Origin of the sequence: Endozoicomonas gorgoniicola, from assembly GCF_025562715.2 — a bacterium.
Classification (GTDB): domain Bacteria; phylum Pseudomonadota; class Gammaproteobacteria; order Pseudomonadales; family Endozoicomonadaceae; genus Endozoicomonas_A; species Endozoicomonas_A gorgoniicola.
Map to the genome: position 1 here is coordinate 877,844 of NZ_JAPFCC010000001.1, position 115,343 is coordinate 993,186.

The 115,343-nt window shown below is 49.2% G+C and carries 95 protein-coding genes, 5 tRNA genes, 1 pseudogene and 1 riboswitch (2 of these 102 running past the window's edge); of the genes and pseudogenes, 42 read left to right on the forward strand and 59 right to left on the reverse strand.

The genetic code is table 11. From position 1 onward, the window contains the following. The 4 genes from NX722_RS04075 to NX722_RS04090 all read left to right on the forward strand — a co-directional run. Positions 1 to 2,571, forward strand: partial view of a DEAD/DEAH box helicase gene (locus NX722_RS04075; protein WP_262566828.1) — the 3' portion only. 3,381 nt of this gene lie to the left of the window's left edge; the window shows 2,571 of its 5,952 coding nt (coding positions 3,382-5,952); the start codon falls outside the window, past its left edge; it ends in the stop codon at positions 2,569 to 2,571. A 28-nt stretch (positions 2,572 to 2,599) separates the two neighbouring features. Then, complete coding sequence (locus tag NX722_RS04080) at positions 2,600 to 3,901, forward strand: AAA family ATPase (RefSeq protein WP_262566829.1); 1,302 nt, start codon at positions 2,600 to 2,602, stop codon at positions 3,899 to 3,901. After that, positions 3,898 to 4,509 carry an HNH endonuclease family protein gene (locus NX722_RS04085; RefSeq protein ID WP_265442330.1) on the forward strand — a complete coding sequence of 204 codons (612 nt, stop codon included), beginning with the start codon at positions 3,898 to 3,900 and terminating at the stop codon, positions 4,507 to 4,509. Before NX722_RS04080 ends, NX722_RS04085 begins: the two co-directional genes overlap by 4 nt. Before the next feature lie 391 nt (positions 4,510 to 4,900). After that, positions 4,901 to 5,074: a phage head-tail joining protein gene (locus NX722_RS04090; protein ID WP_262566831.1), complete on the forward strand. Its 174-nt coding sequence runs from the start codon at positions 4,901 to 4,903 to the stop codon at positions 5,072 to 5,074. A gap of 28 nt (positions 5,075 to 5,102) precedes the next feature. Here NX722_RS04090 and NX722_RS04095 read toward each other — a convergent pair whose 3' ends face one another. The 13 genes and pseudogenes from NX722_RS04095 to minC all read right to left on the reverse strand — a co-directional run bounded on the left by NX722_RS04095 (position 5,103) and on the right by minC (position 16,578). Continuing rightward, positions 5,103 to 5,306, reverse strand: a complete 204-nt coding sequence (locus NX722_RS04095; protein WP_262566832.1) for a DUF2905 domain-containing protein — start codon at positions 5,304 to 5,306, stop codon at positions 5,103 to 5,105. A 268-nt stretch (positions 5,307 to 5,574) separates the two neighbouring features. Continuing rightward, a pseudogene (locus tag NX722_RS04100) lies at positions 5,575 to 5,742 on the reverse strand (IS1 family transposase); the annotation flags it as partial. 57 nt (positions 5,743 to 5,799) lie between these two features. Next, on the reverse strand, positions 5,800 to 6,204 hold the full coding sequence (locus tag NX722_RS04105) for a DUF333 domain-containing protein (protein ID WP_262566833.1): 405 nt from the start codon (positions 6,202 to 6,204) through the stop codon (positions 5,800 to 5,802). A gap of 183 nt (positions 6,205 to 6,387) precedes the next feature. Continuing rightward, positions 6,388 to 8,505, reverse strand: coding sequence for a carboxy terminal-processing peptidase (locus tag NX722_RS04110; protein WP_262566834.1), 2,118 nt, complete (start codon positions 8,503 to 8,505; stop codon positions 6,388 to 6,390). A gap of 350 nt (positions 8,506 to 8,855) precedes the next feature. Next, the gene (locus tag NX722_RS04115; protein ID WP_262566835.1) at positions 8,856 to 9,032 is read right to left on the reverse strand and encodes a hypothetical protein; all 177 of its coding nucleotides are present in this window, start codon (positions 9,030 to 9,032) and stop codon (positions 8,856 to 8,858) included. A gap of 213 nt (positions 9,033 to 9,245) precedes the next feature. Further along, on the reverse strand, positions 9,246 to 10,559 hold the full coding sequence (locus NX722_RS04120) for a M18 family aminopeptidase (RefSeq protein ID WP_262566836.1): 1,314 nt from the start codon (positions 10,557 to 10,559) through the stop codon (positions 9,246 to 9,248). A 99-nt stretch (positions 10,560 to 10,658) separates the two neighbouring features. Further along, a complete protein-coding gene (locus NX722_RS04125; RefSeq protein ID WP_262566837.1) occupies positions 10,659 to 11,078 on the reverse strand; it encodes a hypothetical protein in 420 nt (139 codons plus the stop codon). Positions 11,079 to 11,308: 230 nt separating this feature from the next. Beyond that, complete coding sequence (locus NX722_RS04130) at positions 11,309 to 12,502, reverse strand: S10 family serine carboxypeptidase-like protein (RefSeq protein WP_262566838.1); 1,194 nt, start codon at positions 12,500 to 12,502, stop codon at positions 11,309 to 11,311. A 13-nt stretch (positions 12,503 to 12,515) separates the two neighbouring features. Then, complete coding sequence (gene tnpC / locus NX722_RS04135) at positions 12,516 to 14,042, reverse strand: IS66 family transposase (RefSeq protein WP_262566839.1); 1,527 nt, start codon at positions 14,040 to 14,042, stop codon at positions 12,516 to 12,518. 59 nt (positions 14,043 to 14,101) lie between these two features. Next, positions 14,102 to 14,353, reverse strand: a complete 252-nt coding sequence (locus tag NX722_RS04140; RefSeq protein ID WP_262566840.1) for a hypothetical protein — start codon at positions 14,351 to 14,353, stop codon at positions 14,102 to 14,104. 344 nt (positions 14,354 to 14,697) lie between these two features. After that, positions 14,698 to 14,952 (reverse strand): cell division topological specificity factor MinE, encoded by a 255-nt coding sequence (minE, locus tag NX722_RS04145; RefSeq protein ID WP_262566841.1) that lies wholly within the window; start codon positions 14,950 to 14,952, stop codon positions 14,698 to 14,700. Between the two features lie 3 nt (positions 14,953 to 14,955). Further along, positions 14,956 to 15,765 carry a septum site-determining protein MinD gene (gene minD / locus NX722_RS04150; RefSeq protein WP_262566842.1) on the reverse strand — a complete coding sequence of 270 codons (810 nt, stop codon included), beginning with the start codon at positions 15,763 to 15,765 and terminating at the stop codon, positions 14,956 to 14,958. A 42-nt stretch (positions 15,766 to 15,807) separates the two neighbouring features. Then, positions 15,808 to 16,578: a septum site-determining protein MinC gene (gene minC / locus NX722_RS04155; RefSeq protein WP_262566843.1), complete on the reverse strand. Its 771-nt coding sequence runs from the start codon at positions 16,576 to 16,578 to the stop codon at positions 15,808 to 15,810. 179 nt (positions 16,579 to 16,757) lie between these two features. Here minC and lpxL point away from each other — a divergent pair, with 179 nt between their 5' ends. Then, on the forward strand, positions 16,758 to 17,702 hold the full coding sequence (gene lpxL, locus NX722_RS04160; RefSeq protein WP_262566844.1) for an LpxL/LpxP family Kdo(2)-lipid IV(A) lauroyl/palmitoleoyl acyltransferase: 945 nt from the start codon (positions 16,758 to 16,760) through the stop codon (positions 17,700 to 17,702). Positions 17,703 to 17,886: 184 nt separating this feature from the next. Then, positions 17,887 to 19,410 carry a hypothetical protein gene (locus NX722_RS04165; protein WP_262566845.1) on the forward strand — a complete coding sequence of 508 codons (1,524 nt, stop codon included), beginning with the start codon at positions 17,887 to 17,889 and terminating at the stop codon, positions 19,408 to 19,410. A 49-nt stretch (positions 19,411 to 19,459) separates the two neighbouring features. Here the strand turns inward: NX722_RS04165 and rapA are convergent, their stop codons facing one another. From rapA to NX722_RS04230, 13 genes are all read right to left on the reverse strand, one after another. Continuing rightward, complete coding sequence (gene rapA / locus NX722_RS04170; RefSeq protein WP_262566846.1) at positions 19,460 to 22,342, reverse strand: RNA polymerase-associated protein RapA; 2,883 nt, start codon at positions 22,340 to 22,342, stop codon at positions 19,460 to 19,462. A 221-nt stretch (positions 22,343 to 22,563) separates the two neighbouring features. After that, a complete protein-coding gene (locus tag NX722_RS04175) occupies positions 22,564 to 22,842 on the reverse strand; it encodes a YebG family protein (RefSeq protein ID WP_262566847.1) in 279 nt (92 codons plus the stop codon). 202 nt (positions 22,843 to 23,044) lie between these two features. Then, entirely contained in the window at positions 23,045 to 23,506 is a 462-nt protein-coding gene (locus NX722_RS04180; protein WP_262566848.1) for a hypothetical protein, read from the reverse strand. 118 nt (positions 23,507 to 23,624) lie between these two features. Then, a complete protein-coding gene (locus NX722_RS04185; RefSeq protein ID WP_262566849.1) occupies positions 23,625 to 23,888 on the reverse strand; it encodes a hypothetical protein in 264 nt (87 codons plus the stop codon). Between the two features lie 147 nt (positions 23,889 to 24,035). Beyond that, positions 24,036 to 24,947 carry a 23S rRNA pseudouridine(2605) synthase RluB gene (gene rluB, locus NX722_RS04190; RefSeq protein WP_262566850.1) on the reverse strand — a complete coding sequence of 304 codons (912 nt, stop codon included), beginning with the start codon at positions 24,945 to 24,947 and terminating at the stop codon, positions 24,036 to 24,038. Between the two features lie 86 nt (positions 24,948 to 25,033). After that, positions 25,034 to 25,867 carry an SMC-Scp complex subunit ScpB gene (scpB, locus tag NX722_RS04195; RefSeq protein WP_262566851.1) on the reverse strand — a complete coding sequence of 278 codons (834 nt, stop codon included), beginning with the start codon at positions 25,865 to 25,867 and terminating at the stop codon, positions 25,034 to 25,036. Positions 25,868 to 25,882: 15 nt separating this feature from the next. Continuing rightward, positions 25,883 to 26,812: a segregation and condensation protein A gene (locus NX722_RS04200; RefSeq protein WP_262566852.1), complete on the reverse strand. Its 930-nt coding sequence runs from the start codon at positions 26,810 to 26,812 to the stop codon at positions 25,883 to 25,885. Positions 26,813 to 26,920: 108 nt separating this feature from the next. Then, positions 26,921 to 28,135, reverse strand: coding sequence for a tryptophan--tRNA ligase (locus NX722_RS04205; RefSeq protein WP_262566853.1), 1,215 nt, complete (start codon positions 28,133 to 28,135; stop codon positions 26,921 to 26,923). Positions 28,136 to 28,228: 93 nt separating this feature from the next. Next, on the reverse strand, positions 28,229 to 28,852 hold the full coding sequence (locus tag NX722_RS04210) for an L-threonylcarbamoyladenylate synthase (RefSeq protein ID WP_262566854.1): 624 nt from the start codon (positions 28,850 to 28,852) through the stop codon (positions 28,229 to 28,231). Between the two features lie 217 nt (positions 28,853 to 29,069). After that, positions 29,070 to 29,756 carry a pseudouridine synthase gene (locus NX722_RS04215; RefSeq protein WP_262566855.1) on the reverse strand — a complete coding sequence of 229 codons (687 nt, stop codon included), beginning with the start codon at positions 29,754 to 29,756 and terminating at the stop codon, positions 29,070 to 29,072. A 151-nt stretch (positions 29,757 to 29,907) separates the two neighbouring features. Beyond that, on the reverse strand, positions 29,908 to 31,272 hold the full coding sequence (locus NX722_RS04220; RefSeq protein WP_262566856.1) for a WD40 repeat domain-containing protein: 1,365 nt from the start codon (positions 31,270 to 31,272) through the stop codon (positions 29,908 to 29,910). A gap of 211 nt (positions 31,273 to 31,483) precedes the next feature. Then, positions 31,484 to 32,965, reverse strand: a complete 1,482-nt coding sequence (locus NX722_RS04225; protein WP_262566857.1) for a WD40 repeat domain-containing protein — start codon at positions 32,963 to 32,965, stop codon at positions 31,484 to 31,486. A gap of 75 nt (positions 32,966 to 33,040) precedes the next feature. Beyond that, positions 33,041 to 33,931 carry a PHP domain-containing protein gene (locus tag NX722_RS04230; RefSeq protein ID WP_262566858.1) on the reverse strand — a complete coding sequence of 297 codons (891 nt, stop codon included), beginning with the start codon at positions 33,929 to 33,931 and terminating at the stop codon, positions 33,041 to 33,043. 188 nt (positions 33,932 to 34,119) lie between these two features. On the opposite strand from NX722_RS04230, the gene ispZ reads away from it, so the two are divergent. From ispZ to NX722_RS04245, 3 genes are read left to right on the forward strand one after another with little or no spacing between them, the layout of a single operon-like run. Beyond that, the gene (ispZ, locus tag NX722_RS04235; protein ID WP_262566859.1) at positions 34,120 to 34,746 is read left to right on the forward strand and encodes a septation protein IspZ; all 627 of its coding nucleotides are present in this window, start codon (positions 34,120 to 34,122) and stop codon (positions 34,744 to 34,746) included. Next, entirely contained in the window at positions 34,747 to 35,046 is a 300-nt protein-coding gene (locus NX722_RS04240; protein ID WP_262566860.1) for a YciI family protein, read from the forward strand. It begins immediately after the preceding gene. Positions 35,047 to 35,075: 29 nt separating this feature from the next. Next, positions 35,076 to 35,765, forward strand: a complete 690-nt coding sequence (locus NX722_RS04245; RefSeq protein ID WP_262566861.1) for a TIGR04211 family SH3 domain-containing protein — start codon at positions 35,076 to 35,078, stop codon at positions 35,763 to 35,765. A gap of 75 nt (positions 35,766 to 35,840) precedes the next feature. Here the strand turns inward: NX722_RS04245 and NX722_RS04250 are convergent, their stop codons facing one another. Beyond that, on the reverse strand, positions 35,841 to 36,119 hold the full coding sequence (locus NX722_RS04250) for a SelT/SelW/SelH family protein (protein WP_262566862.1): 279 nt from the start codon (positions 36,117 to 36,119) through the stop codon (positions 35,841 to 35,843). Between the two features lie 143 nt (positions 36,120 to 36,262). On the opposite strand from NX722_RS04250, the gene NX722_RS04255 reads away from it, so the two are divergent. The 6 genes from NX722_RS04255 (at position 36,263) to NX722_RS04280 (ending at position 40,851) form a co-directional block, all read left to right on the forward strand. Next, the gene (locus tag NX722_RS04255) at positions 36,263 to 36,898 is read left to right on the forward strand and encodes an O-methyltransferase (protein ID WP_262566863.1); all 636 of its coding nucleotides are present in this window, start codon (positions 36,263 to 36,265) and stop codon (positions 36,896 to 36,898) included. Positions 36,899 to 37,038: 140 nt separating this feature from the next. After that, positions 37,039 to 37,560: an ATP-dependent zinc protease family protein gene (locus NX722_RS04260; protein WP_262566864.1), complete on the forward strand. Its 522-nt coding sequence runs from the start codon at positions 37,039 to 37,041 to the stop codon at positions 37,558 to 37,560. A gap of 2 nt (positions 37,561 to 37,562) precedes the next feature. Next, positions 37,563 to 38,081 (forward strand): ZrgA family zinc uptake protein, encoded by a 519-nt coding sequence (locus NX722_RS04265; RefSeq protein WP_262566865.1) that lies wholly within the window; start codon positions 37,563 to 37,565, stop codon positions 38,079 to 38,081. Between the two features lie 20 nt (positions 38,082 to 38,101). Then, on the forward strand, positions 38,102 to 38,827 hold the full coding sequence (locus NX722_RS04270) for an ABC transporter ATP-binding protein (RefSeq protein WP_262566866.1): 726 nt from the start codon (positions 38,102 to 38,104) through the stop codon (positions 38,825 to 38,827). Then, positions 38,821 to 40,020, forward strand: coding sequence for an ABC transporter permease (locus NX722_RS04275; RefSeq protein WP_262566867.1), 1,200 nt, complete (start codon positions 38,821 to 38,823; stop codon positions 40,018 to 40,020). The genes NX722_RS04270 and NX722_RS04275 overlap by 7 nt, the downstream gene beginning before the upstream one ends. Before the next feature lie 195 nt (positions 40,021 to 40,215). Beyond that, the gene (locus tag NX722_RS04280) at positions 40,216 to 40,851 is read left to right on the forward strand and encodes a phosphoadenosine phosphosulfate reductase domain-containing protein (RefSeq protein WP_262566868.1); all 636 of its coding nucleotides are present in this window, start codon (positions 40,216 to 40,218) and stop codon (positions 40,849 to 40,851) included. On the opposite strand, the gene NX722_RS04285 is transcribed toward NX722_RS04280, so the two are convergent. From NX722_RS04285 to NX722_RS04295, 3 genes are read right to left on the reverse strand one after another with little or no spacing between them, the layout of a single operon-like run. Continuing rightward, positions 40,836 to 41,294 (reverse strand): hypothetical protein, encoded by a 459-nt coding sequence (locus NX722_RS04285; protein WP_262566869.1) that lies wholly within the window; start codon positions 41,292 to 41,294, stop codon positions 40,836 to 40,838. The two genes, NX722_RS04280 and NX722_RS04285, sit on opposite strands and share 16 nt — an antisense overlap. 30 nt (positions 41,295 to 41,324) lie before the next feature. Next, positions 41,325 to 41,633, reverse strand: coding sequence for a BolA family protein (locus NX722_RS04290; protein ID WP_322740911.1), 309 nt, complete (start codon positions 41,631 to 41,633; stop codon positions 41,325 to 41,327). Between the two features lie 39 nt (positions 41,634 to 41,672). Beyond that, a complete protein-coding gene (locus tag NX722_RS04295; RefSeq protein WP_262566871.1) occupies positions 41,673 to 42,674 on the reverse strand; it encodes a 2Fe-2S iron-sulfur cluster-binding protein in 1,002 nt (333 codons plus the stop codon). 305 nt (positions 42,675 to 42,979) lie between these two features. Here NX722_RS04295 and NX722_RS04300 point away from each other — a divergent pair, with 305 nt between their 5' ends. Next, on the forward strand, positions 42,980 to 44,497 hold the full coding sequence (locus NX722_RS04300) for a fumarate hydratase (protein ID WP_262566872.1): 1,518 nt from the start codon (positions 42,980 to 42,982) through the stop codon (positions 44,495 to 44,497). 106 nt (positions 44,498 to 44,603) lie between these two features. Here NX722_RS04300 and NX722_RS04305 read toward each other — a convergent pair whose 3' ends face one another. The 4 genes from NX722_RS04305 to gcvT form a co-directional block, all read right to left on the reverse strand. Beyond that, positions 44,604 to 47,294 carry a hypothetical protein gene (locus tag NX722_RS04305; RefSeq protein ID WP_265442331.1) on the reverse strand — a complete coding sequence of 897 codons (2,691 nt, stop codon included), beginning with the start codon at positions 47,292 to 47,294 and terminating at the stop codon, positions 44,604 to 44,606. A 317-nt stretch (positions 47,295 to 47,611) separates the two neighbouring features. Next, positions 47,612 to 49,024, reverse strand: a complete 1,413-nt coding sequence (locus NX722_RS04310) for a C2 family cysteine protease (protein WP_262566874.1) — start codon at positions 49,022 to 49,024, stop codon at positions 47,612 to 47,614. A gap of 150 nt (positions 49,025 to 49,174) precedes the next feature. Next, a complete protein-coding gene (locus tag NX722_RS04315) occupies positions 49,175 to 49,894 on the reverse strand; it encodes a putative adhesin (RefSeq protein WP_262566875.1) in 720 nt (239 codons plus the stop codon). Between the two features lie 73 nt (positions 49,895 to 49,967). Further along, positions 49,968 to 51,107: a glycine cleavage system aminomethyltransferase GcvT gene (gene gcvT, locus NX722_RS04320; RefSeq protein WP_262566876.1), complete on the reverse strand. Its 1,140-nt coding sequence runs from the start codon at positions 51,105 to 51,107 to the stop codon at positions 49,968 to 49,970. Positions 51,108 to 51,377: 270 nt separating this feature from the next. On the opposite strand from gcvT, the gene pepT reads away from it, so the two are divergent. Together pepT and NX722_RS04330 are read left to right on the forward strand one after the other, a co-directional pair. Then, on the forward strand, positions 51,378 to 52,595 hold the full coding sequence (pepT, locus tag NX722_RS04325; RefSeq protein ID WP_262566877.1) for a peptidase T: 1,218 nt from the start codon (positions 51,378 to 51,380) through the stop codon (positions 52,593 to 52,595). 411 nt (positions 52,596 to 53,006) lie between these two features. After that, the gene (locus NX722_RS04330) at positions 53,007 to 54,584 is read left to right on the forward strand and encodes an AbgT family transporter (protein WP_262566878.1); all 1,578 of its coding nucleotides are present in this window, start codon (positions 53,007 to 53,009) and stop codon (positions 54,582 to 54,584) included. Positions 54,585 to 54,754: 170 nt separating this feature from the next. Here NX722_RS04330 and NX722_RS04335 read toward each other — a convergent pair whose 3' ends face one another. Next, positions 54,755 to 56,035 (reverse strand): hypothetical protein, encoded by a 1,281-nt coding sequence (locus tag NX722_RS04335; RefSeq protein WP_262566879.1) that lies wholly within the window; start codon positions 56,033 to 56,035, stop codon positions 54,755 to 54,757. Between the two features lie 185 nt (positions 56,036 to 56,220). After that, positions 56,221 to 58,389 carry a hypothetical protein gene (locus NX722_RS04340; protein ID WP_262566880.1) on the reverse strand — a complete coding sequence of 723 codons (2,169 nt, stop codon included), beginning with the start codon at positions 58,387 to 58,389 and terminating at the stop codon, positions 56,221 to 56,223. Between the two features lie 214 nt (positions 58,390 to 58,603). On the opposite strand from NX722_RS04340, the gene NX722_RS04345 reads away from it, so the two are divergent. Continuing rightward, positions 58,604 to 60,247 (forward strand): hypothetical protein, encoded by a 1,644-nt coding sequence (locus tag NX722_RS04345; RefSeq protein ID WP_262566881.1) that lies wholly within the window; start codon positions 58,604 to 58,606, stop codon positions 60,245 to 60,247. Positions 60,248 to 60,328: 81 nt separating this feature from the next. Here NX722_RS04345 and gcvP read toward each other — a convergent pair whose 3' ends face one another. Then, on the reverse strand, positions 60,329 to 63,256 hold the full coding sequence (gene gcvP, locus NX722_RS04350; RefSeq protein WP_262566882.1) for an aminomethyl-transferring glycine dehydrogenase: 2,928 nt from the start codon (positions 63,254 to 63,256) through the stop codon (positions 60,329 to 60,331). An 85-nt stretch (positions 63,257 to 63,341) separates the two neighbouring features. After that, a complete protein-coding gene (locus tag NX722_RS04355) occupies positions 63,342 to 64,736 on the reverse strand; it encodes an L-serine ammonia-lyase (protein WP_262566883.1) in 1,395 nt (464 codons plus the stop codon). Between the two features lie 440 nt (positions 64,737 to 65,176). Here NX722_RS04355 and NX722_RS04360 point away from each other — a divergent pair, with 440 nt between their 5' ends. From NX722_RS04360 to NX722_RS04370, 3 genes are read left to right on the forward strand one after another with little or no spacing between them, the layout of a single operon-like run. Continuing rightward, a complete protein-coding gene (locus NX722_RS04360; protein WP_262566884.1) occupies positions 65,177 to 66,364 on the forward strand; it encodes an acetate and sugar kinases/Hsc70/actin family protein in 1,188 nt (395 codons plus the stop codon). Positions 66,365 to 66,422: 58 nt separating this feature from the next. Then, positions 66,423 to 66,647, forward strand: coding sequence for a hypothetical protein (locus NX722_RS04365; RefSeq protein WP_262566885.1), 225 nt, complete (start codon positions 66,423 to 66,425; stop codon positions 66,645 to 66,647). Beyond that, complete coding sequence (locus tag NX722_RS04370; protein WP_265442332.1) at positions 66,614 to 68,155, forward strand: sodium:solute symporter family protein; 1,542 nt, start codon at positions 66,614 to 66,616, stop codon at positions 68,153 to 68,155. The genes NX722_RS04365 and NX722_RS04370 overlap by 34 nt, the downstream gene beginning before the upstream one ends. A 60-nt stretch (positions 68,156 to 68,215) precedes the next feature. Here the strand turns inward: NX722_RS04370 and NX722_RS04375 are convergent, their stop codons facing one another. Further along, on the reverse strand, positions 68,216 to 70,003 hold the full coding sequence (locus NX722_RS04375; RefSeq protein ID WP_262566887.1) for a hypothetical protein: 1,788 nt from the start codon (positions 70,001 to 70,003) through the stop codon (positions 68,216 to 68,218). 264 nt (positions 70,004 to 70,267) lie between these two features. Further along, on the reverse strand, positions 70,268 to 71,650 hold the full coding sequence (locus NX722_RS04380) for an alanine/glycine:cation symporter family protein (protein ID WP_262566888.1): 1,383 nt from the start codon (positions 71,648 to 71,650) through the stop codon (positions 70,268 to 70,270). A gap of 353 nt (positions 71,651 to 72,003) precedes the next feature. On the opposite strand from NX722_RS04380, the gene NX722_RS04385 reads away from it, so the two are divergent. The 11 genes from NX722_RS04385 to der all read left to right on the forward strand — a co-directional run bounded on the left by NX722_RS04385 (position 72,004) and on the right by der (position 83,182). Next, positions 72,004 to 72,591, forward strand: coding sequence for a helix-turn-helix domain-containing protein (locus tag NX722_RS04385; protein ID WP_262568611.1), 588 nt, complete (start codon positions 72,004 to 72,006; stop codon positions 72,589 to 72,591). A 64-nt stretch (positions 72,592 to 72,655) separates the two neighbouring features. Beyond that, entirely contained in the window at positions 72,656 to 72,991 is a 336-nt protein-coding gene (locus tag NX722_RS04390) for a VOC family protein (RefSeq protein ID WP_262566889.1), read from the forward strand. Positions 72,992 to 73,151: 160 nt separating this feature from the next. Further along, a complete protein-coding gene (locus NX722_RS04395; protein WP_262566890.1) occupies positions 73,152 to 74,465 on the forward strand; it encodes a CAP domain-containing protein in 1,314 nt (437 codons plus the stop codon). Positions 74,466 to 74,733: 268 nt separating this feature from the next. Then, positions 74,734 to 75,165 (forward strand): nucleoside-diphosphate kinase, encoded by a 432-nt coding sequence (gene ndk, locus NX722_RS04400; protein WP_262566891.1) that lies wholly within the window; start codon positions 74,734 to 74,736, stop codon positions 75,163 to 75,165. A gap of 47 nt (positions 75,166 to 75,212) precedes the next feature. Continuing rightward, on the forward strand, positions 75,213 to 76,358 hold the full coding sequence (gene rlmN, locus NX722_RS04405) for a 23S rRNA (adenine(2503)-C(2))-methyltransferase RlmN (RefSeq protein WP_262566892.1): 1,146 nt from the start codon (positions 75,213 to 75,215) through the stop codon (positions 76,356 to 76,358). 96 nt (positions 76,359 to 76,454) lie between these two features. Continuing rightward, positions 76,455 to 77,225, forward strand: coding sequence for a type IV pilus biogenesis/stability protein PilW (gene pilW / locus NX722_RS04410; RefSeq protein ID WP_262566893.1), 771 nt, complete (start codon positions 76,455 to 76,457; stop codon positions 77,223 to 77,225). Then, positions 77,215 to 78,231 (forward strand): helix-turn-helix domain-containing protein, encoded by a 1,017-nt coding sequence (locus tag NX722_RS04415; protein WP_262566894.1) that lies wholly within the window; start codon positions 77,215 to 77,217, stop codon positions 78,229 to 78,231. The genes pilW and NX722_RS04415 overlap by 11 nt, the downstream gene beginning before the upstream one ends. Positions 78,232 to 78,337: 106 nt before the next feature. After that, positions 78,338 to 79,609: a histidine--tRNA ligase gene (gene hisS / locus NX722_RS04420; protein ID WP_262566895.1), complete on the forward strand. Its 1,272-nt coding sequence runs from the start codon at positions 78,338 to 78,340 to the stop codon at positions 79,607 to 79,609. A gap of 75 nt (positions 79,610 to 79,684) precedes the next feature. Beyond that, complete coding sequence (locus tag NX722_RS04425; protein ID WP_262566896.1) at positions 79,685 to 80,359, forward strand: YfgM family protein; 675 nt, start codon at positions 79,685 to 79,687, stop codon at positions 80,357 to 80,359. A gap of 3 nt (positions 80,360 to 80,362) precedes the next feature. Further along, positions 80,363 to 81,514, forward strand: a complete 1,152-nt coding sequence (bamB, locus tag NX722_RS04430) for an outer membrane protein assembly factor BamB (protein WP_262566897.1) — start codon at positions 80,363 to 80,365, stop codon at positions 81,512 to 81,514. Between the two features lie 192 nt (positions 81,515 to 81,706). Further along, positions 81,707 to 83,182: a ribosome biogenesis GTPase Der gene (gene der / locus NX722_RS04435; protein WP_262566898.1), complete on the forward strand. Its 1,476-nt coding sequence runs from the start codon at positions 81,707 to 81,709 to the stop codon at positions 83,180 to 83,182. A gap of 205 nt (positions 83,183 to 83,387) precedes the next feature. On the opposite strand, the gene NX722_RS04440 is transcribed toward der, so the two are convergent. The 5 genes from NX722_RS04440 to xseA all read right to left on the reverse strand — a co-directional run bounded on the left by NX722_RS04440 (position 83,388) and on the right by xseA (position 90,641). Continuing rightward, entirely contained in the window at positions 83,388 to 84,623 is a 1,236-nt protein-coding gene (locus NX722_RS04440; protein WP_262564907.1) for an ISL3 family transposase, read from the reverse strand. Positions 84,624 to 84,662: 39 nt separating this feature from the next. Further along, a complete protein-coding gene (locus NX722_RS04445) occupies positions 84,663 to 85,274 on the reverse strand; it encodes a hypothetical protein (RefSeq protein ID WP_262566899.1) in 612 nt (203 codons plus the stop codon). Positions 85,275 to 85,471: 197 nt separating this feature from the next. Then, on the reverse strand, positions 85,472 to 86,872 hold the full coding sequence (locus tag NX722_RS04450; protein ID WP_262563762.1) for an IS1380 family transposase: 1,401 nt from the start codon (positions 86,870 to 86,872) through the stop codon (positions 85,472 to 85,474). Positions 86,873 to 87,331: 459 nt separating this feature from the next. Further along, complete coding sequence (locus tag NX722_RS29065) at positions 87,332 to 89,170, reverse strand: hypothetical protein (protein WP_456077458.1); 1,839 nt, start codon at positions 89,168 to 89,170, stop codon at positions 87,332 to 87,334. A gap of 100 nt (positions 89,171 to 89,270) precedes the next feature. Beyond that, entirely contained in the window at positions 89,271 to 90,641 is a 1,371-nt protein-coding gene (gene xseA, locus NX722_RS04465; protein ID WP_262566902.1) for an exodeoxyribonuclease VII large subunit, read from the reverse strand. A 172-nt stretch (positions 90,642 to 90,813) separates the two neighbouring features. Between xseA and NX722_RS04470 the strand changes: the two genes are divergently transcribed. Further along, positions 90,814 to 92,130 (forward strand): anaerobic C4-dicarboxylate transporter family protein, encoded by a 1,317-nt coding sequence (locus NX722_RS04470; protein ID WP_262566903.1) that lies wholly within the window; start codon positions 90,814 to 90,816, stop codon positions 92,128 to 92,130. Between the two features lie 22 nt (positions 92,131 to 92,152). On the opposite strand, the gene NX722_RS04475 is transcribed toward NX722_RS04470, so the two are convergent. Further along, positions 92,153 to 92,344: a hypothetical protein gene (locus tag NX722_RS04475; protein WP_265442333.1), complete on the reverse strand. Its 192-nt coding sequence runs from the start codon at positions 92,342 to 92,344 to the stop codon at positions 92,153 to 92,155. A 581-nt stretch (positions 92,345 to 92,925) separates the two neighbouring features. On the opposite strand from NX722_RS04475, the gene ltrA reads away from it, so the two are divergent. From ltrA to NX722_RS04505, 6 genes are all read left to right on the forward strand, one after another. Then, a complete protein-coding gene (gene ltrA, locus NX722_RS04480; RefSeq protein ID WP_262563619.1) occupies positions 92,926 to 94,191 on the forward strand; it encodes a group II intron reverse transcriptase/maturase in 1,266 nt (421 codons plus the stop codon). Positions 94,192 to 94,392: 201 nt separating this feature from the next. Beyond that, entirely contained in the window at positions 94,393 to 95,862 is a 1,470-nt protein-coding gene (gene guaB, locus NX722_RS04485; protein WP_262566904.1) for an IMP dehydrogenase, read from the forward strand. A 157-nt stretch (positions 95,863 to 96,019) separates the two neighbouring features. Beyond that, positions 96,020 to 97,609, forward strand: a complete 1,590-nt coding sequence (gene guaA / locus NX722_RS04490) for a glutamine-hydrolyzing GMP synthase (RefSeq protein ID WP_265442334.1) — start codon at positions 96,020 to 96,022, stop codon at positions 97,607 to 97,609. A 353-nt stretch (positions 97,610 to 97,962) separates the two neighbouring features. Further along, a riboswitch (Lysine riboswitch) is annotated at positions 97,963 to 98,155 on the forward strand. 173 nt (positions 98,156 to 98,328) lie between these two features. Then, complete coding sequence (locus tag NX722_RS04495; protein WP_262566906.1) at positions 98,329 to 99,924, forward strand: Na+/H+ antiporter NhaC family protein; 1,596 nt, start codon at positions 98,329 to 98,331, stop codon at positions 99,922 to 99,924. 75 nt (positions 99,925 to 99,999) lie between these two features. Then, positions 100,000 to 100,428 (forward strand): CesT family type III secretion system chaperone, encoded by a 429-nt coding sequence (locus NX722_RS04500; protein ID WP_262566907.1) that lies wholly within the window; start codon positions 100,000 to 100,002, stop codon positions 100,426 to 100,428. Positions 100,429 to 100,439: 11 nt separating this feature from the next. Beyond that, complete coding sequence (locus tag NX722_RS04505; protein WP_262566908.1) at positions 100,440 to 103,865, forward strand: DUF4135 domain-containing protein; 3,426 nt, start codon at positions 100,440 to 100,442, stop codon at positions 103,863 to 103,865. A 6-nt stretch (positions 103,866 to 103,871) separates the two neighbouring features. On the opposite strand, the gene NX722_RS04510 is transcribed toward NX722_RS04505, so the two are convergent. From NX722_RS04510 to sctD, 4 genes are read right to left on the reverse strand one after another with little or no spacing between them, the layout of a single operon-like run. Further along, the gene (locus NX722_RS04510) at positions 103,872 to 104,246 is read right to left on the reverse strand and encodes a tetratricopeptide repeat protein (RefSeq protein ID WP_262566909.1); all 375 of its coding nucleotides are present in this window, start codon (positions 104,244 to 104,246) and stop codon (positions 103,872 to 103,874) included. Positions 104,247 to 104,266: 20 nt separating this feature from the next. Further along, positions 104,267 to 104,533, reverse strand: a complete 267-nt coding sequence (locus NX722_RS04515; protein ID WP_262566910.1) for an EscF/YscF/HrpA family type III secretion system needle major subunit — start codon at positions 104,531 to 104,533, stop codon at positions 104,267 to 104,269. 22 nt (positions 104,534 to 104,555) lie between these two features. After that, a complete protein-coding gene (locus tag NX722_RS04520) occupies positions 104,556 to 104,813 on the reverse strand; it encodes an EscE/YscE/SsaE family type III secretion system needle protein co-chaperone (RefSeq protein ID WP_262566911.1) in 258 nt (85 codons plus the stop codon). Next, a complete protein-coding gene (gene sctD / locus NX722_RS04525; RefSeq protein WP_262566912.1) occupies positions 104,791 to 106,281 on the reverse strand; it encodes a type III secretion system inner membrane ring subunit SctD in 1,491 nt (496 codons plus the stop codon). Before sctD ends, NX722_RS04520 begins: the two co-directional genes overlap by 23 nt. Positions 106,282 to 106,612: 331 nt before the next feature. Between sctD and NX722_RS04530 the strand changes: the two genes are divergently transcribed. Further along, positions 106,613 to 108,313 carry an AMP-binding protein gene (locus tag NX722_RS04530; protein WP_262566913.1) on the forward strand — a complete coding sequence of 567 codons (1,701 nt, stop codon included), beginning with the start codon at positions 106,613 to 106,615 and terminating at the stop codon, positions 108,311 to 108,313. Positions 108,314 to 108,436: 123 nt separating this feature from the next. Here the strand turns inward: NX722_RS04530 and NX722_RS04535 are convergent, their stop codons facing one another. The 9 genes from NX722_RS04535 to acs all read right to left on the reverse strand — a co-directional run bounded on the left by NX722_RS04535 (position 108,437) and on the right by acs (position 113,632). Beyond that, positions 108,437 to 108,838 carry a hypothetical protein gene (locus NX722_RS04535; protein ID WP_262566914.1) on the reverse strand — a complete coding sequence of 134 codons (402 nt, stop codon included), beginning with the start codon at positions 108,836 to 108,838 and terminating at the stop codon, positions 108,437 to 108,439. A gap of 176 nt (positions 108,839 to 109,014) precedes the next feature. Beyond that, positions 109,015 to 109,596 (reverse strand): DJ-1 family glyoxalase III, encoded by a 582-nt coding sequence (locus NX722_RS04540; protein WP_262566915.1) that lies wholly within the window; start codon positions 109,594 to 109,596, stop codon positions 109,015 to 109,017. Positions 109,597 to 109,825: 229 nt separating this feature from the next. Next, positions 109,826 to 110,716 carry a patatin-like phospholipase family protein gene (locus tag NX722_RS04545; RefSeq protein WP_262566916.1) on the reverse strand — a complete coding sequence of 297 codons (891 nt, stop codon included), beginning with the start codon at positions 110,714 to 110,716 and terminating at the stop codon, positions 109,826 to 109,828. A 46-nt stretch (positions 110,717 to 110,762) separates the two neighbouring features. Beyond that, positions 110,763 to 110,839: transfer RNA gene (locus NX722_RS04550), tRNA-Met, on the reverse strand. An 80-nt stretch (positions 110,840 to 110,919) separates the two neighbouring features. Next, a tRNA-Met gene (locus tag NX722_RS04555) sits at positions 110,920 to 110,996 on the reverse strand. A gap of 79 nt (positions 110,997 to 111,075) precedes the next feature. Then, a tRNA-Met gene (locus NX722_RS04560) sits at positions 111,076 to 111,152 on the reverse strand. Positions 111,153 to 111,231: 79 nt separating this feature from the next. Continuing rightward, a tRNA-Met gene (locus tag NX722_RS04565) sits at positions 111,232 to 111,308 on the reverse strand. 80 nt (positions 111,309 to 111,388) lie between these two features. Continuing rightward, a tRNA-Met gene (locus tag NX722_RS04570) sits at positions 111,389 to 111,465 on the reverse strand. A gap of 205 nt (positions 111,466 to 111,670) precedes the next feature. Beyond that, on the reverse strand, positions 111,671 to 113,632 hold the full coding sequence (gene acs, locus NX722_RS04575) for an acetate--CoA ligase (RefSeq protein WP_262566917.1): 1,962 nt from the start codon (positions 113,630 to 113,632) through the stop codon (positions 111,671 to 111,673). Positions 113,633 to 114,106: 474 nt separating this feature from the next. On the opposite strand from acs, the gene NX722_RS04580 reads away from it, so the two are divergent. Next, a protein-coding gene (locus NX722_RS04580; protein ID WP_262566918.1) for a PAS domain-containing hybrid sensor histidine kinase/response regulator crosses the window boundary here: on the forward strand, positions 114,107 to 115,343 show its beginning. Its footprint extends 2,249 nt past the window's final position; the window shows 1,237 of its 3,486 coding nt (coding positions 1-1,237); its start codon is at positions 114,107 to 114,109; its stop codon lies off the right edge, out of view.

The window sequence follows — 115,343 nt, forward strand, 5'->3', positions numbered from 1 at the left end:
TTGCTGACCACGTTGTTGAAAATGCTCAGAGCAGAAAATCTTCCGGTTCGTGAACATGAATCACTAAAGGCCGCTCTGGCTAATTGTATGCCGTCCCAGATCAAGCCTTACCTGTTTACTGCTGAAGGTAACGTTCGTGATACACCGCTGCAAATAGATGAACTGGCAGAACGCATAAAACAACACCGTGCCGCTTTGCTGGTGGCGGTTCAGGCTGCGTTTCGCCAGGGCTGGCCAGAGCTGGATAAAGAAGTAGTGGAAACGGATGCTCTTGAAGGAATTATTGACCAGTGCGCCTCTGAGTTACAGACAGTGATCGACCGGCTGTTCCAGCGGCTGAAATGGGCATTGACCCAACTGGAACGATTGAGAAAAGTGGCGGCAGATCAGGGCAGTCTGAAACCGGATGAAGAAGCGCTGCGCTGGCGGTGTGAACGTTTGGTGAAAAAGCTGAAAGGTGAGACACGGCGTTCCCGTCAACAGGCGGAAGGTGTAGATGAAACCAATACGTATGGGGTGCTGGCAGCGGAAGGATTCCTGCCGGGATATGGACTGGACACCGGCGCTGTTACCCTGACCCATGTTGCGCCTAAGTACAGTTCAAACCTGTCGGATTGGGAAATCCGCCGGAATACGGCACTGGCGGTTCGGGAGTATGTGCCAGGCAACCTGATTTATGCCAATGCACACAAGTTTGTTCCTAAAACCTTTCACTTAGCGGCTGAAGAGCCCTTAGTGTTTTCAGTGGATGTGGCGGCGGAATCGGTTCAGGAAGCCGGTGCTTCAGGCTCGGGAAGTCAGGCTGCTTCCATGGGCATGACCTCAATTCCGGGAGTGACTGTGTGTGATGTGGATGCGCCCCACCATTCATACATTTCCGACGATGAGGATTATCGTTTCCAGATGCCGGTTGCGGTGTTTGGTCAGGATCAGGGGCGACATTCCGGCGGGAAAAACTATGAATGGGGTAAGGTCGCCCTTCACCTTCGACATGGGATGCACTTGCGGCTGGTGAATGTCGGTGCCTCTGGCCGGGTTAAATCTGAGAACGTGCTGGGCTATCCGGTTTGTCGGGTGTGTGGAGCCAGTCGTTCGGCCATGAGTTCCCCTGCAGAGTTGGAAAAGTTTAATGAGCTTCATACCGAGCGTTGCGGTCGTCCGATTCAGAATATCAGTTTTTACGCTGAGGTAGTGGCTGATGCGCTGGTGATGCCAGACCTGCCTTGTCAGGAAGCAGCATACAGTGTGATGGAGTCCCTGCGGCAGGGTGCAGCAGAGGTTCTGGATATGGAGATGTCTGACCTGCAAGTACAGGTTCTGGGTAAGCCGGGCGTAGAGGATGTGGATGCACTGCTTTTTGACCCTATGCCCGGAGGTTCTGGATTGTTGGAGCAAATGCTCAATCATTGGCCAGACATTGTAGCGGCGGCTATCTCGCTTGTGGAGGATTGTCCTTCACTCTGCGATACATCCTGCATTGACTGCCTGCAGCATTTTCGGAATTCGTTCTATCACGATAAATTGAATCGCCATACGGCACTGGACTATTTTCGGGACTGGGGAAGTAATCTCCGCTTTGAGCATGAGATTGCACCAGTCTTGCCTGCTGACCAGAATCTCCAGAAACCGGGAAACTCTCCGGAGCAACAACTGGTGGCTTTGCTTAACGCTGCGGGTCTGACTCAGTTTGAAACGGAACGTCCGATAAGGTTGTCTGGAGGGTTTGACACTCGTCCGGATGTTTACTTCCATGAGCCAAATGACTTTTATGAAGGCGTCTGTATTTATCTGGATGGCATGAGTCAGCATCTGCATGGGAATGCCGGGACAGCCGCTCAGGACAGACTGATACGGGATGAGCTGCGCAATACGGATTATGAAGTGGTAGAGATTCAATATCAGGAGTTGTTTGATAAAACTGCGATGCGCACTTATATGCGACGCATTGCCAAGGCAGTTATCAACCGGAGAAGAGCACAAGAGCTGGAAGCGGACGACAGTTGGTTTGATCGGGCAGAAACTAGCGTTTCCACAGGGCAACCCCCTGCCACTGGCAGTGTGATACCCCTGCCATTGGTTTCAGCGTCTGACAGTGGTTTTGAACCTTATGTTGACTGTGTGCCCCTGGTGGGGCTGAAAGCTGCGGCTGGCGGCTGGAGTGATGAGCAGGCTGGCATTGAGACTGTGGCGGATCACGCTGAACATTGGATCAGAATGGAGGGTGAACCTTTGTCAGAAGGCATGTTTGTGGCTCAGGTAGTCGGTCACTCCATGGAGCCTCAGATTCCAGCAGACAGCTACTGCCTTTTTCGTCCAGTTCCCGCTGGCACCAGGCAAAACCGTAAGTTGCTTATTCGGCATGCGGGTGTGGCTGATGAAGAAACCGGTGGCGAATATACGGTTAAGGTGTATTCCAGTGAAAAGACTGTTTCTGTTGATGACAGCTGGCAGCACACCCGAATCACCCTGATGCCCCTTAACCCGGACTATCAGCCCATAGTGCTTGAGCCGGATGAGGAAGGGGAAGTGCAGGCGATTGCCGAGTTTGTTCGTGTTATTCATCCGGTTTAACCGGGCAAAGCTATCAGAGATTAAATGAATGCTGAAATCGTTGATTTTAAACAATGTGGGGCCGACGGAAGGTGGTCAGCCTATCCAGTTTGCCCCGAGGCTAAACCTGATTACCGGTGATAATGGTCTGGGTAAAAGTTTCCTGCTGGATATTGCCTGGTGGGCTTTAACCCGGAAATGGCCTCAGGAGGTTAATGCAGCACTGACCTCTGGTTACATGGCCCGTCCTGTTGATCCCAAAAAGTCCGCAAGCATAGCCGTTGAACTAAAAGGTAAATCACGACCTGTTACTGTGACTGTACCTTTTCGTCGGGAAGAGCAGAAATGGGTGTTTCCCCGTTCCAAACCTGTGATGGCAGGATTGGTTTTATATGCCTTGCCTAATGGCGGATTTGCTGTTTGGGATCCGGCACGCAATTATTCCGACAGCAAAAGTGGTGCAACTCACGAACGGCGACCTGCGTATGTTTTTACTCCCCAAAATGTCTGGGATGGCTTGTATGGGGATGATGGCAAACCTTTGTGTAATGGATTGATACATGATTGGGCGGGATGGCAGAAAGAAAACGGTGATACCTTTCAGTTACTGCAAAAAATTCTTGAGTCACTTTCACCTTCTCCCCGGGAAGTGATCCGCGCAGGACAGCTGACTCGGGTAAGTCTGGATGACTCAAGAGATATACCAACCCTGAAAATGCCCTATGGTCAGGATGTCCCGGTTATTCATGCCTCATCGGGCATGAAGCGGATCATTGCTTTGGCTTATTTGCTGGTATGGGCCTGGCAAGAGCATGTTAATGCCTGTGTGTTTTTAGGGCAGGAGCCAACCCGACAAGTGATTTTTCTGATCGATGAAATAGAAGCTCACCTTCACCCCAAATGGCAGCGAAGTATTATTGTTTCACTGTTGCAGGCGGTAACCAGGCTGGCAGCCAGTAAAGTGGATGTGCAGTTGATAGCAGCGACGCATTCGCCTTTGGTCATGGCGTCTGTTGAGCCACAGTTTAATGCGAAAAAAGATGTCTGGCTTGATCTGGACTTTGAGCCCAAAACACAAGATGGCTGTGCGGTTATTACCCAGCGGGATTTTATCCGGCAGGGCAGTGCGAATAACTGGTTAACCAGTGAAGCGTTTGATTTAAAGAGTACCTACTCCATTGAGGCCGAAGAGATTCTGGAGCAAGCCTCAAGGATATTAAGTCAGGAAAACGTGACGATTACCCAGGCAAAGCACATTGATAAAAAACTGAGAACGGTTCTGAGTGAAACTGACCCATTCTGGATGCGCTGGCGTTTTGTAGCAGAACAAAAGGGGTGGTTGAAACCGTGATCCGTGTAACACCTCAGCCAGAGCCTGATGATTTTGATAAAAATGTCCGAAAAAAAGGGCTCAAATACCTGGAAAAGAAAGGACTCAATATTGATGAGCCCCTACCCAAAGGGGCGCAGATCGCACCTTATTGGCGGGACTGCATGACTGAACTTTATCATGCGTATTCTGGAATTTGTGCCTATTTAGCCGTCCACTTCGAGCGAACAATTGGAGGCGGTACTGTTGAACACTATGCGCCAAAATCGCGCAGAGTGGAATTGGCCTATGAATGGAATAATTACCGGCTGGCCAGTTCAATTATGAATGCCCGGAAGAACAATTTTGAGGATGTGTTGGATCCGTTTGAAATAACCACAGGCTGGTTTCATGTCGAGCTGGTGAGTGGTCGTATTTATCCGGATCCGGAGTTAACAGGGCAGTTACAAAAGCAGGTAAAGCAGACCATTACCCGACTTGGTTTGGATGATCGAAATAATCGGGAAATGCGAGCCAGGCATTTTCATGAATATTGCGAGAAACTCTATCCAAAAGAGTATTTAAAACGGAGGTCGCCGTTAGTATGGGCTGAAGCACACAGGCAAGGGCTTCTTGAAACTGAAGGCTGAGTTTCTGCTTACTGTCGGAGTTATAGAAAAATTCCGCAGTGAGTTCCCTCCCCACCGCCATATTTCAAAACCCTGCCGACATATGTCGTTGGGGTTTCGTTTTATCCAGCCCAGTATAAAGGGCTGTTTCTGTTTCCTTCGTAGTTTTCAGCCCCTGTCGTTTAACTGTATTTTTGCCTGTTTTTTCTCTGTTTTTCTCTCTTATCTCAAACGCCATGGCCTACGGCGGTTGGCGAACCACAACTTAATTTCCTGTTTTTAATCAGACGGTTAGATTTATTTTGCGCTGTGGTTCAAATTTCGGTTCGTTGACATTCCGGCGGTAGAGCAAGAACAACCTGACTCATTAACTGCAACCTGTCACCGCAGTACTAACCTGAATGGGTGAACCGTGAGTACCGATGCTGAATATCAGGCGTTAAAGCGTGCTGCCCTGCTGCACGAAAACCGCACGGTGGAGTTTGAAGGGCGTAAGGTGGAATACGTCAGCTTTGCTGAAATGGAAAGGCGACTCCACGGCATTGAGCGTGAACTGGTCGGGCAACAAAAACGACCAGGGCAGTAAGGGGTGTATTCCGGCAAAGGGATCTGAGTCAACGCCACAGGTTGGCAATAATGGTCAGAACCAGGCTGATCAAAATCATTGAGGTGATCGGAATATAAATCCGGGTATTGTCATTCTCGATACGAATATCACCGGGAAGATGTCCAAACCACTTTAGTAGTCCCGGTGCGAAATGCATGAGCAGACCCACACATAAAATAATGACTCCGGCAGTAATCAGGAACTTAGCCATCAATCAACAAATGCTATGCCAACACTGATGCATAGTCCCATCACTAACGTTGCAACAAATAAACAGATCCCGAAGGCCTGCACCGGACCTTGCCAGAGTGTTGTCTCTGCATATAACAGATAAGCAGTCCCCAAGAGTGCGAACACGGGAAGGCGGACAGTCCAGAGGCCACTCCATATCTTAATACGGAGCCAGATGCTGTCTTCAGAAAAGTTTTTCATGATCTGATTCTAGCACCAGTCAATATTCGAGGAGAAATGGTCATGCATCAGACAGGTTGATACCACATTCTTGAGATAAACTCCCCGATGACGTTGTCATGCAATTCCACGGAGCGAGAAAAGCAGATCGTCCTTCGGGTTAATCGCTTAAGACGCGTGCGCAGTGTCAGATTATTTCTCTCAATGCTTTGCGTCAGCTTTTTACTAACAATATGGCTATTCAGTGAGCCTTGTCGGGCTGGTCTTGAGGACATTCCCAATATTCCGAACACCTATGGCAGCTTGCAGCTATTTTTGAAATATTCCAGGGCATCACAGGTGCGACCATTTCGGGTACAGCTACCCGTTTCCTGAGGTGTATTGCTGTATGAAGTAATCTCATAACGACCGCCAGTGATGGCACAGTACTGAGCCGCTTCTGTAACGTATCCTGTCACTTTAAAGCCTCCTTTTATACAAAACCCTTTTGTCAGGGCTTCAAGCTCACACTGGCGGTTGTCCTCATAAATGCATACATCATAAATACTCTGATCCCCTCGTTTTTTTGTCGTTAATGAGCCGCCTTGAGTAAGGCAAAGGAATTTGTCCTTTTCAGTCGGGCGGAAAACCTGTTGCTTTGAACAAGATATCAGGGAGCTGGAAAGTAGAACCAGCGCGGTAGAGATGAACAAACGCATACTTCAAAACCCTGTTTCCGGCTAAGAACATTAAACATAGGACTCAATGGAATGGGCATCAACTGACGGGTGCGACTGTCTTCAACGATCAGAACCGCAGGAGGAAATAGAAAAACGGCAGTTTGCACTTAAATTGTGAAAACTGCCGCAATGGATGGAAGCAATGTCAGTGTATTATACCGGTCAGGCTGCCTGAGCCGGTTTTTTCGCCTGATTTTCCAGACGGATCAGATCATTCAGAATTGCACCTGTTTCCTTCACGAAGGCATCGGCTTCTTTCTTTTTATCCTTCTTGTCAATGTTGGCCTGTTCGGCTTCCTCAAGCTCATCCAGGTTATTAAGCAGTCCTTCGCCTTTGGCTTTTCTCAGCCGGTTTTCAATAGCCAGGCGTTGGCTGCGCATGGACTGGATTTCAAGACGGCGTTTCTCTTCATTAAGGGAAACTTTGGTCTTGTTTTCGTAGCGGGTGAGGTAATCCTTCATTTCGTTCAGATAGACAAAATCGGGGTTGTTCTCGGTACGCTGCTTATGGTTTTTTTCCAGTTTGGGCAAATACGCTTTCAGGTCTCCGTAGCGCTGGAATTTCACCGGGTTAATGGTATCCCAGGGCAGGGCGTCGGGCAGTTTGTTCTCGCCAATGTCTCGGGCTTCGTACAGCGATGGGTAGCTGATGTCGGGCAGTACGCCCTGGTTTTGAGTGCTTTGCCCGGATACCCGGTAGAACTTTGCAAGTGTTAATTTTAACTGACCGTGGTTCAGAGGCTGAATGCTTTGTACAGTGCCTTTGCCATAAGTCTGACTGCCAATTACAATGCCGCGACCGTAGTCCTGAATCGCTCCGGCAAAAATTTCAGAGGCTGAAGCACTGAGGCGATCGACCATTACGGCCAGTGGGCCATCGTAGACCTGTTTTGGGTCAGGGTCTTCCTGCTTCTCCATTCTGCCGCGGCTGTCGCGAACCACAACAGTTGGACCTTTGCCGATAAACAATCCGGTCAGCTCATTGGCTTCCTGCAGGGAACCGCCACCGTTGGCACGCAGGTCGATGACCAGACCGTCGATCTTCTCTTTTTTCAGTTCTTTGATCAGTTTGCGCACGTCTCTTGTGGTGCTTTTGTAATTGGGATCGCCAGCTTGCGCAGCACGGAAGTCAATGTAGAAGGTAGGGATTTCTATGATACCGATTTTTCGGGTAATCCCTTTGTCTTTAACTTCAATGATTTTTTTGCTGGCGTCCTGCTCTTCCAGTTTGACTTTGTCGCGAACAATTTCATAAATCCTGGTGGTCTGGCTCTGGCTGGCGCCGGGAATGACTTCCAGTCGTACCAGGGTTTTCTTTTTGCCGCGAATCAGTTTAACCACGTCGTCCAGACGCATCCCGACCACGTCTTCAAGCTTACCCTTGCCCTGGGCAACGCTGACGATTTTGTCGCCGGGTTTCAGCTGTCCGGCCAGGTCAGCCGGTCCGCCGGGGACGACGCTGACGACCTTGGTGTATTCATCTTCAGATTGCAGAACGGCACCAATGCCTTCCAGAGACAGGCTCATGTTGATATCAAAGTTCTCTGCCGTCTGGGGGGAGAAGTACTGGGTATGAGGGTCAAAGATGCTGGTGAAGGCGTTGATGTAAGTCTGGAACGCATCTTCACTCTTGCTTTGGTGCAAGCGGCGCAACAGGTTGGTGTTACGGCGTTTGAGCTGCTCAATGACTTCCTCATCTGTTTTGTTGCTGAGTTTGAGCGACAGGATGCTGTCTTTCAGTTGCAGGTCCCATAATTCACGCTGGGCTTTTTCATCGGTCAGCCAGGGTGAATCTTTCCTGTCAATCACCAGTTCGGCATCGGTTTTCAGGTTGATGCCGTCAATGCCTTTGTCAACTTTTGCCAGCAGGTATCGAGCCCGGTTTCCTGCTCGTTTACGGTAACGGTTGAACATTTCAAAGGCCGGTTTCAGGTCACCGCTTTTCAGGGAGCTGGCCAGTTTTTCGCGATAACGCTGAAATTCGTCGATGTCTTTCTTCAGGAAGAAACTGCGGTTAGGGTCAAGTCGGTCCAGGTAGCGCTGGAAAACCTTGTCGGCATGTTCCTGATCGACAGGCAGTTTACGGTAGTGGTTTCTGGACAGAAGCTGTACAACGTTCACACTGGCAATGGCCTGTTGCAGTGTGGGGGATAGGTCCTCCAGTTCCCGTTCGAGGTTCTGGTCAGCAGCGAAAGCGGAGCTGGCCGCCAGGTAAATCGCTGTGAACAGTGCAATGAAAACCGATGTGTATTTCCTTGCAAGTTGCAGGGTCGGTATCATGGATTATGAAGCTCCGTGTCTATTGTCGGTATCAGATGAAACCGCTGAATGCTTAAACATACTACAGCCTGAAAGAGCTTGCAGGCAGATGAAGGAGTCCTTCTGAAAATTTCCTGCAATGGTTGGACTGAAGTATTGGGTAAATGGTTATCGGCAGATTCTGTTGTTAATTATTACGACAGGAATAATCGACCACTTACAGAAACAGAATACAGGTATGCCTTGGGAATGGGCAACTTGCTTTCGTAAGAAGTTGGTAAGGAATGGGAAGAGTGGCGGTTTAAGGCAGTATTCTGCACGACGGGTAAGGTATTGGCCTCACCCATTTATGCCTGAGTTATGCCTGAGTTTCAGTTATACCCGCGAACAAAGCAGGAAGAGTCATTCTGTCGCTCAGCAGGAATGCTTGATGCGGCTTTCAGCAGTGGTTTCAGCTTCGGATACTGATCACCTCTACCGCCCTGAATAGTGGCTGGCAAGGCGTTTTTTGGGTGATGCTGAGCAGGGATTCTGTGCTGGTGTTTCATAATTAGTTCCGCTGTGCGCACTTTCGTTCCGGTTATTGTGCAATTTTTAGATTAGCAGGCTCACAGGGGCTTCTGAACTCTGGATTTGTACTTAATATGAATCTCTCGATTATGTTCTGCAAGGCAATGTAATCAGGATGTTTGTTTTGTATCTGGACTGCAACCCGGTGCAGGTTGCAGATACCTTTTGCACCGGGTCGGGTCAGTCAGTGATCAGGCGAATGGCAGTCTGTTTTTTGCGAAGAAGCGTTGCAGAACCCGGGTTAACTGGAAGGCATCTCTAGTGCCGGCAGTCTCCCTGATAGAGTGCATACCGAAGGTTGGCAGGCCTATATCCAGTGTTCGAATGCCCAGCTCGCCGGCTGTTAACGGACCAATGGTGCTGCCACAGGCAAGATCGGTGCGGGTAACGAAATACTGATAATCGGCACCCACTTCACGACACAGCATGCCAAACAGAGAGCAGGTTTCATCGTTGGAGGCATAACGCTGGTTGGCGTTGATTTTCAGTACTGCACCTTTATTCAGGAGAGGCTGATGATTGCCTTCATGACGATCTGCAAAGTTCGGGTGAACGCCGTGGGCATTGTCGGCTGAAATAATCATGGACTGGCTGATGGCCCGGGCCAGGGCTTCAGTCGAGCCGGCAATCCGGTGCAGGATGGTTTTCAGCATAGGGCCCTGAGCGCCGGTGGCAGATTTGCTGCCGCACTCTTCATGGTCATTGCACACCAGAACCATAGGGGCGGTGCTGTTTTCCAGTGACTCGATCATGGCCGTCATGCCCACATAGCAACTAAGCAGGTTGTCCAGCGCCGTGCTGACGATAAACTCGTCTTTCAAACCGATAATGGCTGCGCCCTGTGTGTCATAGAAACTCAGGTCGTATTCCAGCACTTCCTGAACATCGATAACGCCTTCCACGGTCAGTTGCTCTTTCAGCAGGACGCGGAAATCGATTTTTTCATTCTTGTCCAGCTGGCACAGAATGGGCGGGATATCGGTTTGTGGGTTAATACTGCGGTTCTTGTTCGCTTCGCGATCCAGATGAATAGCCAGGCTGGGGATGTAGGCGATGGCCTTGCGGTAGTTGATCAGACTGGATTTCAGCTCGCCGGCAGTGTTGAGATAAAACACGCGACCGGCAATGGACAGGTCACGATCAAACCAGGGGTTCAGCAAGGCACCGCCATAGACCTCAACAGCCAGTTGCAGGTACTGGTGTCTGTGCAGTTCTGGTTGGGGTTTGACTTTCAGGCAGGGAAAGTCGGTATGCCCGCCCACCATGCGAAAGCCCTGTTGATGATCACCGTTGGTAAAGGCAACAATGGATGAGTCGTTGCGGGTGATATAATAACGACCATTGTCTTTCAGTTGCCAGGCTTCAGACTCTAGCAGGCGCTGAAAACCGTGTTGCTCCAGTCTGTCAACCATATTTTTAACAGCGTGATAAGGGGTGGGGGATTCCCGCAGGAACTCGACCAGATTCTGGTTGAAGTTCTGTTGGGAAGAAGATGTTTGACTCATAGAGACTCCTGATTTCAGCCGGATTACCAGCGAACCTGCTATTATTCCTGAAAAATATATCGGTGTCTTCCGGTTAGAAGTCGTTTTGAGAAGGAATCTCTATTGGCATTGGAATTTGACGGTGTACGTATACCCTGGGCCGATAGCATCATCTGCAATGGCTCCGCTGGTTGCTGCTACCAGTCCGGCGTCTTCACTTTTTTCATCTTTTGACAGTCCCCAGACAGCTCCGCCGACGTCTCTGGCAACTCTGGCCACTGTTTTCAGTGCCAAATAGTCACTTTCACTCATACTACCTGTGTAACGATACTCTTCGCTCAGTATGTAGGTGACCTTATGTTGTTTGTGGCAGAAATAGTCTGCCTGAGGCTTGGCTTCGTGGTAGCCGGAAGTGCGGTCATCGGTATTCAGAATAATCGTGTGGGTGCCTGAAACACCGGGCCGTACATCCTGATGGTGATTCAAGAATGAACAGCCTGATAGCAGGCTTCCTATAACGATGAATCGTACAAATTGCATGGCTTGTCCTTTCTGATAATAAACCTTCAGCGGGTGACTATTGAGACAAGAGTCGCCCGCTGAAGTTCAATGGATCAGTCAGGTAGCCGCCTGTTGGGCAATCTGCTCTTCAAGATGGCGTAGCGTGATTCTGAACCTGCGCCGGTCGCCAGCAGCAGAGGGACAATCGTTATGTTCTCCAGTGTCGAATGAAGATACCTTTATGAATAAAAATCTTAGCTCCCTGAAGCTTATAACGACTTATGAGCAGAAGAAATCATATCCTTGATACTCTTCAGCAATTTCTTCCGTTCAGTCGGGTCAATGTACGGCATATGACCACTCTGATAAACATCCAGAGTTACCCTCTCTTTAAATCGCTCTCTTAACTTGTGGGTTTTACGCTCTATTGCCCGGCACGGCACCACAAGATCGTATTGGCCGCAGGTCATGATGACTCTGGTTCTGGTCCTGGCTCTCAAAAAACTATCCATTGTGTCAATATCGCTATTAAATGGCACATAATAATTTGGTAAGAAATTACTCGGTTGCCTGGATTTCCATTGATAACTCTGAGGCTCATAATACCCGTTACTTGCCAGCCAGGTGGCCAGCCTGTCAACAATCGAAACATAGCTCTGTAGCAGCATCCCTCTATCGCTTTGTGGGTTCTTGCTATTGAGATCTTTTTTTACGTAACGGCCATCATAATGGTCTATGGCCACGCGCTTCTGATTCACCAAAACATCATCAATGTCCATCAGGCTATAACTTAAGCCGTGGTTGAGCAACCAACTTACTTCAAGCAAAGTGAGTTTGCTGACTTCATTAGCTATTTCATTTTCAAGCTGGGCAGAGGATTCAGGATAAACTGCCAGAGCCTTACGATAGTGTTCCACTGAAAACTGGCTAACATTGTTGTAATCCTCCTTTGGAATGAAGTTGTGGAAACTCATTATTGAAGCAACCGCAGGAAGGTAAATGTCTGCCCCTTCTGCCTGCGTGCTACTGGTCAAAGCGGGTGAAATCAGCACAAGGCCAGCCAGGCTTCTGAACTGTTCCGCAAATTTTCTGGCTATCCCAACCGCCCTGTGGGCACCATAGGACTCACCAATAATATAAATAGCCCGACCGTAGAGGCGCTTTGTTGAAATGAGGTGATCAATGTATTGATAAAGGTCGCTTATATCATCTTCCTCAGTGAAATAAACATCCTCTTGCTCCTGTTCGCGATCTCCACGACTCCATGTTGTTTTACGATTAAAGCCGGTATCAGGAGGGTCTATAAACACCAGGTCAGCAATGGTTAAAAGGCTGTCAGGGCTTTCAGATAATGTCATATTAAAGTCTGTGTTCAACTCGTCCGGCTGCCTGACAGGGGCATGCTTTGGCCCGAGACCGCTTAAATGCAACATAATGGACGATGCTGAAGGACCACCATTCATGAAAAAAATGTAACTATTCAGCACCCAACAAAGGTTGATCGCTGTAATTCTTCATCGCAATAAGCAAGGCTTCATAAACGTTATGCCCCTGCTTTCTCGCCGATGAGACATAACTTCGGATGCGGCTATACCATTCCGCCCCTTTCTTACTTCGGATACATCCCGATATTTTCTGTTTTACCTTACCATTCCGGATGTCTCGCTCACTGCCATTGTTGTCGAAGGGTATTCTGAAGTCAGTCATGAACCTCAAGGTTGCTTCCTTGAATTTCACCAGTCGCTTGAACAGGTTAAAGGCTTTCGTATTTCTCACTTTTTCGTCGCCCCGCCGTTGTCGGAGGCGTTCCATATATTCGGCTTCCTCGGCCTGAGCCCTTTTCGCAGTCCGCTCGAACAGTGAACTAATCCGTTGGCGAATAGTCTCTGGCACCGCCTCCATGCCAATTTTTTTGAAACCGTTGCTGAGATGCCAAGCCAGCCTTAGCATCCGCTGAAGGCGTGCAGCCAGATGGTTGCAATCCCGGTCAACAACACCCTGTAACTCCCGCAGGTGATGAGCGTTGCACAGCACATGAAGAGCGGCATAGCGGAAGTAAGCCTTGTAATGGTCATGAACCAGTATTCCGGCAAAAGTCAGCAAAACGCCCATTGACTCTATGGCAGAGTGGCCTTTACTGGGATCAAGGTGATACAGCGTCCATTTTTCACTACGCAGGACATGCATCCACCACAGCGAACCAGCCACCCGCATGCCCGTCTCATCAGCGCCAGCAATGGGTTCGCTCTTAAGAGCATCGGCAATTGCCTGCTCGGTGCTGGCCAGTTGATCATAGGCATTTTCCTGAAACGCACAAATGGAACCCGGACTGACTTCCAGCCCGAAAATATCCAGAAAAAACTGGGAAGCGCGTTTGTATGGCACCAACTGGTACTGGCAGAGATACACCGCCAGCGCCTGAGTAGCAGGTCCATACTGAACATGGGAGTCAACGCCTTCCGGGAAGCTGCCGAGGGTTACATGACCGCATTCACACTTTTTGACTTCCGCCACATGAGCCGTGACATCAAAGTGACCAAAACGACCAGGTTCGAACACCTGTCTCTCAACCAGCTTGACGACTTTAGCGGAACGTAATGAGCGATGGCAGCTCTCGCAGTTTATGACCGGATGGTATTGGGTACGCCCAGGGGCTTCGACCTGCCCAAGCGTAGAGCCCTTATGACCTTTTTGGCCACCGGGCTTGCGACCAGACTTCTCTCGTAAGCTTTTGGGGTTGGGCTTGTCGTCTTTCGGATCACTGTCCTTGTCCGGCGCCGTGCCAGATGAGTCTTTTGACTTGCCGGAAGGCTTGGCATAACCATCAGTAGAAGGAGGCTTGCTACTGTTCCGGCTGTTGGTCTTGAGCCTGTCGCTCAGCTCCTTGTTCTCTGCTTCCAGTTTTGAAACTTGCTCACTCAAACGAGTAATCTGCTCTTGTTGCTCGTTCACAGCAGTAAGGAGAGCGACGATAATCTGGAATTCGGGAGCGGGTTGACTCATGACGGGTAGATGTCTGAAAACTGTCTTTCAAAATGGCACAAAATCACAAAAATTCCAGTCTATCGTGTAGGGGCTGAATAGTTACAAAAAATCACCGGTCTTTGGGGGTCGGCCTGGTTCTTGTGGTAGTAAAATCCCGAAGCCATCACCTCCCTCCCGTTTTCAGAAGTGAACGTGTAGCTGTCAAGCTCCATAATGAAGCCCTCATAAGCTCCGTCAAGAGAAATATCGAAGGGCTCTTCTGAGTAAGCAGCCAACGAAAAGAGGAACACCAGCGAGGCAAGAGGAATCAGATGTTTTAATTTATTCATATATAGTTCTACTTTTTTAGCTTATTGCTTAGAGTGCCTTGTTATGCCTAAGTTCCCATGAAAGGTTGAAAACCGGATGAACCAGCGAGAAACCTGACCTCTGATAAACACGTCGTATTCTTCACCATGCTCCATAAAGGTGGTGATGTCCTTTTACAGACAGGTCGAAGACCGCTGGTCACTGTGATTTTTACGGGTTTATAAATGTTGTAGGGCAGAAGCTGTGTGTGGCTTATTGGTGCGAATGGTTTAGTTTCTAATTGCCGCAGAGTGTGACCTTTGCGGCGTTAGGAAGGACATTGCGGATTGTAAAGGTATGCAGGATTGACTGTTGTGGCAGTCCCTTATGCATCAGGTAGTTGTACGTTGACTTCCAGTATTGAGTAATCGCCTTCCCGGTCCAGTCTGATGGAGATGCCATCCTCGCTGACTTCAATGTACTTGCGAACAACATCCAGAATGTCTTTCTGCATGGCAGGTAGTACATTTTTGGTTGAACGGCTCATACGTTCATGGGCAACAATAATCTGTAGACGTTCCTTGGCGGTCTCTGCACTTTTATCTTCTTTGTTGCTGCGAAAAAGCTGAAGTAAGCTCATGCATTATCCCCCAAACATCCGTTGTAAAAAGCCTTTTTTCGGTGCTTCCAGAAAGCGATGAGGGATGTCTGTCCCGAGGAAGCGTTCCGTCATGTCTTTGTAGGCCTGACCGGCGTCACTTTCTTCCTGGTGAATGACCGGAATGCCCTGGTTTGAGGCTTTCAGGACGGACAGTGATTCCGGTATGACGCCCAGCAGGGGAATGGCAAGAATGTCCTTGACGTCTTCAACGTTGAGCATCTCGCCCCGTTTTACCCGTTCCGGATTGTAGCGGGTCAGCAGAAGCTGTTCCTTGACCGGTTCAAGGTTTTGCTCGGCACGGCGGGAACGACTTTGCAGAATACCCAGTATGCGGTCGGAATCCCTGACAGAAGAGACTTCCGGATTGGTGGTGATAATGGCTTCGTCGGCAAAGTAGAGTGCCATCAATGCGCCATGCTCAATGCCTGCAGGAGAGTCACAGACGATGTACTCAAAATCTTTGGCCAGTTCCTCGAGGACTGTCTGCACTCCGTCTCTGGTGAGTGCCTCCTTGTCCCGGGTCTGGGAGGCGGGGAGTACTGCCAGATTTTCTGTGCGTTTATCACGGATCAGAGCCTGATGCAGGGCGGCTTCGCCGTTGATGACATTCACGAGGTCGTAGACGACGCGTCGTTCACAGCCCATGACCAGGTCAAGATTTCTCAGACCTACGTCAAAATCAATAACGACAGTGCGATGCCCTTGTAATGCCAGGCCGGTGGCGAATGAGGCGCTGGTCGTTGTTTTACCAACACCTCCTTTTCCTGAGGTAACAACGATAATACGGGCCAAGTTAAACTTCCTGAATACCTGATTAACTGGAGGCTCCAGTATTTATGAAAGAGCGGCTATGTGCAAGTGATCGTCGTCAAGGAAAACCTGTGCGTTCAAACCCCAGCGATGACTCCAGAGGCTGTTCTGGTCTTTACTGGTCAATTTGTACTGTCCACTGATTGAGACCAGCTCTGCCTCAAACTGATTACAGAAGATGCGAGCCTTTTTGTCGCCGTTAATGCCTGCAAGTACGCGTCCCCGGCATGGGCCATAGACGTGAATATGTCCTCCGGCCAGAAGCTCTGCCCCTTCACTGACCTGCCCCAGAACAATAAGGTCGCCTTCAGAATGAAGCTGCTGACCGGACCGAACCGGACGGCTGACGATGGTCGCTTCGGCCCGGGCGGGGTCTGCTTTATGTTTCTCTACAGGAATACTTGAATCCGGCTGGCTCAGCATGACCACATTGCTGCCTGTCGGCGCGGAATGTCTTTTTTGTTTCTGATGGGGCAGCCAGGCAACTCCTGCCAGTCTGGCCGTTTTTTTATGGTACTCGGTGCCGCCGCGAAGTGCGACAAGAACCATGCCGGTATGATGAAGAAGGTGTTGTATGCTGACCAGGTTCAGTTCTTCATTGTCGTTTTCCAGTTTATCCAGATCCAGAACGACAGGTGTCTGCTGGAAGAAGTGTGGAGCCTTGCTGGTCATACCCTCCAGTTGTTGTTTCAGCCGCCTGTGGCTGGTGGTATGCAGTTCCAGGGTGGTCAGTGTGTAGAGGCCGCCTTTCAGCTGAAAGGCGGGCGGATATTTGGAGTTAACGATAGAGGCCATGAATGTAACCACAATTCTCTGAAGCCTGATGTTCCGCTGAGGGTAATAGGCTGGGTGTCAAATCACAAGTACTTTCAAACGAGTTTTTTAACGAGGGTTTTGTTTTGGTCAGTGACAATGTTTCGGTTTTCGCTTATTAATGACTCTGCTCGTTCAATAATGTAGTTGAGTCAGGGCTTATGTCGAAAAAAATTAGAAATACAACAAAGGCCGACCCATTTTGCTGGTCTTTTCTTCACCCCCGTTACTGGCTGACCTGGCTTGGGCTGGGCCTGACGATTCTGCCTTCCTGGCTGCCATACCCGGTTCTGGTGCGGTTCGGCAGCTGGATTGGCAGAAGGCTGTATTATCGTGGCGGCAAGCGTGTAGATATTGCCAGGGTGAACCTTGATAAGTGTTTTCCCGAGAAAACAGCTCAGGAGCGTGAAGCTCTGCTGAAAGCCAACTTTGAGTCGGTGGGTATCGGTTTGATGGAAGTGGTCATAGCCTGGTGGTGGCCCCGGTCACGCCTGGAAAAACTGGTTCGCTTTAAAGGTCTGGAGCATCTTGATTCTCCTCAGGGAAAGCTGTTGCTGATTATGCACTTTACCACCATCGAAATTGCAGGTGCTTTTATCACCCTGCGCCATAGTCTTGACGCCACCTACAGAGAGCACAAAAACCCTGTGTTTGAATATATGCAGAGAAAACAGCGTCAGCGCTACGACCGGCGTAGCCGTTTGCTCGGCAGAAGGGATGTTCGGGGAATGCTGCGATCGCTGCGCGAGGGGCGAACAGTCTGGTATTCACCTGACCAGGATTATGGCCGTAAGCACAGTGTATTTGTCCCTTTTTTCGGGGTGCAGGCGGCTACCGTAACCGGTATATCAAGAATGGCAAAAATGGGCAGGGCGCAAGTGGTACCCATGGTGCTGACCCGTTTGCCCAATGCTGAAGGGTATGAGCTGGAAATTTTTGAGGGCTGGAGCGACTTCCCTGAAGGTGATGATCATAAGGATGCTCAGACTGTGAATCGTTTTATCGAAGCCCAGGTGAGAAAACGTCCCGAACAGTATATGTGGTTGCACAGGCGTTTTAAGACTCGCCCTGAGGGGGAAGCGGGTTTTTATAAAAAAGCCCGATAGGGTTCGGCGGTGTGTCGGCTGATTAACCCTCGGCGAGTTGGTTTGCTATAGCAAGTATGCCTTTCTACAGTTTTATATAGAAACTATTTGTATAAAGAATTTGTATAAAGAATGCCGGGACAGTGGGTCGTTGAGCCTTTAATTACAGTCGGCAGTTCATCAATAGCAGCAGGGAGGCTGATCAATGGAACCCTCACGTAGACGAATAAGGCCAGATTCTTCCGGTTACTTTACCGGTAGAAATCAGGTTCCTTCAAAAGATGTAAACAAGAAAACGCGCCTGATGGGACGCACCTATGAAAGTGGGGGGAAGGCTTTTCTGAATACCCTCAGCCGCTGGGCTTTCATTATGCGTCATCCGAAAATCTACCTGCAGCAGAGAAAGCAGGACCGTGACAGAAGAAGAAATGAACTGGCTGCAGGCGAGTTTACGGATGCCCGTAATATTACCGATCGCAAGATTTCGACAGACCTGGATCATATGCAGGCTGTTACTAAGCAAATGCATACCAATATCATTGATGACGCTCATGGGAAGGGTATCAAACAGCCAGGATTTGATCCCGCTGCAGAAAACCTGGATGAGCTGGAGCATGTGCAGAAAGTCAGGGTAGGCTTCTGGGATGACGTACCCGGGTTGTCGAACCCTAAGGATGCTGAGGAGCGAGCAAAGCTTGATGAGTTGAAAGAAAAGTTTAATGAGGAGCGTGAAGCGCATAATCAACGAAATATCAGCGTAGCTGATCGTTTTAGCGACTTAAAAAATGAACATAGTGAGATGAAAGAGCTTGAAAAAGCCATTGCCGGGGAACGACAAGAGCATAATAAAATTGTCAAATTACTGATACAGATGGATAAGCAGGGTACAGATACGGTATTGACCGATGAAGGCAGGAAATACCGTAAAGATCTGGATCAGCAGCGAATTGACATTAAAGAGTCCATAGCCAGCAAAAATGAAATTCTGGCGAATATGCGGGTTGAGTATTCCCACAAAACCGATGAGGTGCGTGAGAATATAGAAGTCATGACGGCGGTTCATAACGATATGAATGAGTGGATGCAGTCCTCTGACGATGAATACAACCAGCTATGGCAGTTGCTGGAGAAATTCCCAAGCTTTGTTGATCGGCTGGGTGGCAAAGAGGTTGCGGCCAGGATGGCCAAAGGTGATCAGCTCATGCACTTCAGGCAGAAGGAAATCGGAGGGCTTGAGCGAAAGTTTCTTGACGCGAAGGGTGATGAATCTCTAGAGAAAGATCTGGGTAAGAAAATTTACGCCAAGCGCCTGATGGCAATGCGTATGGATGAGATGATCCGTGAAGCAGATACTCCGGAAGCACTGCAGGAAAGAGTTGAGCGGTACACTGAAAAAAAGCCTGAACCCCGATTAGCTTCTTTGAGTCGCTTTTCAAATGGCAAAGAGGCGTTGAGTGAATCTGACCCTTTTGCTTATGAAATGAATAAGCGCGATGAGGTTAATTGGGGTAAAGGAGACTGGGATAATACGTGGGAAAAATGGCATGATGAGATTGAAAAGGCTGAAGAGGCAAAAGAAGAGGTGGAGCCGGCAACCTACAAAGCATCTCAGGATCAGCAGTCAATAGCAGGTGATGACGATGATGGAGAGGATGAGTTCTTTGAACCAGAACTTGATCTTCAGCCACCTGCTACTGACCCAAATTCGCCTAAAAAGGATAACCAATGAATTTAAGCCCTTTCCCACTTGTGGTAAAGGGCTTAAATTTTAAAGAGCGTTAGCCTGCAACCATCAATCGCAAACCATCCAGCCTCAGCATGGCATTCTGCAAGCACTGATGCCCAATAGCTGCCTGATTCTTGAGATGTTCTATCTCTTCATCACGAACATTAGGGTTAACCGCTTTCAGGGCCGCCAGACGTTTGATCTCTTCCGTTACAGCGGCCAACAGAACCGAGCAGGCTTCTGACACAATCGGTTGAACAGCATCCTTGGCATAACCTTCTGCACGTTCCAGCAGCTTGAGAATTGGCTCACGCTGGGCTTTTACCAGCTTTTTCGCCATACCTTTTTTGATGGGCTGTAACTGGGCGTTCAGCGTGTCAAAGGCTACTCTGGTGGCCAGATTGTTCATGCCCGGATCAATCAGGCAGCGAATCGGTGTCGCGGGCAGATAACGATCCAGCTGCAAACGCCGGTCGCCACTGCTTTCAACCACGTAAATCGCTTCCAGCAGCATGGTACCGGGCTTCAGAGCCTTGTTCTTCAGCAATGCGACCGATGTATTACCCATATCACTGGTCAGCAGCATTTCCATACTGTCGCTAACCATTGGGTGTTCCCAGGTCAGGAAGTGCATGTCTTCCCGTGACAGAGCCATTTCACGGTCAAAGGTGACGGTCATGCCATCGGCAGAGAGCATTGGAAACGAGGTCACCATATGACTGCCGGGACGAATCACCAGACAGTGCTTGGAATGGTCTTCCGATTCCACACCAAAACCTTCGTACAGCTTCTCCATGTAACGCTTCAGCTGGCGAGGCTCTTCCTGCTCTTCGATATCGTTGATCATGTCTTCATTGGAAGACAGTCCACGGGAGTTGATTTCAAGCAGGCGATCACGACCGTTATGCAGATGCTCTTTCACCTCTGAATTCAAGGCAGCCGTTTCATTGATCAGTGGCTCAATGTCTTCAAGAGTGGTGTTACTCTCTGGTTGCAGAAGAACCTGTAGTTGCTCACCATGCTTTTCAAACACCATGCTGCCCGATGGGCAGGTGTCTGCAAAGGCATCCAGACCACGATCGTACCAGTGAAACAGAAGCTCCTGACTGGTGCCTGTAATGTACGGAACATGAATCTTGATAGTTTCAGTCTGACCAATACGGTCCAGTCGACCAATACGCTGTTCCAGCAGATCGGGATGAGACGGCAGGTCAAACAGCACCAGATGGTGTGCAAACTGGAAGTTTCGGCCTTCGCTGCCAATCTCGGAACAGATCAGCACCTGAGCGCCATACTCTTCATCGGCAAACCAGGCGGCTGCACGGTCGCGCTCAACAATGCTCATGTTTTCATGGAAAACAGCCGCAGGGATGCCGGAAGTGATGCGCAGGGCATCTTCCAGATCCAGTGCAGTATTGGCATTGGCACAGATCACCAGCACTTTCTGCTTTTTGAGCAGCTTGAGCAGGTTGATCAGCCAGTCGGTTCGAGGGTCGACTTTCCACCAGGGGTCCATATCGTCTACGGTGATACGGGACTGATAAGCCAGTTCCGGGTAGAGGCTGGAGCGGGTCTCGGTCTCTTCTTCCAAAGCAATCTGGTAGAGTTCCGGCAATGCCTGGGGATAACCCTGAACCACACGACCGGGGAAGCCTCCCACAGCGGCCCGGGTGTTGCGGAACAGAATGCGTCCTGTGCCATGGCGATCCAGCAGACTGCGCAGCAGGCGCTTACGGGAAGAACTTCTCAGTTCTTCGTCGCCCATATTGATGTTATCAATCAGGTTCTGACATTCTGCACCCAGAAAACTGGTCAGATGGTTCTGGGCGGTTTCCGGAAGACGGTCGTTTTCCAGCAACTCCTGAACCGCTTCAGCCACAGGCTCATAGGTTTTTTCTTCGTCCTGATAAGCCTTCAGATCGTGGAAACGATCCGGGTCCAGCAGGCGAAGACGGGCGAAGTGGCTTTCAGGGCCCATCTGTTCAGGGGTTGCGGTGAGCAGCAGCAGGCCCGGAATATGGCGGGAGAGCTGTTCAACCGTGCAGTACTCGGCGCTCGGGCTCTCTTCATCCCAGACGAGATGGTGTGCTTCATCAACGACCAGCAGATCCCAGTCTGTTTGCATGGCCTGTTCAAAACGCTCAGCATTGTTGCTGAGGAAGTCCAGGCTGCAGAGAATCAACTGTTCAGTATTGAACGGATTGTCATCGTCGGCATTACGACAGCGCTCTTCATCAAACAGGCTGAAATGCAGGTTGAATCGACGCAGCATTTCGACCAGCCATTGATGTTGCAGGCTCTCCGGTACCAGAATCAGTATCCGGCTGGCACGGCCTGTTACCAGCTGTTGATGCAGTATCAGGCCTGCTTCAATGGTTTTACCCATACCCACTTCGTCAGCCAGCATAACCCTCGGGGCATGGCGGCTGGACACTTCACGGGCAATGTGCAGCTGGTGGGGTATCAGGCTGGTGCGTGCGCCAACCAGTCCCCGAAGTGGGGAACGTTTCAGCTTGTGGTTGTGCTGCAGGGTTTTATAACGCAGGGAAAAATTGCTGTTCTGGTCAATCTGACCAGCCAGCATGCGATCCTGCGGTTTGTTAAAACGAATAAAGTTGCCCAGACCGGATTCGGGCAACACGTCAGGCTGACCATCAGACGGACCGCCTGAGATCATACCTTTGTAAGTTAACAGGCCATTACTTTCAATGACGTCTGTCACCGTCATGATCCAGCCCTCGTGACTTTCTACTTTGTCACCAGGGTTGAACTGCACGCGCGTTAACGGGCAATTGTTGACGGAATAAAGCCGGGTTTCACCGGTAGCGGGGAACAGTAGGGTGACCATCCGACCATCAAGGGTAAGCACAGTGCCTAAACCCTGTTCGGTTTCGGTGTCACTAATCCAACGTTGTCCAGGAACGAAGCTCGTCATGTCGTGACTACATACCTTGCCAGACAAAAAAGGGCGCTATATTAGCGGAATTAGTTCTATAAGCAACCAGTACAAGTGCTAGATTTGCTGCCTTTTTACGTTTAAACGTTGTGCATTTGAGTACTGTACCAGTGCGCAGAGCCTATGAATTATAGACAGAAACCGAAGTGGAGTGGATCCAGCTTCGGTGGCTGGGGGGATAAAGGCAGAATGATTAAGAGTCAGGTGGCTTCGGACTCTGATGTTTTTTCTTCAGAGTCCCTGCCAATCTCAAGCACCAGGTCAGGCTTTCCCTTGAAAGCTTTGGACAGTACATCCTTGTTGCGGGACAGTAACAGGCCGATGTCTTCTGCCAGCTGTTCGTCGATAGTAAAGTGATCTTCCAGCAGCGTGGTCAGATTAGCTGCCAGCTCCAGCATGCGGTCATGTTCTTCAGCGGCTTTTTTGTCTGTAAACATACTCCCGTCCCGATCAACTCGCCACATAGGGGTAATTGACATGGCCCTCTCCTGTTTGGCATGGGTTATTAATAGTTTGACGGACAACTGTATATAATTACAGCATATTTGTCCAGAACATAAAAACGGTCGAATCCGGTCTTCCGTTTAGCAGAGGGAAAGGCAGGCAGGTCAGCATCAGTGTGCTTGCTGCAGAAGGAGCGGGGGGAAGATAACCCCGCTGCTTCAGGGACAAGTCATTGAGTCAGAGTTCGTCTTTTATGACGTTTTCATCCCGTTTATCTTCTTCATAACGGTAAGTGGTAGTAGCACCATGGTGTTTTGGGGGTGGGCTTATGTAGATGTCTGACCAGTAGTCGCCCCCTGTCCACCATGGGTATGGCTCAGGTCGGTCATAGGTGTCCTTATCTGTATCCAATGGTTCGGGCTGGAGGCGTTTCACCATATCAGGCAGTGTAGCGACCTCGAACCAGTTTCCGGACGCATGTGTTACCCAGCTTCCATATCTTTCCCGGGCTTTTTTAAGGGAGAATCCCATGAGCTTGAAGCTTATGTCGTTTTTCCAGGGCATGCTTATCAGGGTTTGGTTGTAAACCGCAATGACCTCATTGCTGATGTTCTTTGAAAGAGGCTTTCCTTTTTTTGCCTGATCGAGAAGCCATTGGTTGGCGCTGTGGTAATTTGGCTTGAAATTTTTGGTAATCATGTATTGAGCAAGACGGACAATGCGGGGTTGTTTATCATCTTTCGTTCCGTTTTGGTTTCTGTGCTCTGATGCGACATGCCGGCTGTCTTCATTATAAATTTCCGGGTTTATATGGTGCTTAATATTTCCCTGTCATTTGCCAGGCGTAGCTGTTATCGGTGATGAAGCTATTGTCGGTGATGAAGCTATTGCCGCGTACTCCTTGCAAATGGTTGGTGTAACTCGATTGCAGAGGAAGACTGACGATAATCTGATGTCTGGGGCCCGAAGCAAACGCATGCAGAAAGGCGATGGTTTTGTCATCTGTTTTGTCAGGCTCGTCAGCCATTGCATTTTGAGTCATACAGGCAATGACGACTATTGGCAAAAGATATGTTCTCATTTTTGCTTTCTGGGAGTTGGCCGTGGCAAGAGAATAGAACAGATTGGCAGAAGCTGCCGACAAAGCCAGTAGCGGCTTGTCGGCAGGGTTCAGAGGATGGCTGCAGTAGTTAGCTGAATGTGGGTGGTTCAGCTGTCAGGAAGCGTTTCAGGAAAAACGGTTACGCTTGTGAGGCGAAGATTTCTTGTGAGGAGATGGGCGTTTCTTGCCTTTGCTCTGGGCAGCCGTTTTACCACGAGGGCCTTTCAGACCGGAATGGGTGGTGCGGGCCTGCTTGCGAACGGTTGGCAGCGGAGCCGGCTCCAGATCCACATGGGCTGCCAGGGTGTCGATGGCGTCTTTGTCCAGTTCTTCCCACTGACCCATACGCAGGTGGTCAGGAATGATTACGTTGGCAAAGCGAACGCGCTTCAGACGACTTACAGTGAGTTCCTGAGATTCCCACAGACGACGTACTTCACGGTTGCGGCCTTCCATAATGCAAACGTGGAACCAGCGGTTGATGCCTGCGCCGCCGGAATCAACGATATCGGTGAAGCGTGCCGGACCGTCTTCCAGCTCAACGCCTTCAAACAGGTTTTTAACCTTTTGCTCGGTTACATTACCCATCACACGTACCGCGTATTCACGCTCAATTTCATGGGACGGGTGCATCAGGCGGCTGGCGAGTTCGCCGTCGGTGGTGAACAGAATCAGGCCAGAGGTGTTGAGGTCAAGACGGCCAATGGCAATCCAGCGTTCGCCACTCAGTTTGGGCAGGCGGTCAAAGACCGTCGGGCGACCTTCCGGATCAGAACGGCTGCAGATTTCGCCTTCAGGTTTGTTGTAGGCAATTACGCGACGAACTTTGGAGGCGTAGTTGTCGAGTTTTACCGGGCGACCATCCACAGAAATGCGGTCTTCAGCTGAGGCGCGATCACCCAGAGTGGCCGTTTCACCGTTAACGGAGACACGACCTTCGCTGATCCAGCGTTCCATCTCACGGCGCGAGCCGATGCCAGCGCCCGCCAGGATTTTTTGCAGTTTCTCACCCTGGGGAGGAGTTGTTTCAGTAGTCATTGCTCTATACCAGGTGGCGCTGCCACCTTATTCTTTGGGGAAAATTGTCGAAAGGCGGGGAGTATAAATAAGGCAGACAGAAGATTCTATAGAGAATCTTCCGGGCTTTCGTTGGTGGATGTGCTGGTGGGGTTGTCGGTGGATTCGTCCAGTTCCAGGGCTTCAACTTTCTGCTTTTTGATCAGGTCATCAAAATTATCCGGCAGGTCGGCTTCCATTTCATCCAGTTCGGCAAACAGGGCTGCGGCAGACTGTTTCTCGACTTCAATGACCTCATGGGCTTCACCGGCGTCCGTTGCCTCAGTGGTTTCGACATCAAGAGAACCCTGTTCCGGTGTTTCGTTCAGCTGCTTTGCCATCGCCTCTAAATCACGGATTTCAGACAGTGGCGGCAGTTCAGTAAGATTTTGCAGGTTGAAATAGTCCAGGAACTGCCGGGTGGTGGCAAACATGGCAGGACGCCCCGGTACATCGCGATGGCCTACGACCCGAATCCACTCCCGCTCCTGCAGGGTGCGGATAATGTTACTGCTGACGCTGACCCCGCGAATCTCTTCAATTTCGCCCCGGGTAATGGGTTGACGGTAGGCAATCAGAGCCAGTGTTTCCAGCATGGCCCGGGTGTAACGCTGTGGCTTTTCTTCCCATAAACGGCCAACCCAGGGAGCCAGCTCCTCGCGCACCTGAAAGCGGTAGCCGGAAGCGACCTGTTTCAGTTCAAACCCTCGTCCTTCACAGCTTTCAGACAGGGCGACCAGCGCTTCGCGAAACGCATTGGCGTCGGGTACTTCCTCTTCTGAAACGTTTTCTTTCGAAACGTTTGCTTTCGAAAAGAGTCCCATCATCTGTTCCAGTGTGAGAGGCTTGTTGCTGGCCAGCAGCGCGCCTTCCAGAATGCGTTGCAGTTGTTCAATGTCCATAAGTGGGTCTGTTTGTCAGTCAATTCTGGCCTTAACATGAATAGGGCCGTAAGGTTCATTTTGTATCAGTTCGATCAGGGATTCCTTGATCAGTTCCATCACTGCCATAAAGGTGACCACAACCCCCAGGCGTCCTTCGTCCATCCGGAACAGCGCGACAAAGGGTGTAAAGCGGTCTGAAGACAGCTGCGACAGCACCTGGCTCATTCGCTCACGGGTCGACAGGGCTTCCTGCTCAATCTGGTGGTTCTCGTACATATCCGCCCGGCGCAGTACTTCGCCCAGGGCCAGCATGACCTCTTTCAGGTCCACATCGGGATGTGGACGCTCCAGTTCAACATTCGGTGGCTCGGCGCTGACGAGATAGATGTTACGGTTGAGCCTTGGCAGCTCATCAATGTCTTCCGCTGCCTGCTTGAAACGTTCATATTCCTGCAGCCTGCGGATCAGCTCCGCCCTGGGGTCTTCCTCTTCTTCCTCATCTTCACTGACGCGGGGCAGAAGCATTCTGGATTTGATTTCAGCCAGGGTGGCAGCCATCACCAGATATTCTGCCGCCAGCTCGAACTGTGAAGATTCCATCAGTTCAACGTACTCCATGTACTGCTGGGTAATGGTGTAAACCTGAATATTGAGAATATCCATGTTGTTGCGTTTGATCAGGTACAACAACAGGTCAAGCGGCCCTTCAAAGGCATCCAGAAAAACTTCCAGTGCTTCAGGAGGGATATAGAGGTCGTCAGGCAGTTTGGCCATGGGCTGCCCCATCACCAGAATGCGGTTTTCCAGAGCGGCTTCTGATGCTTCATTCAGGTCAAAGGCATCAGTCTGCGCCGGTTGTTGCTCGTCCGACGCTGAATCGTCCGGCGCTGAATCGTCTGGCTGATTGTCGGCCACGGCTTCCGTCGTGGTCATCGGGCTATCACCTTTTCGGGCTCCTCTCATTGAAAATACCCTTTCCACCATTGATGGAAAGGGTACTGCCAAGATCAGGGTTATTAATAATGTCTTACATTGCTGGTCAGGAATCAACCATCAGTGTTTTTGTTGTCATCAGCGATAATCAAGGCCAATGGCTTCGCGCACATCACGCAGGGTGTCCTGTGCTTCGTCCCGGGCCTGTTCGCAACCTTCTGCAATGATGTTTTTTACGACATCCTGATTGCGTTCAAGTTCCATGGCTTCCATGCGGATCGGCTCCAGTTCTGCCTGACAGGCGTCGATCACCGGTTTTTTGCAGTCAAGGCAGCCGATGCCAGCGTTTCGACAACCTTCCTGAACCCAATCCTGTCGTGCTTCGTCAGAATAAACCTTGTGCAGCTGCCACACCGGACATTTTTCCGGTTCGCCCGGATCGTTGCGACGCTGGCGTGCAGGGTCGGTGGGCATCTTGCGGATTTTACTGGCAATATCATCCGGGTCTTCACGCAGGGTGATGGTATTGCCGTAGGAGCTGGACATTTTCTGCCCGTCCAGTCCCGGCATTTTGGCTTGTGGTGCCAGCAATGCCTGTGGCTCCGGCAGAATGACCTTGCCGGTGCCTTCCAGATAACCAAACAGTCGTTCCTGGTCACCCAGGGTGATGTTGGACTGTTCTTTCAGCAGGGCTCTGGCGGTTTTCAGTGCTTCATCATCGCCTTTTTCCAGATAGGCCCGGCGCAGGTTGCGATACAGTGTGCCGGCCTTTTTGCCCATTTTACGAATGGCGGCTTCTGCGTTATCTTCAAACCCGGGTTCCCGGCCATAGAGATGGTTGAACCGTCTGGCGATTTCACGGGTGATTTCAATATGAGCTTCCTGATCCGCGCCTACCGGCACAAGCCCGGCACGATAGAGCAGGATATCAGCGCTTTGCAGCAGAGGGTAGCCGAGAAAACCGTGGGTAGAGAGATCTCGTTCGCGCAGTTTCTCCTGCTGATCCTTATAGCTGGGTACACGCTCCAGCCAGGACAGGGGGGTGATCATCGACAGTAACAGGTTCAGTTCTGCGTGTTCAGGTACACGGGACTGAATAAACAGGTTTGCTGATCCGGGGTTGACACCGGCTGCCAGCCAGTCGATGACCATTTCCCAGACATTTTCTTCAATCAGTGTCGGATTTTCGTAATGGGTGGTCAGTGCGTGCCAGTCGGCTACAAAAAAGAAGCATTCATATTCATGCTGAAGGGTTAGCCAGTTTTTCAGTACGCCGTGGTAATGGCCCAGATGCAGTCGGCCGGTGGGGCGCATCCCTGATAATATGCGCGACTGGGAATCTACTGCGCTCAAGAGTCTCTCCTGTGGAATTCCTGATCCGTCAGATTACGATAGTTTAGAGAAAGGGAAAAGTACTTTTGTTGCAATGGAGTGTGCCAGTAAAGGTTATGCAGAAAATAGACGAATATCACCCTTGCCTTCCCGCAGGATTTCAGGGGTTTCATTCAGCAGACTGACAACCGTAGTAGGATCTCCGTCACGGTAGCCGCCATCAATCACCAGATCCAGCTGACTTTCCAGTATTTGACGTATGTCGTAAGCATCGGTCATGGGTTGTTCATCAGCAGGCAGCTGCAAGGTGGTACTCATGATGGGCGCATCCAGTTCAGCCAGCAGGGCGTTAACAATGGCGCATTCTGGTACTCGTATTCCGATGGTTCGTCGTTTGGGGTGCATCAGGCGTCTGGGTACTTCCCGGGTACCTTTGAGAATAAAGGTGTAAGGCCCGGGCGTAGCACTTTTAATCAGACGGTACTGACTGTTGTTGACCTGGGCATAAATAGCCAGTTCCGACAGGTCACGGCAGACCAGCGTGAAGTTATGTTTATCGTCCAGATGACGAATGCTGCGAATCCGGTCAACGGCTTTCTTTTCGCCAATCAGACAGCCCAGGGCATAAGCCGAATCGGTGGGGTACGCAATCACACCGCCGTTACGCATGATCTCAACCGCCTGACGCACCAGCCTTGGTTGCGGGTTGTCAGGGTGAATCTGAAAAAATTGACTCATGGTTATCCAAATCATGGTCCCTTGCGCCTCAAACTTTTCTGACGGGCAGATAAAGCAGCTGTCGGCAAGTTTCCGCTCAGGTGAAGATAAGGTTGGGCATCATACCATTGCGTTGGGGGAGATCAACGGTTTGTATCAAGCTGCTTTCTATTTGCGCTCATGGCTGTTTATCCTCGTTCAGGGCTGTTTATCCTCGCTCAGGGCTGTTTATCCTCGCTCAGGGCTGTTTAAGCTCCAGAACCTGATCATTGGGAAGTGGCTGAAGCTGATTCAACGGCAGGTCGCCCAGTCGCAGGGACTTTATGCGCAGCCGTTGCAGTTTAATCACCCGATAGCCCAATGCCTTGCACATACGACGAATTTGTCGGTTCATGCCCTGGGTCAGGGTAATCAGGAATATATTGTCCGACTGTCGTTTAACCTGACAGGGCAGTGTGGTCACATTGCCGTAGGAGACTCCAAGGGACATGGTTTTCAGAAACTGACCGGTCAGTGGCTTATCGACGGTAACCCGGTACTCTTTTTCATGGTAATAGTCCGGGTGCAGCAGCCGCTGGCAAAGCTCGCCATCGTTGGTCAGTAACATCAGTCCATGGGAGTCTTTATCCAGTCGTCCAACCGGAAATACCCGAACCGGTGTGTTGATCTGGTGAACAATACTGTCAGCATCCTGAGGGTTGCATACACAGTCAATGCCAACAGGTTTGTTGTACATGTAATAGTTATACGCTGCTGGTGGCACAATGGTTTGTCCATTGACGACAATGGTATCGTCATTGCTGACCCGGTCTGTGTGTATGGCTACTCTGTCGTTTAACTGGACATGCCCCGATTCAATCAGGCGACAGGCGGCTCGTCTGGAGCATAGTCCGGAGCCTGCAATGTACTTGGCAATTCGAATCATAAAGCGGTTTGGTACTTATCGGTAAGATCAAGTCAGGGAAGCAAAAGCAAGAATATCCCTGTTTCCACTTTTTGCCTACAAAAAAGGACTGTTTTGAACGACCGCTTTCAGGTGGTGATTAATGCCGTACTTTGAACGGTTACAGCTTGGATCAAATACTTTTGTTTTTATATGTATCGAGATGGCATATTACAATGCACATTATGACAAAACTCACACTAAAGACAAAACCCAAAGTGGCGGCAAGCGCAGCAGCGGATTTAGCTATTTCATAAGAAACATTTTTAAGTACTTTTTGAAGATCAGGTTCAACCGGCTTCGCTGTGCCAGGACTCGAAGGATCGTAACGGTAGGTGAATAACTCGATTTCTTTATTTCCCAGATCAAGAGTGAGTTCATTTTTCCCGGGGTTGAATGCACCACTGCAGGATCTTGTGTTTGAAGCTATGAAATTAGCTTGTTCTGCTTTTTTTGGGTCAGCGACATTATAAATAGTGACTCCAGAGTCTTCACCAAGGGTTCCCATCGCCATCAGCTTCCCGTCACGACTAATATCAACAAAAGACACTGGTCCTTTAACTTCTTCCGGAACGGGTATCAGGGCTGGCTTTTCCGGGTGCTCCATATCATAGAGTAGGAGCGAATGATGCAATGTATAACCCGCCACGGCAAGCCATTTTGAGTCAGGGGCGATAGTCACACCAACAGACCTGAGGCCAGGTTTATCTCCCGGCGTCTTTTCAGTAGCCAGAAGCCTGGGGTTGCTCAGGTCAGCCAGATCATAGACCATAAGGCTGAAACCATTGCCGGTAAAAGCCACCCACTTCTCATCAGGGCTGATGGCGACATCGGTTAGTGTGTGGTCTGTTTCTATAGTTGACTGTTCTGTTGGGTTTTTTGGGTCGGTGATATTATAAATCTTGATTAATCCGTCCCTTCCTCCTGCGACCATGAAGGTTCCGCTGTTGCTGACTTCAACGCAGCTGGCTTGTCGAATTTTATTATCTGTAGCATCTTGCCATGGCAGTGACATGACATAAGCCGGGTGCTTCATGTCTTCTACGTTTTCAATAACAATCTGACCATTGACGTCAACTCTTACCAGGTGCCGCCCATCGGGTGTGAAGCTATTGTCGTAATTAAAGACGGCTCTTTTCTCAACTTTGACAGGCTGGTTGATCTGGCTGATATCGTAGGTGATGTACTCGCCACCGTACTGAATGTCGTGCAGTTTCCCTCCATCTCTTACCACTTTGTCGCTTTCTTTTGTTGTAAACCGAATCCCGGTGTTGATATACCGGCCATCCGGGGAAAATATCATCGCTCTAACGTGGTTATAAGATGGCAGGTCGATGCCACTGCTAGAGTCAATTTTGCCTTTTTTCGTCAGAAGGAAGCCGGTTGAAGGTGGGGTCTCTGTAGGGAGCGGAATTATTTGAGAGGCTGGTTTTGCCTGAGAGCCAGTTGTTATCGCTCCAAGCAACAAAAAAGCTCCCATCATTATTGCTACTTTCATAATAGGCTGTCCTGCATTCAAAAGTCAGGCCAGCCAGTAAAGACCAGAAAATGCAGTTTTGCTATTTTTTGTCTGTTATTGCCAGTCATCCCAGACACTTATTATTTGCCCGGGAACAGAGCGCAGCCTGCCCAGTTAATAGTAAGGGCAAAACAGGGAAGCAGAAGACAGGAATATCCCTGTTTCCACTTTCTGTCTGAATGGTTGCCGTTTAGATAGGAACAGCTTTTTTGAGTTGACGTTTTTCCTCGCGGTCATGAAGTTTTAGACCGATAAATGTGACAAGTATGGTAACAGCGGCAACAGTCGGTACAATTATCATAATCTTAAGAGCTTTTATAGATTCAGGGTCTTCAGTTGGATTTTGAGGATAAGGCTTAATGTAATTCGGCCTCGGCCTCGGTTTCACTGCGGCAGGACTCGCAGGGTTATAACTGTAGGTAAATAACCCGATCTTCTGATCACCCAAATCAAGAGCCAGCTGATCTTTCACAGGGCTGAATGCACCGCCGTAAGAATTTGTTATTGCAGCTATAAAATCAACTTCCTCTGCTTTTTTCGGGTCAGCGACATTATAAATAGTGACTCCAGCGCCTTCACCAAGGGTTCCCATGGCCATCAGCTTCCCGTCACGACTAATATCAACAAAAGACACTGGTCCTTTAACTTCTTCCGGAACGGGTATCAGGGCTGGCTTTTCCGGGTGCTCCATATCATAGAGTAGGAGCGAATGATGCAATGTATAACCCGCCACGGCAAGCCATTTTGAGTCAGGGGCGATAGTCACACCAACAGACCTGAGGCCAGGTTTATCTCCCGGCGTCTTTTCAGTAGCCAGAAGCCTGGGGTTGCTCAGGTCAGCCAGATCATAGACCATAAGGCTGAAACCATTGCCGGTAAAAGCCACCCACTTCTCATCAGGGCTGATGGCGACATCGGTTAGTGTGTGGTCTGTTTCTATAGTTGACTGTTCTGTTGGGTTTTTTGGGTCGGTGATATTATAAATCTTGATTAATCCGTCCCTTCCTCCTGCAACCATGAAGGTTCCGCTGTTGCTGACTTCAACGCAGCTGGCTTGTCGAATTTCATTATCTGTAGCATCTTGCCATGGCAGTGACATGACATAAGCCGGATGCTTCATGTCTTCTACGTTTTCAATAACAATCTGACCATTGACGTCAATTCTTACCAGGTGCCGCCCATCGGGTGTAAAGCTGTTGTCGTAATTAAAGACGGCTGTTTTCTCAACTTCGACAGGCTGGTTGATCTGGCTGATATCGTAGGTGATGTACTCGCCACCGTACTGAATGTCGTGCAGTTCCTCTCCATCTCTTACCGCTTTGTTGCTTTCTTCTATTGCAAACCGAACCCCGGTGTTGATATATCGGCCATCCGGGGAAAATGTCATCGCTCTAACGTGGTTGTAAGGGGGCAGGTCGATGTCACTGCTAAAGTTAATTTGGCCTTTTTTCTCCAGAATGAAGTCGGCTGAGGAGGATGTCTGTGTGGTGGAGGGAGTTGTTTGGTTGGTGTTATTACTAAAATTAAATTTGCCTTTTTCCTCCAGGCTGAAGTCAGTTGAAGGGGATGTCTCTGTAGAGAGCGGAGTTGTTTGAGAGGCTGGGTTTGCCTGAGAGCCAGTTGTTATGGCTCCAAGCAACAAAAAAGCTCCTATCATCATTGTTATTTTCATAATAGGCTGTCCTTCATTCAAAAGTCAGGCCAGCCAGTAAAGACCAGAAAATGCAGTTTTGCTATTTTTTGTCTGTTATTGCCAGTCATCCCAGACACTTGTTATTTGCCCGGGAACAGGGCGCAGTCTGCCCAGCTCGACCCAGCGATAATCCGGTGAATGAAAGTCGCTGCCTCTGGAGCCCTGCAATTCAAAAGCCTGGCACAACTCGACAAACTGTTCGGTTTGCCCCGGCACATTGACGCCACCTATTACTTCCAGTGCATGACCACCCGCCAGTTTGAAGTCTTTGACCAGCGCCCGGAGTTTGGTTCGGGTCATTTTGTATTTCCCCGGATGAGCCAGCACCGCTTTGCCACCCAGCGCACGCAGCCAGGCCACAGCCTGACTCATGGGTGGCCAGAACTGGCGCAGGTTGCCGAGTTTTTTGTCATTCAGATAGTGATCGAAAGCCGCATTAGCGTCTTTAACGTAACCTTTGTTGACCAGCCATTGTGCGAAATGCGGGCGACCGGTCTGGACGGTTTCTTTTGTCAGGGTGAAGCCGTCGCTGGTGCTTCTCTGACGCGATAGTGCGATATCAACCACCTCGGAAAACAGTTGATCTTCCGTGATGGTTAGTTGCAACAGTTTGACCAGCTTTTTCGCAATGTGCAGTGATCGCTGCCGACGGGCGTGGTCCTGATTCTCGATAATGCGGTCAAGATCTGGATGATCCAGAGGAAAGTTCAGTCCGACAATATGAATTTCGACACCGGACCAGGTGGTGGACAGCTCGATACCGGAAATCAGGCGTGGGCCATCCAGAGGGTACTGCCGCAAAAAATGATGGGCTGCCACAGAGTCATGGTCGGTAATGGCGAGCAGTTCGACGCCCTGGTCTGCCGCCCGGCGGTATAGCTCAAGCGGACCGAGGGTTCCGTCTGAAGCGGTGGTATGACAGTGAAGGTCCGCATTAATACTCATCGTTATTCAAAAATCTCCCGAGTCTGATTACACTTTCTGTATGTTCTGGCTACCTAAGGAACCTGATCATACCTTTCAACGGCTGATTTTTTCGTCAGTGTTGTGTAATACAGGTTCTGCCAGAATGGTAAAAACAGCCATCTCCTTATATGGTTTTATCACCAGAACGGTAATCTGACTGCTTAAATATGAAACAATTGATTGATTTTATTCCTCTGATTGTCTTTTTTACAATCTATAAAATGGACCCGCGTGCAATGGAGTTTGCAGGGCAGAGCTTTGAACTGGGTGGACCATTCAGTGCAACACTTGCCTTGATGGTTGCTTCTGTCATTGTCTATGGCGGAATGTACCTCAAGTACCGTCACCTTGAAAAAAGCCAGATGATTACTCTGGGTGCCGTTATTCTTTTTGGTGGCATGACACTGGTTTTTCATGATGAAATGTTTCTGAAGTGGAAAGCCCCCATCGTTAACTGGATCTTTGCCGTCGCATTTCTGGGCAGTCAGTTTATCGGTAGCAAGACGCTGGTTCAGCGTATGATGGGTCATGTGATGACTCTGCCTGAAGCCATCTGGACACGGCTGAATATGAGCTGGGTCGTATTCTTTACCCTGCTTGGCGCAGCGAACCTGTTTGTTGCCTTCACGTTCCATGACATCTGGGTGGACTTTAAGGTCTTTGGCAGTTTGATTCTTACTTTTGGTTTTGTCATTCTGCAGTTTGTATTTTTGTCTAAATACATTAATACCGATGCCAGTGAAACGGATAGCGGAATGGAAAACGGTGTTAAAAAAAGCTCAGAGGAAAAATAAATGCTGTATGCAGTAATCAGTGAAGATGTTGATAACAGCCTGCCTTTACGCAAAGAGGTGCGGCCTGCCCATCTGGCACGTCTGGAACAGTTAAAAGAACAGGGACGTCTGGTGCTGGCAGGGCCTCTGCCAGCCATTGACAGCAATGATCCCGGTGAAGCCGGATTTACCGGCAGCCTGGTGGTTGCTGAATTTGATTCTCTTACAGCCGCCCGGGCCTGGGCAGATGCCGACCCCTATATGGAAGCAGGTGTCTACCGGAAAGTGGTGGTAAAACCGTTTAAGAAAGTACTGCCCTGAGGCAGTACGCAGATAATTGTATTAAGCGCATGAAGCTGATTGTAAAAACCATGATGTTTGCACTGGCTGCAGTATGGCTCTCGGGCACTGCTGCACAGGTGCAGGCAGCTGATAAGTATGTTACCGATGTCGTCTATGTTCCCCTGCGGGCAGGGCCGGGAAATAAGTACCGGATTCTGCATCAGGGTTTAAAAACCGGTGCCCGGATGACGGTACTGGAAGACAATGCCGGAGAGGGTTTTACCAAGGTTCGGATGTCCAATGGTACCGAAGGTTTTATTCGAACCCAGTACCTTATGGATTCGCAGCCAGCCCGTGACCGGTTGCCAAAAGAGCAGAAGAAAAGCCAGCAGCTGTCGGCACAGTTGAAACAACTTCAGGCTGAGCTGCAACAACAGGAAACTGAGTTGCAGTCTGCCAGAGACAACCTGAAAAATACGTCGGCCATGCTGGATGAGAAAACCACCGAGCTGGTGAGTTTGCGGGAAGCGACTGCTGAACCTTTGGCGCTTGACCGTCGTAACAAGCAGCTGATGGAAGAAAACCTGCGTTACAAAAACCGGGTTGAAGTGGTTGAGGCTGAAAATGCCCAGCTCGTCAGAAACAACAGTATTCGCTGGTATCTGTATGGTGGTGGCACCATCCTGATTGGTATTCTGTTAGGCCTGTTCCTGCCCATGGTGAAACTGCGCAAGAAGCCAGCATCTGACTGGGTATGACCCTTAAGGGGAGCAGCACAACGAAATATACCGTGTAGGTTTGGAGTCACCCGAACCTACAGCTCAAACGTATTTTCAACGATCGTTATGACCCAGGTCCCTGTCTGGGTCAATCAGGTCCCGCACCTTCTGTTTGATCTGTTTAGGTTGTGGAAAACCGCCGTCTTTTTTCCTTTCCCATATTTCCTCATTATTCAGCCTGATCTTAAACACCCCGCCGGTGCCGGGTTGCAAACGGACTTCCTGCAGATCCGTAGCAAAGGTACTCAGCAGTTCCTGAGCCAACCAGGCTGAACGAAGCAGCCACTGGCACTGGCTGCAATACTGAATTTCAATAACTGGTTTTGCTGGCATTCTTGTATTCCCTGAAATCGGTTCAGCCAGAACATAAAACGCGGTCAGGTAAACGTCAATGGTGTTGAAGTTGCAAATTGCAAGCTTCAGAAATTGCTATAAAATTCAGCGCGGTTTGAATGTTTGAGAATTAAGGTAGACCAATGACGGATATCGTCACTCCAGAGCTGGAACAGTACTGTCATGAAATGACCGGGCAGGAGTCAGCTGTATTGCAGGCTCTGGCGCAGGCCACCCGTGACCGGACCCGCTACCCGGATAATATGTCCGGTCGACTGGTCGGCCAGACACTGAAAATGCTGGCAGTGATCAGTAACGCCCGGCGGGTTTTGGAAATTGGCATGTTCACCGGTTATGCCGCGTTATCGATTGCCGAAGCACTGCCTGAGGACGGCGAAATCATGTGCTGCGAAAGTAACCCGAGAGCCATTGCTATTGCTGAGGAGTTTTTTGAGCAGGCGGGCTTATCGCACAAACTGAACGTTTTGTTTGGCATGGCACTGGAGACGATTCCCGCCATTGAGGGGGAGCTGGATATGGTGTTCATTGATGCCGACAAGAAAAAGTATCAGGACTATCTTGAAATGACGCTACCCATGGTGCGTCAGGGGGGGCTGATTATTATTGATGACGCTCTCTGGAAAGGAAAGGTTCTGGCTCCTCAGGATGAACGGGCGCAGGCCATTGCAGACCTGAACCAGCATATTTGTGAGCGCAGGGATGTGGAGAATGTGTTACTGCCTGTCCGGCATGGCCTGAATATTATTCGAAAACTATAACTATTCGAAAGCCATAACTAAGCGTTGTTCTCCAGTTAACCCCCTGCTGCTGAGTGGCGCTTTTGTCATTGCCCGGGACTTTAACTTTACGGACTGAATCCGATAAAGCTAATACACAGTAGGTTCCGGATGATTCTTTTGTGAGCAAGCCCATTTATTTCATGCTGCTGTCTGTTCTTGTTGTCAGTTTGCAGCTGTCTGCCCCCAGAGCAGCAGAAGCTTGCGACTGTCCTGGCGACAAGGTGATTTTCGGCCTTTACGAAACCGCCACGCTGGAAAATATTCAACAGCTTAAAATCTCAACATTAATTGATACCGGAGCGACCACCACTTCCCTTGATGCCCGCAATATAAAAATGTATGTCAACCGCAAGGGGCGTCGCTGGGTTTATTACGATTTTTATCATAAGCCGAGTGGAAAAACCGTGTCCATGCACCAGCCTGTCAGCAGGGTTGCGCGAGTCATTACCCACTCGGGTTCTCCAAAGGAACGGGCTGTTGTTCGAAATACCATCAGTATCGGATCTACCCGTCATTTACTGGAAACGTCATTAATCAATCGCGGCAATTTTCCCCAGCAGCTGTTGATTGGCAGGAACTACCTTAAAAAATCAGGGCTGGTCGATTCGGCAAGATCTTATCTGCAGAGCAGGAAGCAATAGCTATGAAAAACGTATGGTATAAAAAATCTGCCGTATTCATCGCGACCTTGCTATTGAGTCTGACCGTTTATGCCGGGCCGGTTATTCATCGTGCTGTAGAGCCAGCCCAGATGTTACTGGACATTACATTAAAAGAGAGCAACCTGACACTGTATCTGACCATTCCAGCCTCTGCGTCTCCTCTGCTGGTCTCAAATCATGAACATAAAGATATTGTTAGCTTATTAACTGAAGCTTCGGATCTCTGGCTCCCTGACGCAGATGCCGCGTGTACCCTGAGCAGCCATAGGGTATTTCATAGCGAACACGAAGCCACTGAAGAGATACGGGGTGACATTCAGGGTTTTTATGATTTCAACTGTTTGAACCCTCAGTCCCTGTATTCTATTCGTCCCAATGTTCTCAATACTTTGCCGGGTTTAAAGCAGTTGAATATCTGGCTGACCACAGATAACTGGCAAAACAAGCAATCTTTGATAATACCGGGCGATGGCAACATTGCGATAAAACCCGGTAGTTGATCAGGCAGGGAGCGACCATCTTGAAAAAACCAGTAAGCGACAACCTGGCTGTCAATATAAAAGACCTGAAACTGGCCTTTCATGGCTACAACAGTATTGATATACCTTCTCTGGAAATCCACAGTGGAGAAATCATTCTTCTGTTTGGAGAAAACGGTTCGGGGAAAACAACATTATTCAGGTTATTGTCTGGTTTATTGAGGCCGGATTCGGGAGAGCTTCAGGTTCTTGGTCATGATCTGAATACAATGAGTGATCGTGCAAAAGACCATTTTCGTGGTGACCATATTGGTTATGTCTTTCAAAACTCGAATCTTATGCCCTATTTAACCGCCCTTGAAAATATTCTGTTGCCCTGCGGTTTTTCTTCCCGCAAGCAGAAAATTGTCGACAGTGGCGAAATGACCCGAGAGTACGAAGCTTATCAACTCATGGCCAAGCTTAAAGTAGAAGACCCGGCACGTCTGCGCCATAAAACGTCTCAGCTCAGCAAGGGCCTGCGGCAACGCATTGCGGTTGCGCGCGCCCTGATTGGCAACCCCAGCCTGATACTGGCTGACGAACCAGCGTCAGCTATGGGCAGTTACAGTCAGCGTCTGGTTTATGAGCTGATGATCAACCATGCCAGAGAGACCAACGCCACCCTGATCTGCATCAGCCACAATAAAGAGATGGACCCTCTTTTTGACCGGCGACTGAATATGAAGGACATCAACATAAGTGCGGAGACTAATCCATTATGGTAATTCTGCAACTGGTTAAAAAAAGTCTCGGTCGCCGTAAGGTTAAAGCACTGGTATCCATGGCCGGACTGGCCTTGAGTCTTGCTCTGTTACTGATGCTGGTGCATGTTAAAAACAGTGTTTTTAACACTCTGGAGCGGGTAACAGGGCAGTCAGACCTTATTGTTGGTGCGCCTTCCCAGCCTGTACACCTTGCAATGTACGGATTATTCAGAATAGGTAACACGCCACCGGCTATCAATTTTAATGTGTATGACAATCTCCGGGAGCATCCGGAAGTCGCTGCTTCGATACCGCTCAGTATGATGGAAAGCCATAGAGGGTTTTCCGTGACGGGTACCACCAACGCCCTGTTTGATTCATTTGATCCGGCTGGTCCACTGACTTTTGCATCAGGCAGTGGTTTTACTCAGCCAGCCAGTGTTGTATTGGGGTATGAGGTGGCACAGCAGACCGGATATAACATTGGAGAAATGATTACCATCGCCAAGGGCGCAGAACCGACCATAGAGGACGAATATCAGGAACTGTTTACGATTACAGGAATATTGTCTTCTACTGGCACCGTACTGGACAACAGCTTTATTGCCTCTCTGAATGACCTGGCTTCAATCCGGGGACGCTTTAATAATGACCCGGACAAAGCAGACGACATTAACCTTATTCTGGTGCGGCTGCATAACCGTCAGGCTTTGCTGCCTTTGCAGAGTGAGATCGGACAACAGTTTTCAGAGCCGCTGGAAATAGTGATACCAGATCAGGAACTGGCCTTTATCCAGCGAATTAGTAACCGCTTTGGCAGTCTGATGATTAGTATTGTTATGCTGACGGCTGTGATGGCATTAATTACTGTGTTTTTCAGTGTCAGCAGTAATCTGTCTGAACGTCGCAGTGAGATAGATACCCTCAGAATGCTGGGAGCCCGCTCGTATCAGGTTATTGCTGTCGGGCTTCTCGAGCCAGTGTTGATTATTTTTCTGGCGACGGTGGTTGGCTTTCTACTGTTCCATATAGCGGCTTCTGGTGCTGAGTCACTGTTGCCGGAAGAGTGGAAGTTGTGGATGACTGATCGTCCGGTATCTTTTGGGGAAGTTAAATTTTTATTACTTATCCTTCTGACAGGATGCCTGATGGCCTTTGTTCAGGCATGGAAATCAGCAATCGAACCGGTTCGGCAGCCTTCGGAAAGGCGGTAACTAATACCAATCGACATCATAGGGGGGGCTGCAATGCAGTTCCCCCATGATTATCCCGTCGGATAGTAGCCTGCTGGTTATAAGCATGGTCAAAATCAATCTTGCCATCCTTCCTTAGATGATTCTGTCCTGATTACTTTTCCTATAGTCTCTCATTACTTATTACGCATTGACCAAATTAGAACAGGAATAAGAATGAATCTGGATGCGATCAACAGAGACCTGACTGCGCTATCACCTCAGGAGATCATTGCCTCGGCACTGGCTGATGCCAGAGCGCCCGTGCTGACCACCAACTTTGGTCCACATGAAGCCGCTATTCTGCACATGGTGACTCAGGTAAAACCTGAGATACCGGTGGTATGGATTGATTCGGGTTATGCTACCGGGGCCACCTATCGTTTTGCCAGACAGCTGATTGATCGACTGGGTCTGAATATCCGCATTTATCACCCTGAATACAGTCGTGCTTATCGCAGTGCTGTGATGGGAGGGGTTCCGGAAGTCGATACCCCCGAACACGATGAGTTTACCCGTCAGGTTAAGCTGGAGCCTTTTGCCAGGGCCATGGCGTCTGAAGCCCCGGATGTCTGGCTGACAGCCATTCGTAAAGATCAGACGGCTTTTCGGCAGGAACTGGAGGTGGCGTCGGAAACCCGGGACGGTTACCTGAGGATTGCCCCATTATTGAACTGGACAGAACTGGATGTTGAGGAGTATCTGGTTGAGCATGACCTGCCCATTGAAGAAGACTACTACGACCCCACCAAAGTAATGGGACACAGGGAGTGTGGTTTGCATACGTCGGTCAGTCGTCAGAATAAAGAGTGAGGATGTCTGACTTTCCCCTTCAGCGCGCCGTTGCTGCTTTTAATCACTCTGGGCCAGCGGCGTTTTTTATGGCAACTCTGTTCGCTTTCTTCTGTCACCACATAAAGGCGGGTCAAAGAACCGTCTGTTGCAATCAGCCCTTGAATAAACTGGTCTGGTTCCAGCATAAACCAGTGGCTTTTGCCTTCGGTGTCTTTTTCCATAAAGGCATCAACCACGATTTTTACCGGGCGTGGGCTGAATCGGTTCCAGGCTCCCTGCTGAATGGATTCCAGCCTTGCCCAGCCACCCTGAGGTGAACGACCGGACTGGTCTTCACGTCTGCCCCAGGGAACCAGCACGCTTTGCCCCTGTCGGGTCAGAACAGGTAATCTTGCCTTTGGATTGGGAAAGAAGGTTTTTACCGTCTGACCTTCATAATCAAACTGCACACCACCGCACATTTGACTGCTCCTTTCTCCTGGTGAGCCACTTCAGTGCTTGCTGCCTCCACGACAATCCGGTGTGTCTGGTGCCTGCTGCTGGCGTGACATCCATTCTTCTGGTGTGTAAGTGTGCAAAGCCAGGGCATGAATGCTGTTCTGCATTTCGTCGGTTAGCAGGCAGTAAACCATCTGGTGTCGTTTGACCGGCATTTTCTGGCAGAACTCACTGCTGACCAGAATGGCTTTGAAATGGGACTCCGAGCCCGGTGGCGTGTTGTGCAGATGACTCTCGTTAATCACTTCAATATGTTCCAGCGATAAAGACGACGATAGCTTGTCTTGAATGTGTTCGAGCATGCTCATACTTCATGTCCTATGCGGAGTAAAAACAGGTTATCAGGAATAAGGCAGAAGCAGAATGTCCATCTGAACCTGTTGTGTGTATTGTTTTATGAAATCCTGATAGCCGGAAATTATCAAGCGGCTGTCGGATAATTCTGAGGATGACCCGGATTTTTCCAGTATTGTCTCAGCCAGTATTGTTTCAGCCAGTATTGTCTCAAGCTGTTTCTTTCCCTGTAAACCACAACAAATCCGGACAGTAAAGTCAGGCTGTTGCTGCGCAAGTCTGCTCATCAGTGTCATACCATAAAGATTGTCTTCATGGTCTACCTGAAGGATCAGATGTACAGTCTTTGTGGTGGTTGCAGACGAAGCGTAGAGTCTGCGCAACAGGGGCAGAATGGGAGCAAGGCAGCCGTCCTGTACGACAATCAGGTTGTTTGATGACAAATTTTGATGAATTTTTGTTCCCCGTACATCACTGATACTGATTTTTTGACCAATTTGTGTACAATCATGAGCCCACTGGCTGAACTGACCATTGACTCTGCGCTGGATGTGGACGGTTAACTGTTTGTCCTCTTCTGCCAGCGAGGCAAGATAACAGGGACGCGCCAGTTCTTTGCTGTTGTTTGAACGGACTGAAAGCTGACTGGCTGAAGGTGGGGAATCCGTCGTCCACAGCGTAATCAGTTGCCCCGGCTCATAGTTAACAGGGTGTCGCGGTGCAATATCCAGGGCAACAAGCGTGGAAGTCAGTCTGGTTTTACCAGTGATAATGCCGGGAACTATATCTCTTCTTGCCAGAGATATTTCCATATCCTGTTCGGGCCTGCACAGGCAGGCCAGAAAGTAACCTTGCTGGATTTTATCGATGCTCAGTGATTGCTGGCTGCAGGCTGGAACATTTCCCTTTTCGACCTTCATCAGACAGGAATGACAGTAGCCTGACCGGCATGAATGGGGGACAGGCAGTCTGTGTGACAGCAATGTTTCCAGTAACGGCCTCTGTGAACTGGCTTGATAGGTGTGGCCTGCAAATGTAATTAAAGGCATGTTGTTTAAAATATGGCCCGTACGTATAAAAAATCTACACAGTTAGGTTATTTTACGGATAAATTAAGGGTTGGTCGAAAATATATTGTTATTGGTCAATGTTTTGGCCGGAAAATTGTTGATATTATGCGCTCAAAATTAGCGGTTAGTACATTGTTTAGTCGGTTTTGATTCGACAGACGGTGCTTTTTTGCCTTTTTTAAGGTGATAGCCGTAATTTTTTTGGAGAGATTACTGTTTCTTAAGAGTTGCTTGATGTTTTGCCGAAGCATCAAGAGGACGATCATAGGAGCTGGGGAGCTTTAATGACTGTTATTCGCGAAGAAGATTTGATTGAGAGCGTTGCTGATGCCCTGCAATTTATCTCCTATTATCATCCGATTGATTTTGTTCAGGCCGTGCATGAAGCATGGAAGAAGGAATCTTCCAAAGCGGCGAAAGACGCCATGGCGCAGATTCTGATTAATTCCAGAATGTGTGCTATGGGTAAGCGTCCCATCTGTCAGGATACCGGTATCGTGACCATATTCCTGAAAGTAGGTATGAACGTTCGTTTTGATACCGACAAGCCTCTGGACGATCTGGTAAACGAAGGCGTTCGCCGGGCTTACACTCATCCAGACAATGTTCTGCGCGCCTCTGTGCTGGAAGACCCTGCCGGAGCCCGTAAAAACACCAAAGATAACACTCCGGCAGTTATTCATATTGATCTGGTACCCGGCGACAAAGTGGACGTTCAGGTGGCTGCCAAAGGTGGTGGCTCTGAGAACAAGTCCAAGCTGGCTATGCTGAATCCTTCTGACGATATTGTTGAATGGATCAAGAAGACGGTTCCAACCATGGGGGCGGGCTGGTGTCCTCCTGGTATGCTGGGTATCGGCATTGGTGGTACTGCTGAGAAAGCCATGGTCATGGCCAAAGAGTCCCTGATGGATCCGGTGGATATTCACGAACTGCGTGAACGGGGCCCGCAAAACCGGGTTGAAGAACTGCGTCTGGAAATCATGGATGCTGTTAACAATCTGGGTATTGGCGCTCAGGGGCTGGGTGGCCTGACTACGGTTCTGGATATCAAGATTAAAGACTACCCGACTCATGCCGCGTCCTTGCCGGTAGCGATGATTCCAAACTGCGCGGCAACCCGCCACGCGCACTTTACTCTGGACGGTAATGGTCCGGTATTGCAGACGCCACCAAGCCTGGATGAGTATCCGGAAGTGGAGCTGGATATGAGCGAAGGTGTGCTGAAGGTGGATATTGACAATATTACCAAAGACGACATCAAGAGCTGGAAGCCGGGCGATACGATTCTGCTGTCGGGTAAAATCCTCACTGGTCGCGATGCTGCACACAAGCGCATGATTGAGATGATGGAACGTGGGGAAGAACTGCCGGTTGACCTGAACGGCCGCTTTATTTACTACGTGGGTCCGGTTGACCCGGTTCGTGATGAAGTGGTTGGCCCTGCAGGCCCGACCACGTCTACACGAATGGACAAATTTACCCGCACCTTGCTGGAAAAAGGTGGTCTGGCCGGTACTATTGGTAAAGCAGAACGTGGTGCTGCAACGATTGAAGCCATCAGAGACAACGAGTCTGTTTACCTGATTGCTGTGGGCGGTGCTGCTTACCTGGTTTCCCAGGCTGTGAAAAAAGCCGAAGTTCTGGCATTCCCTGAACTGGGTATGGAAGCGATCTACGAGTTTGAAGTGAAAGATATGCCGGTCACTGTGGCGGTTGATCACACCGGAGACTCGGTTCACACCACTGGTCCTCAAATCTGGAAACAAAAAATTGAGGAGCAGATTCTGGAAGTAAGATAAGCTTCCACGGCAATGTGTAATATGTGTTTGAGGGCAGCTGAATCAGCTGCCTTTTTTTTTGTTATTAATGACTGACCCGGTTGCCAGGTACAAGTGCTGACGGATGTTACTGAAACAGGTCGGGGCTGCAGATCGACAGTTTAACCTCGTCTGGCAGAGCGTTTACCTGTAGCTGACAGTAAGGGGCAAATGATGTGTTTTCTTTCGTTGTCTTATGCAGCCCCAGACAAGTACAGAGTGGTGTTTGTATCTCATTATCCAAACTCAGGGAATACTGTTCCGGGGTTAGCCCGAGAACATTGGTGACAGTCTGCTGGCTTGTGTACCATTCGCTAACGGGCTTGTTTTTCCAGGCTCGACGAGAGACCTCTGCCGGGTCAAAATAGTTCAGCAGCTCAGTCACCTTCTGATCCTTCATACGCCCTGCCCAGCCGAGAGGCGGGATTTGCAGATCGGTTTTAACTAATGAACAGCCATGGGGAATGATGGGGTCAACACTGGCTCCGTACAATAACAGCAGTCGGGATATTGTTGCTTCAGTCTGGTCTTTCTCTAAGCGCAGTGCGTCAGCCAGAAGCCCACAGGATGGCATAGGGGTCAGTGGTTCCCGCCAGTTTTGGGGCAGGGCGTGTTTCATCTGCGCATACTGATTACGTGAAATGAATGCATTAGGGTTAGCGCCTGAGCTGAGATACTGTTCAACCCAATACGTTTTTCCACTGTGAACGGCACTGTAAAGCCAGAGATCTATAGTCTGATTCTGAAGTGGCAAAATCATAAAATCATAGTGGCCATAGAGCGATAAAAGCGCGTTATAAGTTTGGGAGCGAGCGTTGTTAATGGCGTCAATGGGTGACTGGCACAGGTAAGCCAGATGTTCCGGCAGATTACATGGTGAATCGGCGACTGCGGGTTTCATACCCATGGTCAGCGTGTACATAAACAGTGCAGGGTCGTTCCGCTGAACCAGCCAGGTCTGGATATAGTCTTTTTCTGGCGAGTGATCGTACTTCAGATAGTGTTTCAGTTGGGCAAAACTCTGCAATTGCTGTAAATGCTGGCTGGTAGGTGAGTGCCAGTCAGCCCTGCGGTTCAGCTTTGTGAATTGATTATTCAGTGACTCTGGCTGTCTGGCATTGACTGCCGGCAGCCAGCGATTTTTGTGCATGAGATGAGCAGCCTGTTTTGGGTATTTTTGCACCAGAAAATTCCTTAGCTCCGGATAATCTTCCATATCATCTCGAAGCAGGTACTCAGGTTTTACCCATTCAGTGTCGTGGGCATTGATGCGCTGGTAAGTGGTATCCAGGGGTTCGGTCAGTATTTCCAGTTTTTGTCGTGTACTGAGCCGTTGGTGGCTGCTGCCCTGGCAATTTTTCAGGGCAAAGCTGCTGAGGTAGCGCTGTTCCCGTTCCGGATAGGCAGAGAGGGTAATGTTTTCAGGTGCCATTAACTGTGTGCAACGGGCATTAAGCAGGTCGAAGTAAGCACTACAGACTTCTGGTTCATCACTGCTCAGAGGCATTCTGCACAGACTGTTGAACACCGCATGCTTCTCTTCATCGGGTGTGAAGGCCATGGCGACATCAAAACTGGTCATGCCTTCATTATTACGCTGCATCGGGTCAATAAAATAAGGTGCCAGAGCATCCAGACTATCGGTTTGATGATTCTTGATGGCGTAGTGCAGCACACTATCGCCTTCGAAACTGAGCGTTGAAAAATCACTGCCCAGTATATCCAGCCATTCCATAGCCAGAGGCGTCAGAAGAGTATGACCAGCATAATGCAGTGGGGTGAAGCAGTCATAATCTTTGTGACAGTTGACGAGGCTGTGTACTTTGTTGAGATCGTGCCTGATGACCCTCTGGTCATTGAACATATCAATCATTTCGGAAACATGATCCCGCAGCGTGCCGTGTGAAAACATCCGGTTCCAGAACCATTTTAAAGCGCCTTCTGGAGAGGATATATCGTCCTGAATCGCGTCTATCCGGGCTCGAAAATTGGGATGAATTCTGGCCGCTTTCATCATTTTATCTCCACCGGCCCTGACGTAGCCTGCCAGTAACAGCCATAAATCCCTGTCACGACTGAGATTGCCGTGGGAGACCATTTTGTGAAAAATATTAAAGCCCTTTGCCGGGTAGACAAAGGGGTCTGCAGCGTGGGTGATCAGTAGTAGTGGGATCAGGGAATAAGCAGAATTATGCTGGCAATTCTGTACCGACTGTATCAGTGGTGTTTCACCATTAACGTTCAGGGCGTTGACATTCGCACCGTGGGTGAGCAGTACCTGCATCGCTCCTGCCGCCTCGCGGCTGACAGGCTCACTGGCACAGGAGTCAGGATGGCTGACGAGATAATGCAGGGCGGTTTGTTGACTCTGTTCTGGCCCTATCCATTTATCAGGGCTGGCACCGGCTTCAGTCAGCGTGTTCAGGGCTTTGAAATGTTTATAAGTAATCGCAAGATAGGCTGGGTCAAGCTCCTGAGTACCACAACCATCAGGGTTGGCTCCATATTCTAATAACAGATCCACAATTTCTTGCTTATTGTGCATGACTGCCATGTCCAGCAGACCCACCTGTGCTATGTAGGTCTGACCGAGAATGCTAAATTGATCTTCAAATACTGCATTCACAGGCAGACCTTGTTTGATGACCTCTATGACTTCGTCCAGCATGCCCTGTCGGAGGTATCGAGCGGCATTCCAGAGGTTTTTTGCGGTGTCTCTGTCCGGGACCTGGCAGTGGGACTTGGCAGGCCGGTATAACACCGGGTTAGCAACAGGCAAGCTATCTCCATACAAGCTATCTCCATAGATAACGCTGGTGCCAGTAAAGCACCACAGCATAAGGCACAGATATAAAGCCCGGAATCCTGATGGTTTTAACCTCATAAGAATTGCAAATAAAACACTGTAAACCATGGCTTAGTCCCTACCTTGTTCTTTTTAGCTCTATGAGGTTTTCAATCAGCAAAAGATAGTTGATATCAATAAAACTGCCTGAAAAATTCATAAATAGTTACCAGCCTTAAAGGCAAGGTTCAGGAGGCTGATTAAAGGAGGTTAATTCATAGCGGCTGACTAAAATGAGCCTGCGAACAGGCTCAGGGGTAGCAGTAAGAAAGCCCGCAGGCAGTGTATGTAAGGAGATTAAATGAATGTATGACTTCTTCAAGGCTCATTCGGAAAATGCCTGTTCGGTCCTGGGATGTCTCTGAATTGCTGGGCACTCTAATAAAGTGAACGGCGTGGGTGCCTCTTTTTTCATCAATAGCAGATTGAAAAACTGACTTTAAATTACTGGTAAAATTTGAAGCCGGACTTGCCATCCACCTTGCCTGTTCCTCTGTGAACAGAAATGATTTTCTTAGGTGTTTGGGAATATCATGAAATAGATATTCGTAAACAAACAGGGGTTTCCCCGAAGTATTTGTCCGGTGAGGCATTATCGAATAGGATCGTTGAATGATGTCTGAATGTCCATGGGGGTTTCTTAGCAAGACCTGCTGCTGAGCCTCGTCATAACCAATGATGCTGTAGGCATGACGAGGAATTACTTCGTTCATCAGACCTGTACTAAAATGGCTATACCTTGGCTCCATACCCAGAAACGCAATCCGGTCTTCATTGATAATCTTTTTTAGCTGCTGTGCCAGATGATCTTCTGTTTGTGTTTGAATATTATCTACTTCAGTTGAAGCTCCCGTCAGTACAGCGAATGCAAGGTCGGGGTCGACAGAGTGCAGTTTGGCAAACTTTCCATATTTTATTTGTGCTAACTGATCATCTCCATATTTAAATTTTCGGTTTTTTGGAAGAACGGCGAAAGCACTTTCTAAGGCTCCTGGCCACAAGCCTATGCCTCTGGATTTTGCCAGTTTTTTATTGGTCACAATGTCATACGCCTGGATATAGAAGCTCTGCTCAGGAACTCCCGGGAAAGCAACATAGACACCGTCTAAATCGCCGCCCTGAAAATACTGGAGAATAAGCCTTTTGCCTGTTTCTGAGTTGGCAATACTGGCAAGAGTGGCTATTAAAACGCAATCGGGGTAGTTATTTTGAAGGAGATTATCCGGTGTAATACTGGTCAACCCATAAGGAAACATCGCAAAGTAAATTTCTGCATAGGCTGATCGATCTGGATGATCGAGCCAATTAATCCAGAATCGCCTGTCTTTTTCATGGTTGTAGAGCAGTTGCTGCCCTGAAAAATTAGCCTGAATCAGGCTGTTCTGACTGAGTCGGGCTGTTCCGGTAGTTTGAAGTGTGTCGAAATTAACCAGATAAAGCCGGATAGCCTGATACTGCGACTTGGTCAGGTGGGGCGCGTGAAAGGCCTCTATCAGCTCTTCATAGGAGAGCTGGTTATCGCCATCGGTATCAAAGCGTGATTCAATCGCCTCGTAGTGACGATAAGCCGTCGCAAAATCGGGTCTGAAGTCTGGCTGTTCTGCCAGCAGGTGGTTCGATGCAAGGGTTAAAAGTACAAAAATGGCTCTAATAATCGGTTTCATTGGCTTACTTCCCTGTTCTGTCCAATAGAATTTAAGACATTCTTGTCTGTGAAAAGTTCAGGGAGGCAATATAGATGTGGTTTTGATCAGGAGGCTCTTGCTGGTCAGGAGCTGCCCGACTGAGGCGTTCCTGATCGTTACGTTGCTGCACTAGTTTTGATTCATATCGTTCGCATCAGTCATTTCAATAAACACCCATGAATCAGTAATATTGAAGTCCGCATCGTTTTCTTCGAGAAGTTCCCAGTGACCGAGTTGCCCCTGGACAAAGCGTGAAGGAAGTGTGTAGGGATCGTAATATTGTCGGCCTCTCCCCGATATTTCCCGGCTAAAAAGACAATGGATATTCCGGTAATGGGGAAATCTGAACCGCACCTCTGTCAACAACCTCTTCAGGTGTACTTTATTTGTTGGCACGAGAATATCGTACACGTTTGCTGTGCGCGTTTCTCCAGTTTTTAATCTCTCAATCCTGTCAGCCTCAATGATTGATTTGTATATTTTAGTCGGCACTTTACTCATGTTTTCTATCGTGCCAAGGCCCTCGACAGCCTCTCTGGGACTCAGAGTATAGTTGAAACATATCTGACTCTCAGAGAGCACTTCACAGGCTTCGAACGATCCCTGCATTAAAGGGATCGGGCTTGCTATGTAGGGCATCATAGCCGTCCCATGAACACAATAGAACAACACACGAAGCTGCGAAGGTACACTAAACAGCTGATTTTGGAAAGAACGCCCTGAAAGCTCTCCTTTTGAGCAATCAATAATCAGGTTCTGGACCTTGGCTTTTCCGAAAGATCGGCCAGTAAACAAAAAAAAGCGATTTTCTCTAAAGTAAGATCGCGCTTCCGTACCGGTGTAAGGCAAACTATGCCCTCCTCTTACTACCTGTCATCTAATACCTACGCAGCTGTAATTCAGGAGGGCTGGTTGCTGAATGTCAGCCCCGGTAGTAACGTTGTTCAATGAATGGCATCTTGCTGACTGTCATGGGCAGAGCCTTGCCTCTGACAGAAGCGAAGACTTCAGTATTGATGGCAGCATAGTCTTTTGCAAGATAAGCCATGGCAACAGGGCGGCCAACCGTTGGGCCAAAAGTGCCGGACGTTACTCTGCCAATGGTTTCTCCTTCAGCGTTCATTAAAATGGTTCCTTCTCTGACGGGCGCACGACTACTGCCTGACAATCCGACCCGCCTGTTCTGAAACGCTTTAGTGGCTATCTGCCGGAGGACGATGTCTGCACCGGGAAAACCACCCGCTCTGGCACCACCGGTACGACGAACTGTGCTGATGGCCCAGGTGAGGCTGGCTTCAACCGGAGTCGTTGACGGGGTGATGTCATGCCCATAAAGGCATAATCCGGATTCCAGGCGCAGCGAATCCCGGGCTCCGAGCCCAATCAGCTCAACTTCGGGTTGCTCCAGAAGTAAACGACCTATTTTTTCTGATTCGCACGCCGGGACTGACAGTTCATAACCATCTTCACCGGTATACCCCGAACGACTGACAAAGCATTCAATACCCTCTATGGCAACCCGGCGGGAATCCATAAAGATCATACTTCTCACTTCCGGTGCAAAACGCCCAAGAACTTCAGCCGCTTCTGGTCCCTGCAGTGCCAGCAAGGCCCGGTTATCCAGACGTTCAAGCTGAATATCGCCACTCAGGTGGGATTGCAGATGGTCAATATCCTGTTCTTTACAGGCAGCGTTCACGACAAGGTAAAGGCAGTCATCAGCGAAACGGCTGACCATCAGGTCGTCCATGATGCCGCCCTGTTCATTGGTAAACAGGGCGTAGCGTTGGCGACCCGCAGGCAGATCAATGATATCGACAGGCACCAGGGATTCCAGCCACTCACCGGCTTTCTCACCCTTCAGAAGCAGCTGCCCCATGTGGGAGACATCAAACAGGCCAGCCTGCTTTCTGGTATGCAGATGTTCGGCTTTTACCCCCAGGGGGTACTGTACAGGCATATCGTAGCCTGCAAAGGGAACCATTCGGGCTCCCTGTTCAAGATGTAAAGTGTGCAATGGTGTCTGTTGCAGGTCTGGACTGGCAGGCGTTGCTGCGGTCATGAAGCCCCCTGATTATAATAATGATGCCAGCGTTTCTGGCGTTTTTGTTACTGCATTTTGCCCCCCAATTGTAGGTCTGCAATAGCAAAAGTAAACCGTTAGCCTGACACTCCCTCTTGTACGCACAAACGGTACATACAGTTTTTTGACTGATATCAACACATTCCCCCACGCCCTGAACTAGCATGCTGAACTCTCCTGCCCGACGCCCACCATGGACGTGAGCATAATTCATCTGGCTGATGCCTTTGCTGTGAGTTGTAATACGCTATGAGCAAACTTCTGAACCGCTTTCTGAGCTACGTTCAATTTGATACCCAATCCAATCCGGGGTTCGACACGGTACCCAGTACCAGTAAACAGTTTGAGCTGGCGAAATTTCTAAAGGCTGAGTTGGAAACACTGGAATTGTCTGATATTTCTCTGGACGACAACTGTTATCTGATGGCTCGCCTGCCAGCGAATACCGAACAGTCGGTGACTCCGATTGGTTTTGTTGCCCACATGGATACTGCGTTCGATTATTCCGGTGAGAATGTCAAACCGCAGATTATCAAAAATTACGATGGCAAAGCGATTGCCCTTGGAACCACTCTGACACTGTCGCCTGCTGAATTTCCCGAGCTGGACACCTGCCTGGGTAAAACCCTGATCACCACTGACGGCACAACTCTGTTAGGCGCTGATAACAAGGCTGGCATTGCTGAAATCCTTACAGCCGTTGAGTACCTGGTTGAACATCCTGAGATTAAGCATGGTGATATCTGCATTGGTTTTACGCCCGACGAAGAGATTGGACGCGGAGCCAACCATTTTGATGTTGAGAAATTTGGTGCTGAATTTGCCTATACCATTGATGGCGGGCCGGTGGGCGAACTGCAGTTTGAGAACTTCAATGCAGCGCAGGCTCAGATTACGGTTTATGGCAAGAGTGTTCACCCGGGGCATTCCAAAAACAAAATGGTGAACGCCATGTTGATTGCTGCGGAATTCATCAACAGCATGCCAAAAGATGAAACACCAGCGACCACGGATGGCTATCAGGGCTTTTTCCATCTCAGCACAATGGACAGCAATGTCAGTAAAACGTCTATGCAGTGGCTTATCCGTGATTTTGACAAAGACAACCAGGAACGACGTAAGACGTTTATTGAAAACAGGGTAGCGGAATTCAATAAACAGTACGGTGACGGAACCCTGACCCTTGAGATTAAAGATTACTACCGCAATATGCGCGAAATGGTTGAGCCGCGTAAGGAAATTATTAACCTGGCACAGAAGGCTATGGAAGCCGCTGATATTAAGCCGCTTATCAAGCCGATTCGTGGTGGAACGGATGGTGCACGCCTGTCGTTTAAAGGCTTACCCTGCCCCAACGTTTTTACGGGGGGTTACAACTTCCATGGTCCTTATGAGTTTATTGCCCTGGAAGATATGGAAAAAGCCGTTGAGGTGATTGTGAACATTGCTTGTTTGGCGGCAGAGTAAACAGAAAGTCACTATCAATCCGTTTCATCTGTCTTTAAACAGGGATGTCCGGTTACTCCGGGCATCCCTGTTTTTGTAATGGCCGACTATTATCTGTCCGAATGCGCCTTAAATAACTCTGAAATAGGTAAGCTATTAAGAAATAACACTTTTATTACTCTGCTTAAACAAAAGAAACACGCCTTACTGACGTGAAATTGACGTATGTCAGCACCACTGAAAATGATATACGGAAAATAGCTCCCCCCTGTCGTATGGATGTTCAACCACCGAATGCAAGTGTAAGCCGTTTTACACAAGACAGCTTTCACTTATAACAAGTGGTAGACCGAAGGTTTTTACAACGGCTGGCTGAGCCGGAGAAGTATTCATACGAACAGGGTGATATTTCCCTCATATAAGGAATCTTTCATGAACACTGCAGTGAGTTCGAGCCCGTCTGTGGGTCAGAAAGGAGCACTTCAGCGCTTCCTGGATATTGTTGAGCGTGGTGGTAACGCGCTTCCTCATCCAATTATCATGTTCTTCTATTTTGCCGTCGGTACAGTTGTACTTTCTGCGGTGCTGAGCCTTATTGGCGTATCCGTTACCTACGACGCCATGGATCGTGTCACTGGTGAACTGGTGCCTACAACGGTGGCCATCAAGAGCCTGCTGACCGCAGATGGTGTCCGCTTTATCTTTACCAACGCTATCAATGCTTTCACAGGCCACGCTGCGCTGGGTACTATTCTGGTGGCAATGCTGGGTGTTGGTGTAGCTGAACACTCCGGCCTGATCAGTGCTATGTTGAAGCGCCTGGTGCTGGCAACCCCTAAAAGTCTGCTGACGCCTATTCTGGTGTTTGCCGGTATTATGTCCAACATTGCATCTGATGCGGGTTATGTTGTGCTGGTGCCTCTGGGTGCCATTGTCTTCATGAGCTTTGGTCGTCACCCCCTGGCGGGTATTGCGGCAGCGTTTGCCGGTGTATCCGGCGGCTTTTCTGCCAACCTGGTCATCAGTTCTACTGATCCGTTGCTGGGAGGAATCTCAACAGAAGCGGCGCGCATCATGGATCCGACTTACATGGTTACCCCGGTCGCAAACTACTACTTTATGCTGGTGTCCACGCTCCTGATCACGGTTCTGGGTACTATTGTTACTGACAGGATTGTTGAGCCTCGCCTGGGTACTTACGGTGGTGACATGGGTGAAAAGGCAGAGGCCATGACACCTGAGGAACTGGCAGGACTGAAGAGTGCCAAGTGGTCTTTCATTGCCCTGATCGCTCTGCTGTGCGCCCTGATCATTCCTGAATCTGCGCCACTGCGTGATCAGGCCACCGGACAGATTCTGGGTAACTCACCGTTTATGCAGTCCATTATTCTGATTCTGACCGCAGCGTTCCTGATACCGGGGGCAGCTTACGGTTTTGCCTCTAAAACCTTTGACAGTGCTGAAGGCGTTGTGACAGGCATGGTGAAGTCCATGTCTACCATGGCCAGCGTACTGGTGATCATCTTCGTCTCTGCCCAGTTCGTGTCTTACTTCACCTACTCCAACCTGGGTATCGTGGCTGCGGTGTCCGGTGCTGAACTGTTGCAGAACATCGGTTTTACCGGCCTGCCCCTGGCGGTAGCTATGGTGGTTCTGTCTGCGATTGTTAACCTGTTTATGGGTGGTGCCAGCTCCAAGTGGCTGATTATGGCACCCGTGTTTATCCCAATGTTTATGCAGCTGGGCTTTACTCCGGAATACACTCAGGTGGCTTACCGCATTGGTGACTCTACTACCAATATCATTACCCCGCTGATGACTTACTTCCCGATTATTGCCAGCTTTGCCGCTCGCTACCAGGAAGAGAATGGTCCCAAGATTGGTATGGGTACGGTGATCTCTATGATGATGCCATACACCTTCTTCTTCCTGGGTGGCTGGATAGTGATGTTTATTGTCTGGAGTCTGCTGAACCTGCCTCTGGGTCCGGGTGCGGTGATGTATATGTAACTTTTACTGGTTACAGTTGAGCGACACGGTCGCTTTATAAAAAACGGGCAGCTATGATTCTGCCCGTTTTTTTTGCTTCATTGATCTGCTTTTTGAATCCGTTGCCAGTCCTGCGTCGTCAGTTTCATTAACCCAGCCACCCTGCAGACTCATATTATCGTAGTGGATCACTATTGAGAGGTTGATGATTTATGGTTGCTGGTAAAAAACATGGCTAAATCAATAAAAGCATATACAAGCTTTTTAATGATGGTGTAAGGAATACTGTCATCAGTGGTGGGAGTGATTGAGGACTCATCGCCTGCTTCAGGGGCTCTGTTTGCTGCTGAAGCCGGGGTTGCTAAAGGTGTGCAATATAGCTGATTAGAGTGTTGATAATAATCAAGGTTTAGATGGTTTTTAAAGCACTGGCTGACACCGGTCATAATCGCAGGAGAATGTATCTCGTGTGTCTTGATAATCACTGCGAAGTCTCTCGTACTGTCATCAATAATAACCTTATAATTATTATTTTTTTTCAGGGATTCCAGAAAAGTGCTGTACTTGGAACTGGCATCACAAAACAGGCCAAAATTTGTATTAATTTTATCCATATCTTCAGACTCACATAGCGAAATGATAGAGCTACGAGTATTAATTGCAGTAACTGATAAGCCATCTTGCTTCACAACTTTCAGAACACCACCAACACTCTTCAGATCATAATTGTTATTCATTGCATTCAGGTTATCTACCAGCAAATACCTGAAATATGGGAAAATGGTTTTAACGCTTCCACATTGGGCGGTTAAAATATCAGAAGTTTTAAAATAGGCCTGGTGGCTACAGGAGCGCATAAAGCGTCCCGGATAAGAAGCACCAGCGATACTATTGATGTAAAAAGTAAACAGGGATGCATCATTGACCGGTGACACCTGGAGCGTTGATAACTTCTCTGCCGGAGGGAGGAGCATAAAACCAGCATGCTCAACATCAAATACTTTTAAATCAATGGTAAAACCTTTATCAATGTAATCACAGGCATTGTTTAAGGAAAGATTATGATTCGTTATGATTTGTGAAAGATCAATGACTTCAGCTTCATCGCTGTTATTCGTTCCCAGTTCTATAAGCTCTGTTTCAAGCTCCTGGGTTTGAATAGCCTGTTCGGATGTGTCGTTTTTTATCGAATCATTCCTGATCGGATGCCACATTGTTTTATCAATACTGCCATTTTTATTGGTCACTGTTTTTTCCAGAAAAACAGCGGAAAGTAAGTCTGTTTCCGGAGAATAAGAAAAGTGTGCTTGATAACATATATTTTCATCGCATTTTTTTGAAGAATAAGGACCTTTAGGAATCATGAGTTGCGGGTCTATACAGTCAGAAAAGACCAGCGAACTGAAGAATAAGGGAACCAGGGTTTTTGCGATAAACCTAAAGAAAGAGAAAGCTTTCATCTGCAAACTCATATCATAGAAAAACTTCAGCCCAGAATAGAAGAGAATAATTTATTGCACAAATAACCCATCAAAATACATGACATGAATCAGTAACGATCAGGCAAAGTGATCAGCAGGGAAAAGCAAATTGTCAGAATCTGACCTGACGGTATGAACGACAATGGACCGGAGAGTGTCAGGTCAGATATTAATTGCTACAAATTATTAAACCGCAGACGGATAATACCTTTCTGAGAGACCAGGTCCCGGCTGTCAGGCTGGGAAAATAACAGGTCTACCTGTTCGTCAGAGACATCGAAAAGCTGTACTGCGACCTCTTTGATTGCTTCTCTTTCCGCATCGCCTTCTATCCCTTCCGGAGTGTTGTTATGAACTTTTTTGAGTTCCGAATAGACACCGGTTTCAATTCGACCAAACTGTTGATGTCTTTTATCGACGCTCCGCCTCTTAAAAGCAGATTTAACCGTTACCCCTAATCTTGCGCCACCGACAAGAGAGTCGGCAACCAGGCTTCCGATCCCCGGAGCTGCCGTTGCTGCCGCTGTACCGGCAACAGCACCGGTCGCGTCAATCGCGCTATTGGCTGCGGCAGCCTCAGATTTTACCAGAGTTCGGTCTTTTTTCGCACTGATCACTTTTACAGCCACTTCCAGGGCATTTTTAAGAGAAGGTTTTGCCTCTATGATGGCAAAATTCCTGTTAACAAACCCGCCCAGCCAGGACAGTTTGGCATCGAGAATATCATTATTTTTTCTCCGGTAGTTCCGCTCTTTAAACTCCCTTGCACTGCGAACCATATAGTCGGCCTTCAGAACTGGGATAGCAGACGTTACCATTGTTCCTACCGTCCACCGGGTCTGACTTTTTTGATGTTTTATTTTCCGGCCTTCATAGCTGGAAAATGCTTCAAGCGTATCGGTGTAGCCTGAGTAATCCGTAATATAATTTTGGACATCAGACTTGTAAGGAAGCTGTTCGGCTTTCTTTAGATAACGGTGCAACTGGTTTTCATTAATGACCAGTTTGTGCTTTGAGGCCAGGGCAGACTTGCCTTTCTTCAGAGGGGTAGAGTAGTCGACCTTAACGCCAACCGGTTTCATAATATCATTTAACAGAGCCATCATCTTTTTCGACTGGTGAGCAGCCTTCAGCGGAGTGCTTTCCTTGTCAGCAGAGCCTTCCTTAAGCCTTTTTTCAAAGTGGGCTGTTCTTTTATTAAACTCACTTTTCCAGGCGATTAAACGTCTGTTGACGTCCTGACTGGTGCTGTCTTTCCGTTTTTCAGTCAGCTTTATCACCTGGTCTGTTAATGCAAGGATTTGCTGGTCATTGCCATAATGGCAATTCTGTTCACCAAGTATTGTGAGCAAAGGATTGCTGTCGCTTTCATCTCCTCTCAGCCTGGCGATCAGTGCATAATCTTTCATATCCTGTACGGAAATTTGCTCAGTCTCCCCGGAAGGAACCGATTTCCAGTTCTCAACCAGTTTTCCGCACGCCTCAAACGCTTCTTTTCTTTGCCTGAGTTTTGAAAGCTTATGTAAATTAAGCCCGAGGGTGATGCTGTGTGAAACAATTCCTACGCCAACATCAATGCCGACACTGACCGGGTCCAGCAGCCCTTCAATGTACTCAGTGACTCCTGAATGCTCTACTGAGTGTTTGACTGTGCCATCAGTTATTTCAGATTCTGACAGGGTGCTTTCCTGAACAGTACTGTAGTCGGTTTGCAGAGCCTCATAATCCTGTGAAGTGAACTGATCAAGATCGTGTGTACCCAGCTGGTCAAAAAACTGTTCTTCCGCGTGTGTAAATACCGACTCAATGTCATCAGCTGAAACCCCTTCCTGCTGAAAAGCCGCAAGGTCTTCCGGGGTCAGCTGGTTAACCGCACTTTGTTGAATCTCTGAAAACTCTGATTTAACTCCGTCTGAAAATGCATGAGTCCCTGCGACGATACGCCCTGAATTCGCCGAGGCTGCAACGCCTTTGGAGCTTTCTGTCAGAGCTGAGATGTCTCCGGCGTCTCCTGCCAGTGAAGCGACCTCACCAAACCCTTCTATTGCTTCAATAATTCCCGGCGTCATACCGGGGCTGTCTTCGGCAGTGTGAACGTTTCTGGAGGGTGTGTTTGGTTTTATTGACCTGTCATCCAGAGGGCGGAATGTATCTGGCTTTTCGACAGGTTTGGCTTTTTTTCTCATAAAAGGCAGGAAGCTGAAAATCCGTCTTCCGTTTTTTTTGCCTGTTTTGCTACTTTTTTCTGGAGTTTCCTGCTTTTCGCTGGTGGTTTTGGCTTTTTCAGGAGATGCTCCGGGCAGATCATAGCTCCCGCGTTTACCAAACCCTTTGATCCCGGACATCCTTGCCCCCTGGCTGCTCTTAAGTCATACGTGGAGTATAGATAGAGCGGTTACTTCCAGGGTTTGTGTTAACGGCGTTAACTGCCTGCAGCAAATACTCAGTACCCGACCAAAAGCATTGCGTCTATATAGTTAACGTCTACAGTAGGTTGGGTAGAGTAAAACGGTACCCAACATCCATAACGAAGTACTCGCCTTTAAATGAGTAGTATTTATGGCCCCACGATTAAGGCAGATAAAAATAATCTTCTCGATATGGCTGATTTTGGGCAGTATCACTCCCGGCGAGGTTTACGCCTTTTTATTCAAGGTTACTTACACAGACTCCACAGGCAACAGGGTAAGCTTTTTCATTGAAACCCTGGCGTTTGCCGATGGCTGGGAAATTAGTCCCTCCATAGACAGGTTGCAGGGTTTCTCTGCTTTCTCATCCTTTTCTTCACTGACCATTCTGCCAGGCCGCAGGTACACCGTGGAAAGTGTATCCAGATCAGCTACACGGGGACACTACGTATTCACTATTGCCGGCGGACCGGAATTGCACCTGAGGGATGAGGTAACTAAATATTTGGAAGCCTTTAATCATGGCAGCATGTCTTACCCGGAGTACGAGCTGGACAGAGCCGTGTTTCTCGCGCTGCACCGGATTGAATACCTGCTTACCCACTACAGACTCGAAGAGATTGCTCATAATGGTCCGAATCCTACCCATATAGAGTGCCATAACCCGGGTGGGAATCAGCGTGACCTGTATGTCCATATCACCCCCGACGATTCAGAATCAAATTCCTCGATAAGAAGAATTCTGGAAACCCTTGCAAGCGAGCTTCAGAGTCAAGGCATTATCACTGCATGGCGACGCCGCCCTCAGGGCATGCGACACCCTGACGAGCGAACAGTCTCTGTAATAATAAGCCTGCCCGACTCAAGACTTACAGGCTCACCTTCGGCAAGAAGGCTCAACCGGCAACTCTCTACCGTTTTGCAACGATTAGGGGAAGCTGAATGGGAAGGCACCGGTACCGTCCATTTTCAGTTTGGCTATTCCGCTCCGGTTTCCATGAGGCTGGAGCGCACTGAGTTGCTCAATTTTGCGCACAGCCGCCCTCTGTACAAGGACTATTTACTCCCCATGCACGGCCTGCACCGTATCTTCTCAAACGACAATCTGGTTGACCGGGAACCATTCGGGTTTCAGCCACAAAGCACAGGCATGAGAAGTTTCAGGGATCTTCTGACGAGGTTAAGATTTTTCAATTTACTGGGCGTCCGCACCAATATACCGAACAATAACGACATCCAGAACAATAACGACAACCTCCGGCGCAACTCCACCCGGCGTTACTTTATGGTCAGCTCCACAGTAGTCACAAGGCCGAATAACGAACACCGGACTGTGCCGGTAGAAGAGAATTACGCCCGTATCCTTAACTTCTTACGCAATCTGAGATACCCACAACCTCTTTCTTTTGATTTCAGCTATTTCAACATGGAAAGTTACAACCGTATTACCGTTATAAACTTCCTGTTGACAGTTTACATAAGCAATAACTTAACTAATGAACAACAGGAAGAACAGCTGTCATGGCTCCCCCAGAGCCTGAATGATATCAGCAATTGGTACACTAACCATTACACCTGGGCCAGGCCGTGGACTCCCGTCTCCCTGTCGCTCTGGCGCAACTCTCCAGCCTCGCCCAACACTGGCAGAAGTAACAGGCATGAACCAGCCTCTGAACAGGCAGCACAGCCATCGGTTTGTCAGGACGAAATATACATACCCATGGATGTCTTTCAACGGATAACCAATGAAACGGCTGATGACTGTGATAACACTATATGCAGCTCTGCCCTTTAACCATAAAAAACAGCCACAGCCTTTTTCTGGGCTGTGGCTTTTAAACCTTGATTTGAAATCGAATATTTCTGGCTTATCAGATTAGCATCTGTAAACGTCCGTCGGAGGGCAGCTGCAGACAAAATGCCTGTCACCGAAAGCGTTATCGACCCGGTTTACGGCAGGCCAGTATTTTCCCGCCTGAATACCGGCGGGGAATACAGCGTCTTCTCTTGAATAGGGGCGATCCCAGCCGGAATCAGCCAGGTCGGCCAGAGTATGTGGGGCATGAACCAGCGGGTTGTTATCCACTGGCCACTCTCCGTTCTCGACTTTTCTGACCTCCTGACGAATGGCAATCAGAGCATCGACAAAGCGGTCAATTTCTGCCTTGGATTCGGACTCAGTCGGTTCAATCATCAGGGTACCTGCCACAGGAAAGGACATGGTGGGTGCATGAAAACCATAATCCATCAGTCGTTTGGCAATGTCTTCCTCTGTAATGCCACTGACGTCTTTAATCGGGCGAATATCAATAATGCACTCATGGGCAACACGATTATTACGCCCACGGTAAAGTACGTTGTAATGCTCTGACAATCGCCCGGCAATGTAGTTGGCGCTGAGAATGGCGACTTCTGACGATTTTTTCAAACCGGTGTGTCCCAGCATCTTTATATACATCCAGCTGATTGGAAGAATGGATGAACTGCCAAACGGCGCTGCTGCCACGGCTCCTGTGCCTTCATGTTCTCCTTTTACAGGGCTGACACGATGGTTGGGCAGATAAGGTGCCAGATGTTGTTTAACGCCAATCGGCCCCATGCCGGGACCACCGCCACCGTGTGGAATGGCGAAGGTTTTATGAAGGTTCAGGTGCGAGACGTCAGAACCAAACTGTCCGGGCTGGGCAATGCCAACCAGGGCGTTCATATTGGCGCCGTCCATATAAACCTGTCCGCCGTGTTCATGAATAATCGAGCAGATAGTACGAACTTCTTCTTCGAAGACGCCGTGGGTCGACGGGTAGGTGATCATCAGGGCAGACAGTTGTTCACTGTATTGTTCTGCTTTGGCTCGCAGGTCGTTAACATCGACATTGCCGTTACTGTCGCACTCAACAATCACCACTTCCAGTCCTGACATGGCGGCAGAAGCCGGGTTGGTGCCGTGGGCAGAGGATGGAATCAGGCAGATATTGCGATGTGCCTGTCCATTGGCTTTCTGATAGTTGCGTATCGCCAGCAGGCCCGCATATTCACCCTGGGCGCCAGAGTTTGGCTGCATCGACAGCGCATCATAGCCGGTAATATTGACCAGGTCCTGTTCCAGTTCCCGGATCATGGTCATATAACCCTGCACCTGATCCCTTGGGGCAAAAGGGTGAATATTGGCAAACTCCGGCCATGAAACCGGCAACATTTCAGCCGAGGCATTCAGTTTCATGGTGCAGGAACCCAGCGGAATCATGCCATGGGTCAGGGAGTAGTCCTTGTTCTCCAGCTGTTTCAGGTAACGCAGCATATTCGTTTCTGAGTGGTATAGGCTGAAGGTCGGGTGAGTCAGAATGGCATCGTTGCGACGCTGTTCCGGTTGAATACCAGAGGCGTTTATCTGGGCATCCACTTGTTTGATATCAAGCTGTTTGATATCAAGTTGTTCGATATCAAGCTGCTCGATATCAAGATCGTTGCCTGCGCCCAGGATAATATCAAACAACTGACTGATATCTTCGCGGGTGGTGGTTTCGTCCAGACTGATGCCCAGCTGATCATTGCCTACCCTTCGCAGGTTGCAGCCTGAATCCAGGGCTTTTTTATAGACAGTACTCTGATCGCTACCGACCCGGATGGTCAGTGTGTCAAAGTATGAGGTATTACAGTGTATCCCGAAAGTGGTCAGTCCTTTGGCCAGAATAGTGGTCAGGCGATGCACGCGTTCGGCAATAACCTTCAGCCCTCTGGCACCGTGATAAGTTGCATAAAAGCCTGCCATATTGGCCAGCAGAGCCTGGGCAGTACAGATATTGGACGTTGCCTTTTCCCGTCGTATATGTTGCTCACGGGTCTGCATCGCCATACGCAACGCCTGATTGCCACGGCTGTCCACCGAAACGCCAATAATCCGGCCGGGAATGGAGCGCTTCAGCCTGGCGCTGGTGGCAAAGTAGGCAGCATGCGGGCCACCAAATCCCATGGGAACCCCAAAGCGCTGGGTGTTGCCAAGCGCAATATCGGCACCCAGTTCACCCGGTGACTTCAGTATCACCAATGCCAGCAGGTCTGCAGCCACCGATACCATGGCTTGCTGCTGTCGGGCCTGTTTAATAATGCTGGCAATGTCGCCTATTTCGCCATAGGTACCGGGGTATTGCAGCTGTATGCCAAAGATGTCGTGCTGATCAAGGTCGGTATATGGGTTGCCGACCACCACCTGAATCCCCATATTTGCCGCGCGGGTCTGAATCACTTCGATGGTTTGGGGATGAACGTCATCGGCAACAAAGAAAACGGAATGTTTGCTGCGATTTGACCTCCGGCACAGTGCCATGGCTTCAGCGGCTGCCGTTGACTCATCCAGAAGCGAAGCGTTGGCGACTTCCATGCCGGTCAGATCCATGACCATTTGCTGATAGTTCAGCAGGGCTTCCAGACGCCCCTGGGATACTTCTGGCTGGTAAGGCGTGTAAGCCGTGTACCAGCCAGGGTTTTCCAGCACATTACGTTGAATAACAGGCGGCACATGTGTGTTGTGGTAACCCATGCCAATGTACGATTTGAACACCCTGTTCTGGTCTGCAAGAGAGCGCAGGTGAGCGAGCGCCTGCTGCTCAGTCTTGCTGTCGCTGACGTTCAGGGGCTGCTGCATATGGATAGCCCCGGGGACGGTATCTTTAATCAGCGCTTCCACCGAGTCTGCGTCCAGCAGGTTCAACATAGCCTGTTGCTCTTTAGTATCCGGGCCAATGTGGCGTCCGGTAAATGCATTGTTATGCTCCAGTTGCTCAAGTGCCTGTTTTTCAACGGCCATGTTTCTACCTTTCTTCTAGCAGTCATCCGAACATTTTACGGAGATGACTCAGTCGTGGATGGTTAAATGTTATTGTCCCCGGAGGTCAGCACATCACTACATTAACAGCCAGCCCACCGGTGGCTGTTTCTTTGTACTTGTCCTGCATGTCCAGCCCGGTCTGGTGCATGGTTTCAATGACGTCGTCCAGTGATACCCGGTGCTCTCCGGTACCAATCAGAGCCAGCCGGGCGGCATTGATTGCCTTGACCGCACCCATGGTATTTCGTTCGATACAGGGAACCTGAACCAGCCCGCCAACAGGATCACAGGTTAGCCCCAGGTTGTGTTCCATACCGATTTCTGCCGCGTTCTCAATCTGTAATGGTGAGCCGCCCAGTATTGCACACAAACCTCCGGCCGCCATGGAGCAGGCTACGCCGATCTCTCCCTGACAGCCGACTTCAGCGGCTGAGATGGAAGCGTTTTTTTTATAAAGCATTCCAATAGCCGCAGCTGTTGCGATAAAAGTGACTATGCTCTCTTCAACGGTGTTCTGTTCATCGCCGCTGTCTACAAAACGCACGTAGTAGGCCAGAACCGCAGGAATTACTCCGGCGGCACCGTTGGTGGGGGCTGTGACGACACGACCACCCATGGCATTTTCTTCATTAACGGCCAGGGCAAACAGGCTGACCCAGTCCATCAGCTCCAGCTGATCTTTCTGGTGAGCCTTACGGTTGAGCAGCTTCTGATGCAGGCCGTGGGCTCGACGGACGACATGCAACCCACCCGGCAGTTCCCCGTCCTTTGCGCAGCCCCGGTCAATGCATTGCGCCATAACGTTCCAGATATGCAGAATCTGCTGCTCAATATCGGGGTAGCGGGCGAGGTGGCGTTCATTCGCCATCACCACTTCGGCAATAGTCAGGTTATTGTCTTCACAGCGTTGCAGAAGTTCTCTGCCATTGTCGAAGGGGTAGGGAATGGTTCGGGGGCTGGTGGGTCGGGTCTGGGCTGTACTGGCTTCCTGCTCATCCAGTACAAAGCCGCCCCCGACGGAGTAGTAGTTATTGTTATGAAGAACAATGCCAGCATGGTCTCTGACGGTCAGGGTCATACCATTGGGATGGGCTGGTAACGACTGCCCGAAGTGAAACTGCAGGTGTTGTTCCTGACGGAAGGCAACGGGGTGTTGTCCGGCAAGGTGAATCTGCCCTGAGTCTTTTATGGTTCTGAGTAACTCTGGTGCTTTGTCCGGATCAAGGCGGTCAGGCTGCTCACCCAGTAAGCCCAGAAGTATGGCTGTATCGGTCGCATGGCCGGACCCCGTCATCGCCAGTGCGCCGAACAGGTCGATCTTGATACTGTCGACCTGATTCAGCAACTGTTTGTCTGACAGTTCGCCAAGAAAGCGGTTGGCAGCCACCATCGGCCCCACTGTGTGGGATGAGGAGGGCCCTACGCCAATTTTGAACAGGTCAAAGATACTCAGGCCCATGGGGTTCACTCCATCCGGTTCTACTGACTTTTTATCATGCAGCTCATGGCTGTTTTATTATGAAGGCATTGGCAGCTGTTTGCGAACACCGGTTGCATCGGTCAACCGGGTTGGGAAAGTATGCTGGAAGGGTAACAATCGTTCTGTTTCATATCAAGATGAATGTTTCTTATAGGAAACACCCGGAAATATGACTCAGGTCACCTGGGCTAAAAAAATTAAAATACAGTACCTTCATGCTGCCGAAGCTCTGCTAATATCACTGATTCCATGTTGTTCAATTTTTATTCCGTCATTGCTTAAGTTGTCGCTTTGTTAATCAATATCAATGCCCTGTTGTTTGGGGTATCAGACATTTGATATTCACTCTGCTCCGGAGCCTGTCCGACACGCTCCTTGAGTCTCCCCGGAGAAAGTGCTTTACCAGGTTTCAATGGCGGGTGTTACCAACCAAAAAAGCATGGTGTGATGTTATGTTGTCAGGTAAGTTCGTCAGTATCTTTGCAATGACGTGTTCAATAGTAATGGCAGATTATAGTTTTGGTGCGGAGAAGAAGATTGCGGTAGTGGATGCGGGCAGTACCGGTTCAAGGCTCTATATCTATGAATATTCACCTGATCCTGATACCGGGATTCCTGTTATTGAAAAGGAAACGTCAAGCAAACAAAAAGGAGGGATTCAAGACGTAGATGCAAATAATCTGGATACCTATCTGGAGAATCTGTTTGGCTCAGTCAACAAAGACAATATTAGTAATATTTATTTTTATTCAACCGCTGGTATGCGACAAATCAATCCTGATATAAGAGCATCCCTGAATGAGCAAGTGAAAAAATGGTTAAAAGCAGAATTTCCTTCATCAGACATTGACGTAGAAACAATACCAGGCCGGAAAGAGGCTCTGTATGCCTGGCTGGCATTAAATTATGTCAACAATTTATTTAAATTACAGGGAGACACACAAGGCGTTCTCGATATGGGCGGTGCGTCTACGCAGATTGCTTATGAAGTGAATGATAAAGAGGACTTTACTGTTGAAATAAACAGAAAAACTTACAAACTTAATACAGAAAGCTTTTTAGGCTTAGGGCTTAATCTGGCAATGAGCCAGTACCTGAATCAGGAAGCATGTTTCCCTGTAGGCTTCACTTTACCTGATGGTAAAAAAGGAACAGGTGATTTTGATGCCTGCAGTAAGGCAATTATGCCGCTGATTACAGATGTGCAAAAACTTAACAACTACACTAAATTACACCCTGTCAGAAATACGCACAGCTTTCTTCTCATCTCAGGGTATGACTATACAGCATCAGAGCTAAGAATCACGAAGAACTATTCCATTAAAAATCTGGGCAAGCAGGGTGAGGACTTTTGCAAACAATCCTGGATGGACTTAAAGGCTGGGAAAACTTCCTATGTGGCATCACCTTTTATATGGCATATCTGCTTTGATTCAGCTCTGGAGGAGGACTTGTTAACACTTGGGTATCGGTTGGATTTTGCAGGTCTCCCTGTTAAAACGGCTTCAACTGTTTCCTATAACTTAAACTGGCCATTAGGTGTTGTGCTTACCCCTTTTGTCACTACTTCTTCTAATCCAAAAGAGAATACTCATACTGACCTGTAGGCCTTTGGCGCCAAACCCCGGCACCCGGGGTGGGGGAGTTTATTTCCAGCTTAATTGAGTGAGTGTGATGTTAAGACGCAAGCGCGGGCAAATTTTTCAGACTCTCCTGAAGTCCGGCATGTACTCCCTGTTTTTTATATCCATTCCCTGGTATAGAACTCCCGGGCAGTTTGCCTATACCTTTGAAGGTTTTCCTGACTGGGTACTTACAGCACTTCTGTGTTATGCCATTGCAACCGGCATCAACGTATGGCTGTGGTTTGCCGAGAGCGCGACGGAATGACGCTTCAGCTAACACTGGTTATCGCTTATTTCCTGCTACTTATACCGGTGTGTCTGAAAGCGAAAAAATCCAGCACCAGGCATACGGCATCGGATCATTATCTGGCTGGCCGTTCTCTGGGGCTGTTTGTGTTGTCCCTGACGCTCTTTGCCACCATAGCCAGTGGCCATACGTTGCTGGCCAACACCGGACAGGCCTATCTGCTTGGTTATCACTGGATCATGGCAATGGGGTTATGGGCCACCATCAGCGTCAGTTATCGCTGGATTGTTCCCGGGCTGAGACCGGTTGCTCTGGCTAACCATTTTGTTACCCCCGGAGACTGGATTCGGTTTCGGTTCGCTGCCCAGCCGTGGGCAGCCCCTTTGAGGCAACTGCTCACGCTCTGCTTCTGCCTCTGTCTGGCCAACTATCTGTTTGCTCAACTCAAAGCGGCGGGCGAAATCATGGTAGTGCTGACGGACAGCAAGCTTCCCTACAGCATGGCTGTCCCGCTGTTTGGTCTGGTTATTCTGCTCTATGACTCGGTAGGTGGTTTGCGCGCTGTGGCCTGGACCGATGTGATTCAGGGGTTGGTGACCATTGTTGGAATTGTCAGCCTGTGCTACTGGATCACCAGCAACTTTGGTGGTTTACAGCAAATCGTTGCCGGCGTCACTGAGTACAGACCTGAGAGTGCCAGGGTTCCCGATTACACCTTTCAGGCTCGCTGGTTCAGCCTTATGCTAATGGGAGGATTGGCTGTCTGTGTTTACCCGCAGGGGCTGCAGCGTGTTTTTGCGGCGTCATCCACCCGGGTACTTTACCGTTCACTGGCGCTGTCCAACATGTTTCTTGTCATCTGCGGAGTGGTTCTTATTTTCGCAGGCTGGTCGTCTCTGTCACTGCTTGGTGGGGCCAATATCAATGTCGACCAGGTGTTGACTGTGGTGTTAAAAGAGTGGGCTGACAGCAGCGCTGTTAACTATTTCGCAGCCTCTCTGGTGCTGATGGCGGTGATGGCAGCCATTATGTCAACGGCTGACTCGGTACTGCTGTCGCTGGTGTCCATTATCAAACACGACTTTACTCAAGCTTCTGTTCGAACCGATCTTCGACAGGACTATCTGATTGCGGTTGTGGTCATGATGCTCTGTTCTCTTGCAGCGCTTTACCGGGATATTACCCTGTGGCACCTGCTTGAACTCAAGCTGGAATTGCTGGTGCAGTGTTTTCCGGGTTTTGCACTGGCACTGCACAGACCCTCACTCAGGGCGTCTTCTGTTTTTCTGGGGCTGGTTGCAGGTCTGGTGGTGCTGGTCACCGAGCTGGTTCTGGGGGTTCGCTCTGTTTATGGCATTAATAACGGCATGGTGGCTTTGGCCGCCAACGTTGCCGGTATTTTTATGCATCACTTTGTCATTGTTCTGGTGGCAAAGAAAAGGTCATTAGCTTTATGGACTAAGAGTGCTTATCCCATGAGTGCAAACAACCGTGGTTCCAGAGGCAGCCAAAAAAAGAATGAATAGTGAAATATACTAACACCGTCGTTCCTTGCTGAGGGAAGAAGGTGGAGAGCATGTTCGCCGTCATTCGTCTATTTGGTCACTCTCGTCAGCACACTCTTTTACATATTTGTCATAATCTTGTTTTGTCGTAAAGTAAGCTTTTTTCGTCTCAATGCAAAATCTGGCCTCAGGCGAACGAGCCTCCGTGGGCGTGGATGTAGATGTAGATGCCCCCTGGTTAGTGGTTACAGGCGCTTCGGCAACAGGTAGCAAACGATGAGGTGTATATGCCTGAACCCGGGGTGCATGTACCTGTGGTTGAAGTGTAACTGACTGGCACCCTTGACCGGGAAAACCTGGTTGTTGAGTTGGCAATAAATGGTATGTGTGTTGACTCATTTGTCTCTGGGGTTGAGGAGTACGTTGTTGCCGGTACAAGTCGTTAAGCTGAGAGCGTAATTCTCGAACTTGCCTCTGGGTCAAAAAGTTACAAGTCAGAACAATGCCGGCTACACCTAATGCAAATACTGAAATGCCCAGGCCAATATAAGCGGCGGTACTGGGTTTATTCTTATTAGACAAGGAGTCAGATTTTTTATTGTCAGATTTTTTATTGTCAGATTGCTCAGCTTCTCTGGAATACCTTCGACGGTGATGTTTTGTGTCTGATGGCATGGAGTCAGAGAGAAAGTTGGCATCCGGTAACCATTTAAATCCATTTTCATCCTTATCGCTGATATAGCGGAAAATACGGTTACTGTTGTCAGAATCCCGGAAATTATCAGAAATGGGGGCGTTTAAGTCAGCGGCATCGTTTCCATTCATCCAGCACTCAAACAGGTTGTTGTGAACAAAGTAATTTTCACTGTTGGTTCTGACCCCGTTAATCAGGTTTCTTTTGCATTCTCCAAAAAAATGATTGCCTTCTAACTTAAGTAATGTTGCGTTTCTCAGGGCATACTCAGAATTATTGGAGTCAGTATCTGATATGAGAAGGACAGAACTTTTGATATTTGACTGGCTGTTATATGAAAAAAAACGATTACCTTTTATATTGAAAAGGGTTTTATCTGATGTTTCGCCAAAATATAAAAGTGATTTATTTATGGAGGCTGAGATGGTTTGCCAGGTCAGCTGGATCAGCTCATTGTTAAAAATGTTTATAATGTTTTTTTCGGGCTGTATGTCCAGGTTGTATGATTCTGAATTGAGCTTGAAACTGATTAATTCTGAGTCGAAAGTGAGTGGCTTTGAGTTTTGCTTATCCAGTGTCGATAAAAAAACAGGTGCAGTAGACAGCCCTGCCATCAATATTCCCGGCGTACTTGAATCGATAAGGCTGTTTTCATTGAGATCATGGGGGTTCGAAGTACGCTTCAGGCCAATATAGAAGTCATTTGCCAGCCTTGCTTCAGGGGTTAGCGGAACACCTATCAGTTTTTGACCTTTCTCCAGAGTGATACTTTTTTTGACCTTATAGCTTTTTTTCCAGTGATCCGGAAGAAGGTGATAAGTTCCCTTGGCATAAACCATACTTAGCCCCTCGCCTCGCTGACCAGGATTCGGCAGTAGTGTTTTAACGCCGGGTCCGGGCAGCAGAAAGGCCGTATTCTCTTTATCTTCCGGCAGTCTGAAACGGTTATATTCTTCGATCGTCTCATCAACAGGCTTTCCGTCTGGAAAAAGTACGACGCATCGGGATATCTGATTGTAGGGAAATTGCTTTTGAATATTGCTTAGTACTGTCGCCGCAGCTATTTGAATTGATTTGCTCAGCCTGTCTTCCTTATCTACGGAAGAATTGCACAGATCACTTAATGTTTGAGTCTCTTTTGAAGTCATAACCGTTGACGTATATTCCCGGCGCATGTCTTGTGCTGTAGCAGGTAGACACGGAAATAAAAAAGTTAACGGCAATGTTCGTATTATGAAGGAACTTAATGAGAAGCTTTTCATGAGGATTGAAGTATACGTGTGTAAACGCTTGAATATAGCTGTTTATAAACCTCTTGCTATTCAGATTATTTGTTTTTTTAAAATGCTACCTGACAGTTGGCGTTGCTGCTTTATTAAATAGAAAGCCATGAACTCTGTAGAATTCATGGCCTGCTCTGCTAAGGGTATTGTCAACAATTATTCAGTGATGCTCCTGCCTTCTTTTTCGGCGGCTTCTTTTGCCAGATAGTCGCGCACCAGCCTGAACACTACAGGGCTTAACAGCACGAGAGCGATAAGGTTAGGTATGGCCATCATGGCATTCAGAGTATCAGCAACCAGCCAGATGAAGTTAAGGTTCAGAGTTGCGCCAATGGGCAGGGCTATGATCCACAGAACCCTGTACGGCTTCACTGAACGAGGGCCAAACAGATATACGAGGCAGCGCTCACCGTAAAAACTCCACCCCAGGATGGTAGTAAAGGCGAAGATGGTCAGCGAGAACGTAACAATGTAGTTACCAACGCCCGGCATGGCTTTGGCAAATGCCATGGAAGTCAGGGCTGCACCGGATTCACCGGAAGTCCAGAGACCAGAGGTGATAATCACCAGGCCGGTGATGGTACAGATAATAATGGTATCGATAAAAGTACCCAGCATGGCAACCATGCCCTGACGAACCGGGTCTTTGGTTTTGGCAGCAGCGTGGGCAATCGGGGCAGAACCCAGACCAGCCTCGTTGGAGAAAATACCCCGGGCAACACCAAAGCGAAGTGCTGCCCACACGGCTGCACCGGCAAAACCACCGGTAGCGGCAACCGGCGAGAAGGCATAGGTGAAGACCAGTGACAGAGCTTCAGGAATGGCAGCGGCATTAATCGCCAGAACACCCAGCCCGGCTAACAGATAGGTAATGGCCATAAAGGGAACCAGCGCGCCAGCGACCTGACCAATACGACGGATGCCGCCAATTAGCACCAGGCCTACCAGAACCATCAGGGCTACACCAGTTACCCAGGTTGGCAGACTGAAGTTGGCTTCCAGAGCCGCAGCGACCGAGTTGGATTGCACCGTGTTACCGATACCAAAGCCGGCGATAGCCCCAAACAGGGCGAACAGTGTGCCGAGCCATGCCCAGCGGGAACCCAGGCCATTTTTGATATAGTACATAGGGCCGCCATAATGGTTGCCTTTGTCGTCTACTTCCCGGAATTTTACAGCCAGTACCGCTTCTGCAAACTTGGTGGCCATACCTACCAGTGCTGTACACCACATCCAGAAGAGGGCTCCGGGACCACCAAGGAAGACGGCAGTGGCAACGCCGGCAATATTACCGGTACCAACGGTAGCCGACAGGGCCGTCATCAATGCCTGAAAGGGTGAGATTTCCCCCGCCTTGTCGTCGCCTTCTGCCGGTGTACGACCACTCCATAATAGTTTGAAACCGGTTCCCAGCTTGAGCAGTGGCATCAGCCGCAGACCCAGCATCAGGAATAGCCCTACCCCCAGAATAAGAACAAGCATTAACGGTCCCCAGACGACCCCGTTAATGGCGTTCACAATATTTGTTATTTGTTCCATGGTTTTATCCGCTGTTAGCTTGTTGTTCAGCTGCGTCACAGACCGGAGATACATCACTAACCTTGTGAAAATTCCAGCAAAAATCGTCCGTTCGCAGGTGGCTTTAACTTAATGAATTAGGTGGGAAAATTCAACGGAGGCTCAGACTGCATAAGGTCTGGCGGGTTTCATATAGGAAACAAATGTCGTCAATCAGGGAGTCTTCCTTTAATTCACGGCTCGGCTTGGTTACTATTGCCGATACTTCTTTAGTTGCCCTTTTTCAGTTGCTCCTAAGCTGGATCAATTCATGCAGGTGAAAAATAAAAATGACTGAGCAGGCTTATTTTTTACAACGCGAAAAACAGTCAGTAATGGTTACGCGCGGCGACAGAGAAGCGTCTGTTGAGCCTCTGCAACTGGGGCAGCGGGTTCGGGATATTCGACAGAGCAAGAACCTGACCCTTGAGGAAGCCAGCAAGCTGACCGGGCTGGCACGTTCCACCCTGTCGAAGATCGAAAATGAACAGATTTCCCCCACGTTTGCAGCGGTCACCAAACTGGTCACTGGATTGGGGATTGATATTCCACAGCTGTTCACCCAGCCCGACACCCGAACCTCTGCCACTGGCAGGCGCGCCATAACCCGTAAAGGGGAAGGGCAGTTGCACCCTACCACGACCTACGAACATGAGCTGCTGGCAGATGAGTTGTCGGGTAAGCGCATGATTCCCTACCGGACCACCGTGTTTGCCCGCTCTTTTGATGACTATCAGGACTGGGTGCGGCATGAGGGGGAGGAATTTCTGCTGGTATTGAGCGGTCGACTGGCGCTGTTTACCGAGTTCTACCAGCCTGTTGAACTGGATGAAGGCGACAGCGCTTATTATGATGCCGAAATGGGACATGTGCTGGTATCGCTCAGTGAAGAAGACGCTGTGGTGTTGTGGGTGACCGCCTGATTCTAAAGCAGCCTGAAGGGAGTGATGCCATACTATGGGGCAGAATCTACAGGAGAATAAAGGCATGAAATACCATCATCTTGGTATTCCTACCCAAGAAAAGTTAAAGGACGAGAAACACCTGCCTCACCTGAAAATGTATGTCAGCGGCTTTGGGCGCAACCCTTACGGAGTGGAATGGATGCGCTTTGAAGAAGACGCCGACTACCCCGAGCTGGTGAAGACCGTCCCTCATGTCTGCTTTGAAGTGGACGACCTGCAGGCTGCCATTAAGGACAAGCACGTCATCATTGAACCAAACAGTCCCAGCCCCGGGGTGTGGGTCGCTTTTATTGAGGATAACGGTGCGCCGGTAGAATTTTTGCAGGTAGACCGGACGATTGCAGAGGCAGGAATATAAAAGGCTGTCAGGATTTCAGGGTGTTGCTGAAATTTTCAATAGAGGGAAGTTCAGTAAGGTTGCAGCCCGGCGACGGGTTATAAAGACTTTCAGACACCGGAACTTATTGTTCAGGCTATAGTCCATGCTTGATTATGGTTTGAACAGGTATGCATACACAATGAAATCTGCTGTTAAATGGTTGTTGGTGCTTCTTGTCACGATTAACTCTGCAGGGTTAATTGCTGAAGATGACAGAAATGCAGAAGATACTAAAGCGGTGTTGGACATACTGAACAGCGAGCGGAAAAATGCAGGTATTCAGTCTGTTTATCAATTTAATAAAGCCCTGGAAGACGCTTCACGCAGGCACTGCCTCTACTGGTCTGAACATTATGATCGGCTGAGACAGAGCCTGAATACAGGTCAAATCAGCTGGCATGATGAGCAGGATATAGCGGGTTCAGAGTACTACACAGGCAATATGAGAGAGCGGGCGAAAAAGCAGGAATATACTTCCGGTGTTGCTGAGAATATTCATGTAGGTCTTGAAAGTTGGGCTGAAGCCATAAGTAGCTTAATGAGTTCAATGGGACATAGATTGAACTTTCTGAATCCGAAACTTAACGATATTGGGTTTTATAGCTGCCGTATTGAGTCAGTTTTTCCCAGTGAGTCACGAAGGCTTTATGTCTTTATGATGGGCAATGACTATGGTCGCGTGTTCAATGAGAAGACCAGGGAACTCTGCGCAAAAGAAGCGTTTAAGAACTGTCCTGCGGGCATGAGGACCTGTTCGGTCATTTTTTGCGGTAATGGTCTGGGAGTCCTGGAGTCGCGCGTCAGTTATGACGCAGCCAGTCTGGTTCGCCAGCAGAACAGCGGCTTTGTGATGTACCCGTTTAATGGCGCTGTGGTTGATCCTTTGTCCTCAAACCTTAAACATTATGATGACGATCCTGGTCCGTTAAGGGGGCAGATGATCAGTGTTGAGTTGCTTCCGGAGACACAAAAGCAAATTTTCGGTCTGCTGATGATGTTGGTTGACATCCGTTCAGATGAAATTTTAACCCTGGTTCCAGTCAACAGAGGTTTGCCCGCAAACCGACCGGGAATAAATGCCTGGATACCACAATCTCCCCTGAGGGTGGGCGGTCAATACCGCATGGTGATGAAGTATAACCACTTCAGCGACGGATGGCAGGTGCGGGAATCTGAATTTACCGTTCAAAAGCCGGAAGGGAAGGTGATCAATATTTCAAACCTTCAACAGACAGTGTCTGTCAAAAAGGGAGAGGTGAACCTGCTTGTTATTGACTGGAACCTGACCCCGCGAAAGGCAATCAATAACATTAAGACTGTTTACTGGGAGTCAGGCAACTACGTGACTAAAGTTGTGGGGGATAATGTGATCAAAGTTCAGTCCTACGTAGACAGGTTGATTATCAGAAATGCCGACAACAACATGGAGATCAGCGTTAATGCCCGGGATTAGGCTTTACGGAGGTTGATGAACTCCGTCAATGAATGTAACAGATTCGCTGCCTGCAACGTGTAATCCGACGGCGGGCTGCGGGTCATAAAGACTGACAGTTCCACTGTCATCGTTTACAATGCCGCCATGCCATTCTGTAGCGATACTCCTGTAAGCAAGGCTCTGGAACTTACAGATGGTCGTGAAGAATGTCTCGAACTGAATTATAAGAACGGCCTTTTTCTTCGGAATAATAGGCCACGAACAAAAATGAGTTTGGAGAGTGTAAATGGCCGTAGAACGCACTTTATCGATTATTAAGCCGGACGCTGTTGCAAAAAATGTAATCGGTAAAATTTACAAGCGCTTTGAAAAAGCAGGTCTGAATATCGTTGGCTCACGGATGATCCATTTGAGTCAGGAGAAAGCAGAAGGCTTTTATGCAGAACATAAAGAACGGCCATTTTTTCCTGATCTGGTGGCCTTTATGACGTCTGGCCCGGTCGTAGTGTCTGTCCTGGAAGGAGACAATGCCGTTGTCCTGCACAGGGAACTGATGGGAGCGACCAATCCGGCTGAAGCAGCACCAGGAACCATCCGTGCGGATTTTGCTCAAACCATTGACGAAAACGCCGTACACGGTTCTGACTCTCCAACATCAGCAGCTCGGGAGATCGCTTATTTCTTTGATAAAGCGGAACTCTGTCCGCGAACGAGATGATAGTACGATTGCCGGGTATAAATACCCGGCGATTTTGAGGTGTAAAAATGTCAGAAACAGTCGGTCAGTCCGTCTCTGAAGTAAATGAAATGGCTAAAACCAACCTGCTGGGTCTGTCCCGCAGTAAGATGGAAGCCTTTTTTGTCAGCATTGGTGAAAAGAAGTTCCGCGCTCAGCAGGTGCTGAAGTGGATCCACCATGAGCGTGTTGACAGCTTCGACGACATGACCAATGTCAGCAAGGCTCTGCGTGAGCGACTGAAACAGGTCGCTGAAATTCGCGGGCCTGAAATCGTCAGCAGCCACTTTTCCGAAGACGGCACCTGCAAATGGGTCGTACGGGTAACCAGTGGCAGCTGTGTTGAAACCGTTTATATCCCTGAAGGAGACCGTGGCACGTTGTGTGTTTCCTCTCAGGCAGGCTGCTCCCTGGACTGCAGCTTTTGTTCGACTGGCAAGCAGGGGTTTAACTCGGATCTGACAGTGGCTGAAATCATTGGTCAGGTCTGGGTGGCTGCCCGTCATTTTGGCAATGTACCTGCCAAAATAGACCGCCGTATTACCAATGTGGTGATGATGGGAATGGGCGAGCCGTTGATGAACTTCGACAATGTTGTGGATGCCATGAACCTGATGATGGATGATTTTGGCTATGGCCTGTCCAAGCGTCGGGTAACCCTGAGTACTTCCGGTGTTGTGCCTATGTTGCGAAAGCTGGGCGAGGTGACGGATGTTTCGCTGGCGGTGTCCCTGCATGCGCCGAACGACGAGCTGCGTAATGTGCTGGTTCCCATCAACAAAAAGTACCCACTGGCTCAGTTGATGGATGCCATTGATTTTTACATGAACTCTCTGCCCGACAATCGTCGTGTAGTGACCATCGAATACACTCTGCTGGCGGGTGTGAACGATCAGCCGGAACATGCAGAGCAACTGATTCAGCTGCTTAAGGATGTGCCATGCAAGCTGAATCTGATACCCTTTAACCCATTCCCCCATTCCGGTTATGAGCGCCCCAGCAATAATGCCATTCGCCGTTTTCAGGAGAAAATGCAGGCTGCGGGTTTCAATGCAACCGTGCGCAAAACCCGGGGGGATGATATCGATGCTGCCTGTGGCCAGCTGGTGGGTCAGGTCAATGACCGTACCCGCCGGAGCCAGCGTTATATCGAAGCCAGGCAGCTGGAAGCCTGATAAGCCTTTGCAGAGCAGTGCGCCTCATGAACTGAGTGTGCTGCCCTGATGGACAGTACTAATAATTTGGCCAGTACTAATAATTTGGGGAGAGACATGACTGCAAAACGGAAGCTTTGTTCAGCTTTCATGTTCGCATTGCTGAGTATGATGTTGTCGGGGTGCGTGTCCACAGGAAACCGGCCGACAGATAAAAACCAGGCAGTCCGAAGTTATATCGATCTGGCCAGGGGGTATGTGCAGCAGGGTTATACCGAAAATGCCATCAAACCTCTGAACCGGGCTCTGGAACTTCGACCCGGCTCGCCGGATGTGCATGCTATGTTTGCCCTGGTGTATCAGCTGCAAGGTGAAGACAAGTTGGCTGAACAGTCGTTTCGCAAAGCGCTTTCTCTCAGTTCCGGTTCGGCAGAAATACACAACAACTATGGCGCATTTCTTTTCAGCCAGAACCGTTTGAGCGAAGCTTACCGTCAGTTTACACTGGCTGGAGATGATGTTCGCTATTCTCAGCGCAGTCGTGTTTTCGAGAATATGGGGCGGGTTGCGTTGCAGCAGGGGCAGCGCAGTCTGGCTCGGCAGAATTTTGAAAAATCCCTGAAACTTAATGCCAATTTGCCCAGATCCCGGCTGGAACTGGCGTCTCTGCTTTATGAGCAGGGGGAGTACCTTCTGGCCTGGGAGCATTATCAGACATTTGTCACACTGTCGTCGCAAAATGAGCGTAGCCTGCAGCTGGGCATCAGGCTGGCCAGAGCCAACGGCGACAATAACGCTGCAGCCCGTTATTCTAATGAGCTGCAGCGTTATTATTCCAGCCCGGAAGCGGGACGGAATACCCGGAGTCGAAGCAGTTATGACTACTGACTTATTAGAAACAAAGACCGATACAAACAGTGAAAGCCTCTTGGACGAATCCACACAGGTCGATGCTCAGTCGACACACGAACAGGAAAGAGAAGAAGGCTTGCAATCTCCAGGTGAGCGACTGCAACGATTCCGTGAGCAGAAGAGGCTGACAACCGAAGAGGTGGGAGAAACCCTTAAAATTCCTGCGTCGTATATTGATGCCATTGAATGCAGTGCGTTTGATAAATTGCCAGGGTTGATGTTTGTCCGGGGTTATCTTCGGAGTTATGCCCGCCTGGTGGATCTTGACCCGGATGAGATTATTCAACGGTTTGATCAGTTCACCGGAGACAACGGTAAAGAAACACCCAGGCTGTCTGAAGGAAAAGATGTAGAGATTCGTCGTCAGGTTTCTCCTGTCGTGAGTATTGGCGGTGCGATCAGTGTTATTGCTATTTTGCTGGTGGTGGCATTCAGTTATTACAACTGGGGTGGTGGGCGTGTAGCCAATACGTCTGCTGTTGCTGAAGTCTCTGAAAGCCCGGCCGTCCCTGAGCCTGAGCCTGAGCTTATTGTTGGCAACCCCACTCATCCGGTGACGGAGGCTGCACCAGAACAAGATGATCAGGAAGAGCAGCCTGCAGATTCCGTTCAGCCTGATGAAGAACTGATCGCTCCGGCGGTGTCTGACAATGCCCCTGAGACTGCTCAGACAACAGAGCAGGAAGTGTCGGGTATTGCTCCCGTTGAGCTGGCACTGCCGGATGAGACGCACCTGGTGATTCGCTTTATTGAGGATTGCTGGATTCAGGTTCGTGATATGGCGGGAAAAAGCCTTTATACCGATGTGCAAAAAGCAGGATCCACTCTGGATCTGGAAGTTCCTGATACCATTCAGGTACGCTTTGGCAACGTAGCCGGTGTTCAGTCTGCCACCTTCCATGGTGAACCGGTAGAGGTGAAGGCCACTGAACCGGGCCGCAATGTGGTGAGCCTGGTGCTTGGCTCTGAAGATGCCGGTTAATCTGTATTTTGACTGTTATCATTAAGCCGGAACCGTTATAGTTGCTCCTTTTGTCCGGTCAGCCCTGTCTGGTCGGCACAGTTGAGGATTTAGAGGGCGTCAGAAGTTGGCAAAGCAACTGAAAGCTATTCGTGGCATGAACGATCTCCTGCCAGATCAGAGTCCGGCATGGCAATATCTTGAAGGTAAATTCCGGCAGCTGATGGCTAACTACGGCTACAGTGAGATGCGTATGCCTATTGTTGAGCCCAGTGGCTTGTTCAGCCGTGGCATTGGTGCCGGTACCGATATTGTTGAAAAAGAGATGTACACCTTTGCTGACCGCAATGGTGAAAGTCTGTCAATGCGTCCGGAAGCCACCGCAGGCTGTGTACGCGCAGCGATTCAGCATGGCCTGCTGTATAACCAGGTTCAGCGTCTGTGGACGTCCGGCCCCATGTTCCGTTATGAGCGTCCGCAGAAAGGTCGTTACCGCCAGTTCTACCAGTTCAGTGTGGAAAGCTTTGGTATGGCCGGTGCGGACATTGATGCCGAACTGATTCTTCTCACCGCCCGTTTCTGGAAAGAGCTGGGGCTGACTGATCATGTGCGCCTGGAGTTGAATACCCTGGGTACGCTGGAGGCTCGTAAGAACTATCGTACAGCTCTGGTTGAGTACCTGAGCCGGTATGAATCCGAACTGGATGAAGACAGCCAGCGTCGCCTGAGCATCAACCCGATGCGTATTCTCGACAGTAAAGATGCACGTACTCAGGAAATCGTTAAAGATGCGCCTGTCCTGCAGGATTATCTGGATGATGAGTCTCGCGAGCATTTTGAAACACTGAAGCAGATTCTTGATGCGGCAGGTGTTAACTATATTGTAAATCCAACCCTGGTGCGGGGGCTGGATTACTACAGTCGAACCGTGTTTGAATGGATTACAGACAGCCTGGGCGCCCAGGGAACCGTGTGTGGCGGTGGTCGTTATGATGCCCTGGTGGAGCTGCTGGGTGGCAAGCCAACGCCCGCCGTTGGTTTTGCCATGGGGCAGGAACGACTGGTCCTGCTGCTGGAAACCCTGAACCTGATTCCGGACAGCGTTAACAAGACCATTGATGTTGCGGTAGTTACCCGTGGTGAAGGTGTGAGTGGACGATCCATGCCGGTGCTGGAAACCATTCGCAACCGCCTGCCGGATCTTCGTATGCAGGTGAACTGCGGTGGCGGTTTCAAGGGGCAGATGAAGCGTGCATACAGCAGCGGCGCAGAGATTGCCCTGATTATGGGTGAAGACGAGCTGGCAGCCGGTACTGTCACTGTTAAGCCTCTGATCGGCGACGAACCTCAGCAGACCATGGACGTTAATGCAGCGATTGAGTACCTGCAGGCAAAATAACCCTGATACCTGTATCTGCAACTGTCAGGTACAGGTGGCTGAGATGATTAGAAAAGGTTTCTCAGGAGTAAAAGTGTGAACCGTACTGACGAAGAAGAAGTTGAGCTGCTTAAGCGCGTCTGGAATGAATATGGCAAACCAGCCGTTTACGGTGTAGTGATTACCATGGCGGCCATTTTTGGCTACAAGGCTTATCAGAAGAATCAGCATGAAACTGCCTCTGCGGCTTCTGCCCTGTATCAGAATCTGCTGGAAACCACTCAGGCAGGCCAGATGGCTGAAGCCCTGTCAGAAGAGCAGAAAACCACGATGACTCATGTGGTCAGCAATCTGCAGGACGACTACAGTGGTACCCGTTATGCATCGTTCGCTACCATGATTCAGGCTCAGCAGCAGGTGCTGGAAAATGACCTTGACTCTGCCCGGGCTTCTCTGGAATGGGTACTGGACAACAAGCCTGAAGCGGAAGTAGAGCAGGTGGCTCGTGCGCGTCTGGCTCGCGTTATTCTGGGGCAGGGCGACGAGCATGCTCAGGCTGCGCTGGATATTCTGGCTGCTGGTAAAGCGGACGAAGCATTCATTGCAACCGTTGAAGGTGTGCGCGGTGATGCCTATGTTGCTCTGGGACAGCTGGACAAGGCACGCGATGCCTATCAGAAAGCGCTGGACGCTGCCCGTGACCACGGTGAGTCCCTGCCTGTTCTGCAATTCAAACTGGACGATCTGGCAGCTAACGTAAAAGAGGGCTAATGCATGGAAAGGTTTTTCAGATCGCTGCTGGTTGTCACCCTGTCACTGGGTTTGACGGCCTGTGGTATGTTCTCCAAGGATGAAGAAGAGATTCGTACCCCCAAACCACTGACCAGTTTTGAAGCCAGTGTTGAAATGAAGCAGGTCTGGTCTCAAAGCATTGGTGAAGGTGTTCAGGGCGGTTATGAGCAGCTGAAACCTTCTGTTTTTGGCGATGTCATCTATTCTGCCGGGGCTGAAGGCTCCATTACAGCGTTGGAGGTTGAGACCGGTAAGCGGGTCTGGAATCGCAAGCTGGGCGTTCAGGTTGGTGGTGGCATTAATGCCATGCAGAGCATGTTGCTGCTGGGTACCCTGGATGGGCGCGTGCTGGCTCTGAGCGCTGAAGATGGCAGTGACCTCTGGGAAACCCGTGTTAGCAGTGAAGTGATTTCTGTTCCTCAGGTGAGCGGCGATACGGTGGTTGTGCAAACTATTGACGACACCGTCACGGCTATTAATGCAGAAAATGGCAAAATCATCTGGGTGCAGGAGAATCTGCAGCCAGCTCTGACGCTTCGTGGCTCCAGCTCTCCACGTATTGAAAATGGTGCTGTTTTTGCCGGTTTCCACAGTGGTGAAGCCAGAGCTTATCGCATTGAAGACGGTACGCCATTGTGGGTCAGCAAAGTAGCTTTGCCGAAAGGCTCCTCGGAGCTGGAGCGTATGGTTGATATTAACGCGTCACCACTGATTGTGGGGGATAGCGTGTTTATGGTCAGCTATCAGGGCAATGCTGCCGCACTGGATATGTACAGTGGCCGGGTACGCTGGAATCGTGAAATTTCCAGTTACAAATCCATGTCTTCCGGGTTTGGTTCCCTGTACCTGACGGATCAGGACAGCTATGTCAGCTCCATTGATCAGCGTACTGGTGCGGTTGGCTGGCGTCAGGATCAGCTGGAATATCGTCAGGTCAGTGCGCCGGCTGCGTATAGCAGCTATGTCGCAGTGGGTGACCTCGATGGTTATGTCCACCTGTTGTCCCAGGTGGATGGCAGTATGGTGGGGCGCTACAAGGTAGGGACAGCCATTAAGGCACAGCCGGTATCCGCTGGTGACCTGCTGTTTGTACTGGATGCCAAAGGCAAGTTGTACGCGCTGGACAGAAAATAATACTTAGTCAGAACCCTGCTGGTTCTGACCGTTAGTTTCTCATCGGGCTGAATCCTGAACAGGTTCAGCCCGTTTTGTGTTTTTAAAACTGCTGTGAAAACCATAGGGTGCTTACAGCAGTTCGTTTTAAAATGTTGCCGGTTTGTTTTCTGTTCGAAGAAAGCGCCCGGTGGCGTTGATGGTAAGAGACGTATGGTTCCTGTTATTGCTCTGGTAGGGCGTCCCAATGTGGGCAAGTCCACCCTGTTTAATCGCCTGACGCGCTCCCGTGATGCGCTGGTGGCTAATGTCGCTGGACTGACCCGTGACCGTAAATACGGTGAAGGTAAAATTGGTGCCAGTCCCTATATTGTTGTTGATACCGGTGGTATCAGTGGTGATGAGGAAGGCATTGATTCCGTTATGGCAGAGCAGTCTCTGGCGGCTATTCAGGAGGCGGATATTGTTCTGTTCCTTGTGGATGCCCGTGCGGGTCTGACTGCAGCGGATGAGATGATTGCTGATCATCTGCGTAAGCAGAACAAGCGTTATCATCTGGTACTCAACAAGACCGACAGTATTGATGCGGATCAGGCGGAAGCAGACTTTGCTGTACTGGGTTTTGGTGAAGCATTTCATATTGCTGCCGTTCACGGCCGTGGCGTGCGGGGCATGATTGATGGCGTACTGGAAGAGAACAAGGCGCTGAACCCGGAAGAGTTCGATGAAGAATACGAGACGGAAACGGTAAAGGCGCGCGGTATCAAGATTGGTATTGTCGGTCGCCCGAATGTGGGCAAGTCGACCCTCGTTAACCGCCTGCTGGGTGAAGACCGTGTGGTGGTTTATGACCAGGCGGGTACTACCCGTGACAGTGTGTACATTCCTTATGAGCGTTTTGGACAGGAATACACTCTGATCGATACGGCCGGTGTGCGTCGTCGTGGCAAGGTACATGAGATTGCCGAGAAGTTCTCGGTGGTCAAAACGCTGAAAGCCATCGAAGATGCCAATGTGGTTGTGCTGGTGGTGGATGCCCGCGAAGGTATTGTGGAGCAGGATCTGCACATGCTGGGCTTTATTCTGGATGCTGGTCGCGCGGTGGTGATTGCGGTCAACAAGTGGGACGGCATGAAGGAAGAAGAACGCAAGCGCGTGAAGGAAGAGTTGTCGCGCCGCCTGGAGTTTATCAACTTCGCCCGGATTCACATGATTTCCGCACTGCATGGTACAAATGTTGGGCATCTCTATGAGTCGATTGATGAAGCGTACGAGTGTGCCACACGTAAGCTGTCCACAAATCAGCTGACTCGCATTCTTGAAGATGCGGTGAAAATTCATCAGCCGCCCATGGTTCGCAACCGCCGTATCAAGTTGCGTTACTGCCATGCGGGCGCGATGAATCCGCCGACGATTATTATCCACGGTAACCAGACGGAAGAAGTGCCGGCTTCTTACAAGCGCTATCTCGAAAATACTTTCCGCAAAGTGCTGAAGATTATGGGAACGCCGATTCGTATTGAGTTCCGCACCAGTGAGAACCCTTATGAAGACCGTAAGCGTGAACACCGGAAGAATACGGGTGAAGGTCGCAAGGTGACCCATAAGCGTCGTACGATTGAGGTCAGCGAGAAAAAACTGAACAAGAAAAAGAAGAAGGTGCAAACTCGCAGAAAAGGGACTTCCTGAGGCTTTGACCTAAAAAGCCCGGGTAACTTTTGTCTGAAGATTTTATAAAGCGACCTGAAGACTAATTGGGAGCAGCAAAGGCGGCTGATTTTCAGACCGATTTGCTGCTGCCACGCTACGGCATGGGTGTTTACTTCCGGTCAGGTTCCTGGATAACTTCAGAGCCCGGATTTTTCGGTTCTTCCCTGTTTTAAGTGGGTAGTTTTCAACGACGTACGCCAGTGGGGTACAAGTCCAAGCCTCCAAGATGAAAGTAGATCGCTGTCTTATATCTTTCACGGTTTCGAAAGCCACAAGCCCGATTCTTCAAACTCTGAATCTTGCTGTTCACTCCCTCTGCTCGACCGTTATTAGCCTCAAGGACAATAGCGTTGATGATACCCCACAAGTGCTCTTTGACCGTTCTGGCAACTTCTTTTATGGGCTCAAGCCGACATCTCTGCGCCCAGCATAGCCACCTCTTCCAGGCCTTGATTGCCCAAGCTCTGGACTTGTAATTCCATAAGCTCATTGCCATTTGCCGGATGGCCCAGGCGCGAGCTGTTTTAAGTGTCGAGTTTCTCAGTGGTTCGAAGTTATCCCACTGCTCTTCAGACATGTTTTCAGGGTTAGTCAGCCAGTCGTAGCGAGTCCCCTTAAGCAGCTCTACACCTTGGTTTACAAGGGCTTTGTTCTCTTCTATCCGAACCTTGTTGACAGCTTTACCCAGAGACTGAGCAACGTGAAACTTATCAAATGCAATCTTCTGATCTGCGTCTGGAACATTCTCACTGACTGACTTGATGTAAGCCTTGGACATGTCCATCGTCACGCATTCGATCCCCTCTTTATGGTCATAGGGCAGTGTGTCAAAGTACTCGTTGAGACTGTCACTTTTACGGTCATCAGAAACGTGAATAACAACGCCTTGGTCGTGGTCAGTGACCACTGTGACGTATTCATGATGCTTTTGAAATGAGGTTTCATCAACAGCGATTCGTTTTGGTGGCTTAGCATCACGACGAGCCAGTCCTCTCTTCACTGCACGCTGCTGAATACCGTCTATGGCATTCCAACCAAGCTTCATTTGTCGTGCAACTGCCTTCGTAGTTGCCTCCTTTAGCCAGTCAATAACAAGGGCTTCAAACAGAGCTGTATATCGAGAGTCAGATTCAGCCCAGGGCACATTGATGGCTAACACCTTATGCTCAGGGCACTGGGTCCGTGGAACCCTGGCAACTAGAATAGTCTGAAACTGACAGGTATCCAGATGACGCCACTTCTGAGTGATGTGGTCGTAGCCAGAGCAGGGCTTATCGCAAACACTGCATTTGCAGGCCTTTTTACCATTGTGTTCAATGAATACCCGAACCTGTTGATCCTGTAATGACAATTCAACTTCAGAAACGAACCAAGGAGACTCAATACCCAGTATTTGAGAATAGAGTTGCTTATCACGCATCGGTGCATCCTTGCATTGAGTGCTTCAGAATATAATAAATCACCCACTCAAATTGAGGAAGAGCCGATTTTTCCAGCTAAAGTCGCCCTTGTATTCATCGCTTTGATAGAATTTTGTGTGATCACCATTTTTGAAAAAACCAACTATCGTCTCAAAAGGAAGTGGATTCTCAAAGCAAACCTCATAAGAGGTCTCAAACGGTTGACCAGGATAAAGTTTTTCCAATGTGTAATCTGCATCCAGGCCGTAATTTTTTGCAAGCTTTGCATCGATCATATATTTGTTTGGTATTGGTCTTCCCATTTCCATCATGCGGGAAGGTGAATCTTGTTTCTCCTGAAGAAGTGGATCATTTATATAGTTAATATTTTTTGAGGTCGCGACCAGGGTTTCACGTTCATAACAGGAGCTTACGCATAATTTCCATTCGTCATATAAAATGGATTCACAGATCTGCTTTATATGGATTGAATCATTTGGTTCTCTTTGTTTTCTGGGGAGAAAACCTCCCGCCTCTTTTAGTTCTGTTATGCTTCTGTAGTCGCAACGATAAACCAAGCCAGAAAAATAGGACTGTTCAATTTTTCCTTCACGAGTGGTTTTCTGTAAGGATTTGCAGTCGCCTAACCCGAATATTTCATAAATGAGCAACAAGTTCCGGAAAAAACATCCCATTCTGATTTTTTCGGAGGTCTGTTGCTCTACTGTCCATGAAAAAGGTATTACAACCCGAACTCACCATTAATTCGGATGTTTTTTGATCAGCACCTGCTTTTTCAGGACAACAGAATTCCCCAACACTCTTTCTGTTGGTCGCTATTTTATTCTGATTGAGTTTATGAAGCTGACTATCCCGGTCGAGGCAGCGGCATTGAATAAAAGACTTCGGTTATATGCTGCAAAAGCCCTTTTATTGGACAGCTGCGGGGCAAGTGAAGTTTGATTCGGTCTTTATACTCAACCACTTTAACCGCGACCTTACAAAGTTTTGTGATCACGGTTGATGGCTGTGCCTTTTCCAGCTCCGTACCTTTCAGTGCCTTGGTTCTCAGCTCATAGTGAAGAACATAAGCAGCGCAGGCGTAAAACATTCTCAGGTGATTTGCCAGAAAGCCTTGATCTGACAAGCGATCACCGGACAAATCACTTTTCAGATGCTTAATGAAGTTCTCATCCTGCCCTCTGGGACAATAAAGGTCTTCATATATTTCCTCGGGGGAAGCCTCCATCATCGAAGTCACAATAAAGCGGGGATTGTCGCCTTTCTGGTTGACCTCTGCCTTATAGATTATCCGGGTGTCCAGCCCTTTCCAGCTTTTTGCCTGATAGTCCGTTTCTCCGTAGAGCCTGAGTCGCTCAGGCTCTGGCATGTTGTTCAGTTTTGCCAGCCCGGTTTTAACGTCGAGAGCTTTCCGCGCTTCATCCAGCAACTCTTTGGCTTTAGGTCGCAAGGCCGTCTTGTGTCCTGCGCCTTTTCCCAGCACGTAGTCGGAGTGAGGGTCATCCTGAACAACCTGCATTAACTCTGGTTGGGCAAAGTGGCTATCCCCACGAACCAGTAAATGGGTTTTCGGCCATCTTGTACGGATCAGCTTAATGAGGCGCTGGAGAATAGCTGCATTCTCTCGGCCTGTGGGTGTTTTTCCAGGACGCAGGATCGAAGTGATCAGCTTGCCGCTGAGCCCCTCAAAGATCATTAAGGGCAAGTAACAGTAGTCTTGATATTTGGCGTTGAACAGGTTCATCTGCTGGCCGCCATGGGTGATAGCAGGCGTATGATCCAGGTCGATAATGATGGCTAATGGCGGGTATTCATAACTGCTGATGAAGTGATCAGCCAGTGCTTTGGTCATATTATAAATATCCCGTTTGGTCATGGACTGACCAAGCCTTGTATACGTTGGAGCGGAAGCCAGATGGTTATCATCGTCCAGTGGGTTTCTTCCATTGGCAAGCTTAAAGATTGGGTCTTTACGCAGATGGTTGCTGTCGTTTGCATCTTCATAACCACAGGCCATTTGCAAAACTCTTTGGGCAATGAGTTCTTGCAGGGTGTGGTCGATGTAGGATTGATGACGTTTATCGTCAATGCCGTCAGTCAGCCTGGATATGATACCGCTGTGAAGCATTGTTTCACGTAGCATCAGGGCGCCAAAATCAGAGGATAATTCTCCGCCATTGAAGTCTGCCCGGATAGTTTTTCCGTTGGAGGGGTGAAAACGAAGCTGTTCTTGTGTAAATTTGTTCATGGCAAGTTCCGGTTTGCTTCTTCCGAAGCATTTTTTTGGTCGACCCAATTATATCAAGTGATTGGGCGGAACTTGCCTCTTTTTATGAAATATCCGGGCTAAGGGTTTGCACTTCAGGTGATTGAATTGAGCTGGGGTAACCTCTATTGGGGCTTGTATTTGTGTGCAGCTGGCTGCTGTTTTAGTCTTTTCCAAATTCAAAGAAGTTGCTTCCATAATATATATCCCTATTGGTGATGTTTCCTTAAGCGGCAGCAATATAAGCCTTGGTGGCAGTTAATAAAGGCGCATTTGCATTTATTTATATTGCTGATAACTCAGACAATGGTTTTCTAAAAGATTCAACCCTGTTGAGTTAGTATTCCTAACAAAAAACAAACAAACCATTTAAAGCAATGATAATCTGTTGATTAATACCAAGGTTGTTCTGCACGAAGAATGCCCTTGGAAAAATAGTTGTCATTGGTTAAATTCTATCTGGAGGCAGCGTGATGAATCTGTTTGACAATATTCCCCAGTCATTACCACAGGAATTGATCGAAGTTCTGGCTGAAGGCAAGGGGGTGACGATAGAGCGCATTGTTTCCAGAGGGCATGTGACGCCGGAAGGTGAGTGGTATGACCAGGATCGGGATGAATGGGTGGTGTTGCTGACCGGGGCGGCGTCGCTGAAAATTGAAGGGAGGCAGGAGCTGATTCAGTTGTCACCCGGTGATACTCTGCACTTGCCTGCCCATTTAAAGCACCGGGTGGAGTGGACTGATCCGGATCAGGATTCCTTGTGGATTGCGGTTCATTTTCACGGGGGGTGATTTTACCTTCTGATGATCTGTAGCGAGCCGGGACGTGGCTTTCGCGTTTTTTGCGTGTTTTAATCACCTGTTCTTTTATGGTGCTTCCCGGGCGTTTGCGGCTGATACCTTTTGACCTGCTAACTGGCTGGCTGGATTGGGTTGGGGGAGGGGGTTCTTCAGTTTGGACAGGCATGAATGGGTGATTTCTAAGAGACCTTCTCCAGTTGAACTGTAAATGAATGTCGGAAAAGGTATTGTCAATCCATAAAGCCAACAATGCTTTTTCATTGCTTTCAAGGCCGCAGGAGATGCAGGAGAATATCTCATTCAATATTGGAATGAATATGTTCGTGAATAGTGGGTCATCCTGAAAAAGGTCTTCGAAACTTAGTTCTTTATCTTTATTTACTAGACTCATTTTTTTGTAAAAGTGCATTAAGATAATCCAAAGTGATTTAGAACTGTATTTTGTTGTTGAGAAGGCTCTGCTTTTCAATACAGTTTTTTTGTCCAGGTTATATTTTTTTACATATTTTTCTCCCTCCGGTGTTAAATTATTGCCGATGATCAAGGGGGCGTCAGCGATATTAAAACTATAATCAGCCTGAATGAATCTTCTGCTTAACCAGTTATCAATATCAAAATGAATCTGATGCTCTATGAGTATGTATTTTAGCCATGCGGTAGTTATGTAAGCATCGGTCTCATTTATTTTGTACATTGCGTTTATCATGATTTTTATTATTACGTCTAGTGCGGGGTCTTTATTTTTTATGATTTTAAAAAAGTCATTTTCGGGGTTGGTCAATTTTCCGTTTGAACTAAATGCCCTGTTGAAAAGTCGTACCATATCCCAGGCTAGCGGGTAAGGGTATCCTTCAGGTATTGTTTCTGTTTCAATAGTGTCCCAGTCAATATTTTTTTCCTTAACCTCTTCCATGAGTTTGATGAACCGGTCATTTTTGTATGCATATAACATGCTTTCAGGACAATCATTTTCTAACTCTTGCAGAGTAGTGAAATCTTTGATGGCATATCCGTCAATGATAGTTTCTTCTGTTGATTCTGTATCTGTATCTGTATCTGATCCTGATTGTGGTTCTGGTTCTGGTTCTGGTTCTGGTTCTGGTCTGTTAGAGGGTGTTGATTTGAAGTGTATTTTACTTTTTTCTACTGATATCGCTGCAGTGTTGATGTTGTTTTTATATTCTCTGAATTTGCCCTGTGAAAAATACTCTTCTATCCATTGTATAAATCTTTGAAAATGGATCAGATTCATATTGCTTAAATTTAATGCTGCTAATGGGTTGCTGTCTTGTGATTGATAACCTGAAAGAAGAATGCTGCGTGGACCTGGAAGTGGAGGAGGTATTTGTAAGTAATGGCTATCAGGGTGTTGTAAGGAGTAAAGTTCGGTTTCGTCAGGGTACCCTTTGGCTGCATTCAAAAAAATAATGGCTAACGTGAGAGACCTGACGCAGTTAACTAGTTTGTTTTTAACCATATGCTGACTCTTATTTATTAGAATGATTGCGCCCTTGAACAGGCGCAATATTTCCCAACATGTGTTTGCAAAGCAATCCTTATTGTTTTCTGCGACAATTCTAGTCAATCTGGTCAACGGTGCAGTAAATTTTTCCTTTGCTGAGTTGTGCGGTCACATGATCGCCGGGGGTGAGTATGGAGGCGTCCCTGATAATTTCATCGTCTTTCTGGATAATGGAATACCCCCTCGACAGTGTGGCAAGCGGGCTGACGACGTTCAGGTGTCCGGATAGCTGTTGCAGCTGGTGGTTTTGGCGTTCCAGTTTTTTCTGTATCTGGTGTTGAAGATTTTCAGACAGGTGTTCTGTTCGATGTCTTATTTTTTCAACCAGTCTGGCAGGGGATTGCTGTAGCAGCCTGCTCTGTAATTGTTGAGTGTTTGAATGCCGGTTCTGCAGGGAGATGGTCATGGCTTGCTGCAGTCGGATTTCAAGGTCGTCCAGTCGTTGATTGTGTTCCCGTAAGCGCTCTCCCGGGTGTCGTAGACGCAGACTTATATTGTCCAGTGACTGGCTGGTTGTCTGCAGTTTGTGCTGAATATGAGTGTTGAGTTTGCGGCTCAGCATATTCAGTTTGTGCAGCCACTCCTGACGATCCGGGCTGAGGATTTCGGCAGCCGCAGAAGGTGTTGGGGCTCTGTAGTCCGCCACAAAATCTGCAATAGTAAAATCAATTTCATGCCCGACAGCGCTGACAACAGGCAGTGCGCTACTGGCTATTGCCCTTGCAACGGGCTCTTCATTGAAAGGCCAGAGATCTTCCAGGGAGCCGCCGCCCCGGCCAACAATTAATACATCAAGGTCGGGCATCCGGTTAGCCAGTTTGATGGCATTCACAATATCCCTGCTGGCTTCTTTACCCTGTACGGCAGCAGGTATTACTGTCACCTTGATAGCAGGGAAGCGTCGTTTAAGTACGGCGAGAATATCTTTGATGGCCGCTCCGGTGGGGGAAGTGACCACCCCGATATGCTGGGGCAGCGTCGGAATATCTCGTTTGCGCTCAGCGCTGAATAATCCTTCACTGGCCAGTTTTGTCTTCAGCTCTTCAAAAGCCCGCTGCAGCGCTCCGGCTCCGGCTTCCTCCATATGATCTACGATTAGCTGGTAATCGCCGCGACCCTCATACAGGCTGACCCGCCCCCTGAGCAGCAGTTGCATGCCTTCGGTGGGGGTGAATTTCAAGCTGTTGTTGCGGTTTTTGAACATGGCGCAGCGTATCTGCGCACTGGAGTCTTTCAGGGTGAAATACCAGTGACCGGAGCGCGGACGTGCCAGTGCCGAAAGTTCGCCTTCTACACGCACATTGCCAAAATGCGTTTCCAGCATGCGGCGAGTACGGCTGTTCAGTTCTGTGACAGTTAGTGGGCGATGTGTTGACGATTGTGAGAACGAGTCGTCAGAGAAGTTATATAGGTTTTGACCGTGCATTGCCTGACTCAAGCTGAGTGGTGTTAAGGGAGTGGTTTCGGTAATCCGTCTTGCTCGCTGAAAAATAACGGAAACTACGTGGCGCTAATGCGTTATCACTAATATGTTAATTAATACGTAATGCTTACAATTCAGACATTAACTGTTTTTTCATTTCCTGTTAAGGGTTGGTATGTTTTTTATACAGCTTCTGGTCGTTTTGGCCTGCATCCTGATTGGTGCGCGCATTGGTGGCGTTGGTCTTGGCTTGATGGGGGGCGTTGGCCTCGCCGTTCTGAGCTTTGTGTTTGGTCTGGAGCCAACCAGTCCGCCTATTGATGTCATGCTGATGATTGTCGCTGTGGTGTCTGCTGCTGCCTGTATGCAGGCGGCCGGAGGTCTGGAGTATCTGGTTCAGCTGGCTGAGAAGATTCTGCGCAAGAACCCCAAGCGTATCACCTTTATGGCACCGGCTGTTACTTACGTATTCACTATGTTTGCTGGTACTGGCCATGTTGCCTACTCTGTGTTGCCGGTTATCGCTGAAGTATCCCGCCGTACCGGGGTTCGTCCGGAGCGTCCTCTGTCCATGGCAGTGATTGCCTCCCAGGTGGGGATTGTTGCCAGCCCGATTGCTGCGGCTACTGTTGCGCTGCTGGGTTTCCTGGCTGACTTTGATATTACTCTGGCTGGCATTCTGAGTGTTACCATTCCTTCCACTGCTATTGGTCTGGGCCTTGCGTCTCTGGTGACTAACAAGCTGGGTAAAGAGCTGAAGGATGATCCTGAGTTCCTGAAACGTATGCAGGACCCTGCTTTCCGCGCGAAAATGGAAGAGGAAGGTGGTGAGCTGGTCAGCGAACTGAAGCCGGGGGCTAAAAAGTCTGTTGGGCTCTTCCTGCTGGCCGCTGTAGCGGTTGTCATGATGGGTGCTTTCCCGTCTTTGCGACCTGTTTTTGAGTCCGGTGCAAGAATGGGGATGGCGCATACTATTGAGATCATCATGCTGTGCGCAGGTACTGCTATTGTTGCTGTTTGTCGTGTTGACATTGCTGAAGTCACTCGTGGTGATGTGTTCATTGCCGGTATGCGTGCAGTCATCGCGATCTTTGGTATTGCCTGGCTGGGTAATACTTTCTTTGGTGCCCATGATGCCATGCTCAAGTCTGGTATTGGTGAAATGGTGAGTATGTACCCATGGGCATTTGCGATTGCCCTGTTCGTACTGTCTGTCATGGTGAACAGCCAGGGAGCAACCACGACGGCCCTGATGCCTCTGGGTGTTGCCCTGGGGCTGCCGGCTCCGGCTTTGATTGCCATGTTCCCGGCGGTAAACGGTTATTTCTTTGTGCCCAACTACGGTCCGATCATTGCTGCCATCGATTTTGACAGTACTGGTACCACTAAGATCGGTAAGTATGTGTTTAATCACAGCTTTATGTTGCCGGGGCTGATGTCTATTAGTTTCTCTGTTGCTGCTGGTTTTGTGATTTCCGGGATTGTTCTGTAACCATCTGATCTAAAAAAAGAAGTTATAGAACTCTGAAAAACCGCAGCTGATAAGTTGCGGTTTTTTGTTTGCCCAGCGAAGCGGGCAAACCTGTCAGGCTGAAAGAAGCCTGAGCCGCCCCGACTGAGGGGAAGGCAATCTGAATGGCAAGGGCGTAACTGGCCAACGGTTGGGTCTGAAGGAAGCCATAGGAAGTCAGAGGTACACAGCGCAAGCGAACCTGATTCGGCAGGTTGGGAGCGGCAAGCGTGCGAAATAGCGCAAAGCCCGATACTCAGTCAGTCCCAACTCTGTGCTTGAGGGTGGCATTTCTGACAGGGAACCGTTTAGTAACTGGGGAAGCCTGGCATCAATCTCTGAATCTCAGGGGCTGTTATCGCAAGAGGAAACTCAAGGGTAACAGTGGTGTGAGGTGGCAGATGATCCTGTAGTAGTGATGAAATTCCGGCCTGTGAAGGCGGGTAACCGTTCGGAGGGCAAAACCGGAATGACTACAGCCAGAGTGACTGTAGGGCATGTGTCGTCAAAAGCGGCAGATGTTGCGAAGGGGTGAAGCATTCTTAAAGAACAGTCAGACCGCAGGAATGACACTGTGAGCGCACAAGCTGCCTGACGAGGCAGGACATCTTCGGCTGGTGAGGTTGGGAACAATCCTGCTAAAAGAAAGAGCCGCGCTCGGGAGTAAAGGACAGGTAGCAGGTAGATTGCCTTGAGCCAGAACGCCTGTGAATGTCCATGAAGAATCCGGCCACAGTAGAAGGATGGCGCAATCTGTCTGTCGTGAGACAGTAACTGATGAGAGTATATTATAGCCTGTATGGGCGCTTGCTGACGATGGAAGCGCTTTACAACGGATTCAAAAAGGTATGGAAAGCGAAAGGTGCGGCCGGAATAGATGGGCAGAGCCTGAGCGACTACGCCTCGAATCTGCGTGGTAATCTTGAACAGTTACTGCTTGAATTGCGGGAAAAGCGCTACAAACCGCTACCGGTAAAGCGTGTAGAAATCGACAAAGAAGACGGTGGAAAGCGTCTGCTGGGAATCCCCGCAGTAAAAGACCGAATCGTCCAACAAGCACTTCTAAATATCCTGACCCCGATCTTTGATCCGGACTTCCACCCGTCCAGCTATGGGTACAGACCGAATCGAAGCTGCCATCAAGCCATTACCAAGGCGACCCTGTTCATACGGAAGTACGACAGACGCTGGGTGGTGGACATGGACTTGTCCAAATGCTTTGACCGACTCGACCACGAGTTAATTCTCAAGGCGTTCAGGCACAAAGTGGCAGATGGAAGCATCCTGAACCTGATCAGAATGTTCCTGAAAAGCGGGGTGATGGTTGGCTATCAACTGGAAGCCACGGAAACAGGCAGTCCACAGGGCGGAGTGATCAGTCCCTTAATCTCAAACGTCTATCTTGATGCGTTTGATCAGGAAATGATGCGACGCAAGCACAGGATTGTCCGCTATGCGGACGATATCCTGATTCTGTGTGGCTCCAAAGCAGCGGCAGAAAACGCTCTGAAAGTGGCGACCAAAGTACTGGAGCAAGACCTGAAACTGACGGTCAACCAGAATAAAACACACATAGCCCATAGCGGCGAGGGTGTGAAATTTCTGGGAGTTGAAATCCTGAGCAGCTATACGCGCATACAGGAAAAGAAGCTCAACGCACTGAAAGCAAAGGTAAAGCGAATCACGAAAAGGAATCGGGGAACGAACCTTGAAGGAGTAATCCGAGAACTGAACCCTGTGATACGAGGATTTGCTAATTACTTCAGGATAGCGAACTGTAGTCGTGAATTAAAACGGCTGACAGGATGGATGAGGCGCAGGCTGAGATGTTTACAACTGAAACAGTGGAAGAAACCAGCGAAGCTGCATCGTCGGCTGAAGCAACTGGGTTACAAGCCACCATTTAAGTACATCAAAATGCGTTCATGGAGAAATGCGTGCAGTCCCCTGTCGCATTTAGCCATGCCGAACAACTGGTTCAATGAGATAAAGTTGTTCAATTTGGAAGGCGTTAAAACGGGCGTTCTTGCCCCTTATTGTTAAGGGATAGAGAGTGCAGGAGCCGTGTACGAGGTCCGTACGCACGGTTCTGTGGGAAGGACGGGGCAATAGCCCCGCCTTACCTAATGTGTTGGCATTCGAATAATTTAAAGGTATTCTGCGTGTGATAGGAATGCGGACTGCGGTAAAATCCCAGAAATTTTATCCGCGATTTTTATCAACGTACTGGATTGGTAACAGGTAATGCTGAGAATTGCCCAAGAAGCCCTCACCTTCGATGATGTCCTGCTTTTGCCAGGTTACTCCGAAGTTCTCCCGAAAGATGTTTCCCTCAAGACCCGCCTGACCCGTGACATTGAACTGAATATTCCACTGATCTCTGCTGCTATGGATACCGTTACTGAGGCCCGTCTGGCGATTGCCATGGCCCAGGAAGGTGGTATTGGCATCATTCACAAGAATATGACTATCGCCCAGCAGGCCAACGAGGTCCGTAAGGTTAAGAAACATGAAAGTGGCGTGGTGAAAGACCCGATCACTATCGACTCATCAGCTACAGTGCGTGATCTGCTGGAGCTGACCGGCAAGCATAAAATTTCCGGTGTGCCGGTGCTGGATGGCGATGATCTGGTGGGTATTGTCACCAGTCGTGACGTGCGTTTTGTCTCTGATCTGGACAAAATCGTTTCCCAGATCATGACGCCAAAAGACCGCCTGGTGACGGTGCTGGAAGGCACTGACCAGGAAACGGTTCGCAAACTGCTGCACAAGCATCGTATTGAAAAAGTGCTGGTGGTCAATGACCGCTTTGGTCTGGTGGGCATGATGACCGTTAAGGATATCAAAAAAGCCCAGGACTACCCTCTGGCCAGTAAAGATGATCATGGCCAGTTGCGTGTGGGGGCTGCGGTTGGTACCGGACCTGAAACCCCTGAGCGTGTGGCAGCACTGGTGGATGCCGGTGTTGACGTGGTGATTGTTGATACCGCCCATGGTCATTCCAGAGGCGTGATTGAGCGTGTTCGCTGGGTTAAGGAAACGTATCCACACGTTCAGGTGATTGGTGGGAATATCGCCACCGGCGCTGCAGCGCGAGCGCTGGCGGATGCTGGTGCAGACGGTGTCAAGGTCGGTATCGGGCCGGGTTCTATCTGTACCACCCGTATTGTTACCGGCATTGGTGTACCACAGATTTCAGCGGTGGCTAATGTGGTTGAAGCCCTGAAAGATACCAATGTTCCTGTGATTGCCGACGGCGGTATCCGCTTCTCCGGCGATCTTGCCAAGGCAATTGTTGCCGGTGCCAGTACCGTTATGCTTGGCAGTATGCTGGCGGGTACCGAGGAAGCGCCGGGTGAAGTTGAATTGTTTCAGGGTCGAAGCTATAAGGCCTACCGTGGTATGGGGTCTCTGGGTGCTATGGGGCAGGCTTCCGGCTCCAGTGACCGATACTTCCAGAGTACTGAGGATGGTGCTGAAAAGCTGGTACCTGAAGGTATTGAAGGTCGTGTGCCTTATAAGGGGCCATTGAGCGCCATCATTCATCAGATGGTGGGCGGTCTGCGCGCTGCCATGGGGTATACCGGTTCTGCCGACATCCACACCATGCGCTCTGTACCGGAGTTTGTTCGTGTAACCAATGCCGGTATGAAGGAGTCTCACGTACACGATGTAACGATTACCAAAGAAGCGCCAAATTATCGTGTCGGCTGATATGTAGCCTGTTAAAAATGAACAGTCGGATTTTTATCCGGCTGTTCTGTTTTTAGTTTCCATAAACTTTTTGTTTCTATAAACAATGAAAATGGCTGACTGATAGCGCAGCATTTTCTTTTGCCCAAGGCTGTTTGAGAAGACTATGTCTAACGCGATGTCTAACGCAAAGTCCAAGGATATTCACGCTGAACGAATTCTGATTCTGGATTTCGGTTCTCAGTACACGCAGCTGATTGCCCGTCGTGTGCGGGAAATCGGTGTTTACTGTGAGCTGCATCCGTTTGATATGGATGAACAGAAAATCCGCGAATTCGCCCCTAAAGCTGTGATTCTGTCCGGTGGTCCTGAATCCGTTACCGGTGATGACTCGCCTCGAGCGCCTGATGTTGTTTTTGACCTGGGTGTGCCAGTTCTGGGTATTTGCTATGGCATGCAGACCATGGCAGAGCAGATGGGCGGCAAGGTGTCCACTTCCAACCTGCGTGAGTTTGGTTACGCCCAGGTGACACTGGAAGAGAAAACCCGCCTTTTTGAAGGTATTGAAGATCACATCTGTGATCACGGTCGCATGAGTCTGGATGTATGGATGAGTCATGGCGATAAAGTCAGTGAGCTGCCGGAAGGTTTCGTTCTCGCAGCTTCTACCGACTCCTGCCCGATTGCTGCCATGGCCTGTGACGATAAGCGATTCTACGGCATTCAGTTCCACCCTGAAGTGACCCACACCAAACAGGGCTACCGCATTCTTGAGCGTTTTGTGGTGGATATTGCTGGTTGTGAAAAGCTGTGGACTCCGGGGCAGATTATCGAAGACGCTATTGCCCGTGTGCGTGAGCAGGTGGGTGATAAGCAGGTGCTGCTGGGGCTATCCGGTGGTGTTGACTCCAGTGTGGTAGCAGCACTGCTGCACAAGGCAATTGGCGATCAGCTGGTCTGTGTATTTGTTGACAACGGTCTGTTGCGCCTGCATGAAGGTGACCAGGTAATGTCCATGTTTTCTGAAAACATGGGTGTGCGCGTGATTCGTGCCGACTCTGAAGACCTGTTTCTGGGCAAGCTGAAAGGTGTGGATGAGCCGGAAGCCAAGCGCAAAATTATCGGTAACACCTTTATTGAGGTGTTTGATGAACAGGCGACGGCGCTGGATGGTATTGAGTTTCTGGCACAGGGTACCATCTATCCGGACGTGATTGAGTCTGCCGGTGCTGAAAGTGGCAAGGCGCATGTGATCAAGTCCCACCATAATGTGGGCGGCCTGCCGGAAGAGATGAAGATGGAGCTGGTTGAGCCACTGCGTGAATTGTTCAAGGACGAAGTGCGCAAGATTGGTCTGGAGCTGGGTCTGCCTTACGACATGGTGTACCGTCATCCGTTCCCTGGTCCGGGCCTGGGTGTGCGAGTGCTGGGTGAAGTTAAGAAAGAATACTGTGACATCCTGCGTAAAGCCGATGCCATCTTTATTGAAGAACTGCGCAAGGCGGACTGGTACCACAAGACCAGCCAGGCGTTTGCTGTATTTCTGCCTGTAAAGTCTGTAGGTGTGGTGGGTGACGGTCGTCGCTACGAATACGTTATTGCCCTGCGTGCTGTTGAAACCGTTGACTTTATGACGGCTCGCTGGGCGCATTTGCCTTATGAGCTGCTGGAAAAAGTGTCGGGTCGTATCATCAACGAAATTGAGCACGTTTCCCGTGTGACCTATGACGTATCCAGCAAGCCGCCTGCAACTATTGAGTGGGAGTAATATTTCGCTGCTCGCTGTTCGCTGTATGAGCAGCTAATAGCCAGAAGCTAAAAGCCTTTAGCCTTTGATTGCTGCACCCTGAGTTGCGCTAATCCATAAAAAAATCCCCCGTTATCCTGTATGGCGGGGATTTTTTGTAAAAAATGGTTAAAAAACATAACTTTACGAAACTTTTAGCTGAAAAATTGATCTATTACAGGGAATGAAAGAAGTTTTTATGTTGAGCCGGTTGTCAGGCTGCTATCAGTGTGCATAATAGTCTTTCATCAGCAGTGGCGCGTGGCAGGAAGCTTCGCTAAGTCACTGCCTGTGATCCTCTTAAACGAGAAACTCTCAAACGAGAAACTCTTAAACGAAGAAGTAGAGGCGCACTATTTTAATAGTAATCCGGAGTAGGGTGACTCCGTTGGTTGAGCTTCTCAGCCAGTAAGCCGGATGAAAGGAAAAAGTGCCGAAGTGGGTACGAGTGTCATATCTACCCGCTGGTGGTGCATCGAAGAGGTGTATCACTGTCACGGTTTTGAACTGTGGAGAGCTACTGGAAGTCTGTGTGAGCTGACCCGTTAAACGGTTGGGAATTTACACAACAGAAGTATGAACTGATCTGTTCTGCTCCTTATCCAACTGCCTCCTGATCTGACACCTGCAAGTCAAACTGAATAACAGCCTGTTAAGGATAACGGCCGTATGAAATGACTTGTTATTACGAGATCAGTTTTATGGATTTATTAAGTTTTAGTCACTCGCCGTTATCTCTGGCAGCCCCTGTCGTCGCTATTTTACTGGCGATCGTTACCCGAAAAGTTCTTCTGTCTCTGGGGGCAGGTATCCTGACCGGCGCTCTTTTGCTGACTGGCTACAGCCCTCTGGATTCCCTTGCGTACATCGGCAAAAGCTTTTTTGCTGTTTTCTGGGATGAAGGTGTTAATGTCAGCAGTGTTTTTATTCTGCTGTTCCTGATGTTGCTGGGTGTTATCACTACCCTGATTGATATTTCCGGTGGCGCCCGTGCTTTTGGTGACTGGGCTCGGGAGCGGGTCAAGACTCGTCAGGGTTCTCAGTTGCTGACGGTTCTGCTGGGTGTGATCATCTTTATTGATGACTACTTTAACAGTCTGGCGGTAGGTAATATCAGCCGTCCCTTAACCGATCGTCACGGTGTTTCCCGTGCCAAGCTGGCTTACCTGATTGACTCCACCGCAGCACCGGTTTGTGTGGTCACGCCGGTGTCCAGCTGGGGTGCCTATATTATTGCCCTGATTGGTACGATTCTGGCGACTCATGAGATCACCGATATCAGCGCAATTTCTGCTTTCGTTGCCATGGTGCCGATGAACCTGTACGCGATATTTGCACTGGCGCTTGTTATCTGCAGCGCCTGGATGGACCTGAATGTGGGGCCGATGCGTACTCATGAACGTCGAGCCCGCGCGGGTGAACTGTATGACGCCCGTAAAGGCACGCCTCCCGGTGCCAGTGCTGAGCTGGGCAGAAGTTCTAAAGGAACGGTATCTGACCTGGTGATTCCGGTTGTTACTCTGGTCATTGCGACGAGTGCTTCTTTGATTGCTACCGGTGCTGCTGTCCTGTCTGAAGCGGGGGAGGCGTTTTCGGTTCTGGGGGCGTTTGAAAACACTGACGTGGTTCACTCTCTGGTATACGGCGGGCTAATTGGTCTGGCGGTGACCATGGTGCGCATGATTCGTCATGATCTGGACGGCCCGGCCTGGAGTAAGGCCATCATTGAAGGTGTGCGCTCCATGCTGCCAGCGATTTACATTCTGGTCTTTGCCTGGGTGCTGGTGGATGTCATCAGCTCTCTGGAAACCGGTCGTTATCTGGCAGGACTGGTCAGCAGCTCATCTCTGGAGCCCAGCTATCTGCCAATGATTCTGTTCCTGGTATCCGGCGCTATGGCATTTGCTACCGGAACCAGCTGGGGTACTTTTGGTATCATGTTGCCTATCGCGGGTGATATGGCGGCGGCTGCGGAGATTTCCATGATGCTGCCTATGCTGGCTTCGGTTCTGGCGGGTGCGGTATTTGGTGACCACTGTTCTCCAATTTCTGATACGACGATTCTGTCTTCCACGGGTGCTTCCTGCCACCATATTGATCATGTAACGACTCAGCTACCTTATGCTCTGAGTATTGCGGTGGTTGCCATGTTGGGTTACCTGGTCATGGGTATGTCAGATTCTGTAGCGGCAGGCTTTACTGCATCTCTGGTGTCCTTTGGTCTGTTGCTGATGTTGTTCCGCAAGTTGTCAGGCTATTCCAACACCCCTGAAGATACTGTACTTGTCAAGGAATAACCCCCTACACTGAAAGAATGAAGACGAAAGACAAGGATGTCTTTTCATTCGTTCTACCCAGCAAGCAGGGATGCTATGAGCTTTGATAACCTGATTAAATCTGTGGCCCGGCGCAACCAGATGGGGGAGCTGGAGTTCAGGGATAACCGTTACTACATTTCCATTGATGATCGTATTGAGCTTGCCTGCTTTCAGGCGAATGGCAAGTTTTATCTCCACGGTGTTATCGCCAAATTACCTTCCAGACCTGATGAGCAGGAAGAGCTACTCAAGAAGCTTCTGCAGAAGCATTTGGGGTTGATCCAGACCCAAAGAATCAGCTTATGTATTGAGCCGGATTCAGACGAACTCTCCCTGTCAACGACTCGAACGGCACTTGGGCTTAATGAAGATATTATTGAAGAGGCCCTGGCTGAGTTCGCGAATAACTTTGAATATATTCTGACACTGATTAATGAAGATGCGCTGACTATGCCTTCTGCGCCCGTTATGATCATGCCCTGACGGGAGGCTTAATGAGCATTTTGCAAAATGGTTTGTTTGGTTGTCTTGTTACCCACAGACCCGGAAAGCAGTTGGGGTATAACGGGCTTCAGAATGCGAATGACTCTTTTTTGAAAGCGATTGTTCGCCACAGTCAGTTTACCGAATTGCATCTGTTTCTGATGCCAGCAGAGATTGAAGGGTTTCGATCTGAATGGCAGCCGCATTTTGATGCCTATGGTTCGGATAAGGTTATCAGGCTGATCAGTGTTCACCAGCTGCCTGATTATTTTTCCCAATGCCTTTATGCGGTTTTTCATTGTGGTGATCCGTATATTTCTGATTTGGTGGCTTTGCGCGACCACCATGCCCCAAAGTGCTTTCCTGTGGTGGGCAGGGCTCATACCATGAGTGATGATCCGGGTCTCTCCAGAATTAAGGATCTGGTGATGTCGCCGGTGAAAAGCTGCGATGCCATTCTGTGCAGCTCTGTTTCCCAGAGGCAGGTGGTTAAGCGTTTGCTCTCGACCGCTTCTGCGTCGATCAGTGACAGTCTGGGGATTGCGCTTCCTTATCGTGGGCGGCTTGAGCAGCAGGGTCTGGGTCTTGAAGTGGATTCTGAATGTCAGGAGAGTAAAGACGCTGCAAGAAAGTTGTTGAATTTGCCAGATGATAAAAAAATACTTCTCTGCCTTGGGCGTTTATCGCCGTTCGATAAAATGGACATTCACCCATTGCTTCTTGCCCTGAATGAATTGATTGAAGAGTGGCGGATTGGTGATTTTCTACTGGTTATCGCTGGTTCCGGGGATGCTGGCAACCCTTATATGCAGTCGCTGCTTAAGCGAGCTTATGAGCTAAACCTTGAAGACCATCTTCGCTTCGAATTGTCGATTGATGAAAGCAAAAAACATCAGCTTTATAAGGCGGCGGATGTTTTTGTGTCTCTTGCTGATAATGTGCAGGAAAGCTTTGGAATAACGCCTCTGGAAGCCATGCGTGATGAGGTGCCTGTCGTTCTGTCTGACTGGAATGGCTACCGGGAGCTGGTAGAGAACGAGATGGATGGTTACTTGATTCCCACGATAGGTGTGAATAATGAGGCACTTAATCGTTCTTTGAGCCTCTTGCATGCGCCCCAGGCCCGGTTGATCGAAGCTCAGAGTGTATCGGTTGATATCGAGGCTCTGGTTAATGTGCTTGCAGGTCTGTTGACGGATGATGATTTACGACAACAGATTGGTAAAGCCGGAAGGCGACGTTTTGTTGAACAGTTTGCCTGGTCCGGGCTGATTGATGCTTATCAGCAAATGGCTGTGGCACTGGGAAAAGAGGCGGCTTTAGTCGCCTATCGGCAGGGGCGGCCTGCTGGTCTGGCATTTCATAATGTGTTTGGTCACTACCCTTCTGAACAGCTGGAGTTGTCCCAAAATCTTGTAACAACTGATCGTGGGTTGAGGGTTCTGATCCAGTCGGAACATGGTTTTCATTTCTCCGAGCTTAAGGAGTGGCTGGATCAGGACGTTATCTACCGGTTACTGGAACAATGTATTCAGTCCAGAACCGTTGCATCGCTGGAGGCGTTGCATGAGGGGCAGTCGATTCGTTTTACTCTTGCCTGGATGCTGAAATACCAGCTGTTAAAGTTGTCGGAAGCCGGATCTGAAAGCGCTTCTTTTGTTAAAATGATTCGCTCTGATGGTTCAGGTGATGATTATAAGCTGACTTTTCCTGAGCAGAGACGAGCGCATCTTTTGCAACCCTTTCTGGCTTCCGGTATGGCTGTTTTGTCGAAGGCTGTTGCCCCATTTAACGAGCATAAGCCGGTATTGTTGCAGGCTCTGGGAAATGAACTGGTCAGCATTCTGGATGGTGCGCTTCTTCAGGCCATTGGCTGGTTTGCCAGGGAGCAGGAATTAACAGCCTACAGCGAAGTTCTTGAAGCGCTGAAGCAGGCGGGTGGGGTTGAGTTTCTGGCCCGGTCCTGGCCGTACTGGTATCGCTCACATCGGGTACTGGTTTTCAGGTATTTACGCAGCGTCCGCTGCCTGTTGCGCAGGGTGCAGCAGGATATGGAAAGTATTCAATCGACCTACGGCAAGGTCTGGGGCAGTCAGGCTGGCGCCCTGGCCGGAGTCGATTTCTTTTCGCACCATCGGGAATACTCGGTCTTTTTGCTGACGTTTGATAATGGCCAGAAGCTCGTTTACAAGGCAAGAGATATGCGAGTGGACCATGCACTGATTGATCCCGATGGGCAGGTGGTTAAGCAGGTTAATCAGTGGTTGTTACAGGTTCAGTCACAGGTTCAGTCACAGGTTCAGCCACAGATTCAGATAGGTACGCACCGGCTTCTGTGTCGACAGGAGTCTGTTGCTGGCAGGTTGATTCACTATGGTTATGCAGAGTTCCTGGATTATGATGAGTCCGGTTTAACTCTGTCGGCGGATGAGGCCAGGGATTATTACCGTCAAACGGGTGGTCTTCTGGCTTATGTGTTACTGCTGGGGGTGGCGGATTTACACCAGCAGAACCTGATCAGCCGTAATGGCATGATTTATTTGATTGACCCGAAAACCGCCTTTCACAGAGGGTGCTATCACAGGTTGCTGAATGAACTGAAGCAGCCAGAGACGGCTTTTTTAAGAGGGTTTGACGGCAGTAGCCTGGAGGTGACCGGGCTGGCTCATCTGTGGCAGGACTTTCATATAGCCAGGCTTGCCCCTTGTTCTGTTAAGTTGGTGAATGGTGAATTGCTTGAGGTTGAGCCTCAGCAATTCAAGCCCGTATTGATGCATCTGCTGACGATAGAAGGACAGAATAGCCTTGATTGCAACCCAATGACCCGGTTTGCTGAGGATATATTGGCCGGGTTTACAGAGGCTATAGCGGCTGTAGCAGAGCATAGTGATGAATGTAAGACGCTGTTATCCGGGCTGGAGGGTTATCAGATTCGCTACCAGCCGTCTATGAACCTTAATGAAGCCAGGAAATTGTTGTGTGATATTCAAACAGCTTCAGCTCTGCAATCGCTGGATAATGAGCGAGTTGAAGCTTTTGTGCGTCGATTGACCAGAAGGATGACTCTGGCCGGGGAGGTGAGCCAGAGATGGATTGAGCCTGAATGGCAGGAAACAGTGACGCTCCTGGATGATTCTCTGGCAGGGAGCATCCTGGGACTTGAACTCCCTGTCTACACCAGTCTGGTGGGAGGGCGAGGGCTTTCTGTTCGGCAATATGATGGATTGACAGAATCTGTTGCCGGGGAATACTTCAATACCGATGTCATGGATAGTGTCAGGGAGCTGTTGGACGGTCTGAAAGATGAGGCGGTCAGGCTTCGTTTTGTTGAGGCCTATGTTGATATGCTTGCTGTCTGGTTTACACAACAACTGGTGCCGGGCTGGAATATGCCTGAAGATGTCAGACAGTCCATCAGAGAATCGCTGTCTGATTAGCGGGGCTCAGCTTTGGTGAATGTGAGCCAGAAGTTCTTTGGCCATGATTCTGGCGCTCTCGTCGCCCTGAGTAGATACTTCGGATAGAAAATTTTCGCTTTCCTTGTTGCGTCCTTCAAACATCAGAGCCAGACCTATAAACGCTTTCGTGGTTGGGTTGTCTTCATCCAGGGGCAGGGCTTTTTTGTGCAGAATATCCAGTGCATCCTTGTGCAGTTTCTTGTTCATGTACTGAAAGGCGTAACCAATGTGGGAAACAGGGCTGTCAGGGCGTGCTTTTTCCAGTCCATAAAAAATAGCAAAGGCCTGCCTGGACATATTGTTGGAAGTGGCCATAAAGCCGATGTCTGCCAATGTTTTAATCAGTGAATCGTCAGCCATGACTTAAGCTCTCCCTGTGCCTACAGTTTCTGGATAATACTTTGGATGGTATCTTTGATGGACTTGATAATGCTGGATCGCAGACCTTCAATAATCATGTATTTGTTAAAATCGACCTGAAAAGCGACCATGTCTTTGGTGCTGTTCGGGTCCATGGTGGAAATTTTATTTTTCAGCTCTATATCCAGCTCGTTCGCTTTTTGGCCGAACGTAGACTGTATCTGGTCGAAATTGAAGTTATTACCAGTAGCGCCGCCCGTTGGTCCACCTGTTCCGCCTTGAGCCATGGTTTATGCTCCCTTTGAACTGTCAGCCAGAGGGCTGTTTGTGATGTTTTTCCCAGGTGTGGTCTACCACGTCGGCAGCCGCCAGTAACGCCAGCATCATACTGGTGTTTTTTTCAAATTCGTTGGGAGCGATGCCTTGATCGACAAGCGTTTTAAGACGAAACGCTTCATCCATCAGCTGTTTCAGCAGCTGTTCACGATATTCGCCGCTTTTGTCATTGAGCAGGAGATCTTCAGTTCCGGAAAGATTGATAGTCTCACTGTTTTTTTTGTCCGTCACGGTTCCCTCCAAGACGGTATTTGACCCGATCAGTTCCTTTTATTAATAAAAGATAGTCGAGGTTAATATCATCAATTATATACCCGTTCGCCAGTTTTGCCCCGATCAGGTACTTGCCCCCGTCTTCCATAATGACATACGGAACTCTTCCCATGCTGATTCCCCGGATTCTCAGGGAGGGCAGCAGTCCCGCTTTCTGGTCTTTATTATCATTCGCAGAGCGAGTGGCGACCTTTAATACAGGGTTGTCCCGATACCTTTTCCTGAAACGAGAGACAACATCATTCAGGTTATATACCTGTTCATCGTCCAAAAGATGACCTTCTAGAGTGATAAGATTGGTTTTTTGTACCAGATGAATTCGGGAGCTAAGGTTTTTTTCCCTGAGCATGGACTTGAGGGTATTCAGTCGGCTCGACTGATTTTCAACCTGATCGACAACGGATACCAGACCATGGATTTCCTGTTTGAGCATATCGATCAAATTCGTCAATTCTTCGGCGCTGGCGACATAACCGGTCATGACGAGTGAGCCGGGCGTGTTGTCCAGCTCCAGACGTATATCGCTGTAGCCCCGGTTTTGCAGCAGAGCGTCAGCACTGGCTCGCAGCTCGTTCATAATAACCAGCTGTGAGGTGAAGGGAATGTTCTGTTCGCTCAGGTTACGCAGAAAGTTTTGTTTGTCTTTCAGGGTGTTGGTGTAGCCTGTTAGCAGAACACTTTTGTCAGGTAGTTTTTTGACCCGAACATGTTTTTGATTAAGTTCATCCCTGATGGTTTTTGCCTGCAGGGCATAATCAATGGGTTTATTTTCGGGAGCGGCAGTTTGTGGTGCTTCTTCGGCTATGAGAAAGACTGCCAGCAGTATAATGATGAGTATCAGACTAAGAGGCAGACCGATCAGAATTTTCTTGATGATCGCAGGGGGAGGAGCTGGCTTGTTGCTCTCATCGTCGGAGTCTTCCTCGCTGGTCAGAAAATCCGTTTCATATCCCAGTTCCAGGTCGTCGACATCATCTTCATCGTCACTATCTTCGTCCAGGTCAACGTCGGGAAGTCCGTCATCACTGTCTTCTGCTTCAGAGGTTGTGTCGCTGTCAATTTGTTCTGACTTTTCGTCAGGCTCTGGTCGCTGCAGTTCGGGCAGTGTGATATCTGGCCAGTCTGCATCGGCCGATCCAAGTGTAAAAAAAAGATTGCTGGCAGTGATAACATCAAAAGCTGCCATGGTGAATGGTTTATCAACAGGCTGGCCGTTGTGATAAAGCGGATCTTCCTCGTGTTTAGGAAAAATATTGAGCTGTCCTTCAGGAGTAATCTGGATAATTAGCTCATTGTCACGAAGAGCGGCATCGCTCAGAACCAGGTCACAGCTTTCATCTTTTCCCAGTGAATACTGTCCCGGTTCCAGAGGTATTTCTGCACCAATGTGATTGCCGGACAGAATCTTCAGATAGTATTCACCCACAGCAGCACCTCGCTGGAGTTATAACGCAGGCGAGAGGGAAAGAATCAATGGCTGAAAGCGGTGATTTGTAGTCCCTGTCGTTTGATCTGATCATCCTGATCCGGAGCCGTAATGGTACTCAATATTAGAGTAAGTGAATACGCATGGCTTTACCACCCCGGAGTGATAGAGGTGTGGAGATGAGATTTTGTAAGCGGCGGTGATGTTTTCTGGAATATTTTGTCAGTTGCTTTTAATATGGTCGCGGTAGTTTCCTGATGTTCAGCAGCCTGTGGCGCTGGTATTTCGACCATTCAGAGCGATAAAAATAATATAATGGGGGCAGTAATCAATGGAAACCAGTTTTTGGAATGACAAGCGACCCAAAGGGGTTAATAACTCCGTCAATCCTGACAGTTATCCAAATGTGCTGGCGCTGATAAACAGTATGCTTGCCAAAAATGCAAGTCGCCCGGCGTTTACCGGTATAGGGCACACTCTGAGTTTTGCTGATGTTGATCAATACAGCCAGCATTTTGCAGCTTATCTTCAAAGCTGCCCTGCCCTGAAGCCCGGGGACCGGATAGCCATCCAGATGCCAAACCTGTTGCAGTATTGCATTGCTGTTTATGGGGCATTCAGGGCCGGGCTCGTGGTAGTGAATACTAATCCTCTTTATACCGCCAGGGAGATGCTGCATCAGTTCAAAGACTCTGATGTTAAAGCACTGGTGTATCTGGAAAACTTTGCGCACCTGGTTGAAGAAGTGGTTTCAGAAACCGGGATTGAAGTATTGATTGTCACTCAACTGGCGGACATGTTGCCTGCGCCAAAAAGACAGCTGATTAACTTTGCTGCCAAATACGTGAAAAAAATGGTTCCGCCTCACGGATTGAAGCCTACTATCACTTTTCGTGGAGCGTTAAAGAAAGGTAGTGATTTGCCTTATCAGCCACCTGAAGCGGCTGACCTGAGTGATCCGGCGGTACTGCAATATACCGGTGGTACCACCGGGGTGGCAAAGGGAGCCGTGCTGACCCATCGTAATCTTATTGCCAATATGCTACAGGCCAAAGAGGTTCTGTCGCAGAAAATGGATTCTGAGCAGCAGGGGCTGGAAGTGGGCAAGGAAATTATTGTTGCTCCTCTGCCGCTTTATCATATCTATGCTTTTACCGTACACCTGTTGTGTATGCCGTACCTTGGCAATCGTAATATTCTTATTGCTAATCCCAGAGATACGGCAACCTTTATTAAATTTATCAAGCCCTGGCGATTCACAGGGTTTGTTGGGCTTAACACACTGTTTGTCAGTTTGATGAATCACCCTGATTTCAGTCAGTGTGACTTTTCAGGGTTGAAGTTCACGCTGTCCGGGGGAACAGCACTGCAGGAAGACACAGGCCTGCACTGGCATAAGGTAACCGGTTGTCGTGTTTCAGAAGCCTACGGTCTCACTGAATGTACCCCGGCGGTGTGCATTAATCCAATCGGGGAGTTGTCACAGCTGGGAACAGCCGGTTTGCCCGTTCCTGATACTGCCCTGAAGATACTGGACGACAGTGGTAATGAACTACCTGTCAACGAGGTCGGAGAGTTGTGCGTCAGGGGGCCGCAGGTGATGAAAGGCTATTGGAAAAATGAAGCTGCCACCAGAGAGGTGCTTGATGAGAATGGCTGGCTGAAAACGGGAGATGTGGCTGTTATTCAGGAAGACGGCTTTGTGCGAATTGTTGATCGCATCAAGGATATGATCCTGGTGTCCGGATTTAATGTATACCCTAACGAAGTTGAAGATGTTGTCAGTAGTTTTAACAAGGTTGATAACTGTGCAGCCATTGGGGTACCTGATGAGAAAACCGGAGAAGCGGTAAAGCTGTTTGTTATTGCCAGGGATAAAGAACTGGGCAAAGACGAAGTGGTTGAATATTGTCGCCAGCACCTTGCTGCCTACAAAGTGCCGAAGCAGGTTGAGTTTCGTGACGAGCTTCCCATGACGCCGGTTGGGAAAATTCTGAGAAAAGAGCTGCGCAGTGAGGAGATGAAAGGCTAAAGGTTGGCCTCTTGAAAAAACGCCACTCAACATTATTGTTGGTGGCGTAAGTAGTGAAGCTCAGAATATGCCGCTGTCCGCTGTCCGCTGTCCGCTGTCCGCTGTCCGCTGTTATCTGTATGGCTATGCATGGTTGGCTGGTTTTTTGTCAGAAAAATAACGGCTGAAACATTCTGGGTCATCCTTCAGGGCTTCGCTGGCTTCCTGGCTGGTAGCGGGAGTGATGCTGGTTGTATGGATCTTCATCAGACGAATGCTGGCGTCAAACCAGAACCAGTCTCCACTTTCTGTCAGGCACAGGGCACGAACACTGAAATTAATAGAAGGAATGCAAGGTACATCAGGAAAGCTGAACAGTCTCTTTTTGACGACTGTTGATTCGTGACAGGAGTAGGTCACGTTGTTGTATCGGCGTTCAAACCGGTCAAATGCTTCGGCAAGCATGGTGTCAGCCATATGATCCTGCTTCAGGCTGAGATAATAAAGAGCAAAAGCACTGATTGCGATTAAGATAATGCTTTCCATTGATGGTATACCTCCCTGGGTTATTACTGTGCTAGCGTCCGTACTGCCTTTTTCTAAACCCTTATTTTTTCAATATAAGCATAAGTAGCCGATCAAATAAAATCCTAAGCTCTGACTCATTGCTCAAGCGCTTCCGGCTACGGCTTCAACAAAATTCAATTTCAGTGAATTGACTGTTAGTGAATGGCCCAGTCGGCGATCATCTGTTTCGCAACAGGTCGGTGAGTGTCTTTGCCATACAAAGCGTCAATGAGAGCAAAGCTGAAGCTCATGGCATTGCCTGGTCCCTGTGCCGTGATTACTTTGTTTTTCAGGTCGATCACAACCGGATCGGTCGGGCGGGGAAGTGCGCCTTCAAGCTGGTCAAGAAAGCTGGGGTAGCAGGTGGCACTGACATTATCAAGCAATGAATGGTGTGCCAGTACAACGGCGGGTGCAGCGCAAATGGCGGTGTACCATCGGGAAGCCTGCTTTTGTTCGTGCAATAACTGAATCAGAGGTTCGCTGTCTCTCAGGTTCGCAGCGCCGGGCATGCCGCCGGGGAGCGCTATCATGTGGAAGGTCTTGTCGCGACAATGGTTAATATGCGTGTCAGCGGTCAGCTTTACTCCTCTGGAAGCTTCGATATCCAGACTGTCATCGCTGGTACAGGCTGCAACTGTTACCTTAGCCCCAGCCCGGCGCAGGGTATCTATGATGGTCACTGCTTCAATTTCTTCGCAGCCTTGTGCAATGGGGACGAGAACGGGTCTGGACATAAGTAACCTCTCGTAACGGAATAGACCGTAAATTACTGTCGAGAATGCTGGCAGTACATAGCCTAGTCGGGAATTGCAAGAACGCCAGAGGGGTATTTTTTACCGTGAAAATTTTCCATCACGAAAGGTGATGAAAAAATAGTTCAGCCTCCCGTTGGTCTTATTATGAAAATGCTGTTTGATAAAGAGGTAGGGAGTTTGAAGAATGGGGGGACAGGCTGAATGCCTGTCACTCCGATAAAGGGTTGTCCTGACCCAGCAGGTTATAACCAATGGCATAACCCCGATGGTAGTCAGCCACCAGTCGATTACGGTTGCGTGTACTACGGGTCGAATTTAGAGGCGTCTCTGGACAGATCTCTGTGATAGAAATGCCTCTTTCCCGAAAGTCATCAAGTTGGTCGAGTGTTTCGTTATAGATAGCGTACTGCTGGCGAATCAGGCTGGACAGCTCGGGCTGCTTACGAAACTGCCAGGCCAGAAGACGGTTGCTGGAAGATGCCGTTTTCCGATAGTTGCTTTCTCTGGTTCGAATAATGACCAGATCGTTGAAGCCATCTTCAATGGCCCTGATAACTGGCAAAGGGTCGGAAAGGCTGCCATCCATCAATGTTCGCTCGTCAACATGGATTGGAGAACGATAAATCATGGGTAATGCACTGGACGCCTTCAGGATATTGAACAGGTCGACCCTGTCAGTATCCGGTGTTATTTCGTGGTAAACCGGATAGCCGGTGCGGGTGCAGGTTGTCACCACTGTCATGAGACTGCTTTCGAGAGTCTGATAGAAGCGACGGCTGTCAATGGTAAACTGCTTGCTGATTCGTTCAAAAAACCAGTCCAGATCGAACAGGTTGCCACCACGAATATGACGGGCAAGGCTTATAAAGTTGGGTTCCAGACAGGTACCGGTATAAATGTCGAGGTTTCGACCCCGCTGACCGGAAAGGAATGAAAGCAGATTGAGGGCACCAGCTGAAACTCCGTAGTAGCCAGCAAAAGGCTTGTGTCGCTTGTCGGCAAAAGCATCAAGCACGCCGGCAGCAAATACGCCTCGCATGCCGCCGCCTTCAACAATAAGAGCGGTTTTGGGCTGATTGGAGAGATCGGAGGATTGCATTGACCTGAAAAACAAAAAAACCGGAAAAGCCGATTTGATCAAATGGTGGTAGCGGGGGCCAGATTCGAACTGACGACCTTCGGGTTATGAGCCCGACGAGCTACCAGGCTGCTCCACCCCGCATCCATTCTTTATAGACTGATCACTGTACTGGTTCGTGTGATCGTCGTTGTAACAACAGCAGAAACGCTGCTGTATAAAATTGGTAGCGGGGGCCAGATTCGAACTGACGACCTTCGGGTTATGAGCCCGACGAGCTACCAGGCTGCTCCACCCCGCATCCATTCTTTATAGACTGATCACTGCACTGGTTCGTGTGATCGTCGTTGTAACAACAGCAAAACGCTGCTGTATAAAATTGGTAGCGGGGGCCAGATTCGAACTGACGACCTTCGGGTTATGAGCCCGACGAGCTACCAGGCTGCTCCACCCCGCATCCATTCTTTATAGACTGATCACTGCACTGGTTCGTGTGACCGTCGTTGTGACAACAGCAAAACGCTGCTGTATCAAATTGGTAGCGGGGGCCAGATTCGAACTGACGACCTTCGGGTTATGAGCCCGACGAGCTACCAGGCTGCTCCACCCCGCATCCATTCTTTATAGACTGATCACTGCACTGGTTCGTGTGACCGTCGTTGTGACAACAGCAAAAACGCTGCTGTATCAAATTGGTAGCGGGGGCCAGATTCGAACTGACGACCTTCGGGTTATGAGCCCGACGAGCTACCAGGCTGCTCCACCCCGCATCAATGAGGTGCGAATCTTATGGACGATCATTCTTAAAGTCAATAATAAGTTTCTTTTTTATTGAAAAATATAAGATTTTTATTGTGACTGGATAATTAAGAGGTTTACAGAGGAGGGCGTTAAAGCATGGAATTATACGGCGATGAGTGAGTAATCAGGCCGGGGTGTTAGCCGGTGGTATTCTCCACCGGCTGCCGTGTCTGTTTAGCTGGCCAGAGCCCGGTCGCGGATCAGATGGTCGACTACAGTTGGGTCAGACAGGGTAGATGTGTCCCCCAGGTTGTCGTAATCGCCTGAGGCAATTTTGCGCAGAATCCGACGCATGATTTTTCCTGAACGGGTTTTGGGCAGGCCTGGGGCCCACTGGATTATATCGGGTGTGGCGATAGGGCCTATCTCTTTACGAACCCACTGTCGTAAATTAGATTTCAGTTCGTCTGAATATTCGGTACCAGAATTCAAAGTCACATAGACATAGATACCTTCGCCCTTGATATTATGAGGGAAGCCAACCACCGCCGCTTCTGCAACACTCTTATGGGCAACCATAGCGGATTCAATTTCTGCTGTTCCCATGCGATGACCTGAAACGTTCAGTACATCGTCGACTCGTCCTGTTATCCAGTAATAGCCATCTTTGTCTCTGCGCGCACCATCCCCCGTGGTATACATGCCTTTAAAGTGTGTGAAATAGGTCTGGATAAAACGGTCATGGTCGCCGAACACTGTTCTTGCCTGACCGGGCCAGCTGTCGAGGATAACCAGATTGCCTTCTCCTTCTCCCTCAATTAACAGACCCGCGTTGTCTACCAGAGCGGGTTGTACGCCGAAGAAAGGACGGGTCGCAGAACCGGGCTTCAGATCGGTTGCGCCAGGCAGAGGGGTCAGCATGGCTGCACCGGTTTCGGTTTGCCACCAGGTGTCAACAATGGCGCAGCGCTCGTCACCCATTGTCTTGTAATACCAGTGCCAGGCTTCAGGGTTAATGGGCTCTCCCACGGTACCCAGCAGTCTCAGGCTCTCGCGGCTTGTACCTTCTACCGCCTTGTCGCCTTCAGCCATCAATGCCCGGATGGCTGTTGGGGCGATGTAGAGGATATTAACGTTGTGCTTATCGATGATTTTGCTGATCCGGTTCACTTCGGGATAGTTGGGCAATCCTTCGTGCATAACGAGGGTGGCTCCATTAAGCAGCGGGCCGTAAGTGACGTAGGAATGACCCGTTACCCAGCCAATATCAGCGTTGCACCAGAAAACTTCTCCCGGTTTATAGTCAAAGACGTATTCGTGGGTCATGGAAGCATAAACGAGATAGCCGCCTGTCGTATGCAGAACGCCTTTCGGTTTGCCGGTAGAGCCGGAGGTATAAAGGATAAACAGAGGGTCTTCGGCATTCATTTCCCGGGGCTGACAGTAAGGAGACGCGATGGCGGTCATATCGGTCCAGGAAACATCCCGGTGTTCGTGCCAGGCAATATCGGCTTGCGTATGGCGATAGACGATGACTTTCTCGATGGACTTGATACCGGGGTGGGTCAGGGCTTCGTCAACGTTTTCTTTGAGTGGGACTTTCTTACCACCACGGACGCCTTCATCGGCAGTAATCACTACTTTGGCGCTGGAGTCGATAATTCGTCCAGCCAGAGCCTCCGGTGAGAAACCTCCAAATACCACAGAGTGAACAGCACCTATGCGGCTACAGGCCTGCATGGCAACAATGGCTTCAACAATCATTGGCATATAGATGGCGACGACATCGCCCTGGCGAACGCCCTGGCTTTTCAGGGCGTTCGCAAAGCGACAGACCTGTTCATGCAGTTCTTTGTAGGTAACTTTGCGTGCCTCGCCTTCTTCATCAGGCTCCCAGATAATGGCTACCTGATCGCCTCTGGTTTCCAGGTGGCGATCCAGACAGTTGTAGGAAGCATTGGTGGTGCCGTCGTAAAACCAGTTGATATCAACAAAATGATCGTCGAATGAAACTTTTTTTACTTTTGTAAATGGGTTAAACCAGTCGATCCGCTGGCCGTGTTCACGCCAGAAGCCTTCAGGGTTTATAACCGACTGCTGATACATGGCCAGATAGCGCTCGTTATCAACCAGTGAGCGAGCCTTGAGTTCTGAAGAGACAGGGTAAACAGTGCCGTGGGACGTGCCGGTACTCATACAATGTATCCTGATGTTGTTATTTTTATAGTGTTCGGGATGTCTGCGACTAATCTTACGGACAGCAGCGATCCGGGAAATTAGACCTTTGTCTTATTCAATGCTTGAGTTAGCTGTTAGCTGTTAGCTGCACGAACAACCAATAGCCAATAGCTAAAAGCCCTGTATATTTCCGATTGCTACTACCCTCAAAGAGTAAAAAAGGCGGTGGGTAAAACCTGCCGCCAATAGCACCTACTTGCTAGTAACCAGAATTGCACAGGGCGTTAGTTTGTGAACTGTGTTCACACTGTACAATCCGGTTACGAGACAAAAAACTAGCAGTCAAAGGTCATATCACCATGAGACTTTAGTCGAAGAACTGTGTATAACTACTTACAAAAAACATGAGCTGAAAAAATACCTCCCCAGGGTGTTTGCTGAAGGGCAGGCTGTGAAGTAGCTGTTGCGACTGCCTGAAGTACCAGGAAGATAATGATTATGACGGGTTGGTTACTGGCGCTGATTGCTATGTTGTATGTGGCAGGCTTATTTGGAGTAGCCTGGTACGGAGATCGCATTGACCTCAGGAAAAAAACGCAATGGCGATCTTATATTTATGGCTTGTCGCTCGCGGTTTATTGTTCTTCCTGGTCTTTTTTTGGCACAGTGGGGCAGGCCAGTACTGAACCATGGTCGTTTGCTCCAGTGTTTCTGGGGCCTCTGCTCATGTTCACACTGTTCTGGAAAGTGTTGAACAAACTTATTCTGGTCAGTAAAAAAGCCAATATTACCTCCATTGCTGATTTCATTGCTTCCCGCCACGGTAAGTCCCGGGGTCTTGCTGTACTGGTGACCTTTATTCTGGTGCTGGGGTCTCTGCCTTATATTGCCCTGCAGCTGAAAGCCATTGTCATGGGGTTTGACCTGTTGTCTTTACGGGGAGAGGGCGGTATCAACTTTCAGGATCTGGTATTGGTGGTGACAGTAATGCTGGCAGTGTTTGTCATTATTTTTGGCACCCGGCGGATAGATACAACCGAACACCAGCAGGGGGTTATGACGGCTATTGCTTTCGAGTCTGTTCTGAAACTGACGGCGTTTCTGGTGGTGGGAGGCTGGGTTTGCTGGAAGGTGTTTGGTGCAGGAGGAACGTCATTTTCGCTGCCGGATACTCGTGACTGGATGCAACCGCCCGGCAACTGGTTTGATGTCCTGATTTTTCCCACCTTTGTCATGATGGCCTCGATGATCTGTCTGCCCAGAGAGTTCCATACGATTGTTGTAGAGAATTCGGATATTAAAGACTTTCATCGTTCCCGCTGGTTGTTCCCGCTGTATCTGGTGTTGGCCAGTGTTCTGATACTGCCGCTGACTTATGCCGGTAAACAGGTACTTGGGAACACGGTACCGGCCGACAGCTACGTGATTCTTCTGCCCCAGGCCCTCGGTTCAGAAGCCATGTCGGTTCTGGTGTATATGGGAGGCGTGTCGGCAGCCATCAGCATGGTGATTGTCGCAACCCTTTCATTGTCCACCATGGTGTCCAATGAAATATTAATGCCTGTTATTTTGCGCAGCTCCCGCAATGGAGAGCGCAACTTTTATCGTTTCAGCGGTTTGCTGCTGAATGTTCGTCGCACGGTGATTATTGCACTGCTGCTGCTGACGTACATGCTCTACCGGCTTATGGAGGTCAGTACTGGCATTCCGGGGCTGGCGGGACTTGGGC

Bases quoted from the DNA above. Each gene is read 5' to 3' on its own strand.
- NX722_RS04080 (WP_262566829.1), top strand. From the start codon at position 2,600: ATGCTGAAATCGTTGATTTTAAACAATGTGGGGCCGACGGAAGGTGGT.
- NX722_RS04095 (WP_262566832.1), bottom strand. From the start codon at position 5,306: ATGGCTAAGTTCCTGATTACTGCCGGAGTCATTATTTTATGTGTGGGT.
- NX722_RS04105 (WP_262566833.1), bottom strand. From the start codon at position 6,204: ATGCGTTTGTTCATCTCTACCGCGCTGGTTCTACTTTCCAGCTCCCTG.
- NX722_RS04110 (WP_262566834.1), bottom strand. From the start codon at position 8,505: ATGATACCGACCCTGCAACTTGCAAGGAAATACACATCGGTTTTCATT.
- NX722_RS04115 (WP_262566835.1), bottom strand. From the start codon at position 9,032: ATGAAACACCAGCACAGAATCCCTGCTCAGCATCACCCAAAAAACGCC.
- NX722_RS04120 (WP_262566836.1), bottom strand. From the start codon at position 10,559: ATGAGTCAAACATCTTCTTCCCAACAGAACTTCAACCAGAATCTGGTC.
- NX722_RS04125 (WP_262566837.1), bottom strand. From the start codon at position 11,078: ATGCAATTTGTACGATTCATCGTTATAGGAAGCCTGCTATCAGGCTGT.
- NX722_RS04130 (WP_262566838.1), bottom strand. From the start codon at position 12,502: ATGAATGGTGGTCCTTCAGCATCGTCCATTATGTTGCATTTAAGCGGT.
- tnpC (WP_262566839.1), bottom strand. From the start codon at position 14,042: ATGAGTCAACCCGCTCCCGAATTCCAGATTATCGTCGCTCTCCTTACT.
- NX722_RS04140 (WP_262566840.1), bottom strand. From the start codon at position 14,353: ATGAATAAATTAAAACATCTGATTCCTCTTGCCTCGCTGGTGTTCCTC.
- minE (WP_262566841.1), bottom strand. From the start codon at position 14,952: ATGAGCTTACTTCAGCTTTTTCGCAGCAACAAAGAAGATAAAAGTGCA.
- minC (WP_262566843.1), bottom strand. From the start codon at position 16,578: ATGGCCTCTATCGTTAACTCCAAATATCCGCCCGCCTTTCAGCTGAAA.
- lpxL (WP_262566844.1), top strand. From the start codon at position 16,758: ATGTCGAAAAAAATTAGAAATACAACAAAGGCCGACCCATTTTGCTGG.
- NX722_RS04165 (WP_262566845.1), top strand. From the start codon at position 17,887: ATGGAACCCTCACGTAGACGAATAAGGCCAGATTCTTCCGGTTACTTT.
- rapA (WP_262566846.1), bottom strand. From the start codon at position 22,342: ATGACGAGCTTCGTTCCTGGACAACGTTGGATTAGTGACACCGAAACC.
- NX722_RS04175 (WP_262566847.1), bottom strand. From the start codon at position 22,842: ATGTCAATTACCCCTATGTGGCGAGTTGATCGGGACGGGAGTATGTTT.
- NX722_RS04180 (WP_262566848.1), bottom strand. From the start codon at position 23,506: ATGATTACCAAAAATTTCAAGCCAAATTACCACAGCGCCAACCAATGG.
- NX722_RS04185 (WP_262566849.1), bottom strand. From the start codon at position 23,888: ATGAGAACATATCTTTTGCCAATAGTCGTCATTGCCTGTATGACTCAA.
- rluB (WP_262566850.1), bottom strand. From the start codon at position 24,947: ATGACTACTGAAACAACTCCTCCCCAGGGTGAGAAACTGCAAAAAATC.
- scpB (WP_262566851.1), bottom strand. From the start codon at position 25,867: ATGGACATTGAACAACTGCAACGCATTCTGGAAGGCGCGCTGCTGGCC.
- NX722_RS04200 (WP_262566852.1), bottom strand. From the start codon at position 26,812: ATGAGAGGAGCCCGAAAAGGTGATAGCCCGATGACCACGACGGAAGCC.
- NX722_RS04210 (WP_262566854.1), bottom strand. From the start codon at position 28,852: ATGAGTCAATTTTTTCAGATTCACCCTGACAACCCGCAACCAAGGCTG.
- NX722_RS04215 (WP_262566855.1), bottom strand. From the start codon at position 29,756: ATGATTCGAATTGCCAAGTACATTGCAGGCTCCGGACTATGCTCCAGA.
- NX722_RS04220 (WP_262566856.1), bottom strand. From the start codon at position 31,272: ATGAAAGTAGCAATAATGATGGGAGCTTTTTTGTTGCTTGGAGCGATA.
- NX722_RS04225 (WP_262566857.1), bottom strand. From the start codon at position 32,965: ATGAAAATAACAATGATGATAGGAGCTTTTTTGTTGCTTGGAGCCATA.
- NX722_RS04230 (WP_262566858.1), bottom strand. From the start codon at position 33,931: ATGAGTATTAATGCGGACCTTCACTGTCATACCACCGCTTCAGACGGA.
- ispZ (WP_262566859.1), top strand. From the start codon at position 34,120: ATGAAACAATTGATTGATTTTATTCCTCTGATTGTCTTTTTTACAATC.
- NX722_RS04240 (WP_262566860.1), top strand. From the start codon at position 34,747: ATGCTGTATGCAGTAATCAGTGAAGATGTTGATAACAGCCTGCCTTTA.
- NX722_RS04245 (WP_262566861.1), top strand. From the start codon at position 35,076: ATGAAGCTGATTGTAAAAACCATGATGTTTGCACTGGCTGCAGTATGG.
- NX722_RS04250 (WP_262566862.1), bottom strand. From the start codon at position 36,119: ATGCCAGCAAAACCAGTTATTGAAATTCAGTATTGCAGCCAGTGCCAG.
- NX722_RS04255 (WP_262566863.1), top strand. From the start codon at position 36,263: ATGACGGATATCGTCACTCCAGAGCTGGAACAGTACTGTCATGAAATG.
- NX722_RS04265 (WP_262566865.1), top strand. From the start codon at position 37,563: ATGAAAAACGTATGGTATAAAAAATCTGCCGTATTCATCGCGACCTTG.
- NX722_RS04275 (WP_262566867.1), top strand. From the start codon at position 38,821: ATGGTAATTCTGCAACTGGTTAAAAAAAGTCTCGGTCGCCGTAAGGTT.
- NX722_RS04280 (WP_262566868.1), top strand. From the start codon at position 40,216: ATGAATCTGGATGCGATCAACAGAGACCTGACTGCGCTATCACCTCAG.
- NX722_RS04285 (WP_262566869.1), bottom strand. From the start codon at position 41,294: ATGTGCGGTGGTGTGCAGTTTGATTATGAAGGTCAGACGGTAAAAACC.
- NX722_RS04290 (WP_322740911.1), bottom strand. From the start codon at position 41,633: ATGCTCGAACACATTCAAGACAAGCTATCGTCGTCTTTATCGCTGGAA.
- NX722_RS04295 (WP_262566871.1), bottom strand. From the start codon at position 42,674: ATGCCTTTAATTACATTTGCAGGCCACACCTATCAAGCCAGTTCACAG.
- NX722_RS04300 (WP_262566872.1), top strand. From the start codon at position 42,980: ATGACTGTTATTCGCGAAGAAGATTTGATTGAGAGCGTTGCTGATGCC.
- NX722_RS04310 (WP_262566874.1), bottom strand. From the start codon at position 49,024: ATGAAACCGATTATTAGAGCCATTTTTGTACTTTTAACCCTTGCATCG.
- gcvT (WP_262566876.1), bottom strand. From the start codon at position 51,107: ATGACCGCAGCAACGCCTGCCAGTCCAGACCTGCAACAGACACCATTG.
- pepT (WP_262566877.1), top strand. From the start codon at position 51,378: ATGAGCAAACTTCTGAACCGCTTTCTGAGCTACGTTCAATTTGATACC.
- NX722_RS04330 (WP_262566878.1), top strand. From the start codon at position 53,007: ATGAACACTGCAGTGAGTTCGAGCCCGTCTGTGGGTCAGAAAGGAGCA.
- NX722_RS04335 (WP_262566879.1), bottom strand. From the start codon at position 56,035: ATGAGTTTGCAGATGAAAGCTTTCTCTTTCTTTAGGTTTATCGCAAAA.
- NX722_RS04340 (WP_262566880.1), bottom strand. From the start codon at position 58,389: ATGTCCGGGATCAAAGGGTTTGGTAAACGCGGGAGCTATGATCTGCCC.
- NX722_RS04345 (WP_262566881.1), top strand. From the start codon at position 58,604: ATGGCCCCACGATTAAGGCAGATAAAAATAATCTTCTCGATATGGCTG.
- gcvP (WP_262566882.1), bottom strand. From the start codon at position 63,256: ATGGCCGTTGAAAAACAGGCACTTGAGCAACTGGAGCATAACAATGCA.
- NX722_RS04355 (WP_262566883.1), bottom strand. From the start codon at position 64,736: ATGGGCCTGAGTATCTTTGACCTGTTCAAAATTGGCGTAGGGCCCTCC.
- NX722_RS04370 (WP_265442332.1), top strand. From the start codon at position 66,614: ATGGCTGTGGTTTGCCGAGAGCGCGACGGAATGACGCTTCAGCTAACA.
- NX722_RS04375 (WP_262566887.1), bottom strand. From the start codon at position 70,003: ATGCGCCGGGAATATACGTCAACGGTTATGACTTCAAAAGAGACTCAA.
- NX722_RS04380 (WP_262566888.1), bottom strand. From the start codon at position 71,650: ATGGAACAAATAACAAATATTGTGAACGCCATTAACGGGGTCGTCTGG.
- NX722_RS04385 (WP_262568611.1), top strand. From the start codon at position 72,004: ATGGTTACGCGCGGCGACAGAGAAGCGTCTGTTGAGCCTCTGCAACTG.
- NX722_RS04390 (WP_262566889.1), top strand. From the start codon at position 72,656: ATGAAATACCATCATCTTGGTATTCCTACCCAAGAAAAGTTAAAGGAC.
- NX722_RS04395 (WP_262566890.1), top strand. From the start codon at position 73,152: ATGAAATCTGCTGTTAAATGGTTGTTGGTGCTTCTTGTCACGATTAAC.
- ndk (WP_262566891.1), top strand. From the start codon at position 74,734: ATGGCCGTAGAACGCACTTTATCGATTATTAAGCCGGACGCTGTTGCA.
- rlmN (WP_262566892.1), top strand. From the start codon at position 75,213: ATGTCAGAAACAGTCGGTCAGTCCGTCTCTGAAGTAAATGAAATGGCT.
- pilW (WP_262566893.1), top strand. From the start codon at position 76,455: ATGACTGCAAAACGGAAGCTTTGTTCAGCTTTCATGTTCGCATTGCTG.
- NX722_RS04415 (WP_262566894.1), top strand. From the start codon at position 77,215: ATGACTACTGACTTATTAGAAACAAAGACCGATACAAACAGTGAAAGC.
- bamB (WP_262566897.1), top strand. From the start codon at position 80,363: ATGGAAAGGTTTTTCAGATCGCTGCTGGTTGTCACCCTGTCACTGGGT.
- der (WP_262566898.1), top strand. From the start codon at position 81,707: ATGGTTCCTGTTATTGCTCTGGTAGGGCGTCCCAATGTGGGCAAGTCC.
- NX722_RS04440 (WP_262564907.1), bottom strand. From the start codon at position 84,623: ATGCGTGATAAGCAACTCTATTCTCAAATACTGGGTATTGAGTCTCCT.
- NX722_RS04450 (WP_262563762.1), bottom strand. From the start codon at position 86,872: ATGAACAAATTTACACAAGAACAGCTTCGTTTTCACCCCTCCAACGGA.
- NX722_RS29065 (WP_456077458.1), bottom strand. From the start codon at position 89,170: ATGGTTAAAAACAAACTAGTTAACTGCGTCAGGTCTCTCACGTTAGCC.
- xseA (WP_262566902.1), bottom strand. From the start codon at position 90,641: ATGCACGGTCAAAACCTATATAACTTCTCTGACGACTCGTTCTCACAA.
- NX722_RS04470 (WP_262566903.1), top strand. From the start codon at position 90,814: ATGTTTTTTATACAGCTTCTGGTCGTTTTGGCCTGCATCCTGATTGGT.
- ltrA (WP_262563619.1), top strand. From the start codon at position 92,926: ATGAGAGTATATTATAGCCTGTATGGGCGCTTGCTGACGATGGAAGCG.
- guaB (WP_262566904.1), top strand. From the start codon at position 94,393: ATGCTGAGAATTGCCCAAGAAGCCCTCACCTTCGATGATGTCCTGCTT.
- guaA (WP_265442334.1), top strand. From the start codon at position 96,020: ATGTCTAACGCAAAGTCCAAGGATATTCACGCTGAACGAATTCTGATT.
- NX722_RS04495 (WP_262566906.1), top strand. From the start codon at position 98,329: ATGGATTTATTAAGTTTTAGTCACTCGCCGTTATCTCTGGCAGCCCCT.
- NX722_RS04500 (WP_262566907.1), top strand. From the start codon at position 100,000: ATGAGCTTTGATAACCTGATTAAATCTGTGGCCCGGCGCAACCAGATG.
- NX722_RS04505 (WP_262566908.1), top strand. From the start codon at position 100,440: ATGAGCATTTTGCAAAATGGTTTGTTTGGTTGTCTTGTTACCCACAGA.
- NX722_RS04510 (WP_262566909.1), bottom strand. From the start codon at position 104,246: ATGGCTGACGATTCACTGATTAAAACATTGGCAGACATCGGCTTTATG.
- NX722_RS04515 (WP_262566910.1), bottom strand. From the start codon at position 104,533: ATGGCTCAAGGCGGAACAGGTGGACCAACGGGCGGCGCTACTGGTAAT.
- NX722_RS04530 (WP_262566913.1), top strand. From the start codon at position 106,613: ATGGAAACCAGTTTTTGGAATGACAAGCGACCCAAAGGGGTTAATAAC.
- NX722_RS04535 (WP_262566914.1), bottom strand. From the start codon at position 108,838: ATGGAAAGCATTATCTTAATCGCAATCAGTGCTTTTGCTCTTTATTAT.
- NX722_RS04540 (WP_262566915.1), bottom strand. From the start codon at position 109,596: ATGTCCAGACCCGTTCTCGTCCCCATTGCACAAGGCTGCGAAGAAATT.
- NX722_RS04545 (WP_262566916.1), bottom strand. From the start codon at position 110,716: ATGCAATCCTCCGATCTCTCCAATCAGCCCAAAACCGCTCTTATTGTT.
- acs (WP_262566917.1), bottom strand. From the start codon at position 113,632: ATGAGTACCGGCACGTCCCACGGCACTGTTTACCCTGTCTCTTCAGAA.